The organism is Flavisolibacter nicotianae (assembly GCF_003628535.1).
Lineage (GTDB): Bacteria > Bacteroidota > Bacteroidia > Chitinophagales > Chitinophagaceae > Flavisolibacter > Flavisolibacter nicotianae.
Genome location: NZ_RBCI01000012.1, coordinates 57,672 through 138,441, shown reverse-complemented (window position 1 = coordinate 138,441; position 80,770 = coordinate 57,672). Strand labels below are relative to the sequence as shown.

Annotated in this window: 65 protein-coding genes and 1 pseudogene; 13 read left to right on the top strand and 53 right to left on the bottom strand. The window is 49.3% G+C overall.

Translation table 11 applies throughout. From position 1 onward, the window contains the following. The 12 genes from D6024_RS22120 to D6024_RS22060 form a co-directional block, all read right to left on the bottom strand. Positions 1-1,973: CRTAC1 family protein (locus D6024_RS22120; protein ID WP_240410120.1), on the bottom strand; the 1,973-nt coding region annotated here is incomplete at its 3' end. 164 nt (positions 1,974-2,137) lie between these two features. Next, the gene (locus tag D6024_RS22115) at positions 2,138-3,829 is read right to left on the bottom strand and encodes a RagB/SusD family nutrient uptake outer membrane protein (protein WP_121356997.1); all 1,692 of its coding nucleotides are present in this window, start codon (positions 3,827-3,829) and stop codon (positions 2,138-2,140) included. Between the two features lie 19 nt (positions 3,830-3,848). Then, positions 3,849-6,821, bottom strand: coding sequence for a SusC/RagA family TonB-linked outer membrane protein (locus D6024_RS22110; RefSeq protein WP_121356996.1), 2,973 nt, complete (start codon positions 6,819-6,821; stop codon positions 3,849-3,851). A 320-nt stretch (positions 6,822-7,141) separates the two neighbouring features. Further along, the gene (locus tag D6024_RS22105; protein ID WP_121356995.1) at positions 7,142-8,389 is read right to left on the bottom strand and encodes a Pycsar system effector family protein; all 1,248 of its coding nucleotides are present in this window, start codon (positions 8,387-8,389) and stop codon (positions 7,142-7,144) included. A 435-nt stretch (positions 8,390-8,824) separates the two neighbouring features. Next, entirely contained in the window at positions 8,825-10,327 is a 1,503-nt protein-coding gene (locus tag D6024_RS22095) for a gluconokinase (RefSeq protein WP_121356993.1), read from the bottom strand. A gap of 54 nt (positions 10,328-10,381) precedes the next feature. After that, the gene (gene gloA2, locus D6024_RS22090; RefSeq protein ID WP_121357006.1) at positions 10,382-10,771 is read right to left on the bottom strand and encodes an SMU1112c/YaeR family gloxylase I-like metalloprotein; all 390 of its coding nucleotides are present in this window, start codon (positions 10,769-10,771) and stop codon (positions 10,382-10,384) included. A 216-nt stretch (positions 10,772-10,987) separates the two neighbouring features. Then, entirely contained in the window at positions 10,988-12,328 is a 1,341-nt protein-coding gene (locus D6024_RS22085; protein ID WP_121356992.1) for a vanadium-dependent haloperoxidase, read from the bottom strand. 25 nt (positions 12,329-12,353) lie between these two features. Then, entirely contained in the window at positions 12,354-12,848 is a 495-nt protein-coding gene (locus D6024_RS22080; protein WP_162944934.1) for a TlpA family protein disulfide reductase, read from the bottom strand. A gap of 112 nt (positions 12,849-12,960) precedes the next feature. Further along, on the bottom strand, positions 12,961-14,526 hold the full coding sequence (locus D6024_RS22075) for an FG-GAP repeat domain-containing protein (protein ID WP_121356990.1): 1,566 nt from the start codon (positions 14,524-14,526) through the stop codon (positions 12,961-12,963). A 27-nt stretch (positions 14,527-14,553) separates the two neighbouring features. Beyond that, the gene (locus tag D6024_RS22070; RefSeq protein ID WP_121356989.1) at positions 14,554-18,156 is read right to left on the bottom strand and encodes an FG-GAP-like repeat-containing protein; all 3,603 of its coding nucleotides are present in this window, start codon (positions 18,154-18,156) and stop codon (positions 14,554-14,556) included. Between the two features lie 116 nt (positions 18,157-18,272). Beyond that, positions 18,273-20,069: a RagB/SusD family nutrient uptake outer membrane protein gene (locus tag D6024_RS22065; protein WP_121356988.1), complete on the bottom strand. Its 1,797-nt coding sequence runs from the start codon at positions 20,067-20,069 to the stop codon at positions 18,273-18,275. Between the two features lie 21 nt (positions 20,070-20,090). After that, entirely contained in the window at positions 20,091-23,282 is a 3,192-nt protein-coding gene (locus tag D6024_RS22060) for a SusC/RagA family TonB-linked outer membrane protein (protein ID WP_121356987.1), read from the bottom strand. A gap of 322 nt (positions 23,283-23,604) precedes the next feature. Here D6024_RS22060 and D6024_RS22055 point away from each other — a divergent pair, with 322 nt between their 5' ends. Both D6024_RS22055 and D6024_RS22050 read left to right on the top strand, forming a co-directional pair. After that, the gene (locus D6024_RS22055) at positions 23,605-24,144 is read left to right on the top strand and encodes a gluconate 2-dehydrogenase subunit 3 family protein (protein ID WP_121356986.1); all 540 of its coding nucleotides are present in this window, start codon (positions 23,605-23,607) and stop codon (positions 24,142-24,144) included. Positions 24,145-24,150: 6 nt separating this feature from the next. Next, positions 24,151-25,848, top strand: coding sequence for a GMC oxidoreductase (locus tag D6024_RS22050; RefSeq protein ID WP_121356985.1), 1,698 nt, complete (start codon positions 24,151-24,153; stop codon positions 25,846-25,848). A gap of 114 nt (positions 25,849-25,962) precedes the next feature. Here the strand turns inward: D6024_RS22050 and D6024_RS22045 are convergent, their stop codons facing one another. The 10 genes from D6024_RS22045 to D6024_RS22000 form a co-directional block, all read right to left on the bottom strand. Continuing rightward, entirely contained in the window at positions 25,963-26,292 is a 330-nt protein-coding gene (locus D6024_RS22045) for a hypothetical protein (RefSeq protein WP_121356984.1), read from the bottom strand. A gap of 57 nt (positions 26,293-26,349) precedes the next feature. After that, positions 26,350-27,240 carry a creatininase family protein gene (locus D6024_RS22040; RefSeq protein ID WP_121356983.1) on the bottom strand — a complete coding sequence of 297 codons (891 nt, stop codon included), beginning with the start codon at positions 27,238-27,240 and terminating at the stop codon, positions 26,350-26,352. Between the two features lie 46 nt (positions 27,241-27,286). Further along, the gene (locus D6024_RS22035) at positions 27,287-28,672 is read right to left on the bottom strand and encodes an alpha-L-fucosidase (protein WP_121356982.1); all 1,386 of its coding nucleotides are present in this window, start codon (positions 28,670-28,672) and stop codon (positions 27,287-27,289) included. Positions 28,673-28,888: 216 nt separating this feature from the next. Then, the gene (locus D6024_RS22030; protein WP_121356981.1) at positions 28,889-30,817 is read right to left on the bottom strand and encodes a beta-N-acetylhexosaminidase; all 1,929 of its coding nucleotides are present in this window, start codon (positions 30,815-30,817) and stop codon (positions 28,889-28,891) included. A gap of 231 nt (positions 30,818-31,048) precedes the next feature. After that, entirely contained in the window at positions 31,049-32,008 is a 960-nt protein-coding gene (locus tag D6024_RS22025; protein WP_121356980.1) for a nitrilase family protein, read from the bottom strand. A gap of 69 nt (positions 32,009-32,077) precedes the next feature. Further along, positions 32,078-33,679, bottom strand: a complete 1,602-nt coding sequence (locus D6024_RS22020; RefSeq protein ID WP_121356979.1) for an amidohydrolase family protein — start codon at positions 33,677-33,679, stop codon at positions 32,078-32,080. 128 nt (positions 33,680-33,807) lie between these two features. Continuing rightward, positions 33,808-39,318, bottom strand: a complete 5,511-nt coding sequence (locus D6024_RS22015) for a CHAT domain-containing protein (RefSeq protein WP_121356978.1) — start codon at positions 39,316-39,318, stop codon at positions 33,808-33,810. Positions 39,319-39,720: 402 nt separating this feature from the next. Then, positions 39,721-40,734, bottom strand: coding sequence for a glucokinase (gene glk, locus D6024_RS22010; protein ID WP_121356977.1), 1,014 nt, complete (start codon positions 40,732-40,734; stop codon positions 39,721-39,723). A gap of 75 nt (positions 40,735-40,809) precedes the next feature. Beyond that, positions 40,810-41,991, bottom strand: coding sequence for a bactofilin family protein (locus D6024_RS22005; protein WP_121356976.1), 1,182 nt, complete (start codon positions 41,989-41,991; stop codon positions 40,810-40,812). A 162-nt stretch (positions 41,992-42,153) separates the two neighbouring features. Then, positions 42,154-42,933, bottom strand: a complete 780-nt coding sequence (locus D6024_RS22000) for a 3'(2'),5'-bisphosphate nucleotidase CysQ family protein (RefSeq protein WP_121356975.1) — start codon at positions 42,931-42,933, stop codon at positions 42,154-42,156. Between the two features lie 266 nt (positions 42,934-43,199). Here D6024_RS22000 and D6024_RS21995 point away from each other — a divergent pair, with 266 nt between their 5' ends. The 5 genes from D6024_RS21995 (at position 43,200) to D6024_RS21975 (ending at position 47,618) form a co-directional block, all read left to right on the top strand. Next, positions 43,200-44,018: a universal stress protein gene (locus D6024_RS21995; RefSeq protein ID WP_162944933.1), complete on the top strand. Its 819-nt coding sequence runs from the start codon at positions 43,200-43,202 to the stop codon at positions 44,016-44,018. A gap of 173 nt (positions 44,019-44,191) precedes the next feature. Beyond that, the gene (locus D6024_RS21990) at positions 44,192-45,019 is read left to right on the top strand and encodes a universal stress protein (RefSeq protein WP_162944932.1); all 828 of its coding nucleotides are present in this window, start codon (positions 44,192-44,194) and stop codon (positions 45,017-45,019) included. Between the two features lie 45 nt (positions 45,020-45,064). Next, positions 45,065-45,571, top strand: coding sequence for a YciE/YciF ferroxidase family protein (locus tag D6024_RS21985; protein ID WP_121356972.1), 507 nt, complete (start codon positions 45,065-45,067; stop codon positions 45,569-45,571). 9 nt (positions 45,572-45,580) lie between these two features. Beyond that, a complete protein-coding gene (locus D6024_RS21980) occupies positions 45,581-46,570 on the top strand; it encodes a ribose-phosphate diphosphokinase (RefSeq protein ID WP_121356971.1) in 990 nt (329 codons plus the stop codon). After that, the gene (locus tag D6024_RS21975) at positions 46,560-47,618 is read left to right on the top strand and encodes a phosphotransferase (RefSeq protein ID WP_121356970.1); all 1,059 of its coding nucleotides are present in this window, start codon (positions 46,560-46,562) and stop codon (positions 47,616-47,618) included. Before D6024_RS21980 ends, D6024_RS21975 begins: the two co-directional genes overlap by 11 nt. On the opposite strand, the gene D6024_RS21970 is transcribed toward D6024_RS21975, so the two are convergent. Together D6024_RS21970 and D6024_RS21965 are read right to left on the bottom strand one after the other, a co-directional pair. Continuing rightward, the gene (locus D6024_RS21970) at positions 47,602-48,282 is read right to left on the bottom strand and encodes a phosphoribosyltransferase (protein ID WP_121356969.1); all 681 of its coding nucleotides are present in this window, start codon (positions 48,280-48,282) and stop codon (positions 47,602-47,604) included. The two genes, D6024_RS21975 and D6024_RS21970, sit on opposite strands and share 17 nt — an antisense overlap. A gap of 34 nt (positions 48,283-48,316) precedes the next feature. Beyond that, positions 48,317-49,291, bottom strand: a complete 975-nt coding sequence (locus tag D6024_RS21965) for a CapA family protein (RefSeq protein WP_121356968.1) — start codon at positions 49,289-49,291, stop codon at positions 48,317-48,319. A gap of 767 nt (positions 49,292-50,058) precedes the next feature. Here D6024_RS21965 and D6024_RS21950 point away from each other — a divergent pair. Continuing rightward, complete coding sequence (locus D6024_RS21950; protein WP_121356965.1) at positions 50,059-51,477, top strand: SDR family oxidoreductase; 1,419 nt, start codon at positions 50,059-50,061, stop codon at positions 51,475-51,477. Positions 51,478-51,523: 46 nt separating this feature from the next. Here the strand turns inward: D6024_RS21950 and D6024_RS26890 are convergent, their stop codons facing one another. From D6024_RS26890 to D6024_RS21930, 5 genes are all read right to left on the bottom strand, one after another. Further along, positions 51,524-51,688 (bottom strand): hypothetical protein, encoded by a 165-nt coding sequence (locus D6024_RS26890; RefSeq protein WP_162944931.1) that lies wholly within the window; start codon positions 51,686-51,688, stop codon positions 51,524-51,526. Between the two features lie 318 nt (positions 51,689-52,006). Next, positions 52,007-52,324: a hypothetical protein gene (locus D6024_RS21945; protein ID WP_121356964.1), complete on the bottom strand. Its 318-nt coding sequence runs from the start codon at positions 52,322-52,324 to the stop codon at positions 52,007-52,009. A gap of 779 nt (positions 52,325-53,103) precedes the next feature. After that, positions 53,104-53,406, bottom strand: coding sequence for a hypothetical protein (locus tag D6024_RS21940; RefSeq protein ID WP_121356963.1), 303 nt, complete (start codon positions 53,404-53,406; stop codon positions 53,104-53,106). After that, a complete protein-coding gene (locus tag D6024_RS21935; RefSeq protein WP_121356962.1) occupies positions 53,403-53,741 on the bottom strand; it encodes a hypothetical protein in 339 nt (112 codons plus the stop codon). The genes D6024_RS21940 and D6024_RS21935 overlap by 4 nt, the downstream gene beginning before the upstream one ends. A 44-nt stretch (positions 53,742-53,785) precedes the next feature. After that, positions 53,786-54,067, bottom strand: coding sequence for an RNA recognition motif domain-containing protein (locus D6024_RS21930; RefSeq protein WP_121356961.1), 282 nt, complete (start codon positions 54,065-54,067; stop codon positions 53,786-53,788). A gap of 204 nt (positions 54,068-54,271) precedes the next feature. On the opposite strand from D6024_RS21930, the gene D6024_RS21925 reads away from it, so the two are divergent. After that, positions 54,272-54,565, top strand: a complete 294-nt coding sequence (locus D6024_RS21925; RefSeq protein ID WP_317125283.1) for an RNA recognition motif domain-containing protein — start codon at positions 54,272-54,274, stop codon at positions 54,563-54,565. A gap of 108 nt (positions 54,566-54,673) precedes the next feature. Here D6024_RS21925 and D6024_RS21920 read toward each other — a convergent pair whose 3' ends face one another. After that, positions 54,674-54,964: an RNA recognition motif domain-containing protein gene (locus D6024_RS21920; RefSeq protein WP_121356959.1), complete on the bottom strand. Its 291-nt coding sequence runs from the start codon at positions 54,962-54,964 to the stop codon at positions 54,674-54,676. Positions 54,965-55,266: 302 nt separating this feature from the next. Here D6024_RS21920 and D6024_RS21915 point away from each other — a divergent pair, with 302 nt between their 5' ends. From D6024_RS21915 to D6024_RS21905, 3 genes are all read left to right on the top strand, one after another. After that, positions 55,267-55,539 (top strand): short-chain dehydrogenase, encoded by a 273-nt coding sequence (locus tag D6024_RS21915; protein ID WP_240410119.1) that lies wholly within the window; start codon positions 55,267-55,269, stop codon positions 55,537-55,539. 79 nt (positions 55,540-55,618) lie between these two features. After that, entirely contained in the window at positions 55,619-55,936 is a 318-nt protein-coding gene (locus tag D6024_RS21910) for a hypothetical protein (protein ID WP_121356958.1), read from the top strand. A 235-nt stretch (positions 55,937-56,171) separates the two neighbouring features. Continuing rightward, positions 56,172-56,480: an RNA recognition motif domain-containing protein gene (locus D6024_RS21905; RefSeq protein ID WP_121356957.1), complete on the top strand. Its 309-nt coding sequence runs from the start codon at positions 56,172-56,174 to the stop codon at positions 56,478-56,480. 538 nt (positions 56,481-57,018) lie between these two features. On the opposite strand, the gene D6024_RS21900 is transcribed toward D6024_RS21905, so the two are convergent. From D6024_RS21900 to D6024_RS21885, 4 genes are all read right to left on the bottom strand, one after another. Then, a complete protein-coding gene (locus tag D6024_RS21900) occupies positions 57,019-58,020 on the bottom strand; it encodes an acyl-ACP desaturase (protein WP_121356956.1) in 1,002 nt (333 codons plus the stop codon). A gap of 111 nt (positions 58,021-58,131) precedes the next feature. Next, positions 58,132-58,347, bottom strand: a complete 216-nt coding sequence (locus D6024_RS21895) for a hypothetical protein (protein WP_121356955.1) — start codon at positions 58,345-58,347, stop codon at positions 58,132-58,134. Positions 58,348-58,432: 85 nt separating this feature from the next. Continuing rightward, positions 58,433-58,750 carry an RNA recognition motif domain-containing protein gene (locus tag D6024_RS21890; RefSeq protein ID WP_121356954.1) on the bottom strand — a complete coding sequence of 106 codons (318 nt, stop codon included), beginning with the start codon at positions 58,748-58,750 and terminating at the stop codon, positions 58,433-58,435. A 337-nt stretch (positions 58,751-59,087) separates the two neighbouring features. Continuing rightward, a complete protein-coding gene (locus D6024_RS21885; protein WP_121356953.1) occupies positions 59,088-59,954 on the bottom strand; it encodes a sigma-70 family RNA polymerase sigma factor in 867 nt (288 codons plus the stop codon). 147 nt (positions 59,955-60,101) lie between these two features. On the opposite strand from D6024_RS21885, the gene D6024_RS21880 reads away from it, so the two are divergent. After that, positions 60,102-60,431 carry a hypothetical protein gene (locus tag D6024_RS21880; RefSeq protein ID WP_121356952.1) on the top strand — a complete coding sequence of 110 codons (330 nt, stop codon included), beginning with the start codon at positions 60,102-60,104 and terminating at the stop codon, positions 60,429-60,431. Between the two features lie 96 nt (positions 60,432-60,527). On the opposite strand, the gene D6024_RS21875 is transcribed toward D6024_RS21880, so the two are convergent. The 19 genes and pseudogenes from D6024_RS21875 to D6024_RS21780 all read right to left on the bottom strand — a co-directional run bounded on the left by D6024_RS21875 (position 60,528) and on the right by D6024_RS21780 (position 79,541). After that, positions 60,528-61,241 (bottom strand): pirin family protein, encoded by a 714-nt coding sequence (locus D6024_RS21875; RefSeq protein ID WP_121356951.1) that lies wholly within the window; start codon positions 61,239-61,241, stop codon positions 60,528-60,530. A 325-nt stretch (positions 61,242-61,566) separates the two neighbouring features. Continuing rightward, entirely contained in the window at positions 61,567-62,193 is a 627-nt protein-coding gene (locus D6024_RS21870; RefSeq protein ID WP_121356950.1) for an alpha/beta hydrolase, read from the bottom strand. Between the two features lies 1 nt (position 62,194). Further along, positions 62,195-63,148 carry a ring-cleaving dioxygenase gene (locus D6024_RS21865; RefSeq protein ID WP_121356949.1) on the bottom strand — a complete coding sequence of 318 codons (954 nt, stop codon included), beginning with the start codon at positions 63,146-63,148 and terminating at the stop codon, positions 62,195-62,197. A gap of 28 nt (positions 63,149-63,176) precedes the next feature. Further along, positions 63,177-63,596, bottom strand: a complete 420-nt coding sequence (locus D6024_RS21860) for an OsmC family protein (RefSeq protein WP_121356948.1) — start codon at positions 63,594-63,596, stop codon at positions 63,177-63,179. Between the two features lie 115 nt (positions 63,597-63,711). Next, a complete protein-coding gene (locus D6024_RS21855) occupies positions 63,712-64,011 on the bottom strand; it encodes a GNAT family N-acetyltransferase (RefSeq protein WP_121356947.1) in 300 nt (99 codons plus the stop codon). A gap of 12 nt (positions 64,012-64,023) precedes the next feature. Continuing rightward, entirely contained in the window at positions 64,024-64,968 is a 945-nt protein-coding gene (locus D6024_RS21850) for a ring-cleaving dioxygenase (RefSeq protein ID WP_121356946.1), read from the bottom strand. Between the two features lie 9 nt (positions 64,969-64,977). Continuing rightward, complete coding sequence (locus D6024_RS21845) at positions 64,978-65,529, bottom strand: YceI family protein (protein WP_317125282.1); 552 nt, start codon at positions 65,527-65,529, stop codon at positions 64,978-64,980. A gap of 93 nt (positions 65,530-65,622) precedes the next feature. Beyond that, on the bottom strand, positions 65,623-66,204 hold the full coding sequence (locus tag D6024_RS21840) for a Crp/Fnr family transcriptional regulator (protein ID WP_121356945.1): 582 nt from the start codon (positions 66,202-66,204) through the stop codon (positions 65,623-65,625). A gap of 247 nt (positions 66,205-66,451) precedes the next feature. Beyond that, the gene (locus tag D6024_RS21835; protein WP_121357003.1) at positions 66,452-67,285 is read right to left on the bottom strand and encodes an SDR family oxidoreductase; all 834 of its coding nucleotides are present in this window, start codon (positions 67,283-67,285) and stop codon (positions 66,452-66,454) included. Between the two features lie 40 nt (positions 67,286-67,325). Beyond that, positions 67,326-67,871: pseudogene (locus tag D6024_RS21830) on the bottom strand (aldo/keto reductase). A gap of 877 nt (positions 67,872-68,748) precedes the next feature. Beyond that, positions 68,749-69,492, bottom strand: a complete 744-nt coding sequence (locus tag D6024_RS21825; RefSeq protein ID WP_162944930.1) for a DUF3667 domain-containing protein — start codon at positions 69,490-69,492, stop codon at positions 68,749-68,751. A gap of 213 nt (positions 69,493-69,705) precedes the next feature. Next, complete coding sequence (locus tag D6024_RS21820) at positions 69,706-72,039, bottom strand: adenylate/guanylate cyclase domain-containing protein (protein ID WP_162944929.1); 2,334 nt, start codon at positions 72,037-72,039, stop codon at positions 69,706-69,708. Between the two features lie 169 nt (positions 72,040-72,208). Then, complete coding sequence (locus D6024_RS21815; RefSeq protein ID WP_121356942.1) at positions 72,209-73,651, bottom strand: tetratricopeptide repeat protein; 1,443 nt, start codon at positions 73,649-73,651, stop codon at positions 72,209-72,211. Positions 73,652-73,924: 273 nt separating this feature from the next. Next, positions 73,925-75,664, bottom strand: coding sequence for a DUF885 domain-containing protein (locus tag D6024_RS21810; RefSeq protein WP_162944928.1), 1,740 nt, complete (start codon positions 75,662-75,664; stop codon positions 73,925-73,927). A gap of 184 nt (positions 75,665-75,848) precedes the next feature. Then, entirely contained in the window at positions 75,849-76,304 is a 456-nt protein-coding gene (locus D6024_RS21805; protein ID WP_121356940.1) for a nuclear transport factor 2 family protein, read from the bottom strand. A 175-nt stretch (positions 76,305-76,479) separates the two neighbouring features. Continuing rightward, a complete protein-coding gene (locus D6024_RS21800) occupies positions 76,480-76,926 on the bottom strand; it encodes a DinB family protein (RefSeq protein ID WP_121356939.1) in 447 nt (148 codons plus the stop codon). After that, positions 76,926-77,729, bottom strand: a complete 804-nt coding sequence (locus D6024_RS21795) for a PhzF family phenazine biosynthesis protein (RefSeq protein ID WP_121356938.1) — start codon at positions 77,727-77,729, stop codon at positions 76,926-76,928. Before D6024_RS21795 ends, D6024_RS21800 begins: the two co-directional genes overlap by 1 nt. Before the next feature lie 791 nt (positions 77,730-78,520). After that, positions 78,521-79,081 (bottom strand): hypothetical protein, encoded by a 561-nt coding sequence (locus D6024_RS21785; protein WP_121356936.1) that lies wholly within the window; start codon positions 79,079-79,081, stop codon positions 78,521-78,523. Positions 79,082-79,268: 187 nt separating this feature from the next. After that, positions 79,269-79,541, bottom strand: coding sequence for a tyrosine-type recombinase/integrase (locus D6024_RS21780; protein ID WP_121356935.1), 273 nt, complete (start codon positions 79,539-79,541; stop codon positions 79,269-79,271). Positions 79,542-80,770: the final 1,229 nt, after the last annotated feature.

The window sequence follows — 80,770 nt, the reverse complement described above, 5'->3', positions numbered from 1 at the left end:
CCATCACCGTTCACATCCCCCGCAGCCACGTGCGGGCCCTCCCGCGACAACAACTCCGGTAAATTCCGCTCATAATAAAAATCTACATAATCATCCTCCACATGACGATCAAATGAGGAGACTGTTTTTGCAAACAACGGCGCTGTTGCCGTTTGTTCAGCATAGGCCAACGGGCCTTTGCTCGACGGTTGCTGGATGACATGGGTTTTATCCAACTCGGGATGATCAATTTTAGTATACGTCCTGTCGGGCCAGACCACGATCATCGAATCGACAGCCGTGATCTTTCCCAATCCAATTACCTGCCGGTAATCGACTGAAGACTGAAAACCCCGGGAAGGGAACAGCTCGCGGTAAAAAACCTGGTCGCCCTTGTACACTTTGATCTTGCTGCCGATGGCAAACTGGTTTTGCCCGCTGCCTTTTAATTGAACGGAAATGTGGTGGTTTTGCAACTGCTGTTTTGCCTTGTTGCGATACACAAAGGCCTCCTGGTTTTCGTTGTTCACCACCAGGTCCAGGTCTCCATCGCCGTCAAGGTCGGCATAAGCAGCACCGTTGGAAAACGAAGGCGTTCCCAATCCCCAGTCGGTTGCCACATCGGCAAACTGCAGTCCGCCCTTGTTGTGGAAAGCACAGTTGGAAACTGCATTGACGGGAATGTGTGCCAATACCGAATCCACGCTTTGCTTGTGCCCCGACAAGACCATTTTCTGAATGACATCGTTGGCAAAGAAATCCATGAAGTCCAAATTGGTCACGTCGCGGTTAACACCGTTGCAAACAAAAATATCGTTCAGCCCGTCGTTGTCGGCATCGAAGAACAGGGCACCCCAACTCCAGTCGGTCGCCGACACACCGCTGAAATTAGCCGCCTCCAAAAACTCACCATTCTTGTTGTTCACCATCAAACAGTTCTTCATGTATTGGTTGTACAAGCCTGTTTGCAGGCGCTGTCGCTGCAGGTCAATGTTGTCGAAAGCACCCAAGGTTTTCAGGCGGTAATCATCACCGGGCAACATATCGGTGGTGAAGATATCCGGGTAGCCATCGTTGTTAATGTCGCTCAAATCGGCACCCATGGACGAAAAACTGTTTTGTCCTACACAGGCTTCCATTTCGTCCTTGAACCGGCCATTTTTCTGGTTGATATAGAGATAGTCTCTTTCGTAGGAGTCATTTGAAACATACACATCCGGGTAGCCGTCGTTGTTCACATCACCTACTGTAACGCCGAGTCCAAAACTCATTAATGTGCCATGTATCCCGGCTTCCCTGGTTACTTCCGTATACCGACCGCCGTCATTGCGGTACAAATGATCGCCGCCGCCTTTCAGAAAATCCGCAACAGGCCATTCCGCATCGGGAAGGTCACGACGATTGGTGTATCCAAGTGTGTTTATGGGAACAGGACTGTTGTTGATAAGAAAGCAATCCAGGTCTCCATCCAGATCATAATCGAAGAAGGATGCCTGCGTACAGTAGCCGGAAACCGCCAGGCCATATTTTGCCGCTTCTTCCGTAAACGTGTTGTTGTGCTGGTTGATGTAAAGCTGGTTCCGGCGATGCCCGTTTGGCATATGCCCCGAATTGCAGACATAGATATCCAACCAGCCGTCGGCATTCACATCAACCATGGTAACCCCTGTGCTCCAAAGGCTGTCCTGCCGGAGCCCGGCTTTTTGCGAAATGTCTTCAAAATGAAACTTACCCCTGTTCAGGTACAATTTGTTCTCGCCCTGGTTGGAGGTCAGCATGATATCGGGCAGGCCATCGTTGTTGATATCGCCGGTGGCCACGCCGCCGCCATTGTACATGTTGCGAAACAGGAAACTGTTTTCCAGTTTGTCGTCCACAACGCGGTTGTTGAATCGAATGCCGGTGTTGTCCACCAGTTCAAACAACGGATCAGCCTTTTTTGACGTACAGGAAAAAAGAAACAGAAGCAGTCCTAAGTAAATGCAGTTTTTCATGCTCACATCAGTCTGTAAATGGTTTCAACCGCTCACATTTTACAGCGCAAAGCAATTTAACGTAAAATAGAGTAGACGATTGGTTGCGAACAAAACTTTCGCAGTGTTTTCAATAAAAAAAGGTCATTTTTCAATGACCTTTTTTTATTGACAGAGGTTGAATCTTAGTATCCTGTATTTTGTTTCAGGTTTGGATTGGCTGCCAACGCCTGGCTTGGAATCGGGAATACCAGGTTTTTGGGATCATCACTGCTCTTATATTGCCATGGCTTCAGGTACACGCCAAAGCGGATCAGGTCTGTTCTTCTGACGCTTTCCCAGTACAACTCACGACCTCTTTCAGTCAGAAGTGTATTGGGATCGTAGATGTTGTTGGCATTTACAAGCGAGATAGAAGGCAAAGGCTGGGCCTTTCTGGCTGCCCGCAAGGTATTTACCATGGTCAGTGCCCCGGCATTGTCTGCTGTAGCGGCACGCAACTTGGCCTCGGCCACCATCAACACGACATCGGAGTAACGGAAGATCACCATGTCATTTCCCGCAGGTCCTTGGAAATATTTATCACCTGCAGAAAAATCAGGCGGATACTTGATGACGCGGATACCTGTCACCTCAAGATTGGCTCCTGTTTCTTTCATATCCGTCGAAATTTTGGGATCGAAGGCCAGCGGATTCCCCTTCCTGTCTTTCAACGCAACATTGTTTTCGTTGTATTGCTGACCGATGAGAAACCCTGGTCTCAGACCGGAAACGTTCGTTACCCCAGGATAAGCGCGGTTACCAATTCGTGAGTCGATAGCGGCATCAGGATTATTTATTGCACCAACACCTGTAAAGAAACCATTGACCCTATTGGCATCAGAAGTGGCTGTAGTTGGTGTTGCCGTCGTACCAAAGCTGTTATAAAAATCACTGATGGTGGAGAAACCGTTCCAGCCGGCATTGGGATTTTTAGGTGTATACTGGTTGTAGTGCAACGTCATTTCCCAACGAGCCTGCGGACCACTGTTGTTGGCTGCCGCACCCGATGTGTTCACGTACGTAAAAATGTTCTCTGTTGAAGTTCCGTTGTCCACATCGAAGTTTTTAAAATATTCGGAAGCATAGCTAAACTTGGCGCCGGTGATAATGCTGTTGCCAAGCGTAATCACCTGCTGCATGTCTGCATCCGCGAAAGTTGGCGTTTGACGATTTGCCCAGGCACCCCTGTTCAGGTAACATTTCATCAGCAGCATTTTTGCAGCCTCCTGTGTGGCTTGCCCCGGATTGTTATTGAAAGCAGGAAGATCGGGCACTACAGCATTCAGTTCGTCAATGATAAACTGGGCTGCGGCAGCTCCGGATTTCACTTCCGGTGCATTCAAAAGATTGTCGCCAGGATTCCGGAACGGGTACTGTCCGTAAAGATCCAGCAGGTAATAAAGAGAAAGGGCTCTTAAAAAACGGGCTTCCGCCGCCTGCTGTTTGGAAGGCCCAAACTGCAGCACATTCGTTGCGTCAAAATTGAGCTTGTTCAGGTTGTTAAACACACTGAGGATCTGGCCGTGATCGGCTGTCCAGGTATGTGCATGCAGTACCCGCCATACACCATTATCATCCCAGTCACCACCCCTTGTCGGCACCAACGATTCGTCGGCCGTGTTTTCTTCCAGTGAGAACAATTGGTCCTGGTTGGTAAAAGGGACGCGAAGGTCACCATACGCTGCCTGCAGCAATAAGCCCACCCCCGCAGAACCAAGGGCATTGGCTGTTTGCGTGTTGGTTAATGTACTGTTTAGATTTTCATCCAACTTTGTACAACCCATGGCTGCAACAACCAGAAATAAGGAAAGTTTACTGATTTTAGACTTTATCATAAAGCGTTTCTTTTAAAATTTACTGCAATGTTAGATTTACGCCCACAGAGATCGTACGGGCTGTTGGGAATGGGATATACTCGATTGAACGGGAAGGATAGTTGTTGCTGCTTTTGTCGATGTTCACTTCCGGATCAAATCCAGAGAATTTGGTGATCACGAACAGGTTGTTACCGGTCACATAAACATTCATGTTCCGGACGTAACGACCGATGTCACCCACACGGTAAGACAATGTTGCATTTCTCAATTTAAAGTAGTTTCCGCTTTCCAGGAACCGGGTATTTGCAGCAACCGGGCTTGTTGGCTTTTCAACCGAGCTATAAGAATTCTTGTCAATGTTCCTACCATTTGAAATACCGGCAATGTTGGTAACGCTTGTGGCCGTGTTGTTGTAAATGAGATAACCGCTTTCACCGCCGCCATTTACCACGAAACCGAACTTATGGTAATTCAACGTCGTGTTTACACCGAAACTGTTTGTCGGATTGGGATTGCCTGCATAAATCGGGTTGGCACCAAACGTTTGGTTACCGTTTTGATCATAACCCTGGAACTCTTTCAGGAAGTATTCGTTAACAGGATAATTGTTGGTGATGACCTGTGCAAGTGTTCCCGACACACCCTGACCGTTGATCTGGCCTGTAATGATCTGGATATCCTTTCCGTTTTGGGTAAAATTGGTCAGCTTGTTGTCGTTGTGTGCATAGTAGCCGCCGATGTCCCAGGTAAGGTCTTTGTGATCGATCACGTTCACACCCAAACCAATTTCAACACCTTTGTTGATCAGGTTTGCAGGAAGGTTGATGAAATAGATGGAGGCAGGAGCCGGTTGAATCGCAGTGCTCTGGAAGAGGATGTTGCTGGTGTTCTTGTTGTAATAGTCAATGTTGAAGTTGACTTTACCACCGCGTGTCGACAGGTCAAGACCAATATCATAAGACTTTGTTTCCTCCCATTTCAGGTTGGGGTTTGCTACGTTGATCTGGCTTGCATTGTTGTAAGAGCCAAAGGCAAACTGCTCCTGCGAAGCGCCGGCTGGGAATTCCTGGTTACCGGTGATACCCCATGAAGCACGCAATGCCAGGTTGGAGAATAGGCTGGTGCCTTTCATGAAGTCTTCATTGTTGACAGCCCATCTAACACCAACGGACGGGAAATAACCGTATTTGTTGTTTGAACCAAACTTGCTGGAACCATCGGCCCGCAATGTTCCTGTTACAAAATATTTGTTGGCATAATTTAAAGAAGCACGGCCAAAAACAGACTGCAATTCAACCTTGGGGTCAACAAATGTACCTGGCGGGTTCTGAACGTTGCCATTCTGCAGCATGCTCGTGTACGGAATGCCGGTAAACGTTGTCTCAGACAAATTAGTGTTGAAACCCTGTGCAGAAACGTTGCTGTTTTGGTAGCGTGTTGTCCAGTACTCATATCCGACCAACGCTTCCAGGTTCAACTGGGATGTAAGCGCTGTTCTATAGTTCAATGTGTGATCGAATGTTTGAGAAGTTAACCGTGCGTTGCCAATAGCGGCCTGGCCTGAACCCGAGAGACCAGAATATCCTTGCAGGAAACCATAGATATTGGTATAGCGGTCACCAACACTATTATTTACAGCATACAGGAACTTGTAATCCAGTCCCTGGATGATCCGAACGGTTGCAGAAACGTTGCCAAGAACGGAATTAACATGAGCCACATCAGAAAAGCCAGACAGCAAGGCGACGGGATTGCCCGATCCGTTGGTTGGGTAATAAAACAACCCGTTGGTCCCCCTGAAGGAAGCAGTGGGGTTCCATTGCAAAATGGAGCTGATGATGTTACCGGTAGAACCAGAGGTATTGGCAACCGGCACCAGGTCTTCTGTAGTATGTCCTGCCGTAATATTGAAGCCGAGTGTCAAACGCTTATCAAGAAAGGAATACTGGCCGCCGAAATTACCCACATATTTGTCCAGGGTGGAGTTTTTCAGGTAACCATTGATTTCCGATGCAAGGAACGATGCACGGAAGCGACCATTTTCGCTGCCACCACTGAATGCGAGGCTATAGTTCTGTGTTGCTTTTTTGTTCTGCAGTTCTTTCATAGCATCAACGTTGCCGCCAAAATCCTGGTTTGCAACATTGTATTTCGAAAGCGCTGTTTTGAATTCAGACGCTGTCAGTACATCGAAGCGCTTCATTAAGCCGGCATTCACGCCAACGCTTGTATTGAATTCAAGTTTTGGCGCACCAGCCGTTCCTGTTTTCGTTGTAATGGCAATCACGCCATTGGCGCCACGGGAACCATAAATGGCTGCGGAAGAGGCATCTTTTAATACATCAATGCGTGCAATGTCGTTGGGGTTTACAAAAATCAACGGATTTGCATCGGGTGTTGAACCGAATGCGTTTCCAAAGTTTGGCCGTGCCGATCTTCCATCGAGGGGCACACCATCAATCACATATAAGGCGTTACTACCGGCCCGGATAGAGTTATTACCGCGGATCTTAACCGTGGTAGCACTACCTGGCTGGCCAGAGTTGGTTGTTACCTGCAAGCCAGGTACTTTGTTTTGCAATAATTGGTCGGGTGTGGTGATGACACCTCTGTTAAAGTCCTTTGCCTGAACCGAGGAAATGGCACCTGTAATGTCTTTTCGGCGTGCAGTACCATAACCGATAACCACAACTTCATTCAGGTTCGATTCCTGTGTTGTGAGTTGGATGGGAATGGTTGTCCGGCTTTGAACAGCAACTTCCTGTGTTCCAAATCCAACGGCCGAAATGACCAGCGTTCCGGCCGCGGGAGCCGTAATCGTAAACTCACCGCTTTCGTTTGTCTGAGTCGCTGTATTGGTTCCTTTTAAAATCACAGTCGCACCGGCTACAGCTTTGCCGGTAGCGTCCGTTACTGTTCCTGTAACACGGTTTTGAGCCAGTAGAGAGTGTGTAAAAAAGAGAAAGGTAGCCACAAGCGTAGCTAAGTAGAGCGTTAACTTTCTGTGCATAGCAGCAATGATTTTGTGTAATTAGGATGTTAAATTAGTTTTTTTTTCATCAACCCAAAACTTTTTTTGCCTCAATCGAAGCGGTTAACGTGTTTTTTCTACACACTTGCGAATCGCTTGCAAAATTGTGGTGCTAATACACTAAAAATATCGGCATTTTCTTCACAGAAATACAACACCCATGGATACCCGCTAACCGGACGTCCTTCGATATTGGCGGGTTCAAAAGTCGCCTCCAGAAACAGGAAACCGGCACGCCTTGCCGGTTAAAGAAATCATCACCCAATTTCAAAAATAAGCCGGATAAAATCGTTCGTTTTTTAACGAAAAAAAGCAGCGGAAAGCGATTCGTGGTGCGCATGGCCGTTCGTTCCAAGGATTGCCATCAGGAGAAACGCCAGCACAGCCGCCAGCATACCGATCATAAACACAGTATACGCAATGCGCAGCAGCCGGTATTTTTTTGCCACCACCAAACCGAGAAAATAGGTGTCCATTTGAATCGTGCCGTAGAGGTACTCTCGGTCTTCCATCATCTGTTTCATGGCCCACTGGTAGTCGGATAAACTCATCTGGTAAAAATTGCCAAAGAAAAGCAAATTCGTTCGTTTGTTCCGGATGTCTTCTTCCGTAAACTTACCGCTGCTAACTGAAGGCCTCGTTGCCAGGATGGAAAAGGTATCCGAAACCAGGCAGCTCAGCACGAGGATACCAACAGGCCAGACGTACTGGGTACTGACTGTAAGCCGGTGCAGCAAAAGAGACAGAATGATGGAGTTCACCGTGATCAGGATATTCGCTTTTTTATCGGCAAGACTGCTTAGTTCCATGTGGTTGCCCGAGGTGATGCGCACCATGGTCTGTACTCCTTTTTCGGTTTCTTTCCCTCCTTTTTTTACGGCAGGTGGCATTCCTGCCTGCGGGTAAAGAAGGAAAGCCGGTTGCTCTGCGATTATTTGTTCCGTTCTCTTTTTCTTTTTGGAAAGCTTCCACCGGTTTTCATCTTTACCGGGTTGCAACTTTTCCTGGCCGTATTCGGTAAAATACCGATGGGTCTTAAAAAAATCGACGTTTGCCCGGCGCCATTCCTTTGCACCAATCTTACGGCCGATCCGGGCTTCCTGTTCCTGGCGCAACAACCGGGTTTGTTCGGCAAAGGTTTCTTTCGAAAAATAGGCAAGTGCAGCGTCGCAAAGAATTTGTTCAACGAGGCTGACCGGCATCTGCGGCATGGCCGTCGCTTTTATACAGGAGACCACACGCTGCCTCACCGTTTCACTGATTTTATGGCTCTGCAAAAAGAGCCTTGCCTGGGCAATGCTCCGTTCTACCGGTGCTTCCACTCCTTCCGTGCAATATCCCGTGTTGTGAAACAGGGCAGCCAACAAGAGCACCAGGCGATCTTCCTCTCCGAGGTGGTAGTAGTTGGCCATTTCATGGCAACTGTTCACCACTTCTTCGGTTTGCTGCCAGGTATGAAAGACCAATCCGGGCCGGTTGGTTTGCCGGAAAAGATCCATTACGTGTGTTTGTGCCGCAACCAGCAATTGTTCATTTGCATCGATCATACGGAAGACGTTGTTTGACGAAACAGAAATAAGTATACCAGCCAGTAACAGGATCTGCAAAGTCGCAAAAAAACCTTTACAGCTGCTCCGTGTGTTACGGGTTTACTAAAAGCATCCAGGGCCAGAACACCTCCAGGTCCAGTACCGGAGGCTTTCCACCACGGCCAGGTGGCAAATGCTTGACGGGTGGTCTGTCCAACTATTCTTTGAACATCCAAAAAACGGTATTGTTTATATCCGGACAAACGGGCTGCCCGTTCGTCAACAACACCGTCACTGTTTACACGCTGCCAACTCCTCTGTTCACAGACAATATCACGTTGCCCCGTCATTCCTATGGCCAGCCCGGCAAGATTTGAACCAAGCTAAAGGACCGGCACCGGGTTAAACTTTTCGCAATCAGGCTAGCCAAAATGCCAAAAATAAGAGGCACCGTTACATGGATCGTTGAGCCAGTGCATGAAGGGTATGCATAGAGTCCTTTAGTACTGGGTAGAGATTTTTGTAAACGGCAAAAGACTGCTTGTAGATCTCACCGGCTGCCGCCTCCGGCTGGAACACAGTTGCTTTGTTTACCGGAATTTCAGAATAAGCGGACAGGTAGCCCCTTGCTTTTTGCGCCAGGTAAACAGCGCCCATGGCCGATGCGTCGCCGCCAAGTTGCACTACTACTCTTTTCCCGGTGACATTGGCCAGCAACTGCATCATCACGTCCGTATGGGTAAGCCCGCCGCTGACCAGCAGTTGCTCCAGGGGGCCGCAGACTTCTTCCAGGGAAGAAAGGATATGCAGCAACGCAAAACACACGCCTTCCGCGGCCGACCGTGCAAAATGCGCCAGGTTGTGGCCCACACCAATGCCGATAAATGCGCCACTGCTCTTTTCATCCCAAATGGGCGCCCTTTCGCCATGGAGGTAAGGAAGAAACAACAAACCGTTGCTGCCGGCGGCAACCTGGCTCACGAGTTGAAAAAGCTGTTCGTAGTTGCCAACACCGGCACGACCGTTAAACAGCTGTTCGAGCACCCACTGGAACACATTGCCCCCGTTGTTCACCGCACCACCGCAAACAAAGGTGTTTTCGTCGAGCCGGTAGTTAAAGATCATTCGCCTGGCATCTTGCACCGGCGTTGGAGAAGTGATGCGCACGGCAGCGCTGGTGCCGATGGTAACTGCAGCGTCGGAAGGCCGCAGACAGCGGCTCCCCAGGTTGGCCAGGGTGCCATCGCTGGCACCAACCATGAAAACCGTTTCGGCCGACAAACCCATTTCCCCCGCCAATTCTCTTTTTGCATTTGCTTTCGTGTAGGTAACAGGGACCGGCTGTGACAGTTGCTGCGTCGAAATGCCGGCAAATTGCAGCGCCGGTTCTTCCCACCTTAACTGGTGAACGTTGAACAATCCGGTGGCCGATGCCAGCGAATGATCAATGACGTATTCGCCGAACAACTGCCACCAGATAAATTCTTTGATGGAAATAAACCTTGCGGCTTTTGAAAAAAGAGCCGGCTCACATTCCTGCATCCACCTGATTTTGCAAAGCGGCGACATGGAATGAACCGGCGTGCCGGTGGCCAGGTAAATCTGTTCCCCCAGCGGCGAAGACCGCAACGCTTCGGCTACACGGTTGCTGCGGGTATCGGACCACAGTATGGCGCCGGTTAGCGGCTCGCCCTGGCTGTCTGACACGAGGATGTTGTGCATCGCACTGCTGAATGAGATTACCTCCGGCGGCCCTCCCAGCTTGTCAACAATTTGCCGGATGCTTTGCTGAAATGCGACGAAGACCGGATGCACATCCTGCTCGCTTTTTTCGCCCTGCGTTATGGCTTCGTAAAAATGCTGGGCTGTGCTCAGCACCGTATTGTTCTTGTCTACCGCAACAGCCTTTGTGCTGCCGGTACCGATATCGATTCCAATAATGTAAGGTGAAGGCATGAACAGGTTGTGAAAGCTTAAATGTACAGAAACCGTTTTCTTTCCGTGCAACGACTAGTCCCGGTAAAATTCGATGGGCAGTCCGTCGGGATCGGCAATGAAGGTAAATTGCTTACCGGTGAATTCGTCTACACGAACCGGTTCTACCGCAATGCCTTTCTTTTGCAACGACGCAACCACCGCTTCCACGTTATCGACCGCGAAAGCAAGATGGCGTAACCCGGCTGCTTCCGGGTGCGAAGGGCGTGGCGGGGGCGACGGGAATGAAAACAGTTCCAGCACATACGCACCGTGCAGCGCCAGGTCCAGCTTGTACGAATCCCGCTGCTCCCGGTATACTTCGCGAACGATCTCCAGTTCCAATACTTCGGTGTAAAATGCTTTTGATCGTTCGTAATCCGAGCAAATGACCGCGATGTGGTGGATCTTTTTGATGTATCCCATATGCGTAAAGATGCAACGAAAAAAGCAAGCTTGCCAGACCTGCACCGGATCCGAAAAAGACCAGCCATACAGGCCGCGCAACATGTATTGAAAAGCCCGCAAGTTTTCATCACCAAATTGCCACCAGGCCGCTTCAACTTTCCCTTCGTTGTACTGTAACAAAAAAGCAACTGCCGGTGCAGTTGCCTGAATGAAAACATGCGTTTATTGCGTCTTTTATTTCCTGGAAATCGATTGGGGCACCTCTTTTGCCGGGAGGAGGTTTTTCACCAGGTAATCTGCCACTTCCATGCCCTGCATAGCGCCAGCATCAACACCAGTGCGGTAATGGATGCCGCCATACACACGGCTGATCGACGCTTCGGCAGCAGCCTGCCGGAACGAAGAAAAATTCCGCTTCATACCGATGTAGGCCTGGTCGCTCGTGTCTTCAAACGGGAACTCGCCAAACAGGTTTGTGAGCACGGTGGCGGCCGCCGAAGAAATGGCACTGTGCCCGCTGGCATGTTCGGGGAAGGCCGGTGTTTGTAAAAAGGGCTGCCAGTCGCGGTCGATAATGTCGTTAATGACCGTTACCGGGCGGATATTGTTGTACACAAACTTGTCATTCCAGCAAGACACGAAGGCATCGTAAATCGCCGTTGCTGTCAACGCATAAGCTTGCGCCGTTTTGGCTGCATCGGCGTTCTTCTTTTGCGCAGCGATGGCAGTGATCCCGATCCAGTGGCCCACAGGAGTAATCTTTTTGTTGCCGTACATCAGGTGGCCGGCGTGTTCGGTCACGAAGGGGTTGTCGTCCCAGTAGCGGGCAATGGTTTTTTGTTCTTCTGTCAGGTTTTTCCCGATGGTATACACCTCGTTGGTGGTTTGATAAAAAGCACTGTTTTTGTCTTCGCTATACGGCGGCGGCGGCGGGCAATGCATTTGGGAGGACGAGTCAAGCAGCAGGGTTTTCATCTTACCCCAGTGCGGCTCGGCTGCATCGGCATAGTCGGGTGGCGTAGGGCGCCACTTTCCCTTCTCGTCGCTCCCCAGGTATTTCGGCATGCCGCGGGTTTCTTTGTAATTGTCGGTTTTTGCCCTTGCCAGCACATTCATCCCAATGTCCTGTCCCAGTTTGAGTGACCGGTCGAACGTTTCCTGGTTCAGCAGCGAATGGAAATCATTGAACAAGGCCTTCTTGTAACCCTGCATGGAGTCTTTGGAAAATGTGATGCTTTCCGCCACCGTAAAAAATGCATTGGTTGCTGCCAGCAGGTAGTTATAGTCCTTCCCTTTCTCCGGTACCGGCATGGCCGCAAAGCCGTGCAGTTTGGCGGCAATGGACGGGTAATCAGGTTTGGTAAACCGTGCCGCTTCATAGGCTGCCAGCGATGTATAGGCATATATCCGGCTTGCATTTGGCGGCGGAAACATGTCGTGAATGATTACCTGCGTCAACTGGTCCATGTTACGGTGCAGGACGTTTTGATCGGTGAGGATCTTCGGGTCAGACTGGTGTTGGCGGCAACTGCCAAGGAGCAGAAGCAAAGCCACCAGTGAAAAACAAACTCTCATGCAATCTCTGTTTAAAGGATGGTGTTTATAGTTGTTTTAATTTTCTCAGCAAATCGTTCAGCGGTGTTTCCTTCCTGTAGGTGCTTACCAGTTTTCCTTTTCTGTCGTACAAGGCTGTAAACGGGGTGTTCTGCAATTTATAAAAGAGGCGCAAAAAATACGTCGTGCCTTCCGTACCCACCTTAATGTTGGTGTAGCGGTAGGTCTGGTAGGCCTTTTCGAACGAGGCCACTTCCTGCACCGGTTTGAACGTGACCATGACGACGTCGGCATCGCGAAACTCGTCGGCCCATTGAAAAAATGCATTCATCAGCGTGTGGCAATGATCGCAATCGGGGGCAAAATAAATCAGGACGAGCGGACGGCCCTTCGGTAGGTCGGCCGACTTGAAGTATTGGCCGTTTGAAAGAGTCATGGCAAATGAAGGGACTGCATTTTCCGCCTGCGCAGCCAGTTTTCCCGACTGGAAAAAAATCCCCGTGAACAGCACCAGCAAAATCAAAGCAAGTTTTCTTCGCACCATAAGCATCTGCAATCGCCTTCAATATACAGAGAAAGTTCGCTGGTCGCTGCAATTTTTGCAAAAATGTGCGGTTGATTTTACTCGTCGTGTTCAGGCTCTTCCTGGGCAGTTATTTTTTACCCGTATTTTTTAACCACAGGACGGGCGGCGCTTTGGACCAGTCGGCCGCCGCATGCATGATGGTCGGACCCATGAAGAAATTGCCAAGCACCAGGTCAATGCGGCCATCACCATCCACATCACCGGCATCCATGGTGAGCCAGCGGCCGTTTGCTGCTGCGGGCACGGTGTAGGGCTGAAAGTTCCAGCCTCCTTTGTTTTCCAGGTACACAAAGCCTTCTTCGGGCTGGTGCGCATAGTCGGCAAAAAACGAGATCGTGGCGAGATCCAGGTCACCATCGCCATCGTAGTCGCGGGCCATGGCCTTGTAGCAGCCATTGATGGGGAAAAAATACTGTTGAACAAACCGGTTGGCGCCATCGTTCAGGAAAAGATACACGCCGTGAAAGGGCTTCAACACCGGCGAATAATCGGCGTTGTCGCCGCAGGTGTAGACAATATCCGGGTGGCCGTCTTTGTTGAAATCAGCCAGCTCAAAATACGATGACCCATAGACCGGCGGGAATTGCAGCAGGCGCTGCTCTTCAAAGTTTCCGCCGCCTTTGTTGGTGTACAAAAAAATGCCTTCGTCGCCCTGCGCCATCAGCACGCACAGGTCGGGCCGGCCGTCGCCATTCCAGTCGTTGACATAGGCCTTGATGGCGCCTGGCAGCGGCTTCAGAACGTGCCGCGAAAACCGGCCGTCGGCACCGGCCTCCAGCCAAGACAGCGCACCGGTTAAAAAGCCAAATTCACAGACCACGTAATCCTGCCGTCCGTCTCCGTTCAAGTCGGCCGCCGTTACCTGAACGGGACGCTGCAAACTGTCAAAAAGGGTTTTCGGCTGCAGGTCCCATTTGCCGTCTGCGTATTGGTAAAGATCGCCTTTGCCCAACCGGCCGTTGTTCGGGTTTAACTGCCCGATGTTGCAGGCAAGAAGACCGTTTTGCGAAAGCAGCATGTCAACCACAGGGCCGCCGTTTTGAAGGGAGTCAACAGGCGCTAATTTCTGGTCGAGAAAAAATGTTTGCCTGCGCATGGCATCGCTCACGATCATCGAATAAGGGTAGGGCTTTGGAGCGATTTTAATGAAAGAGGTCATGGAGCTGGCATAGCGCAGCCCGGACGGCTGTGCGGCAAAAAGTGGAAGCGAGGGCAGAATTGGCTTGTCCCGTTTCTGGCCGGGCAGGGTATCGGGCGCTGTCGCTGTGTAGTAGTCGAGAATATTCTGCCAGTCTTCTTTTGAAAGCAGGGGCTTTTGCGGGTAGAAATCGCGGGGCAGGCTGCGGTCGCTGCGGCTGGCCGGGTAAAGTTGCAACTGGTGCTGAAATATACCCAGGCGGGGACCCATTTGGGGCAGCACGCCCTTCTCCCACGAGGCCGCGTTGAGCCAGGCCGGGTCGGGCAACTGGTGACAGGAACGGCAATAAACGCCTGCCAATTCGCGACCCTTTTTTATGCTGTCAAGCGAAACGCTGGCATGAGAGCTGTTACGTGGATCGTCTTCACAGGAAGAAAGCGAAAAAGCGATAAAGACCGAAGCAAAAAGAAACTTCAGGGAACGTTCTGCTCGCATGCTGCAAGATTACTTTACGATCTGTGATTATCGGCGGGTCAACCTATTTTCCTTTCCCCCAATGGTTCTAACGTTGCCCGAACGGTCATGGATTTCCGCATACCCGACATTTTTACCTACCGTGACAAACCTCGCCGACTGCGAAAGAAACGAGGACCCATACCCTATTTCTTGCTTTTGCTTTGCACCGTTTTTCAAATGCAGCAGCACACTGACATCCGTTTGCGCTACCGGCACAAGTGTACCTTTTTCTTTTACCAAAAACACTTTCATGGGCCCGCGGTACTGACTTGCAGCAATCAGCACCTGGCCTTTTGCATTGCGCAGCTTCACCAGTGCTTTTCCATTTTCGGGTATAAACAAGCCGCTTTGCAGAATAGAAAGCGGTGTAAATCCACCCTTGCCATCACCTTTCAGCACAAGGCCATTGCAGGCATCGTAGCGACCCACACTGGGCTCGGTGCTGTAATCGTTCCCGCTGGCAACAATATCCAGGTTGCCATCGCCATCTACATCTTCTGCCACCATTCCATTGAGGCAGACGTATTGCGTGTTCAACGGCAGCGGCACCATCTCGAACTTCGCGTTACCGGTATTCTTCAGCAAACAGTGGCGGAAGTCATTTGCATGGAGCACCAGGGCATCTTTCAATTCAGCCGGCTTGAACATTTCACTGAAAGTTGCCGTGGCATAAGAACGATAATTCTGAAACTTGGATTTAAAGGAAATCATTTGCTTGGAAATATCGTCCCGTGTGTGGGCTGGAAATTCTTTTCGCTCGGCGTTATCGTTGGAGCGAGGCAGGTACAACGTGGGGATCGCATCCAAACTGCCGTTATTGTCGAAATCCTTGGCATAGATGCTTACCGGTTCTTTTTCACTGCCACGATAAAACGAATTTAGCCCCAGGTTGCTCACCACATAATCCACGTCGCCGTCGTTGTCGAAATCGCCGGGCAGGATCGAATTCCACCAGCCAACATGATTGGCTGCACCGGTACTTGCCGTGACTTCTTTAAAGGTGCCTTTTTCATTTTTCAGGAAGCGAACGGGCATCCATTCTCCTGCCATCACCAAATCGGTCCAACCGTCGCCATCGAAGTCGGTACTCACTACATCGCTGATCAAACCGGCCTTGCTCAAAAACGGCGCCACCGAAGCCGTTACATCGGTAAACGCCACTTTGCCCGGACGGCTGTCGTTGCGCAGGATTGTGCTGGCCACCGGTTTTGGATAATTCCAGGGATCCACTCTCCCGGCAACAAACAGATCGAGGTCGCCGTCGTTGTCGTAATCGAACGGACGAATGCAGGATTTGCTCGTGTGAATTTGCGGCAGCGCCGCCGTATCCTGCGTGAACATGCCCCTGCCGCCATTCAGCCATAACTCGTCCTGGTAATCTTTCGACCCTGGCTCGGCTTCGTAACCACCCCTGGCCACATAAAGATCGAGGTCGCCGTCGCCATCGGCATCAAACAGGGCCAGACCGGTATTGACCCAGTGCTGAAACGTATCTTTTCGCGGCAGCTCGCTTTTACTGAAACTGCCATTGGCCTGCTGCAGCAAAAACGTCGTTGAGAAAGTAAAATTGCCCCCCACGACCATGTCATCCAGCCCATCGCCATTGACATCGCCAACAGCGATGGCCGGCCCGTATTCAGAATATTTGTGTGGCAGTAATTTCTGCACGTTGAAGTCGATGAAGTCGCGTTTCACATGCTGCAGGTTAATGTTCAGCGATTTGGTTACATCCACCAGCAAAGCCTCCGTTGCCAAAGCCGGCCGCGACCAGTCGTAGGTTTCGTTTGCATTGGCGATGCTGACATTGACTACCTCGTCGGCTTTGACATTGCGAAGAACCTGCTTTCGGCCGTTTGGCCATTTTACCACCAGCGAATCAACCGAGGTGGCTTTGCCCAGGCCAAAATGTGGTTGCAGTTGCACAGTGGACAGATATCCCCTGTACGGTGTTTGCTCGTACACCTGCTGCTGACCGCCATAATAAACTTCCACCCATGCACCAAGGCCGTTCCGGTTTTGCGCGGCTCCGGCCAGCTGCACACCCAGGTAGTGTGAAGGCTCGTCCTTGTTATCGTTCAACCGGTTTTCATACACAAACGCCTCGTCATTGATATTGTTGATGATCATGTCCATGTCGCCGTCGTTATCCAAATCGGCATAAGCGCCGCCATTGGAAAACGAGGGTTCCATCAGCCCCCAGCTTTGCGTTGCGTTATCGAATGTTGCATTTCCCTTGTTGCGAAAAGCGTAGTTGTGAAGCTTCACCTGTGGTATCTGTTCGAGTAGGTATTTTTTTGGCGCAATCGAGAAGGCATCCCTGCGGAAGGCAACAAAATCATGGTCGGTCACATCCTTGGGATAGCCGTTTGAAACAACGATATCACGATAGCCATCGTTGTCGAAATCCGTCACCAGCGGTGTCCAGCTCCAGTCGGTTTCGGCAATGCCGGAAAAATAGCCAACGTCGCTGAAGATCGGATCGCCAATCGAGTCGTTCTCCAGCACTCGCGGCCCCTGGTTTAATTGCAGGCTGTTGCGCACATACTGGTACTGATAGCCGTAATGATCGCTGTTCTGGTAGGTCTGGTAGCTGTTGCCATTCATCATCATCTTCTTCCGGAAGTTGTCTTCCGGATTCATGTCCAGTTCCACAACATCCGACAGGCCGTCGTTATTGATGTCGATAACGTCCTGCCCCATACCATTGGCCGATGTGTGTTTGAAATACGTCGTTGCTTTGTCGGTAAACGTGCCGTTGTGGTTATTGATGTAAAGCAGGTCGGTTGAATTAAAATCGTTGGTAACAAAAATATCCTTCCAGCCGTCCCTGTTAAAATCAGCGATGGTCACGCCGTGGCCATATCCCTCGATGGTCACGCCTGCCTCATGCGACACATCGGTAAAATAGGGATGCCTGCGGGCAGAGTCGAAATCATTCCGGTACAAACGGCCGGTGCTCGGATGATGGCCGTCTGTGATGCGCGGACGGAAGACAGAAGGATTGTCGCCTTTGATAATCTGGTTCACCGCGAGGTACATGTCAAGGTCACCATCATTGTCGTAATCAAAAAAAGCCGCCATGGTGGAATGCGTGGTATCATTCAAGCCATAATCTGCGGCCATTTCTTTAAAGCGGGGTACGCCATCTGTCTTTGCACCCTGATTCACATAGAGAAGGTTCTGCCGTTTCTGCGGATCATCAAGCATGGTGGCACAAACATACATGTCAAGCCAGCCATCGTTGTTGATGTCCACAACAGCAACGCCACGGCTCCACCGTCCCTGGCCTTCCACACCGGCCTCTTTTGTGATATCCCGGAACTCCATGTTGCCTTTATTCAGATAAAGCTGGTTGGGTACGAGGTTCCCGGTAAAGTATACGTCCTGCAGACCGTCGTTATTAAAATCGCCGATGCCGACGCCGCCACCGTTATAGATGTTCGTCAGGTCAATCGGATTAATGGAATCATTCTCCACGATTTTGTTGTTGAAATGGATGCCTGTTTTGGATGAAGACAGCTGGTGAAACAGGGGTTTGTTTTTGCAGGAAACGGCAAACAAGCAACTTGCGATCAGCAAGTAAGAAAAGGGGTGGAAGGCGATTTTCATCAAGAATGGCTTTGCTGAAATGAGAGCAACAATATAAAGAAAAGAGGGATACAACGAAAATGAGGTAGAGTTTTACTCTACCTCATTTTGTTTGTTCGAATTTTTATCGAAGCGGCTTAGTAGCCAGGATTCTGCACCAAACGGATTTTCCCGTCGGCATTCATCTGGTCGATTTCATTTTGCGGGATGGGGAAGATCTCATTTCTTCCTTTGATAAACTGCGCATCTTTTTTCAACGGCCTGAGTGCTTTTTCACGACCGATATACCGGTTCAGCACATCAGCCATCAAACCCGGAGATTCTTTGTCATAACGCTGCAAATCAAAGAAGCGGTGCCCTTCCATAGCCAGTTCCAGCCTTCTTTCGAAGCGAACGGCCGCAAGTGCGTTGCCGGCATTGAATGTAGCTGCGGTGTAAGGAGCAATTTTGTAGTTGTCTGCCGGTGTTGTTTGATCAGCATACGTGGCCGTCGCTGCATTGTAGGCGCCCGTCTTGTACACCCAGCCTGTTTTATCCGCTGCACGGTTGCGAACCTTGTTTACATAATTCATAGCCGTTGGGATATCATTTGCTTTCACGGCACATTCGGCTGCCATTAAAAGAACATCGGCAAAACGAATCAGGTTGACGTTGTTGGCCACCAGCTCGTTCGGTCCCCAGTAGGCACTTCCCGCGTCGGTGTACCCATCTTTCTGCGACTTGGCGTACACATTTTTCTTCGGGCTGAAACGGCCATCGTTCACCGGGTTCCGGATCCAGTCTTCACCGGGGTGGTTGCCCCAGTCAAGGTATGGAATACCCGGCCGCCCGATTGCCCAGTCAATCCGTGGATCGAGGTTTCCGGTATAAGGCGTTGTTTTATCGCTTACGTTCAGGCCTGTCGCATACGATTCATCCAGCAAGGGAAGACCATTGGCGTCTGTTTTAAAGGCATTGGCCAGGTCCTGTGAAGGATTGTAAAAACCGCAGCAGGCACCCGGACCACCGTTGTACGGAAAGTTCAGGAGATCGCCGTAGTTTCCGTTTGGATCACCACCCCAGTCAACGCTGGAATTATCTTTTACAGAAGTCTGCGCTGCCCAGATCGACTCGGGGCCATTCTTTTGTTGCGGGTTGAAGTTGGAGTAGAAGTGCTGGAACAAATCGTATTTCGCACCACCTGTTGTTTTACCGTTGGCAATCACGTCTTGCAGGAGTGGATATGCTTCCGTGTACTTGCCTTGCTGCATGTACACTTTTGCCAGCAGGGCTTTCGCGGCCCACTTGTTGGCGCGGCCAACTTCCGACCATGTTTCAGGCAGGTTGTCCGCAGCAAATTTCAAATCCGCTTCAATTTTTGGCCATGCATCTGCCTTGTTGTCCTGATTGGTATTATCGGGAGTTACCGTTTCATCGGCATAGATGATATTGCCGAACACTTTCTTGAGCTCGTAATGAAAAAATGCCCGGAGAAACCTTGCTTGTGCCGTGATTTGTGTAGCTGTATTGGCAGAGATGCCTTTGGCAATGGCCAGTGTCCGGATGGCGTCGTTGGAGCGTTGCGCACCCTTATACATACCGACCCATTTCTGGTCCAACGCACTGTTGGTCGGTGTCAGTGTTTTGAATTGTTCAAACTGGGCCAGATCAGCGATATCACTTGGATCGGAGCCTTTGTAGGCGTCGTCACTGGCTACACCGCCAAATGTCCAGTTCGAAATAGCGGCACCGTAGTTACCAACGCCGCCACCGGTTCCGTCGACCATTGAATAGGCACCAATCAAAATTCCCTGAATTCCGGATTCTGTTGCGACGATCTCAGGGCTCAGAGTACCTAATGGAGCTTTATCCAGGAAACTTTTTTTACAGGCCGCGATGCCAATGGCAACCGTCAACCCGCTAATGATCAAAAATTTATTCTTCATTCTTTTCATATACTAAGTGGGTTGTAAAAATCAGAAGTTAAGATTAACACCAACAAGGTAATAAGGGGTGTGGGGATAGTTACCCTGGTCGATGCCAAACAATGGCGTACGGGCATTCGGATCGGGGCTCGAAAGTTCCGGATCCAGGCCTTTGTACTTGGTGATGGTGAACATGTTGGCTGACTGTACATAAATCCGGAACCGCTCAATACCATACCGGGAAAGAAGGCTGTTGGGCAGTGTATAACCCAGCTGCATTTGCTTGTTGCGCAGGTAGGAACCATTGCTTACAAAATAGCTGCTGGTAACCGCATCCGTGCTAAAGGTACCCGCATTCAGCAGTTTCGGAATGTTCGTGGACGTGTTAGTTGGCGTCCAGGCATTCAAGGCTGCCTCTCTTCTGATCGCGCCTTTAAAGAAATCAGGGAAATCGGTATAATACAGGGTTTGGTTGAAAATGTCGTTCCCCTGTGAACCAAAGAAGAAGGTGGAAAAGTCAAAGGCCTTGTAGTTGAACGAAATGTTCAAACCGTAAGTGAAATCCGGATTGGGATTACCAATAAAGGTCCGGTCGTTTTGGTCGATCTTTCCGTTGCCGTCAATGTCAGCATAACGGAATACGCCAGGCTCTGCACCGTTTTGCGTAGGCGCTTTGGCCACTTCGTCCGCACTTTGGAAAAGGCCCAGCACCTTGTAACCATAAAACTCACCCACGGCATGCCCTACTTGGTTGCGGGTAATGGTTACGTTCCGGATAGCACCGGGATCGAAGTAATTGGCACCGGGAATGCTTTTGATCTTGTTGTTGTACGATGTGAAGGTTGCAGTGACATCAAATTTGAAATCGCGTTTTATCGCACCATGGTATGTAACGTTGGCATCAATACCGGTGTTTTGCATGTCGCCGATATTCACTTGCGGGAGTCCTGCACCGCCGGTGTAGACAACCTGGTATTGGGGACCAGAGGCTCGGAACAACAAACCGCTTACGGCTTTTTTATAGTAGTCGATGCTCAGGTCAAGTTTATTCCGCAAAATAGTTGCATCAATCCCTATATTAGAAATAATGTCTCCCTCAAAGGTGGTATTGGTGTTCCCGATATTGCTCTGGTAGAAACCGGGAGCAGGAGCTGTGCTGGTACCACCGATGTCGTAGAAAGAGAAGCCAGACCGGGACGCATACAGATTATACGGGTTCGTTGAAGACACGTTCGCGGCATTCCCCAACTTGCCCCAACTGTAACGCAATTTCAGGTCATTGAAAAAGCTGACGCCTTTCATAAAGTCTTCCTGCGAAATGCGCCAGGCAGCCGAACCGGCAGGGAAATAAGCGAACCGCTTGCTGCCAACAAACTGAGAGGCACCGTCCCTGCGGATACTTCCATGCAATAAGTACTTGCCTTTGAAGCCATAATCAACACTCGCAAACTGTGACCATAAGGCGCTTTGGTAAGCATAGCCACTGTTCGCAGGGCTTGCAGCACCTGCGTCGATCGTCCAGAAGTTCGGATTTTCAGAGAAATAATTGCTTCGGGTGGCACCCAGGCCGCGGCCCTTATATTGAACAGCCTCTGTACCCAGAAGAACCCTTACGTTGTGGTTCGTGGCAAATATTTTACTATAGGTAAGTGTGTTATTAAATGTCCATTGGGTGTTGTATTGGGCACCTTCGCTAAAGGAGTTGGTACCGGTGTTTCCTTCCGCGTTTTCGTAACCGACATAGTTGAAGTTATAATAGTACTGGTTGTCCATTACGCCACCAAAAGTTGTGCGGACCGTGAAATTCTTCAGGAAATCAACTTCGGCAAACACGTTTCCGCTGAAATCCCACTGGTTACCACGGTTGTCCTTGGTGCGGTAAACGTTCGCATACACGTTCTGGGCATTCCCCAGTCCCTGCGATTTGGTACCCGCAAAGTTGCCCATGATATCATATACCGGGATGATGGGATCTTCCCGCAGCGCCATGCTGAACGGGCTGCCTTCTCCCTGGTTGCCGAAACGGGGATTCTGCCGGTAGAAAATATAGGCATTTTCACCGAGCCGTATGTGATTGTTCACATTGAATTGGGTATTGGCTCGAACAGAGTAGCGCTTCAGGTATTGAAACTTGGCAATCCCCTGCTGGTCCAGGTAGTTCATGGAAAAGAAATAGCTGCTCTTATCCGTGCCAGAACTGACAGAAATGTTATGGCTTTGCGTCGGTGCATTGCGTGTAATTTCCTTGTACCAGTTTGTACCAATTTTATTGGCCCTGGTAATCTGGTAGCTGTTCTTGTCGTACAAAGAGGGGTCTATTTTAGATGGATCAGACCCTGTATACCCGGTTGGGGTGATGTAATCCGGGATCACCGGCGTAGCGCCGTTTCCAAATTGTTTGTTGCCCCAGTTTACATCACCGGGTTTCAAACCGGAGTTCAGCATTTGTTGCCAGATGGCATTGGCTTCTTCCTGCGTACTGGCAAGATCGTAGCCCTTTCCTTGGGTGGCAACACCATAATAAGCATCATAGCTTACTCTCGCCTTCCCGCTTCTTCCTTTTCTTGTGGTAACAATGAGAACGCCGTTCGAACCTGCTACGCCATAAATGGCGGCAGCGGCATCTTTCAATACCTGTACAGACTCCACATCATTCGGGTTAATGTCGTTCAGGTTGCCCCGCACGCCATCCACAATGACCAGCGGCTGGTTGTTACCAAAACCGGTGATGCCCCTGATGCGGATATCGGTGCCGGCACCCGGCTGGCCGGAACTGATAATTTGCACTCCAGAAGCTTTACCCTGCAACGCTTCTGCGAACGTTCCGGTAGGCTGCTGTTTTAGCTGTGTAACATTCACAACGGCAACAGAGCCTGTCACTTCCTTTTTTCGCTGCGTGACGTAACCCGTTGTTACCACCACTTCATTCATGGAAGCGGCATTGGAACGCAGGGAAACGGAAACATCTCCCGAGCCAACTGCAATTTCCTGGGGGTCGTAACCCACTGATGTCACAACAAGCCGGCTTGTGTTTTGCGGAACGTTGAAAGAAAATGTTCCGTCATCAGTTGTTTGAGTGGAAACAGACGTGCCCCGGGCAGTTACTGTAGCACCGGCTACAGGTTTTCCGTCTTCACCCGTTACCTTCCCGGTAACCCTTTTTTGCTGGGCAAAGACAAGCGAGCTGAAAAAGAGAAAGAATAATGCAAACCATAACCGCGGAGCAGTTAGCTTTTCTAGCATAATCAATCGTTTTTAGTTTTTAATGTTATACAGTGATAAAATCGAGAAAAGTTAAAAGCAATTTTTCGATTAACAAATTTTTTTCACAAAAAACCTTTAATTTTTTTGATCGCTTTTAATAAGGACATAAGCGGCATTTCAAATTGCTGCACGGCAAGCAAAAAAACATTCAACTTGATTAAAAAAATACCAGCCACTCTTTTTTTCACAGAGTAGATTGCAGAATTGAACTGCAAAAACAAAATCCGGTTGAAAGGAAATACGTAGTTTCAGGAGCAACTTCAAATCGAATCATTCATACTTATAAATATGTATCTGCCATATGGAACGTCGCACAGCAGTTAAATACCTTTTTGTGATCGCCGGGGGCACAGCCGTTCTTCCCTCCTGCCTTCACAAGGAGAACAAGGCCTCGGTTCTCTTAAAAAATATTGCGGTTACGGCCGACCAGGAAACGATGCTTGCCGAATTTGCGGAAACCCTGCTCCCTGCATCTTCCACCCCGGGTGCAAAAGACACCTACGCCCATCTGCATGCCCTGCGTATGATGGACCAGTGTTTTGATAAAGACGCACAAAAAAAATTCACCGGCGGCATGAAGGAGGTGGAGAGCATGATGAAAAAGGCACACAACACCACGTTTGCCGGCGCTTCGGCTGCACAACGTTCCGAAATCCTGACAGCCCTGGAAAACAAAAAGGCATCGGAAGATGCCCTGCAGTTTTACAAGCTAATGAAGAACCTGACCATCCAGGGCTATCTCACATCCAAGCCTGTACTCGGCGATATTTTTCATTACGAACTGGTACCGGGCCGCTACAACGGTGCATTCCCGGTCAAAACCATTATTCACCAAGCATAAGCAATTATGGGCGATACAATTAAAGACAGAACCTACGACGTCATTGTCATTGGCTCGGGTATCAGCGGCGGCTGGGCCGCCAAGGAATTTTGTGAGAAGGGCTTGAAAACTCTGGTGCTGGAACGGGGTCGCGATGTGCAACACATCAAAGACTACCCGACCACCAACAAAATGCCCTGGGAATTTACACTTCGCGGAAACCTGCCGCTGGATGTGCGGGAAGCAAATCCCGTGGTATCGAAGTGTTATGCTTTTGGCGAAGCCACCACGCAATTCTTTGTCAAAGACAAAGAGCATCCCTATGTGCAGGAAAAACCGTTCGACTGGATCCGCGGTTACCAGGTGGGCGGTAAATCGCTGCTGTGGGCCCGGCAAACGCAGCGCTGGAGCCCTTACGATTTTGAAGGCCCGGCCCGCGATGGCTTTGCCGTGGACTGGCCCATCCGCTACGAAGACATAGCGCCCTGGTACAGCTATGTTGAAAAATTTGCCGGCATCGCCGGGGACAAAGACGGCCTGCCGCACTTGCCCGATGGCGAGTTTCTCCCGGGCTTTCCGCTCAATGTTGTGGAGAAGTATTTCAAGCAATCCGTTGAAAAGGCTTATAAGGACCGGTATGTGATCAGCGGCCGCTGTGCCCACCTGTCGCAACCGCAGCCCGTTCACCTCGAACAGGGCCGCGCCAAATGCCAGAACCGCACTCTGTGCGAACGGGGCTGCCCTTTTGGAGGTTATTTCAGTTCCAATGCGTCCACGATTCCGTGGGCCGCCAAGACCGGCAACCTGACCCTTCGTCCGAACTCCGTTGTTCACTCCATCATCTACGATGAACAAAAAGGTAAAGCAACCGGCGTTAAGGTGATCGACAACAACACAAAAGACGCCATCGACTTTTATGCAAAAGTCATCTTCGTGAATGCAGCGGCCCTGAATACAAACCTCATTCTGTTGAATTCCACCTCGCACCGCTTTCCCAATGGCCTGGGCAACGACAGCGGCGTGTTGGGTAAATACGTCGCCTTTCACCTTTATCGTGCACGGGTGTCGGGCGAATACGAAGGCGCCGGCGAGTTCACCACCGATGGCCGTCGTCCCACGTCGGGCTATATTCCCCGCTTCCGCAACGTGTTCCGCCAGGAAACGGATTTCCTGCGCGGGTATGCAGCAGGTTTTGGCGCCTACCGCAACGAGGAAAGCAGCAAGGATGGCTTTGGCATGCCCCTGAAACAAAGCCTGCTCAACCCCAAACTGCAATCCTGGAAAGTCGGTTCGCACATGATGGGCGAAACCATTCCGAAAGAAACCAATTTTGTTTCCCTCGACAGCAAAAAAGACGACTGGGGCATGCCGCTCCTGAAGGTCAATATCGACTACGACGACAACGATGAAAAGATGATCAGGGATTACATGGCGCAGATGACGGAGATGTTTGAAAAAGCCGGCTTTATCAATGTCAAGGCATACGACTCCAAACAAGCCCCGGGCCTGGATATCCACGAAATGGGTGGCGTTCGCATGGGGCGTGATCCGAAAACGTCGTTGCTCAACAAATGGCACCAGATGCACCTTTGCAAAAATGTGTTTGTAACTGACGGCGCCAGCATGACTTCCACATCCACACAGAATCCGTCGCTGACCTATATGGCGTTTTCGGCCCGTGCTGCCAATTACGCAGTAGAGGAATTGAAAAAAGGAAATCTGTAACCGATACCACAAACGAAAAAGCCCGAACTGGTTCGGGCTTTTTTAGTTGAACAATGTTCGTGATTAGGACAAGCTATCAGGCGCTTTTTCTGCACACAATGCCAGCGTGAGTCGCTACGACCGGCCGGGCATTTTGGGGATGACATCCCTGGTGCGCATCGGTTTTACCGTGGTAAAAACATTTTTAAAGGCACCAAAAGCAATCGTGCGTTGCTCCGTTTTTACCTTGTACCGGACCTGCTTGAAAAAGACCCAGTCTTTGACCACCACGTTTGTGCTGATTACGTTCATGAATTGCTCGAACATCGCCGGCTTGTCGTTGACGTCGGGCACCAGGTCGCCCCACACAGCCCTTGTTCCTTCAATGATACAGGTCTTGTCATCGGGCTTTGTAAAGTAGGCCACACCCAAAACAAGTAACAAGACAATGATCCACTTTTTCATAGCAGTAAGTTTGAGACAGGCTGAAAATTAAGCAAAGCAAATAATAATTGCCAAACATTAAAACGGCTGATCGCTTTTCTTCACCCGGTCGTAAAATTCTTTTTGCAATTGCAATGTTTTGGTATCTGTTTTCACCGCCTTCAGGGCTCTCACCAGCGACTCCACCGTGTAGTCGGTGATGACCTTTCCCAATTCTTTTGTCGCCTTTGCACCTTCTCCCGCATAATGGTTCGGGTACGAAGCATACCACCAGATACCCGTGTAGACATCGGGAATGGACAGCCGTTTTAAACTAGTCCCCGACTCAAGTTTGGCGCTGTCCATTTTTACCAGTTCGGGCCGGAGATACAACAGCGTAGACGTTTCCCGCTCGCCGGCATGCTGGTCCATCGACGGATCCGACTGGCGAAGACTTTTGATCTTTGCCGTGATACTGGAATCGAAACTGGGCTCGAAGAAAAAGACGGCGTAGTCGTGACGCTTTTCCAACTGGCTTTGCACAAAAAAGCGCAGCAGGTTGGGATTGCCGCCATGACCGTTGATGATGACGATTTTGTTGAAGCCGTTGCGACCGATTTCGTCGCAGGTTGCCTGGAGCAGTTCCAGCACCATCGTGCTTGGCAGTGCAAAGGTCCCGGGCTGGTGTTTTGCCTCGTAAATCTGGCCGTAGAAATAATCGGGGAACACCACCGCGTATTCTTTTTTCGTGGCCCGGGCCGCCCACTCCCGCACATGAATCAGGTCGGAGCCAATGGGTGCATGCGGCCCATGCTTTTCCAATATACCAATCGGTAAAATGCAGGTACGGGACGAACTGTCAAGCGCCTTTGGCCAGTCGCTGGCTGTCAGCTCATCCCAACGGGCAGGCAGGCGCTGGGCCGCTGCATGCAGTGCACTTAAAAGCAGGAAAGCAAAACACGAAACAGTTTTGAATACGATCGATTTCATATACCAGGTTTAAGTTGTCTTTTTAAATTGCGACGGCCGCCTCGTCTCAGTGCACGCCTTCCAGCTTGAACACCCAGGCATACTCCCCTGTTTCCCCCGGTTTAAGATCCGGTGGAATGATGGTGACACCGCCATTCCCGGCGGTGCTTTGCACCACCGCTTTCGAGCCAAGCAAAGACACACGTGACGGCTTGCCAACATTTTCCACCACAATGGGTGCTGTGGGAAACGTGGTGCAAAGCACATAAAGGTCTTGCCCCTTCTGCGTAAAAAACTGCGTGGCCTCTTTTTTTGCCTGCGGAACTTTACTCCAGGCTTGCGTACCATAAATGGCCTCCCCGTTTGCCTGCAGCCAGCGGCCCATATCCAACAGGCGCTGCTGCATGATGACGGGAATGGTACCGTCGGCAGCGGGACCGATATCGAGCAGAAGGTTGCCGCCTTTGGCTACCCGTTCGATCAGCAGGTGTACCAGCGAGGCAGAACTTTCGTATTCCTGTAGTGTTTCGGCGCGGTTGTAGCCGAACGAACCACCGATTCCGCGGCACTCTTCCCAGGGGTGCGCCATTTTTATCTCCTTACTGTTCACGTCACCAATCAGGTCATATTCCGTTGTGTAATAGCCCCCGTGTTTGCTGCGGGTTTCTTTTCCCCAGCGGTCGTTCACCACCACCGTTTCACGGACGGGACTTTCGTTGTACAGCCAGGCCAGGAAATCCGTGCTTTTCCAAGTGCTGCTTGGATGCTCCCATTCCCCGTCGGGCCAAACCACATCGGGACTGTAGCGGGTCACAAGATCTTTTAATTGCGGCAGCATGTGTTCATCTACATAGCGGCCAACGTTTGTGTGATACAGCGGGTTGTACCACTCGTATAACGAATAGTAAAAACCCATGTGCAGTCCCTTTTTTTTGACGGCCCTGGTCAGGTCGCCGGCCAGGTCGCGGTGCGGACCGACATCTACGGCATTCCAGTTCCACGATTCTTTGCTGGGCCACAGGGTAAAGCCCTCGTGGTGCTTGGAGGTAAGCACTACATATTTAGCACCCGAAGCGGCAAAGAGGTCGGCCCACTGGTCGGGGTTAAACAGTTCTGCTTTAAAGCTGTTGGCAAAATCCTGGTAGCGGAAATTGGGCCCGTAGGTTTTAGCATGAAAGGCCCGAAAGGCATTTCCCACCTTGGAACTATCGCTCTGCATCCGGTACCAGTACCATTCCGCATATTTCGAATACACCGGCCACTCCTTGCCCACCGGCCCCCAGGCCGGAACGGCATACAGTCCCCAGTGAATAAAGATTCCAAACTTGGCGTCGGTAAACCATGTGGGTATGGGGCGACTGTCGATTGACTCCCAGGTCGGGTTGTATTTCTTTTGCGCAAAACCGGTTGAAAAAAGGGAAACAGAAAGCAGGAACAGAAAGGTTCTTTTCATACAAACATCGTTACCGGCTTAAGGTACAAAATCTGTTGGAACGAAACTTCCTTTGTTGCTCGAAGGCAGCAACCAGGGAGACACAGGGGCACGGTGTTACGCGGAGCATTTCCCCAGTGAGGCTTCCTGTCCTCCGTGTCTCCGTGGTTCAATAGACAGCCGGAAAAAAGAAAGCCATCCGCAGGGAATGGCTTTCAAAAATCGGCTCAAAAGTTTTTACTCAACGTTACGCTTGTTGTCGGCCCGCTTCTTTAACTCTTCGATCGGCATGGCAATGATGCGACCAACCTGCTTGTCGCCTTTGTACGTAACGACCTTCAGTTGCACGGCATCCTTGGGTGGCGTCAGCGGCGATTTGTATTTGGGATAAAAATTATCGGGGAAGGAATTATCAAAGGTGTAGTAGATATCCAGATCATCCACTTCTTTGCCCAGCTCAATTTTCAACTCACCGTTCGCGTCTTTGCTGGCCTTGAACGAAGGATCGTAAACAGAGGGAGCATATTTAATTTGCGCGACATCGCTGCGCTGAAAATGATTTTCCACACGGCCGAAGAAATCCTTCCAGTTCTTTTTTTCCTTTGGCGACCAAAGTGATTCGGCGATGGCCCATCCTCTCGGCCATGTCATGTATTCCGCATGACGCATATTGTACACCTGTTCTGTCCACAAATTGGCCTGGCCTCCCTTGATGTATTTCTTGTCCACGTCTTCGGGCAGCGGGTCGAACTGGTAGGCTTTGCTCAGGCGCAGGGTTGCATAGATCCGGGGCTCCACTATGGGATCGCCCTGCATGTAATCGATGTAGGCAAATGTGGTCGGACTCATCACCACTTCGTGGCCTTTTTTCGCTGCTTCAATACCACCCTTCATTCCCCGCCAGCTCATCACGGCCGTTGTTTTTGGCAGTGCACCACCTTCGAGGATTTCGTCCCAGCCAATGAGCTTTTTGCCTTTCGACGCCACGATCTTTTCTACCCTGCGGGTGAAATATTCCTGCACCTGCGGGATGGTTTTCAACCCTTCCTTCTGCATCAGGGCTTTCACCTGCTCGCTCTTTTCCCAGAAATTATGCGGGGCTTCATCGCCTCCCAGGTGAATGTATTCAAACGGGAAAAGCTGGGCCACCTGCGTGATCACCTTGTCCATAAACTCGTACACTTTTTCATTGGCCGGGCAAAGCGTATTGTCTACCATAGCAATAGGCGGCGCACCATGCGACCAGTCCATGATCGGTTCACCGGAACGCACCACGTATTTATCGGCGCCTTCGGTACAGGACAGTTCCGGATACGAAACAATTGCGGCGAGACTGTGTCCCGGCACATCGACTTCCGGCAGGATGTTCACAAAGCGTTCTTTCGCGTATTGCACCACTTCCCGGATATCGTCCTGCGTGTAAAAACCACCGAAGTTGCGCGGCTCATCGGGAGCCGGGGGAGAAAACGTGCCGAAGTATCCTTCTTTTTTCACATTCCATGCGCCAACCTTGGTAAGATTGGGTAATCCTTTGATCTCGATCCGCCAGCCTTCGTCGTCGGTGAGGTGCCAGTGCAGCAGGTTGTATTTGTAGCGCACCATCTGGTCGATATACTGCTTGACCTGCTCTTTGGTGAAAAAGTGGCGGCTCACATCAAACATCAAACCGCGCCAGCCAAAACGGGGATAATCCATGATCTCCACGGCCGGCACTTCCCAGCGCACATTGCTTACGGCCTTTGCGCTTTCGATCTCTTTCGGGAAAAGCTGCAGCAGTGTTTGCACCCCGTAAAAAAGACCCGCCGGTGTATTGGCGGAAAGCACAATATTTTTTGGTGATACCGACAGGCGATAGCCTTCTTTTCCGAGTTTGTCATCAGCTGATTTGTTCAATTGCAACCGGATCGCGGCGTTGGGCGCCGCGCTGCTGGCTGTAACATTGTAACCCGTCGGAACGGACAGGTGCGTTTTCAGAAAAGAAACCGTGGTTTGCAGGTCCGCTCCTGCCGGTGCCTCGATGCTGACGGTTTTGGGCAGCGTGAAAGTGCCCGCTTTTTGTTGCAGGGAAACCGGTTCCGGGATGACGGCCGGTTCTTTTTTCGGACCCTGCGCATGGGACTGAATAAATGTAAACGCTGAGAGAAGAAGGACAAATTGTTTTTTCATACTAGCCGGTAATTTCGTTTTGGAAAATGGGTCCTCAAGATAGGTTATCCTGTGAATTAGCGTACGTTCGATTCATCACACTCTCTCCGGAAGATCGCGGGCCGATAAGCTACAATGCATAAAACTTTCTTTTTGGTTTCGTTCAAAATGGTGTAAATTGAAGTTCTCATATAGCAGTCAAATGATTATTCGACAGCCCCTGTTTCCACGGGGGCTTCTTTTTTACCGTTTTCATCTTGTTCTCCACCTGTGTAACCAAACGACTTTTTGTTCCGGCGTGTGTGCCTGCCCGATAATGTCGCGGTAGAGATCGGGACGGCGGGCCTTTTTATAGCGATAGCCGCCGGCCTGCCGCAGCTTTTCGGGCACCAGCGTGGCGATTGCAAGGTCATCGCCGAGCCTGCGGCATTCGGCGATGACATCACCAAACGGATCGAGGATCATGGAGCAGCCATTTTTCAGCTGGTCGTCGTCCATGCCAATGGCATTGGCGAAGACCGCGTAAACGGCATTGTCGTACGCCCTTGCCGGCAGCCATTTCATCAGCCAGGCACGTCCCTTCAGCCCGTCAAACTCAAGGCGCAGCGAGGTGGGATCGACGTCCCTGTTCACCCAAAGCTCCGGATCCACGAAGCCTGCACCCGGGCGGGTAGAAGGTGTACACATGGTGACGTGTGGCATAAAGAGGATATCAGCACCCAAAAGACTTGTGGCCCGAACATTTTCGATGACGTTGTTGTCGTAGCAAATGAGAATGCCGCACTTCCAGCCGCAAAGCTCAAACACGCAGTAGCTGTCGCCGGGTGTGATGTGCGGATTGATAAAGGGGTGCAGCTTTCTGAATTTTGCCACAAAGCCGTTTGGATCGACACAGACGTAGGTTTTGTAGATTTTTTCGTCCGCGTCTTTTTCAAACAGGCCGGCCAGAACTGCAATCTTGTTCTTTTTGGCCAGGGCCGCCAGTCGCTGCACACATGGCCCGTCCGGTACCGGTTCGGCTACTGCCAGCAATTGTTCTTTGGAAAGATGGCGGGCAAATGAATAACCCGTGACCGAGCACTCGTGGAAAGCGATTACCTGCGCACCTTCGGACGCAGCCTGCCGGCTTAACCGGTCAATCACCGAGAGATTGTATTCCTTGTCGCCGCTCCTGTGTTCGAATTGGGCGGTGGCCATTTTAAGAGTCTCCATATGCAAGTAATTTCCTGCTAATGAAGATAAGATTTGCACAAAAAAAAGCCCCCGCAATCTTGCGCCCTGTTATGCCGGTTTCAGGAAAAAGTTTTTGACATAACGGTAACCGTTGTCGTAAAACAGTCCTTCGACAAAAACCGGGATGTCCAGTTTTTTTGCCCATTTTTTTGAGTCGCGGAGAGACGACAGGTAGTAGCCCAAATTGGCCAGAAGGTATTGTTTCAGCGCCGACAGATCGTCCACCGTTGCCAGGTTGAGAAAGGGATTGATCATCCCGTCGTAATCGGAGCCGATGGTGAGGTGTTTCTGTGCCTCTGCAAGGTCAAGACCGGCTTTGTAGCAAACCTGCAAAAAATGTTTGACCTGCAAAAGCACATGATCATAAAAATATTCATTACGCCCCTGCACACTCAGCTCCAGGTTATCCTGCATTTCTCGTTCGCTAACACAGTCGTCCTCGTCGATCAGGTAACCGACCTTTCTCCCTAAGCCCAATGCATTCCACTCGGCCTTTGAAAAAAACTCCTTGTCTACATACAACTCCGAGTCGGCACGACGGCCCAGCGGCGAATCATCATTTGGATCCACGTAACCCAGGATGCGGCGGTCCAGCGAAAGCCCGATCATACCGCCGTTCTTCACGATCCAGGCAATTTCTTCGTCAAAGAGATTAATGGTAGACAGGTTGAAAGCCGGCGCTCCCGGACGGGAAGGTTCGTTGCGGGTTTGCATGGTCTTGGCCAGCTCGAGGTAGTACACATCGCCGGCATCCAGCGAATGAAAAATATAGCCCGGCCAGTCCTTGAACGGAATGCCGGTGAAGCCCGCATGCGTGCAATGCAGGTGACGCACATTCCGGTAAGCGCCACCGTCGATCTCGCGGTACAGATCGAACCGCGATTTGCAGCTCATGTGCTTTACATCCACGTTCACGCCGCGATCGAACAAGCCCTGTACCACTTCCCTCCCATCGCCGGTAAGACCATTGCCCCGAGGGTAAAATGGCTTACTGTCGGTCAACTGCATGCCGAAGGCATGGTTGCACAAATTCGATTGTTGCAGGTGCGTCAGGTTGACCGAAAGGACCGGCACCTGGTGCAGCAGCCGGTCGAGGTTTTGCAAGATCTCGGCGGGTGGAAACTTCCGCGCCGGATCGTCGCTCCCGGCATCGAGGGAAGAATTCACCAGCGAATGACAGCCTTCTACGACAAAAAAAAGATTGACCTTGTTTTTGGGCAGCGGTGACTGAAAGCTGTCTTTCCGCAACACATGAAAAGACGCCGCAGCCTGGAGGTAGGTATCGAGTGTTCGTTTTTGGATAAAAAGATCAAAAAGCGGGTAAGGCGGCACCGCACCGGTGTTGGCAACGGCCTCAAAAAGCGGTACCCACATTTTGTCCTGCGCGGTGGCCCGCAGGTGTTTGCGAAACGGGATTACCTGCGCTGCCAGCTGGCTTTCCAGTGCGTAGAGCGCCACGCCGGCCATCACTTCGTCGTTGAACGAAGCCAACTGGCTTTGGTGGGTCTGCGATTGAAGAATGTTGGGCAGGGATGTACAGATCCTTGGCAGGGTTACCACATCGTTTGCACTGAACCGCGTGTCCACATTCGGATGTTCGGCAAAGAGCTGCTTGAGCAGGATGTGGCAATGAAAATCGAAATAGCGCATGGCGGGGATTTTGTAAATGACAGGCTTTGCGAAAACAGCAACGAAAGCAAATCACCTTCCTCACAAAAGCCCACACCCATTCTTTGCCGGCTTATCACTTTATTGTTGCCGCTTTTCAGCAGCCATTGCTACAACATTTTTTCCAGACTGTTTTTCAGTGTTTCAATGTGCTCTTTCAAACCGTTGGCCTTTTCTTTCCCGATGGACAGGGCATCGGCCAACAGTTGCAGGTGTTCCAGTTCGGCAAACTTGTCGCCTTTCGATCCGGCCCTGCTCCACACGTCCCTGTAGGCAGTTTCCAACTTGTCCCACCCGTCTTTTGCAGCCGTGTTATTCACCACCTGGAGACAAAGCCGGCAATTGGGATCCACAACGAGGTTCCAGTAATCGTCGGACTGGCCCTGTGTTTTTTTTGCTTCCTCCATGAGTTTTTTCACCTGGCTTTGCACGGCCGTTTTTGCGGGCAGCGCATAGCTTTCCTTTCCGTCTACCTGCACTTCGCTTTTCCATTTACGGTCGCCGGTCAGGGCCAGGATGCTTTCCAGTTCATACCAGTTGGTCAGGGCATAGGACGTGTATTTTTTCCCCTCCTGCGCATGTGCTTTTTGGTAATAATAGGCTGCCATGGAATAGGCTTTCTTTTTTTCCGCGGCCGTGGCACACAGGATCCCTTTGCGCTTGTAGGCACTACCTAAAAGATTGTAGCGTTCTACCGTGGGGCTGATCAGCAGCAGGCTTTCCAGGCCATTGATCACTTTATCTGCCTCCGCCACCCACGTCCTGCGTTCTTCTGCGCCCGGCTTTTTGTTGTCCTGCGATGCTTTCAGGTAATCGGCCACGTATTTTTTCATCCGCACATTGCTGTATTGCTCGAGGCTTTTCACCGAAAAATTGGCGTTCTCCATGCTCAACAGGCTTTCAAATTTTTGAATCGCCTTGTCGTACTCGGAAAGAGCAGTATAAATAAGGGCTTCCTTTTCAGTGATCTCGGCATCCCGGATCTGCGCGGCATCCACGGCATCGGAAATTTCCTTCAGCTTCTTCAGAATGGTTGCCTGCGAAAAATAGCCAGTATGGCTTTCGCTTTGCAGGTTGCTCAACGCAATCTCGGCCTGTTCGGCAATGACAAATTCCAGGTCTGTTTTTAGTTTTCCATCCTGCCCGTTGCGGAGTTTGTAGAACGGATCGCCATAACACTGGTAAGCGCCCCAGGTATTGCTGACGGTATGAAACTCTTCATAAACCGCACTGCGGGCCAGCCGTATCGCGTCGCCAAAACATTCGCCGCCAAACATGGCCTGGTAAAAAACTTCGGTGAAGCGCAAGGCCGCTTCATCATTGACGGCCCAACCGGCTACCACAACCGCCTTCACGCCGTTATCGATCAGTTGCGTGCCGATGTTGGCAGCAAGCCGGTAGGTGTTGCGGTAAAACTCTTCGGCCTCCGAATCGGTTCTTCCCAAAAAGCAGCAGTTGACAAAAACCAGCTCGGGCACGGTGCTCATGTTTTGAATTTCGGCCGTGGTAAGAAAACTGTTCTCACCGATCACCATTCCCGAGCTTTCGGGTTCGTCCTTGTTGAACGTGCCATGACCAGCCAGGTGAATAATCTTGTAATCGTCGGCAAAGAGAGCAGGAAGGATCCTGCCGGCCGTTTCCTGCAGCAGGGCATTGACCTTGAGTCCATTTTTTTCCAGCCATTCCGTCACCTTCGTGCCTTCCCGCAACGCACCCGGGAGGGCGGGCAGAAAACCATTCAGTTGCGGTTCGGCTACGACCAGTGCGTTGTTCGCGGCAACGGCATTGATGTTCAGCCGGAAATCCCGCGTTACCATCTGCCGCACCATGCCCGCATTTACACAAAGCGGCATGGCTTCGGTGGCGGTGTCCTGCAGCAGTTCCCACGGAAAGGCTGCCGTATAGGAATCCAAAATCCAATTGATATTGAACCGTCGCTTGAACTGCTCTTTGAAGTCCAGGGGCAGCAGCATTTCGAAAAGTGTTTTTCCCAACCGCGGCGACCACAGGTTGCTGTCGGAACTTTGCCGGATCGTGTCCTGCAACGCAGCGGGGTTGATAAAGAGATTGCGGCTTTCTTCCCTTGCACCCAGGGTGGACGCGGTAAAACACAGTTGGTGACGCACTTTACTTTCGAGTGATTTTTCGTCTGCCCGTACCGTGATCCGGTTCCACCAGCCTTCGGACATCTCCGCCGGGATGCGCCGTTTGGCGCCAAAGGTCCGCCTGATTGCTTTTTTCGCGATCCGAACGCTGGGACCGCCGGCACCGCCTTTGGCCATCTTGCTCAGCGAGTAGAAACAGCTTAGCGCACGGTCTTCGTACAGCTCAATGAATTCGATGCATTCAACAAGGCTGTAGCGTCCGCGATGCAATTCGGCAATGCGTGCATTGGCATTTTGAACCCCCTGGATAACAGCACTCATGGAACTCTCGATCGAAAGCCCGCCATAGCCCGATGCAATGACAAGAGCGGAAACGCCCAGCTTTTGCGGCTGCCCCGAGCGCAGTGTTTCGGCCAGGCTTTTCTTAAATGCGTTCAATTCTTTTTCCTGCCGGGCAACATCCCGGTTTATTTCGTCCGTCGAAACTCCATTCGATCTGCCCGCCAAAAACGCAACAACGCCTTTGTCGACTGCCTGGAGCACACTGGCGGCATCCGATGCCTGCTTTTTGTTTATTTCAATCAGGTAGTTGGCAATTCCCTGTTCCACTGTTTGCGTCAGCAGGGAAGACGTCAGCAAACCAAACTTTCCCAAACCCACAATGATGGCGCCTTTGCCGTTTTCTAAAAACTGCACCTTGCTGGTACCAATGTCACCGGGGTAAATTCCCAGGCGGTGGCGTTCAGTCAGCGCACCGTCGAGCATTTTGTCGATCGTTGCTTCGGCGTACAAAATACCATCATTTAAAAAATGGCCCGCCAGCACCGGGTACAGCGCAAAATTCAGGTCGCCGTGACTCACCACCACGTCAACAGGCCGCTCTTCTCTTGCCTTTTCTTCCTGTGGTTCGAGGCCAAGAAGGGTTTTTTCCACGCCGGTTTCCGTCAGGTCGAGATCGCGGAGTTCGGGTGATTTGAATACTTTTTCCTCACCCCTCACCACCGGTCTTGCTTTGGAGAGCAGGCTTGTTTTGCCTTTGGCTAAAATTTCGGCGATGCCGTCAAAAATCTGCGGTGCGTTGCCGAGTGAGCCGTGGGTTACATTCACGTAGTAGACCGAGTCGTTGTCGATCAGTTTTTTGGGAATCCCCGTTTCCCAGGTCACACTCTGGTCGCCCTCGCCTGTACTTAAAAATACCAGTTCGGGACCACGGGCCGTTTGGTCGATACGATAGCCGCAGGGTGTGGCCTTGTCCTTACCGGCGATGTAAACCACGTTGGTAAAATCAATGTCGTTTGTCTCTTTATTTTTTTCCCGGTAGTCGAAAAACCAGTCCAGGTCCTGCCCCTTTTCAACCGGCAGCGGCCAGGCGCTGTCGCCGGTTGCTTCGGCCATGCGGCTCCAGGTCAGCTCTTTGGCAAAATCGTTGTCGAGACTTGTTGCCAGCGGGAGCAGGCTGAGTAAACCCGGGAACCGGGAAAAGATCCCCAGCAATTGTTTTTTCGTGTGCACGATATCGATCATGCTTAATTTATCGATGATGGCATCTTTCCCGAACAAAACAGCGGGAATGCGGTACGAGCCGCCCAGTGGTGCACCCAGGAAGATCAGCCGGAAACCCGCTGCTGCATTCAACCGTTTCCAGGTTTCGTTGTGACGCAGGATAAAGTCCCGCACCAGCACACCACCCATCGAATGCCCGATGATCTTGATGGGCTGATTCAGCTCCAACAGCTTCGTCACCAGTTTTTCAAATTCCTTTGCCGACTCGGTCAGCGGCTGCCGCCAGTCGTAGGGAAACACAACCACGTCATAGGTGATATTTAAATATGCCGCCAGCCGGCCGTAGGATGTTTTTACAATCGAAGAAGCCGCAATTCCCTTTTCGCTGATGGCCAGCTTTCCCAGCCCGCCAAACAAGAAATCTTTGTAATCGATCCAGATCTTATCGTTTTTCAACGACAGGTTAGAGCCCATGATACCGGGCAGCAGCACTGCAATTGGCCGGGTGCCACTGGCCGGCGTTTGCACCAGGTCGCCACCTTCCAGGCCGAGAAGCTCTATATTTCTTGCCTGCTCAATGACGATTGCCTGTTCTTCGGTTTTAAACCCTGCGGCCGAGAGATCACCGTCGCCCTTTAAAGCCAGGAGCAGGGCATTGCGTGTCTTTTCATTTTGGAAATAATGAAAATGGTCCACGTTGCCCGCTTCGTCAAAAAGGTATTTCAGTTTGCAGTGCCGTTTGGAGCCCTGGTACATCGACTTCGTGTTGACGACGAGGTCATTGTCGGTGAAGTAAAACAGCTTGCTGGCTATGATCAGCAATCCTTTCAGGTTGATGCCGGCCTTGCAGTTGCCGGAGATCACCACCAGCGGGTCGTCGATCTCGATGGACGATGCCGGAGTATTCATCACTTTGATGAAAGGCGAATCGGGGTTCATGGCCTCGATTCCGGGCAGAGCTTCCGTGTCGTTCTTTGTATCGATCACGGCCGCGATCAGGTTACGGAAGGCGCCGTAAACCGGGCTGGCTGCAATGCCGGTTCCCAGGCCGACCAAATTAGCCGTGACGTTGAAAAAATTATCCATGCGCCGCGATGCAAGGATGGTTCCGTTAGCCGGGCATGCCACCCGCACAAAGCGTGCAATCGAAAGATTTTTTTGTTGAAACAAACCGGCCAGGCGGCTGATGATCTCAACGTCTTTATCGCGTCCTTCTTCCTTCAAATAGGCCACTTCGTTTTCGTCGAAGCCACGAAGGGCGGCGTTGCTGTTGCAATACCGTGAAAGGATGTCGCCCACCAGTCCGCCCCGCGAATGGGTCACCAGGTGTAGGGTAATTCCTGCCGGCAATTTATGAACTAACACTTCCACGTTTTGCAGGGGCGACAACGTGAGGGTTTCGTGTTGAAGGGCCAGGATGTTTTGGCCGTACTGCCTGACCAGGTCCTTCCAGGCATCGGTCCCGGCGAGTTTGCCGAACGAGCCGCTGGTCGAAGACGACGTTCCGTGAATAAAAAGCAGGAAGGGATTGCCCGGCTTCGAAAAATCGGGAGCAACGAGGTTGAAATCTTCGTCGAGGCGGTAAAGGCCAATGCGGTCATTGAGCTGTTTTTTTTCGAGGTCTCCGGCCAGTTGCCCCACCGTTCGCTGGATGGCCTTTTTGGCAAAGAGGTTGACCGCTTTCAACGCAATATCGCTGACGAGACCGCGTTCGGCGCCAGTGCTGCGAAGCACCTGCGGCAATTCGAAGGCACCGTCGGCCGAACGGGTGGGATTGGCCGCTTCGGGAAACACTTCTTCGATCGTATCGGCATGACAAAGCCAGGTGGTGTTGTCGTCGAAGACCAACTCAACCAACTTGTCGTCGAGTTGAATTTTTTGCTTTTCGCCTGCGCCCCTGGCAGCGGCGCTAACAACGAATGATTCCTGAAGTTGTAGCAGGTCGTCTTGCGTAGTGATGGTCTCGGGCAGCGCTTGCCGGGAGCCGGTAAACGAAATGGAATGAATGGACATGAGCGATGCGTTTTAGTTTGTGTTACACGCCGGGTTTGTGTATCGGGGTTGCCTGACAGCAACGGGCTGCGATCGCGGTTCTACCAACGGCTTTCACAGCTTGGACTGCCGGCAACGAAACAGTTCTGAAGAGTACGCTGCAGTCTTGCAAAAGGTATGCGTAACCAATTTAGGATAAAGAATCAGATTTTCAAATGGATTGGCCTTCAGGGTCGACAGGAGCGTACCCGCATTTGCCAGCGAAGGCGCCAGGGCACGCATGTGCAGAAGTGATAGAGGAATGCCTTTTTAGCAGGTATTTTCCATAGCAATTTTATTTTTCGCAACCGTGATCTTTCTTGCAAACAACGGTTGGGGAAAGCGTCTTGTTTTGGTCACGTAGTGCAAGGCAACGTTTGCCGATCAGGATGAATGACGGAAACCATAAAAGGCAGCTCCCAGCAAAGCCGTCTTCTTCGCCACAAGTACTTTTACCGGCACCTGCTGTAACAGCCCTTTCAGGCGACCCGCATTGCGAAACCATTTCAGGAAAATGTCCTTGTCCAAAAAAGACAGCAGGTGCGGCACGATTCCACCCGCGATAAAAAGGCCGCCGGTTGCCTTTAACTTCAGCACAAGGTTGGCAGATTCAACGGCGAGATAACGGAGAAACAGCTCCATGGTTTCCCTGCAGATCTCGCATTCCGTTGCATTTTGAGAGATGACTGTTGCCTTGTCGTGGGCCAGCAGTTTTTCTTTTAGCCAGGCCGGTTCTTCCCTGTCCTTTTTTTGTCGCAGGAAGTCGTAAAGGACGCAGATTCCCGGCCCGCTGAGCACCCGTTCCTGGCTGACGTGACCGAACTTTTTTTTGAGAAACGAAAAAATCTCGAGGTCAATGTCGGTACGGGGTACAAAATCAACGTGGCCGCCTTCGGAAGCAAAAGGATGATAGCCCTCCCCGTCGAAAAACAACCCGGCCTCTCCCAGTCCCGTTCCCGGTGCGATGATGGCCGCATTTCCCGTTGGAAAACGGTCGCCCTCGTGGATCACAAAAACATCCTGTTCATCCAGCAAGGCAAGCCCGTAAGCCGTTGCTTCCAGGTCGTTCACCAACCGGACAGGTGCCTGGTTGAATTGCCGCGACAGGGCCTCCTGTTCTACCTGCCAGCCAAGATTGGTCAGGTCGGCCCTTCCTCCCTGCACAGGCCCTGCCACGCCCAAACAAATGCCGGCCGGCATTTTTTCATTGGCCACGAAATCATGCAGCAGGGCGCTGATGTCGGGGTATGCTTTGGTTTTGCAACTACCTTCTTTCCGTGTTTGCAACCCGTTCTCTGTCCAATCAAAGATGGCAAGGTCCGTTTTGGTGGCGCCAACGTCGCCGGCCAGAAGTGCGGTGAACGGTTTTGGTTGCGTACCGGCAATTTTCAACAGCATAAACCAGGATATAAAAATGACTGAATTGACTTTTACTTCGGTCCTGCAATTTTGAGCCGAACAGGCCAGGCGTTCTTACGAAACAGCCACCGGGTGTCTTCTTCGCCAGTCAATGGTTTTTACCAGCGCACCAATTGCAATGGAGGCCACCATGATCATGACCAGCCATCCAAAGAAAGGCGTAAACGTTACCAGTTTGAATAAGACAAACATCGCCATGGAAGCCGCCACAATTTGCCAGAAGGTCCATTGTTGTGCAAACCGGTGGTTGTACCAGTTGGCAAACACAAGCGAGGTAATGACGGTTGCCAGCAGCAGCAGCAAAATATAGCCGGCCATGAGGATCAGGCCGACGGGTATGCCCACAACGGTGATCAGCAGAACACCAATCAAGACCGGTACACCCACGAAGAAAAGGAGGCCCCAGCCCATTGACTTGAGCATGGATTCATCAACCGTGTCGCCGGCCCGCCGGAAGGTATTCCGGAAAAGGTATTGCAGCAGCAGAATGAAAATAAATACGGTGGACAGGTACCAGATCAATCCCAGCACGGTGGAACGGCCCAGGAAATACCATGAACTCGTTTGGATTTTCAATGTTGGGTCGTAGACAGCCGTGCCGTTGCGGAGGTTTCGTCCAAAATCAACCTGACCCCGTTTAGTCCAGTAGCGCACATTGTTGTCCAGCACCGCCGTGCTCCCAAACTGCAGTTGCCGTGCTGCAATTACCGATTGACCTTTCACTGCACCGTTCAGGACCAGTGTTTCGCCGCGAAATTCGAAATTGCCCAGGCATGTCCCGTTAAAGCGCATCGTCCCCGCCGCCGAGCGAATGTTGCCGTTTGCGGTTCCGTCGAACGTCACATCGCCGCCACCGGTAACCAGGCCGCCGTTGATGACTACATTCCTGGCCACCTCCACACGGCCGCCGCTGATCACCAGATCGCCACCCACATTTTGCAGGACGTGCAGCTCGCCGCCGGCACAACGGATGTCATCGGCCACATAGCCGTTGATGTGGACCGTACCGCCAGCCAGGAGAAGGTCGTTGGCAATGGTGTCGTTCAAAAAAATGGTTCCTCCTGCCACAATCAGGTCGCCGTAAACAGGTGCATTGATGGTAACCGTGCCTCCCGCCACATAAAGGTCTTCGTGAACGGGTTGTGTTATCGTCACTGTTCTTCCCCATTCAATGCGGTATGCCTGTGCCGTGACGAAAAAACCACAGCCAAGCAAAAGGAGAACGAGCTTTTTCATACAATGGTTTTTATGGATTGAAAGAATGGTTTCTTGCCACCCGAAAGTAGCAAGCCGGCAGGGCGGTTTCCAATGATGGCTATCAAACGATTCTTTGAGTGCTGTCAGTGCACCCGTCTGGAAAGAGCCGTATAGCCTTCATCGAAAACGTGCCGGCACGGCTTAAAAAGCAAGGAAAAAAGGATTGTGCAGGTCCGGTTTGTTGTAGCGAAGTTCTGCCTGTAAATCCACCCGGTAAACGCCACGGCCGGATGCATTCAGGATTGCGTGGGCGGCAGCCGTATCCCATTCCATTGTTGGGCCCAGACGCGGGTAAAGGTCTGCCTCTTCCTCCAACAGCAGCATGAATTTGAGAGCGCTTCCCTTTGACAAAAAACGGGGATGCAAAAACTGCCGCGAAAAGTCCAGTGTTTCCGCCGAAAGATGCGAACGCGATACGGCAAGCGTGATGGTTTGCATTTGCTTTAATTTATCGAACGATTTTCGCTGGGGCAAACCCGGCATCACCGTTCGAACGCCGTTGTCGGTTTTGAATACGCCGGTTTCGGCCGAGCCGGCATAGAGGCAATCAAGACAGGGTGCGTAGACGACGCCGGCAACGGCTGTCTCCTGCTTCACCAGTGCAATGTTGACGGTGAATTCGCTGCGTTGATGAAGAAATTCTTTTGTGCCGTCGAGCGGATCAATGAGCCAGAACGCATCCCAGTTTTTTCTTTCGTTATAGGGAAGACGGCTGCCTTCCTCGGAAAGAACAGGGAGCCCGGTTTTTTGCAAGGCCGTGGTGAGGATGCCGTTGGATAACCGGTCGGCCTTTGTAACCGGCTGGTCGCCTTCTTTCACGGTTGCTGCATAGTTACCCGAGGCATACACGTCCATGATCGCATGTCCCGCTTCCAGCGCTGCAGTCATTGCCGTTTCCAAAAGTTGTGTCAATCCTGTCATCGTCTTAATTCGCAAAGATCTTCAAAGGTTCCAGTTCTGAAAACGATCAATTACAATGGAGCAACGTTGTAGAACATTTTTCCTGTTCAAGGCCATGTCTTAAAAGCATACGCAGCTTCCGTTCACCGCAGGTTCAGCATGCACCCAATCTTCTCTGTGGCTTGCGTTTTCGCATGGTGATCACGGTCACCGCCGCGATCAACCGCCGTCATTTTTTTAAGGAAAGAAACAGAGCAATTTTAATTCCGCACCCACAACCTGTTGTTATGAAAAGAATACTGGTCCCAACCGATTTTACACAGGCCGCAAAAAATGCAGGCGAGTATGCCATTTCACTGGCCAAAGTCACCGGCGCAACGGTTCACCTTCTTCATGTGGACACGGAGGTCATGCCGGTCCTGCCCGGGCCGGAGCCCTGGACAGCCAATGTCAATTCACTGCTTGCCAACAAAGACGAACGCATCCGGCAGGAAGTTGACCGTTTGCAGGGCAAGTACCACACAACGTTGCATAGCATAATTGCAATCGGGGCCAAAGGAGACACCATCAACGACACGGCCAAAGAAGTGGGTGCCGACCTGCTGGTGCTTGGGATCAAACACACGGGGGATGGGCACCACTGGGGCAGCACCACATTAAAGATGCTGCGCAAATCTCCGCTGCCCGTATTATTGGTTCCGGAGGAAAGTCCATACCAACCGGTTAAAACCATTGTGTTGGCGATTGATTTTACCAGGCGCATCGAAAGTATCAGCCTTGCGCCACTGATCGAACTGGCCCACCAATTTGATGCATCAGTGCGGGTGTTGCACGTAGAAGAAAAAGGTGCGGAACCTGCCGAGACTGATACGGCAGGAAAGCTCGAAATGGGTCGTTTGTTGTCTTCACTCACCTACTATTACGACCGGGTGGAATCGGACGATGTGGACAGGGGTATTCTTGATTTCGTTACCACGCACCCGACCGACCTGCTGGTGATGATTGCCCACCAGCATTCGTTCTTCGAACGGCTGTTTTCGCTCACGCATACCACCACCGTCAGTTTCGATGTCAGGCTGCCCATGCTGGTTCTGAAAGCACGTTAACGGTCCTGATCGTTTTCGCAAAAAAGCGATGGACAGGATCAGTGCGGCAGGAAGATCGTTGCATTGCGTTCAACCTTGTGAGGCATTCCGGTGTTTCTTAAATTAATCATGCTTTCCGGTGATGACGATCATTGCGCCGGGCAACAGGCCGGTTTACCTTCAAAGAAAAACAAATGGAAAAAATTTTGGTTCTGCTGGATAACCGGAAAGTGAGTACGCATGTCGTCCACTTTGCGTGTCACATGGCGCGGTTATCCCACTCCAACCTGACCGGAATTTTTCTCGAAGCGGAAGTGGAAAAAGAAGAACTCACGGTTGTTCAGGCAGAAGCCGGTGACATTGTCGTTGAATCTGTCTTGATCAGGAATACAAAAGCCAATAACAGGCGTGCTGAAGAAATACGGCAACAATTCTTTGAAGTAACAGAACGCAACGGCGTGCAGGCTTCGTTCCAAACCATTGGTGAGTTGCCGGCCGCAACGATCAAAAACAAAAGCCGTTTTGCCGATGCCCTTGTACTCGATGCAGCCCTGTCGATAGAAAACCCGGGCAGCGAGTTGCCTTCGCGTTTTGTGAAAACCATTTTGCAGGAAGCCGAATGCCCTGTTGTTCTTGCACCGGAAAATGTCCAGTTGATCGACAACATTGTTTTTGTGTACAACGGCATGCGTTCGTCGGTGCTTGCCATGAAGCAGTTCCTGCACCTCTTTCCTGGCTTTAAAAACAAACGCGTTAAAGTGATCGATATCGGTGCGGAAAAAGATCCGTTTCCCGAAAGCCGGAAAGAGCTGGCCGACTGGCTCAACTGTCATTTTGCCGACGTTGAAGTGGAGCCGCTGGACAACGCCGCATCCAAAGCGTTTTTTCATTTTCTACTGAAGAAGCGAAACGACATCGTGGTGATGGGTTCGTATGGCAGCGGTTTACTGGAAACGTTTTTTGAAAAAGACCGCGTTGGTGACATCCACCCGACCAGCATCCCGCTTTTTATTGCCCACTGAAAACATCCTCACCGCAGTTTTTTTAACCTCAAAAAAGATTTTTGTATGAAAGAAGTTGCCACGCTCAGAGGGTTGATGATTTACCAGCTTCAGTCCATTTTTGAAGCGGAAAACAGGTGGTCGAATGCGTTGAACGAAACAGCACGGGTCATTGCCAACGAAGACCTGCAAAAAATTTTTGAAAAAGGCAGCAAAGCCGCCGCTGGGCATGCGTCCAGCCTGCAGGGAATGCTGACGGACCTGGGCTCTACCAGTCTTGACAGGCGGAATACGGTAGCCGAAGACATAGTGCGGGAACTAAAAGAAGTGCAGGAAGCCGCCGCCGATCCCGAGGTGCTCGATGCAGGATTGATCGTGGCCCATCAATGCATGAACCACTACATGATTGCGAAGTACGGGACGGTTGCCTCGTATGCACGGCTGCTGGAACTGGATAAACTTGCAACCGATCTGCACAAGATCATGGAAGAAGAAAAAAAGGAAGACAAAAGGCTGACCAAACTGGCCGAAAAAAAAGTCAACGCAAAAGCAAGAACGGCGCTGATCCATTAACCAAGTCACATGAAGCTTTTTGCGTTACAGGGAAGCGAGGAATTTGGCCGGCAGGTGGCAAACCACCTTCAACTTTCGCTGGGCAAACACGAAGAAAGAGAGTTTGAAGATGGCGAACATAAAATCCGTCCGCTGGAAAATATTCGCAACCAGGACACCTTTATTCTTCACTCGCTATACAGTGATGCAAGGCAAACCGTGAACGACAAACTTTGCCGCCTCCTGTTTTTTATCAGTGCGCTAAAAGATTCTGCCGCCAAATCGGTAACGGCGGTCATTCCCTATTTCTGCTATGCACGGAAAGACCGGCGCACAAAGCCCGGCGATCCGGTCACGTCGCGTTACGTGGCACGACTGCTGGAAGCATCCGGCGCCGACAACGTGGTAACGATGGACATCCACAACCTGCAGGCCTTTCAAAACGCCTTCAGCATTCCGGCGGAAAACCTGAAGGCGAAAAAGCTTTTTGCTTCCTTCCTGGCAGGGCGGATCAGTGACAGGGACGTAGCTGTAGTGTCGCCAGATTTTGGCGGCGCCAAACGGGCAGAAGAGTTTTTCGAAACATTGGAGAAAATGCTTCCCAAACCGCCGGCGTTTGCCGTTATGGAAAAATATCGCAGCAGTGGAACAGTATGGGGCAGCCGGCTTGCCGGCGACGTTCACGGACGGCTTGTCATTATCCTGGATGACCTGATCAGCACAGGAGGCACCGTTGTACGGGCTGCCGCAGCCTGCAGGAGCAGCGGCGCCAGCAGCGTAATCGCGATGGCGACGCATGGTCTCTTTACCGGCCGGGCGGCAGAGACATTGAAAGACCCGGTGCTGGACCAACTCGTCATCACCAACACGGTGCCGCCGTTTCGCCTGGCGAGCACGGATGTAAAATCAAAACTAACCATCGTAGATGCTGCGCCGCTATTTGCCGAAGCAATCCGGCGAATCAATGAAGGCGGATCGATTGATGAACTGCTCGAAAACGACCAGACTCATGACGCCTGACAAAACCAAACAAGCCAGCACAAAAGAAGACGTTCGCGTCGAAGAAAAAGTGCAGTTTCTTTCGCAACGATCGGCCTTTCCCTTCGATGCGAAAAACGTGCTCGTAAAAGAAACGCACATGTCGTGGGTCTTCCTGGCAAATGGCTTCGTGTATAAAATGAAAAAACCGGTTGCCTACGATTTCTTTGACCACCGCACCCTCGCTTCCCGCCTGCGCAACAGCCGCGAAGAATTCAACATCAATCAATTTTTAGCGAGGGACATTTATTTGGGCGTCATCCCGCTGGTAATGAACGAAAACGGAAGGCTGCAACTTGAAGGAAACGGAACGGTAGTTGACTGGCTGGTGAAGATGAAACGGATCCCGGAAGAAAACATGCTGGACAATGCCATTGAGCACCACCGTTTGAACGAAACCGCTGTCCGACGCGCTGCCCGGTTGCTGGCCACCTTTTACGCAGCCACACCCCGGGTGCCACTCAGCGGATTGCAGTACCTGCGAAAACTGGAGACGGACATTATCATCACCCACCTGCAACTCCTGCTGCCGGCCTACCATCTGCCGTTTGCGCTGTTGACAAAACTAAAAGAAAAGCTGGCTGCCTTCCTGGTAGCCTATCCCACCCTCTTCCAGGAACGGGTGCAGCGCTCAGCAATTCTCGATGCCCACGGCGATCTGCGTCCCGAGCACATTTGCGTGACCCCTGAACCGGTGATCATCGACCGACTGGAATTCAGCAAAGCACTTCGTGTTATGGACCCCGCAGAAGAACTGGCCTACCTGGCCATGGAATGCGAGATGCTGGGTAATCCGCAGGTTGGCGAGCTGTTTTTCGACGTATACAAAGAATGCTCCGGCGACATCTTATCGCCATCCCTCGTCCGCTTTTACAAAGCAAAAAAAGCATTTGTGCGTGCCTACCTGGTGGTAAGGCACCTGGACGAAGAACCGTATCGATCCGACCCGAAATGGCTGGCAAAAGCCCATGCCTATCTTCAACTGGCCGAACAATACCTGTTGCAACCCGAACCTACGGCTCGTCGATGATCTGCGGTGCAGCGGAAGGCCTGCGGCCCTGCAGTTTTTCCTGCTTCCATCGTTCGAGCAAGGCCAGGGCTTCCTCATCCGACACCTGGCCGAAGGAAAGATAGGCCTGCGATACGGCGTGAAAATATTCCGAGACTTCGAGGATCACCACTTCATCCACTTCGTCTTTCAGGCGGGCGGCCATCTTTAGTCCGGCAATCGGTGCCCCGACAACGATCTTCCCAGCGCCCTGGTTCCGGCACATTTTAATGGCGGCAAACATCGTTGCACCTGTCGCAATGCCATCGTCAACCAGGATCACCACGCGGTTTTTCAAATCAGGGAGCGGCTCACCGTTTCGCAGCAATTGGATACGCCTCCGGATCTCTTTTTTTTGTGTCGCCGCTTCACTCTCAATGTCCTCCTCGGCCACTTCGTAAAGAGCCGTTGGATTTAAATGAATGGTGCCGTCTTCGGCGATGGCGCCAACGCCATATTCGGGGTTGTTGGGGTGTCCCAGCTTTCTGGCTACGAGCAGGGAAAACTCCGCGTTGAGATGACTGGCAACATAATACGCCGTAACGGCACCGCCCCTTGGTATGCCTAACACTACCGCGTTCTTGTCCCGGTATTTTTCCAGTGCCGTGGCAAGCCGCTGTGCTGCATCTTTTCGATCAATGAACATATCGTTTGTTTTGCATGAAAAAATTTGCCTGCGCTCATTTCGGCACCAGATCAATCTCCCCGTCATCGCTGATCGTTGTGGCAAACGCCGACGAAAGAGTTTGCATCCGCTGCAAACTCCACGATGCCTGTTTGCCTTTGGCAAGGTTCACCTGGCAATGTGAAATCAGTACCGGCAGGAGCTTGGCGCTTTTGATTCCGCCTTTGTCAACAGTTACCCGGAAAAAAAATGAATGATCATTTTTCAGTTCGGGATGCACCATGTAATCATCAACAAAATCGCCGGTGTCGTAAAAAATCAGTTTTGGACCGCGCCGTTCGATACCCTGGAAATTGTGTGCACTGTGGCCATGAACAAGGGAGGCGCCGCAATCGATCATCGCCTGTGCAAAAGTGGTATAAAGCTGGCCCGGTGTGGCTTTCAGGTTCGGTCCCCAATGGATGCTGACGACGATAAAGTCGGCTTCTTTTTTTGCTTCCCGGATGCAGGAAAGGGCAAATTCCCGGTCGTTTTTTTGTGCAATGTCAATATAGTTCACACCGGGTTTCGACGTCCCGGCCTTCCACCGTGGTTCGTTATCGGTATAGCCCAGGACACCGATAGAAAGACCCTTTGCTGTAAGGATGACGGGCCTTGCTGCCTCCCTACTGTTTTTACCGGCACCCACAAAAAGGATCCCGGCAGAACGCAGTATTTCCAGGGTTCCCAACAGTCCTTCTTCGCCATAGTCCAGCACGTGATTATTGGCCAGGTTCACCAGGTGAATATTGGCATCTTTGAGCGCAGAAACGTTTTGCGGATCGGCTTTGAAATGAAAGGTTTTCGGCACGGTTTGGTTGTGGCGGGTCAGCGCTGCTTCAAGGTTGATGATGTTCAGGTCAGTAGCCCGGAGTATAGGCAACAGGTCGCCCCAGATGTAGCGAGTCCCCTTGTTGTTCATCGCATCATTTACGTTGCGGCCCACCATTACATCGCCGGTTAAACCGAGTACCAGTGTCCCTTCGTCCATACCGCAAGATTACCTGCATCGGCGAAGGCGATCCAATGATGAGGACCGCGTTTGTCGCTGACAACGGTCAGCAGATCATTTGAAGCCTCTTTACAAGAACCAAATGAAACAAGCCAACTTTCTTTTAACGGGCAGAATTGATCGGCTCTTTTCTGCCTGACCACAAACAGCCCTTTTGCTGACGTTCGTTAGGGGAACGACCGGTCCGTGCGGCTATTTTTATACCAGATTCATTCACCGTAAGTCGGTCATGCAGCACGATAGAAATACCTGTTTAAAAGACAGTAAACTATGGTTGCAATACAGAATAAAAACTGTTAGCATGGCCAGGACGACAGTACATGGAAAGAGACAGTGAAAGAATAACAGTGGCAAAAAACTGTAAACTTTCATCCGCCGGCAGTGCAGGTTGCAGCAACAACCTGCACTGTTTTTTTGCATCCCCTGGCGACGCAAAATCGCTGGCAACCAGCTTCCCAACAGAACTCATCACCAGGCGAAAGACCTCTCCCAAAAAGATTCGTTTCCTGTAAATGAACAATGGAAACGAAGAGGCACAAAATGCCTTAGCCGGCCAGCGATTGCTTGTGTTAACACGCCTGCCAGTTTGTTTTTTTATTGCATGCCGGAATCCTGCGGCTGTGAAAAATTTACCTAACCCAAGCACACGCTTTGCAAATTCCGTCAGTCTTCCCAACTTGGTACCGCAGTGAACCGCAGGTAATACCAATTGTTATAATGGGAGAAAAAGTTCAACCACGATTCGCATGAAAATTCTCTTAACCGGTGCAACCGGCTATATTGCCCAACGCCTGCTGCCTGCCTTACTGCAGCAGGGTCATCACGTAGTTTGTTGCCTGCGCGACAAGAACCGGTTTCCCAATAAATACAGCTACGAAAACATCAGCCTGGTGGAAGGCGACTTCCTGCAACCCGAAAGTTTACAAGCAATACCAGCCGACATCGATGCTGCTTATTACCTCATCCACTCCATGTCAACCACGAGCGGTGATTTTGAAAAATTGGAAGAAGCCAGTGCCCGCAACTTCCGGCAACGCATGGACGAAACAGGAGTAAAACAGGTAATTTACCTGAGCGGCATCGTGAACGAGAATCACCTGTCGAGGCATTTGGCCTCCCGCAAAAATGTCGAGAAAACCTTGTCCGGCGGCCGCTATCCCCTTACCACGCTTCGGGCCGGGATCATCGTGGGCTCCGGCAGTGCCTCGTTTGAGATCATCCGCGACCTGGTGGAGAAATTACCGGTAATGATTGCACCGAAATGGCTGAAAACCCGCTGCCAGCCCATCGCCATCCGGAACGTGGTGGAATTTCTGGCCGGTGTGCTGGGTAAAGAAGAAACATACAACAGGAGTTACGATATTGGCGGACCGGACATTCTTACCTACAAACAAATGCTTTTGCGCTTTGCGCACATCCGCGGCCTGAAACGCCGCATTTTCGTTGTACCGGTGATGACACCACGTCTCTCTTCTTACTGGCTCTATTTTGTCACGTCAACCTCTTATTCGCTGGCCAAAAACCTCGTGGAAAGCATGAAGACAGAGGTCATTTGCCAACCCAACGACCTGGCCCAACGGCTCGGCATCAAACTGCTTTCATATGACGACGCGATCCAACTCGCCTTCGACAAGATCGAACAAAATCAGGTGCTTTCGAGCTGGAAGGATGCGCAAAATAGTAACCTGTTGCACAAAGGTCTTTCACACTACATTGAAGTGCCCACCAACGGTTGCTTTACCGACGTGCGGAAACGCAAACTGGCTGACCCCTCGCAGTCGCTCAAAAAGATCTGGCAACTGGGCGGACGGACTGGATGGTACTATGGCAACTGGCTCTGGGAACTGCGTGGTTTCCTGGACCAGCTTTTTGGTGGCGTGGGCATGCGCAGGGGACGAAGAAGCGGGAGCGATATTTTTCCCGGCGAAGCCCTGGACTTTTGGCGGGTGCTGCTCGCCAGCAAGGAAGAAAAACGTCTTTTGCTTTATGCCGAGATGAAATTGCCCGGTGAGGCCTGGCTGGAATTCAGGATCAATAACAACGAGCTCATTCAAACGGCTACATTCCGGCCGCTCGGCATCCTCGGCAGGCTGTACTGGTACTCGGTGCTGCCTTTTCATGGCTTTATTTTCAACGGCATGATCAACCGGATTGCCGGAGCATAACAACGGCTGTCATAAAAATTCCTGCACGCAGTCGTTTACAAGGAATTCACTGAATGTCATTTTCGTCCCAGTGGGGCCGCGGCTTTTCGTAATCCTGTTTTAACTTCTCTTCCAATTCGCGGCGATCCCGTTTGTTCCGCTTCAGCAAAAGAAAAAACAGGAGGGCAAAAACTGCAACGACAGTGATCCAGATAATGGTGCTGGTAGACATACAAACACATTTACATGATCTGCTCTGAAATTTCGTTCTTTTTTACCGTTGTTCACCTGACAGAAGGTAGAAGTGCAATTGATAACCTTCGGCCAGTCTTTAGGAAACGGCAATTTTCCGGAGGCCGGTTCAACATCATCGGAGCCAGTAAACTGTTTAGACGATTTCGGGGGAGTATACCATGCAGGAACAAAACGGCCGTAACACTAAATTGACTATGCCTGGTTCACGACACTGCTGTATCCGTCACACCGAGGTGAGAGCAAAGTCATGTAATTGGGAAGGGATTTTATTATTCGAAAGTTCTCTTATTCACAACTATGTTACGTAGAAGTCTTTGAACAAATGGGCTGTTACCCGAAAGTGCCAATAAAAGAACAGCGTCCAAAGCATTTGCTCTGGACGCTGTTTACAAGTTAAATAGCTGCAATCGTTAACGGTTGCCCTGGCTGCTTCCACCCTGATCTTGCTGGCTGCCGCGGGATTGCTGGTCTTTGTTTCTGTCCTGGCTCCCACTGCTGCTGCTGCTTCCACCAGTTTGGCTTGTACCCTGCTGGCTACCCATGCCGCTACCTTGGTTTTGACCTTGCTGACCAGATTGGCTACCTTGATTACCCATGTTACCGCTTTGACCACGATTTTGGTCCTGCTGGTTTCTGTTTTGATCTGACATAACCGTAAATTTTAGGAATACTATTGCTGAAAAAGCCATGCCATTCATTGCCTAACGTCGTGACAATAGGGCATGTAAGCGCAATTAAAGGCAACCGGTTACTGCCAATACATGCATGCCTTTTTTCTGCTGAGACAGGTTTTCATTTTGCTCTTTTGATCGCCTACCGACCACTAGTATCGCAGAAATAAATTTGTAGTCTTTTAATACAGCACTTTTGAATTGCAATTTTTTTGAACCAGATATCTTATTTCAAGCTGCCTGATCCCGTTTTAGGAAAAATAGAAATTTTCGCTGCCTCCTTTTTGAAAAATCAAAAAAATGATCCAAAAAATTGCCGGATAACCGTCCAACTAAACAGGTTATTGTTTTCTGTTCTGCAAACGACCTTCTCCAAATTCAATTTTCACCAACAAACAAACACAGCAGATAACGGTGCGACAATGATTTCGGGTTCTTATTGTACCACCCTTCGATAGGTCAAACGTTCCATTCCGGCATAATCATCACCAAAGGAAAGGAAGCATGCTGATCAAAAGATGAACATGAAAGGCAGCGATTTTGACCTGAGAAATACTTTACACAATCAGGTGATATATCTCTACGGAGAAAGCTGTTAGCAAAAGACGCTAACCAAGCCCAACGTGCATATTGACCAGCCAGGTGCTTGTTTGCCGTTAAGGAAAAATCTCCAATGCGGAAAGATCAGGTATAATTGAACAGAAGAAAACGCAGATGAAAATTATTTACCTGTTGCAGCAATGGCATTCCAAATTTCATCAAAGGGAAAAATAGTCCAGTTATTTTTTCTGAAGAGAGAGATCAGGACGTCTGTTTTTTGCTTCGTCTTGTTGAGGTCGAGATGCATTTGCGCGGCTGTTGTTTGCGTTTTTGCAATGACAGACCAGAGTCGTTCGTTTTCTTTGCTGCAGCCGACCGGATCGATTTTGACACTTCCGTTTGCCCGCAGTTCAACCCGCAGTTTGATGGACAGGCGTTCAATGAGAAAAACAGTTCCTGCAGCCTGATCACTTGAATTTGTCATTGCCTGCTAAGATTTGGATTGACGAAACCGTTGCGGATGCCTGTGGCAAGCACAGACTTGACGCTGGTAATAAAACGGCGAATGCTCTGCTCCCGTTGCGTGCTTTTTTTAAACAACGCATTCGTCTGCTGGTACTGATTGAACTGAACCTGTTTGAGGGCCGCCAGCAGGTAGTTCTCCCTTTCATCGTCGCCATATTCCCTGGCCACTGAAATTGCTTTGTAAAACAGGAGTTCCACTTTTACAAAACTGCCTTCCTTTGCACCGTTCGCAGAAAGATCTCTTTTGATTTCTTCCAATTGTCGTTTATGCAGGAGTGACAGCGGCTTGTTCATATGTTTCTGTTGTGATCGAGATTTTTTTTTCGCAGCAAAAGAACTCAGGCATTTTTGCTGACATTCCATGATGCATGGGGCGCCGGATCATAGATCACTTCGGCCACCCGAATCCTTTTTCCTTTCACATCCGTCTCGTGCAGGCTGCTAATGGCCAGCAGCGCTTCCTTTTGCACCGGCATATCAACGTATGCATGACCCAGTGAACGATTATTCAGTTTGTCGCGAACCAGCTTTACCAACTCCACTTCACCATATTTTGTAAAAAGCCGTTGAATATCTGCCTCAATCATGTTGCCGTGCAGGTTCGTTATGTGAATTTGCATATCGGGTATTTAAACGTGAAGTGAAAATCAAAAGAAAGGCAAGATAGTAGCGAACGGTATCCGGCAAGTCCAAGGTGCTTGTTCTACTAAGATGCAATGCTCAAGATGGGAACAGGGTGAAGGTAGACCTTTCCCTACAGATCCATTGATTTATTATTCGGCTGGTTTTTATAGAATAGGCTTACCTTCAAAAAATTCAATCGGATCTGTTTTCTGCCGACCGGAACATCTACATCTATGAATATTCTTGTCACCAATTTAAGCGTCAACATCAACAACAACGACCTGGTGGCCATGTTTTCGGTTTACGGCACTGTGAGTTATGCCGCTGTTGTCCGCGATAAAGTCAGCAGCCGTTCGAAAGGGCGGGCTTTTCTGGAAATGCCGAATGAAGCAGAAGCCGAACAGGCCATCAATGCCCTCAATGGATCAATACTCGACGGAAAAGAAATGATGGTACAGGAAATCATTTACAAGCCCGGAGAGTTCAATAACTAAATCAAAAAACGAGACGTGATTTCAGGGGCTTACCGCCATCATCGCCGCTTATCCGTCAATGCAAAAGCCCCGGAATGTTCTTCCGGGGCTTTTTATTTCTTTGTTCGATTACCAGCGGTTTCGACTAAAGTTATCACCTGTGCGGGCCGGGCGGTCTTCTTTCGGACGGGCTTCCATTACCTTCAGGCTGCGGCCGTCGACTGTGGCGCCATCCAGTTCTGCGATGGCTTTTTTGGAGGCTTCGTCGTCGCTCATTTCCACAAAGCCAAATCCGCGGCTTTTGCCAGAAAGCTTATCCGTGATAATCCTGGCCGAGGCAACATCACCAAAGGGTGTAAAGAATTCTTTTAAGTCTTCATCGTTTACGTTGAAGCTTAAGTTTGAAACATAAATGTTCATGTCTTTTAAATTGTAATTGAAGAATACTTGAGAAAGGCAATGGTAAGGGTTGAACGAAGTTTGCGATGCAGAACTGAGTAACGATTACATGTGCGAGGCTCAAATTAATAACGTGAAGATAGTCTTTCCTGGCAGTCTGATTGCCAAAACTATCATAAACCATTTTTTCAGAAACAAGCACTGTCAATTATTACAGCTACCTTTGATGTATTACGCGAGTTCTTAGCATACCGGTTTCATCATTTTCCTACCTGCTGATGTTTGCTGCTGTGCTTCTATCGCCACATGTAAAAACAGCTACTATGAACAGTGAAGACATCGAACAATTTTTTTCCCGGAAAGCAGTGCTTAACGAGGACTATGTCAAAATCACATTCAAGAAAAGAGAGCCCATCTATGGTTTGTTTCTGAAGGACTCTGACTACAATTACCTGAAAGCTAAAAACTTTTGGCGCATTGTGCCACAAAGCCAGCTCGATGCTTACAAAACATCGAAAGACGCTTCATTGGCGAAGATCTTCAACGGCGATGAGTTTTCGAAGCTGGCGACGTACAAAGAAAGCTTTGAGGCGTAACAACCTGGTTTGCATTCCTGCAGGCCCGCTCAATGTGTTCCTGTTAAGGGCACCGATTTATCAACTTTGACTTTTTACTATGTTTACAAATGTTTGGGATAAATACCTTCCTGTTCTTCGAATTGTTATGAAAAAATCGCTGGCAGCAGACCAGCAACTGGCACTGAACATACCGGATTTTGAAAGAGCCGGTTACAAACGCAAGTCGGGTTACAAGTTTCATGTTGAATTAAAAGACGGCCGGCTGAACAATGTGCTGGTGGATGCGCCCATCGCGTCAAGTCTTGCCTCTACCTTGCTGGACGATGCGGTTGTGAAAGAACTGGCGAACACAAACGAGTTTCATATTAGCATGAACACAAAATTCCAGCTAACCATTAAGCGGATCCAATCGTAGGTATCCTGTTCTTCCGACAACAGAACGAACCTGTTGGCAGACAGCACAAACAGAAAACGGTAAGGAAAAGCGTACCGGCAGGTTTTGCGACCTGTAAAAAGATCGGCAGGGTGCCCGCGGAAACACCTACCTTCGATCCTGGCAGTGAGACCCGGCACCAGTATCAAATCCTTTGCATTTCTCTTTTTTACTTCTGCTTTTCTCCAAACCATTTACTTATTTAAAACGAATGATAATGAATATTTATGTTGGCAATTTTGATACGCAGTGGACGGACGAAAACCTGAAAAACCTGTTTGTACCTTTTGGTACTGTAAGTACAGCGCATGTGATGATCGATGGGTTTACCGAACAATCCAGGGGTTTTGGATACGTGGAAATGCAGGACGAGGCGGAAGCCACCAAGGCCATTTCCGCACTGAACCAATCGGAACAAAACGGCATGAAACTTACCGTGCAAAAAGCAGATCCCAGAATTGAAAGAAAAGGCTCGTATAAAGTCGGTAACGGTGGAGTCAATCCATACCGATTCAGAAAGAATTAACGGGGCAATGCGAAAGCATTGCTTTTTTTCGTTGGGGCAGCACTGGCTTTACCCAGATCAGATCTTGAACGAAATGGCCGGAAAAACACTTCCCCGGTCGTCATGCAGTGTGTCACATACATTCACATTTCCTACCATCCAGGGATTTCATCCTGCAATTAAATCCTGGGAAAAATAACGTCCTGGTAAAAACAGGGTGAAATCCTGTTTCCGCCGGTGAATTCGGAAACAACATTCCCGGACAATTCCCTTTATACCTGGCTTGTTACGTCAAATATTGAAAACCATGCGGCGATCTTTCCTAACTAAGCGGAAAGGGCCAATTGGATTTTGATAAATGCTTACGCCGGCTCGCACATGCAAGAGTTAATTTCCTCCCTCCTTTGCAATGCATGCTTTTTTTCAAATAATAAACAGACAGGTTTAATTGACCTACCCATAAAAAAAGTTGGCGAATTGTCTTCTGCAAGTTGGCTTTTAAAAGCCCGGAAGACATTCCGCCAAGTTATAAATCCAGAGGCTGGTATAAGTTAACGACTTACGAAACAAGCCAGGCCAGTTTCACCACCTCCGGTTCTTTCATCCGCTCCGCAATCCGGCGGTAACGATCGGCCAGCGTGCTGAGGTATTCCTGGGCACGGGCAGCATACGTATTAAGACCGGTGAGTGTTTCCACTTTCCAGAGTTCTGTAAGGTGCCTGATGATTGCGGCGTAGTCGAACGTTGTGTAAATACCCATCTTCTGCGTAATGGCCGAAAACCGGGTAAAGAGATTATCAACCGGGGCTGTGTCCATCAGGATAGCCGGCATCGCAATCTGCTTTTTCATCATCTTTTCAAAAGCAAGCAGGGCACCATTGGGATCGATCTCAAAGATCCGGGCCATAAATGTTTTGTACGCTTTTTCATGACGGGCTTCATCACCGGCAATGGTTTTGCAGATGCGGGATAAGACGGCGTCGCCGCCTTTATCGGCCAGCTTGCCTGTATTGACATGGGAGATCTTGGTTGCTCTTTCCTGGAACGACGTATACACAAAGGCCTGGTAGGGGTCGCCTTCCGTACGCGGATCAAAGCCATTGGCCAACAGGTTGTGGATGGTGATTTCCACCTGTTTCATATCGGCCCGCCCGGAGAGATAGAGGTATTTGTTCAAAAGATCGCCGTGCCGGTTCTCTTCCGCTGTCCAGCGCCTCGACCATTTCACCCAGCCTCGGTCGGAAGCAATATTTCCTTCTTCGTTAACACCTTTCACAAGGTTGAAGTAGGTTGTGTAGGTTGGCAACGCTTCCTCTGTAATCATGTTACCAACAAGCGAAGTGATGACCTCGGCCGGCAGACCAGCGGCTCTTGCCTGCAGTTCCTTAATCGCCTGCAGTGCATCCGGAGAGCTCATTTCAGGAAGGAAATCGGTGGGCTGCCAGGCTGTTTCAGCCTCCACCAGAAATGAACTGACCGCTTCATTTGCGATCGCATCCATACTGGAAACAACCTCTTTGTTTTTCTCGATTTCGTTTGCTTCAGGGATATAATGTATCATGGTGTTGACCTGCTCTTCCGGTTAGCAGAAAGAGCCATTGTAATTTGTCCGTTAAGAAATAAGCAAGTTCTATGCCTCTGCTCTTCCGCAAAGATAAAAAGACATGCTATGTCAGCAATACGCCGCGTCGATTGCTTCCGCTAATTCCTTTTCCAGCTTTTTGATCCATGCAGGTACTTGTTGCCAGATCTCCCAGTTGCCGTCGTCACCAATGATCATTTTGAAGTTATGGCTGTCAACCGAAACCCGGCACACTTCGTCCTTTCCCTCCAGGAATCCTTGAAAATTAAATTCTATACCGTTTATTGACTTTGTAAATTGTTCCATCGATCGATTCATGTTTTTGCAAACGCACTACGAAACAGAAACAAAAGCCTTTGGAAATCCAAAGGCTTTCTATTTCGTGATGTGTTTACCACCTGTTCTTGTTAAAACCACCGCCTCCGTTGCTACGGAAACCACCACCACCAGGACGGCCGCCCTTGTCTTCTTTGGGTCTGGCCTCCATTACCTTAATGTTGCGACCATCAACGGTAGCACCATCCAGTTCTGCAATCGCCTTTTTTGAGGCTTCGTCGTCGCTCATTTCCACAAAGCCGAATCCGCGGCTTTTGCCAGTGAACTTGTCGTTGATGATTTTAGCAGAGGTAACTTCTCCGTACGGTGTAAAAAATTCTTTTAAGTCTTCGTCCTGGACATCGAAGCTCAGGTTGGAAACATAAATGTTCATACTTGATAATTAATAAAATTAAAAATGATCTGAGAAAGGCAAGAAGTAAGAGACTAACTAAGATGCAAAGTAGCAGGATAATTAACGTTTACTGATGCGAGGCTCAAATTAACTCAATGAAGGTAATTGTTTTTTCCGCACAGCTATCAAATAGTTTGTGAAAGCTTATCGCAAGCTATACCGCTCCAACACCGAAAACCATATGGTAAACGATTTTTAACAAGCCCAAAAGGCTGAACCGCCGGGTCCCCGTGATGGGCAACAAGAAGCCGGCAGAAAGAGTAACGGTTACATTCCACCGTTCAACCGAAACCTCCCGCCCCGCGTCCTGAAAGAATTAGCCGAGGAATGGTTTCAGAAGAACCGCCCTCTTATCCATACGCAGTTGCAGGATCGCCTTTTCTTTTATCTGGCGTACTCTTTCGGTTGAAAGTTTTAGGCGTTTACTGATTTCATCAACCTTCATCGCCTCTTTTAACCCAAGACCAAAAAAACACCGAAGAACGGTGCTCTGAACCGGCGTCAGTGTTGCCAGACACCGTTCAATTTCATGCTGGAGTGATTTGGTGTACACGACGTTGTTATCCGTTTCACTGCCCTCACTGACAAGGCCATCCAACAAGGTATTTTCATTGCTGTCCCTGCTCATGGGCAAGTCGAGGCTTTGGTGGTGCGCAAACAAACCGGTGATGTGCTCCACGTCTTTTGCATTGATTTGAACATGCTGTGCAATTTCCTCGACCGATGGATTTCTTTCCAGTTCCTGCTCCAACTGCGAGATGGATAACTGTATATGGTTTCGCTGGTTGACCTTGTTTTCCGGAAGCCGTACAAGCCGGGCCTTGGTATTGACGGCCTGTAAAATGGATTGCCGGATCCACCATACCGCGTAGGAGATAAATTTAAATCCCCGGGTTTCATCAAAATTTTGCGCAGCCTTCATCAGGCCGATATTTCCTTCGCTGATCAAATCGGTGAGCGGCAAGCCCCTGTTCTGGTATTGTTTTGCCACCGAAACAACAAAGCGCAGGTTTGATTTTGTCAGGCTGTCAACCGCATGCTTGTTGCCACTACGGATTTTTTGAGTCAGGGCGATCTCTTCCTCTGGTGTGATCATGGGTATTTTGGAGATTTCCAATAAATATTTTTCCAGACTGGCCGAATCACGGTTGGTGATGGACTGAGTAATCTTCAATGCCCGCATGCTCTTGTATTCTTGTCTTGTGTAAGGTAGGTCTATTCTGCTGATACGGCGGAAAACGATTTGGCCGGCAACCACGGTTCGGTAAAATAAACTGTGCGAATGGAGTAAATATCCAGGACACCAGGAGAAGTTTTGTAACTTTCTGAGATGTTCAGGAGATACACAATTTCAATTGAAGTTAGCAATGCTTCTTCCCTGCCCTCAAACGAATTCGAGAAAGTCCTGGGTTGCTCTATTTCCGACCCCAGCAATTGGGTCGAATACGGTTCCGTGAAAGAAAGAGGCCTTACTTTCCTGGATAGGGAGGGCCGCGAACTGACTTCACCGGTCTTTTTGCATCAACCAATACTGACTTCTTCAAATACCGAAAGCGAGATCGACGAAATAAAAACCCTAATCTTCGATTCTCTCGCCAAACACTACGCCATCACGCCTGAAGACGTCAAAATCAGAGTGGCTGAATACAACCGGCTTTAAACACCGCATCCTTTTCGGCACCGGTGCATTCAAATTCAGGCTTCACCATAGCCCGGCCAACGCCTGCGACTTTGGATCAAATGCCTGTATACAATCTTATTTTTGATTGATTGGGGTTTCGATCACCAAAAAATGTGAACCGGCCTCACAATGGATCGGAACCGTATCGGTTTCCCACACACCGATGGCGTCTCTTGGATTCAGGTCCGTTCCATCCACCCGGATCCTGCCCTCCAGAAGGAAGATAAAAAGGCATTTATTCACTGGTCGAAAACGATACGTGAGTTCCTGTGCCTCGTCGAAGAAGCCGAGCGATAGCTTTGCATTCTGGTTGATCCAGCAATGCTCCTGTCCTTCCTCATTCGAAACAATTGTTTTCAGTTGGTTTCTCCGCTTTCCCAATGGAAAGCTGCGCTGCTGGTACCGCGGGACAATATTTTGCAGCTTTGGCTGAATCCAGATCTGCAAAAAATTCACCTCCTCTTCGCCCACATTGTATTCTTCGTGCCGAAGCCCGCTGCCGGCACTCATAATCTGCACGCCGCCTTCTTCAATAACAGTTTTGTAGCCCAGCGTATCGATGTGATTCATCGTGCCCTGCAGCAGGACCGAGATGATTTCCATATTGGCGTGCGGGTGAATACCGAAGCCTTTCCCCGCTTCTACAAAGTCGTCGTTGAAGGCCACCAGGCTGCCAAACGCAGCTTTCACCGGATCGCAATAATCGCTGAAACTAAAGTAAAAATGACTCCTGAGCCAGCCAATGTCTTTGATGCCGCGTTCATCTTTTCGAAATACCTGCGATTTCATACCTGCTGAATAAGGTTTAAAAATTAAATAGACTTTCAATTGACAGGCAGGAGGCTCTCGGTCTTGCACCCTTCCGTCACTAACGTTTCTCTTGTCTTTCCTGTTCGTTTATCCCACGGCAATGCTGCCGTGTCGATTCGCCAACCGAAATGATTACCATTTTGAATGCAGCCTAAAATCTCCGATTACAGTAGGCCCTTCTTCCTGAAAGATAAATCCCTTTGCCGGTAAACGATCCAACAACCAGCCAATAGTACGGTCTTCTCAACAGGTCTTCTTTATATCAATATGACCATTTCTGTCGCGACAGATCCATCTTAGTAGGTTAAACTGTGTTTGCCTGTAACAGTTGATTGGCATGAACCATCTCGTCCTGGTTAATTGTATGCCCCATTCCTGCATACACCTTTTCGGTGACACTGGCATTCATGTTCTTCAGGATGTTCGTGGTGGCATACACCCGTTCGACCGGCACATGCGGGTCGGGGTCGCTGGTACCGATAAAGACAGGTGTTCCCTGGAAGTCGCCTTTGTAGTTCTGCGGGTAAATTTTATCTCCGATTAAGCCGCCGGTGAAGGCAACAACGCCACCGTATTTTCCCGCATTCCGGGTAACAAATTCCAACGCCAGGCACGCACCCTGAGAGAAGCCTAAAAAATAAATCTTCTCTGCAGGAATGCCTTTTTGCAAAACATCCCCGGTGATCTCTTTTAATAAATGTAAAGCGGAGGAAAGCCATGGTTCGTTCTGCGATGGCGGTGCTAAAAACGAATAAGGATACCATGAGTTGTTTGTCGCCTGGGGGGCCAGCAAGGTAAAGTCCTTCGCGTCCAGGTAAGAGGAAAGCGAAAGTATGTCCTCGGCACTTCCACCCCTTCCGTGGATCATGATCAAAACACGGCTACCGGGTGTCAACTCCTTTCCTGCTGTCTTTATATTTTTCTGGTGCATATTATTTGTACTTGTCAGGGTTTACAGAGATGCGCGGCAATGTCTTTTCGATCTGCTCCCGGTCTTCCTCGTATTGCCGCGGCAGTTGCAAAGACACGCCCAATTGATCAACCGGTTCATCAACGGCAAAGCCGGGACCGGAGGTGGCAACTTCAAACAAAACGCCACCGGGTTCGCGGAAGTAAACAGACGTGAAATACGTTCTGTCCAGTACCGGGGATGGATTCAGCATTCGCTTTACGATGCGCAATCGCACTTCTTCCTGCGTTTGCTTATCAGGTGTAGCAAAGGCAATGTGGTGCACGGTACCGCTGCCGGCAAGGCCCTTCATACGATCCGGCGAACAAAGCAGGTCGACATAATTACCCGGGCTATCATTCGCCGCAAAACGAAAGCGGTTGCCTTTTTCCGCAATGAGCTGATGATCCAACTGTTCGGTGAGAAGCGCGGCGGTACGCTCATATCCTTCTTCCCAGATTTCGACGTTATAAAATCCCCTGACGGAATGCTCGGCCGGGATATGACCCAACGAAAAACCTTGTCTTGCATCCTTGTCGTTGAATACAAATTCAAGTCCCAGTCCATCTTCATCTTCAAAATAAACAACCGTCTCATCCGCAAACCGTTCCTGCGGTTTTTTATAATTGATGCCGAAACGCTTTAACCTTTCCAACCAGTAGTTCAGCGAAGAAGTGGGTACAGAAAAAGTAGTCGTGTTCAACATCCCCTTGCCCTGGCGGCCGTTAACCAAACCCTGGTAGGGAAAAAAAGTAAGAAGGCTGCCCGGCCTTCCTGTTTCATCGCCGTAGTAAAAATGGTAGACATCGGGCCCATCAAAATTGACCGTTTTTTTCACGAGCCTTAATCCCAAAACACCCATGTAAAAATCGATGTTCTTTTGGGCATCGCTGGCCACGGCTGTTACATGATGAATACCGGTGATGAGTTTTCCCATAATAAAGGTTTGATAAAAAGATTTCTATTTATTCTGCAAGAACGGTTACGATTTCATTTGGCTTGTCCAATAACCGCTCAATCGGGCAGATCCTGGCAATTTGCAAAATTCTTTGGCGCTGCGCTTCACTCAATGCACCGGTGAGCCTTATCTCGCAAAAAAAGCTGTTCACACCTGCAGCGCCCTGGTTGCTTTTCATAAAGCTGACATTGACGGCAACCTGGTCCACCCGCCAGCCTTTGCGCTGTGCATACATGCGAATGGTGATGGCTTTGCAGGAAGCCAACGCCGTGCAGAGGTAATCGGCCGGTGCCGGGCCTGTTGCCCCACCGCCGTATTCCGTTGGTTCATCCACAGTCAAATTGAAGTCTCCTGTCACTACGCTCGTCCTGTAGGCTTCCCCGTTGTTTTGTGCCGACGCCGAACCGATCGTCTTTGTTTTTGTCATTGCTTTTCATTTACCAAGGGGTCGATTGATGACTTGCATTTCCGATTCATCAGTGGCAAAACCCCGCCAGCCGAACCGGCGCACCGCGATTTTTCCATTCCACTTGCTGCACTTCTTATTCTCCATCCCTGTTCCATACATCGGCATACTCGTCCGGGTGCCGTTTGAACTGTGCATGCACGTAGGGACATAGTGCTGTCACTTTCAATCCATTCTTCCGTGCATAGCCAACCATTGCCTTCAGCAGTTCCTTTGCCAATCCTTTGCCCTCCGCTTCGGGAGAAACTTCGGTATGGTACACCGTCAGGTTTGTACCTGAAACGCTCACGACCATCTCACCCAACTGTTTGGCATCTTCCAGTATAAGAAAGGCACCCTGGCCTTTTTCGTTCAAGCTGAGTTTTACGTCTTCCATTTTATTGCTTTTTCAACTTTCTGATTGAATAACGGGCAACACGTCTTCTATCTGCCTGCGGCTTTTTTCATATTGTGGCGGCAACATCAGGTGGGTTCCCAGTTCGGCAACTGATTCATCCGTGGCAAAGCCAGGGTTGTCGGATGCGATCTCAAATAAAATGCCGCCGGGCTCGCGGAAGTACAGCGAGTAAAAATAATTGCGGTCGATTTTCTCCGTGATCTGCAATCCTGCTGCTTGCACTTTTTCGCGAAACGCCATCAGGATTTCGTCGTCTTTTACCCGGAAGGCCACATGGTGATTGGTACCGCCTGCATTGATTCCCATAGACCCGTTGGGTTCTTCTACCAGGTCAACGATGTTCGCCGTGGCGATTGCATCCGTAACAAAACGGTAGCGATTTCCCTCCTGTGCCACTAGCCTGTAACCGAAAATATCGGTAAGAACCTTGGCGGTGGCGGTGCTGTTGCGAACAGTCAGCACGATGCTGTGAAAGCCCTTTGTGGCCACATCTGCCGGTACGTCTTTTGTTTCCCAGGGTTGCCTGTTGTCGGTTGTGCCTGTTTCAATCAAATTGAGCATCAAGCCATCCGGGTCTTCAAAAGAAAGAAATTGTTCGCCCATTCGTTCAGCGACCAGCTGATGCTTTACCTTTTGCTCCCCGAAACGTTTGGCCCAAAAGGGAAGGCTCCCCTTTGCAACGGAATAACCAATTTCTGTCGCCATGCCGGCGCCAGCTCTTCCTTTCTGGATTCCCTCCCAGGGGAAGAATGTCAGGATCGAACCGGGTGTTCCAATTTCATCGCCATAGTAGAAATGATAGGTCCCGGGATCGTCGAAATTGACCGTTTTTTTCACGAGCCGCAGGCCCAGAATTTTTGTATAGAAGGTATAATTGCGCTGCGCTTCTCCCGCAATAGCGGTGATGTGATGCAGTCCTAAAATTTTGTTTTCCATTGCTACCGTTTATGCGTTAACCAATTCTGTTTGTTTAACCAGCTGGACTTCTGCGTGTATTTTAATTTCATCGCTTACCACCACCTGGCCGGCTTCCGTTACGGCATTCCAGGTGAGGCCAAATTCCTTCCGGCTGATTTTTCCACTGACTGTAAATCCCGCTTTTGTCTGCCCATAAGGGTCAACCACAATGCCGCCGAATTCCACGCTCAGCGCAACAGGCCTGGTCACACCGCGAATGGTTAGATCACCCTGCAAGTTTGCCTCGTCACCATTGGCTTTATAGTTGGTGCCCGTAAAGCGGAGTTGCGGATACACTTCGGCGTTAAAGAAATCGGCCGACTTCAGGTGCGTATCCCGCTGCTGGTTGTTGGTATTGATTGAATCAACAGCAGCCGTAAACTCAATTTTTTTCACACCGGCAAAGTCATCTGATTCTGTCTCCACCTGCAGGTCGAATGTTTTGAAGTAGCCGGTTACGGTGGTAATCATCAGGTGTTTTACCTTGAACTGAACTTCGGAGTGTGAAGGGTCGATTGCCCATTCTGTATTTGCCATCATTTTTATTTTTTGTTTACAAGGCAAAACTACACCGGCCGGCAGTCTCCCTCCATTGAGGTAGGGTAAGAAATGAGTGTGACCTATATCACATGGCTACCGGCCCGGGACACTATTCTTCCGAAGCCGGCTCAGCGTTTCGCGGCTGATGCCGAGATAAGATGCAATCATGTGCTGCGGCACTCGCCGAACGCAGTCCGGATAGACCTGCGTGAACTTGTTGTACTTTTCTTCGGCTGTTTCCGTGAGCGATTGCATCAACCTTTTTTGCGTGGCAATCAGGTTATTTTGTATCAGGATGCGAAAGTAATGTTCGAACCCCGGAAGGGTTTGCATAAGCTTGTCCCAGGACGGTTTACTCAGCAGCAACAGTTCGGCATCTTCCAGGGCTTCGATATTAAAAGGCGATGGCTCTCCGGTGATGTAGCTGGACAAATCAGCTATCCACCAACCTTCGGAGGCAAACTGTAAAATGTGCCCGGCTCCTTTTTCGTCGACAGTGTACGAACGAAGGATCCCTTTTTCCACAAAAGCCTGGTATTTACACACGTCGCCTTCCTGCAGCAGGTACTGCCGCTTTCGCAACTTCTTCGGCTGGAACAAGGATTTGCAGAAGGTGAACTCTTCTTCTGTGATTGAAATTTTTTCGGTGATTTTCCGGTAAAGTAATTCAAACATTGTTCTGTCATCAATGCATAAACGAGACAATGAAGATAAGCCGACCGGCATGAATTCGCTGCCGTTTAAAGAAAACAGGCGACCATCCAGAAACCCGGAACGGCACGATTGCGCGGTGCTTCCTTCTTATAGCAGGAACAAAATACTTCCTTCGAAATTGGCGCTTTCAGCATTATGCCAGAAACAAAAGTTCGCTGTAAAGTCAGCGAACGACATCCTGCGGCTCACTCGCCATTCTATTCGTTTGTCATCCTTCAGCAGGAGTTAGTTCGCCGTACCAGTATGCTGCCGTCACGCCGCCATCCATCAGGATATCGCTGCCGCTGATAAATGCACCGTCCGGCCCCATCAGGAGTGCGCCTACAGTTCCCACTTCATCCGGCGTGCCCGCCCGGCCCGCGGCAGACACTTCAATCATGCGCCGGTAACCTGCACCGCGTGGACCTTTCAGTTCATCGTTGGCAAGCGGGGTAATGATGATGCCCGGGCTGATCGTGTTGACCCTTGCACCCCGCTTACCCCAACGAACAGCTTCGGCCATGACACGAAGGGAGTTGCCCCGTTTGGAAAGTTGGTAGGCATGCAAACTGTCCGTTACCTGGCCAGGCTGAAGGAAGGGCAGGTTTAGCAATTCTTCAACCGGCGTCGTTGCAAGAGCATTATTCTGTGCAACAGAAAGAGGTGGAAGCCGGTGGCCGGACTGCGAAGCAATGACCACACAGGAGCCGCCCCGCGCAATCACATTGCCGAACTGTTCCAACACCAGCGCGGTTCCATACATGTCGACCCTGAGAATGGTTTCGGGTGAAGCCTGGGAAGGAGAAACGCCGGCGGCATGGATCACACCAACGACCTCTCCGAGAGCAGCAGCCTGGCGAACAAGCGCTTCAACTGATGGCCGAGAGGACACATCAACTGTCGCCGAGGTTACGTCGAAACCTGCATCGCTCAAGGTTTTTGCAGCAGCATCGGCAACCTCCTGGCGCAGATCGGCCAGCAGGACTTTCTTGCCTGCACTAACCCGCCTTGCAATGGCCTGGCCGATGGAGCCGACACCGATTACTACAATCACGTTTGTCATGGTATTCCTGTGTTTTGCGTTGTTTATTGTTTGCGACAACCTATTTCCCAACCCTGTTTTGCAATTGCGCCGGGTAGCGATCACCCTGCACAGGTATGGCTGCAAAAGCAGCACCGATCTCTCTGATATCCGTTGCGTTTAGTTCGATGTCAAGGGCGCCGAGTTTTTCCTGAAGGCGGTGCAATTTTGTGGTGCCGGGGATGGGCACGATCCAGGGTTTTTGCGCCACCAACCAGGCCAATGCAATTTGTGCATTCGTGGCAGCCTTTTATTTAGCAATTTCATTCAGCAGGTCTACCAACCTTTGATTGGCTTTCCAGTTTTCTTCGGTAAACCGGGGAACGACATTGCGAAAATCTGTCTTGTCAAAGGTGGTGTTCGCATCGATCTTTCTCGTCAAAAATCCTTTTCCCAAAGAACTGAATGGAACGAAGCCAATACCCAGGTCCTCCAGCGTGGGAATGATTTCTTTTTCCGGTTCTCTCCACCACAGAGAATATTCACTTTGAAGAGTGGCAACAGGTTGAACCGCATGCGCCTTTCGGATTGTTTGCGCACCTGCCTCGGATAAACCGAAGTGCTTCACTTGCCTTCGGCAATCAGTTCTTTTATTGTTCCCGCTACATCTTCAATTGGTACATTCGGTCAACACGATTCTGGTGAAGAAGGTCAATTACATCTGTCCGTAACCTTTTACCTGCCTGTTCAAACAGCAGGTTGGCTATACGCCCAGTGCGTACCGGTCACATAATTAATTCAATCCGTAAAGTTGATGGATTACCATTGCCCTTTTGACATGCTTTCAAAAAGAAAAAGCCAGTAACCAAGGGATATACAGGCTTTGAACTCGTTTGACAAACCAATTTGCGGAGACTGAGGGATTCGAACCTTTTATAGTTTTCTTATTTTTGACACTTATATTTGACTGGATTACAACAACTTACAAACTGTAAAACGGTTTTGAAATCACCCAATTTTGCTTTGGTCTCCAAAAGTACACCAGCACTGAAAAGAGCTACTACAAAAATAATACTATAACCAAATTAAAATACGGATATCCCCCACCGTGCCAATTACACAAAATAGATGATATCTTATTTAAAGTGGTAACTGTTAGAGCGTCGGCCTCATAATCAGAGGGTCGGGGGTTCAAGTCCCTCAGGAGCCACCTAAGTTGTTTCAAAATCAATCGATCCCTTGCATGGTCTGTTACTACCTGAAAGGTCTGCTAAAATGGACGACTGACGCCATTGAAAACACCGAAAAACGCTTGCAAAACAACTTTGGGCACTGTGGCTCCCCGTGGCCCTGCGGGGTGGAAAAAGCCATTTGACGGTCGCTATGAGTAGACGAAGCAGCAAGCGTCAACTACCGGATTGTAAACAGCGAAAATGAATTTTTCAAGTGAGTTGTGCAACAGTCCCCCTGTTATGGGCAATGGCAAAATTTTAGGCGCGAAATAATCAATGTAAGGCAATCAAAAGAGTACAAATTAGATAAACACCGAAATAATGAATTAACCCACCCAGAAAAAAGAACAAGATCAGCCGAAGGACGAAGAAACGTTTAGCGTATCTTTTATAAAAACTATACGCCGCAAATACCGCCCAGACCAAATAAAGAGCAACCTCTGTGTCGAAGTAAAAATTATAGGTTTTGTTCGCTGCGAAAAAGCAAGCAATTATCAAGAACAGCACATAAGAAATGTATGAAACGGCGAAATGATAAAACGTTACGACAACCACTTCTACATAGTTCAGTTTCGGACGTGCGAATACCAGCCATGCAGCCAGCGCAATAAAAGGTAATATAAGCGTTTCAATCAGGCATGTGTATTTTAAGTAAAAGGCAAAAATTTCACCACTACCTGAAAAGACGGACGCTGTGCGCAAATGTTCATTATGAGTAATGTGTTTCGCTGTTGCATACGTAATCAAACTGATGGCAATCCAAACCAATAAAAAAGCAACCGGCTTACTAAAGGATTTTCGTTTGCCTTCAAGGTATAGTTGCGGTAATGTTCCGGGCTGAAAGATAGCCATCCGGGTTGTTCTTAAAAATCCATGTTCGACATGTGTAAAAAAATGAAAGGCTTCTTCCAACAAACTTTTCCAAGTTACTCTTGAAACCGCAGTGGCTTGGCCGCAGTGAGAACAGTATTTATACGCGGCCTGTTTGCCGCAGTTCAGACAAATCGTTGATGCCATTGATTGGTTGCTTTTGTTCATTCAAGTTGAAGAGACAACTTACAAAAAAGTGAGGATTTACCACTGAACAGTCAGATAAAGACCTTTCGTTTATCCAAATTAAGTTTCGGCGCTTGTTAGCGAGTTGCACATAACTAATATGACTTGGCGAAGGGTGGGCATTTAAGTTCTTTCTGCTTGGTTTCCTTTATGCTTTTAGTGTCGTTATTTTGTTCAGCCTATGTTTGTTAGCCCAACTTTTGCCAAGCCATTTGTTATTGGATGGGCTACTTTGTCCGGCAAAATTTCTTCGACATAATACATGTCTATTTCCCCTTTGTTTTTTGCCTTGATTTTGCCTCGGTGCGAGCAACGAAAAACATCTTTTACCATCTCATAGGTCTCACCGCTGATGTTCACCTTGCCTGCTTCGCCGCTGCTTTCCATACGGGAGGCAATGTTCACCGTGTCGCCCCACACATCATATGCAAATTTCTTCACCCCTACAATGCCTGCCACCACAGGACCGGTATGAATGCCAATGCGTATTTCAAAAACATCTTTGCCCGCTTTTTTCCGCTCTTCTACTTGTTGCTCCATGTAGCGTTGAATTTCGAGTGCAGCGGTTACCACATCTGCCGCATTGGTTTTATTGGCAACCGGCAGCCCACCAACACACATATAGCTGTCGCCGATGGTTTTGATTTTTTCGATGTTGTACTTCGAGATAATGTGATCAAATGAACTAAAGGCGGCGTCAATTTCCGCCACCAATTCTCTTGGCGAGAGTTTTTCTGCGGTTTGCGTGAAGTCTTTAAAGTCCGTGAACAAAACAGTTACCTGCTCGAACAGTTTTGCTTCCGTACGCCCTTTTTCTTTTAGTTCTTCGGCCACTTCTGCAGGGAGAATATTAAGCAACAACTCATCGCTGCGCCGCTTCTCTGTTTCCACCACGGCCTTCTGTTTTTCAATTACTCGCTTTTGCTGGCTTGTGACACGGAAGCGGTTGAACATAAAGGCTCCAAAAATTACCAGGAGTACAATGCCGCCGTACAATGCATACCGCTTTGTTTGCTCTTGCCTCAGTTCGGCTTTTGCCACCGCTTCCCGTTTTTCCTGCTCCGCCTTTGCCAACGCTTTTTGTTGGGCAAACTGTGCATCAAAGGTTTCCACCTGCGCCGCTTTGCGGATTTCATCGCCCCGCAACTGGTTGCTTAACCGAACATATTCTTTGTAATGTGCGAGTGCTTCAGCCCCGTTGCCGCTGGGTGAGTCGACCTGAGCAGCCAGAAGCTGTGCTTTACTAATGGGATCCAAGGCATACTGCTTTTGGAGCAGTTTAAGCGCCTCGTGGCTGTACTGCTTTGCTGCGGTATGTTTCCCCTGATAAAGAAAACCCCGTGCTACTCCTAAATAAGCCCAAGCAAGGCCAGCTTCATACTTGAATTTTTGATGCATCCGTGCTTCCTGCAAATGATAAGCAGCCGCCTTTGCAAAATCTCCTTTTTCCTGGTACGTGTCGCCAAGGCCGCCAAGCACGCCTGCGATATAAAACTCTATCCGCGGAACATTTATTAGTGAAGCAGTATCTTTTTGTTTTCTTAATCCTGCCAGGCTTTTTTGATAGTGTTCAATAGATTTGGTATAGTCCTTTGCATCCTTGTAAACCTGCCCCATCCAATTATAAACGGATGGAACCCTATCGCGTAAATCCTTTTTGGCTTCTGCCAGCGCAATGACCTTTTGGTAGGTCTCCATCGTTTTGGGAGTGTTGGCCTGCTTGTAATAATAACCACCGAGGGCGGCGAGGCCAATATACAAATCGGTGGTGTCTTTTAACTCGTATAAAATGGGCAGGGCTGTTTGGTAATGTTGCAGGGCCTGGGCCGCCTCGTTGTTGTCCCGGTAGATGTCCGCCAGTTGCAGCAGGCAATAAGCAATGCCTTTTTTATACTTCATCTCTTTAGCGGTGGCAAGGCCTGTTTGAAGCGTTTCCAGGGCCTTGGAAAAATTGCCGGCGGAGAGGTAAAAATAGCTAAGACCTTGATACGCGTCCACAACACGGGCCGTGTCGTTTGCCTGCCGGGAGCTGGCGAGGCTCATCTGATAATAAGAAAGGTAACCAGTTGTGTCGTTTTTGTATAGCTTGTTGTAAGCAATTCTTATCTGTTGTTCTGCCATGCCCTTCCTGTCTTCAATTTCTGTATTAAGTTGCAGCAGTCGTTGGGCATGGGCAACTGAGATGTCAGCGTTCATGTTCCCACTTTCAGCAAAAAGCGAATCCAACCGCCTGTAAGCACGAATTAGTTGCATGACGATGGGTTTTCTTTCCGCCTTGCCCGCTGTTCTCTTCAGGAGGGCATCCGCGAGGCTGACGGCCGCTTCGGCGTGTCGTTGTTTTTCCTGTGCGCTGCCGACACTGGCCAACGCCAGGTGTAGATGCAATCGGGTTGTATCGTCTTTCGCCTTTTGCAGCGCTGTTTTTAGCGAGAGAACGGCCGTGTCCTGACAGAAGGAAGCCAGTTGTAAAAAGAAAAATGCTGCCAGCAGCAAAAACACCTTTTTCATAAACAGTCTGTTTTTGAAGGCTTGCACCTTTGTAGGAAGGTACAAAAGCTTATCCGATAACGTTTTACAGCTTTAAGAAGTAAGGGCATTTGGAAAACGTCAGCTTCATTCAATTTCTGCTACTCAATAAAGTTAACTTGTTCAACATTTAATCGTCACCTCTTACTTTTCAAAGCTGCTGTTGTGCGCCTGTGCCTTTTCCTGTTGCCAGTTTAGCCTCTTGCTGCTTTTGAGCCCTGCTTTTTCTCGCCGCCGCCGCCATCCGAATTTTGTTGTTCTTCACAGTCAGCTTGTGTGTCACCCAGTGTTCAATGCGGTGATGCATTGGTACCAATAATGCAGCAATGCAAACCATGATGAGCAACATCCAAAAGGGCGAATGATGCGTAAGCCCACCCAAGTAGGGATGGATAAGCAGGTTGATAAATTCGAACAAGATCAATAGCGCAACAATTCCTAAAAGCTTGATCAGCTTTTGGTTTACCACCACCGTAAGGCTGACAATAAAGAACACAATAAGAAAGCTGAACAGCCCAACTGCGATAGCGGCGTACTGGATGTTGTGAAGCCGTTCTTCCCTGGCCCTTTCTTCTTCCCGTAATTTCTCTTGCTGGCGCAGGCTCTCTTCCATACTTAGCGCCTGTAGCTTCTTTGTGCTTGCTTCGCTCTTTAGCGAATCATTTAAGGAGCGGGTAAGTTCGAGATAGGTAAGCGCACTGTCGGCATCAACCTTCCTCTTATACAAGTTGTAGAGCAATTCACTGGCAGCGGCTGCTGAACCCAAAAATTGCTTTTCCTTCGCTATGGACAGTGCCATCTTAGCGTAATGCATGCCGGAATCGGGTTGATTCAGGGAATTGAAGCTTTTTGCTAAATCGACATATTGTTGGGACAAAAACCTGTAGTCGCCTGCTTGTTTGCTTAAAATCGCTGCCTTTTTAAGGTAATCCTGTGCAGCGGCAGGCTTGCCCATAGCAAGATAAATTTCGCCCATCACAAGCATCGGAACACCGGTATTTGCTATGCCACCAAGTTTGACCGCCAGCTTATAAGCTTGTTGTGTATAGATGATAGCAGAGTCATACATCCTCAGGTTTTTGTATGCTTCGCCCATATTCACCAAAACAATGGAAAGACTGCGCTGGTTGTGCAACTGCTCCGCCATTGCTTTTGCCTGAAAGTAATATTGTAATCCCTGCCGCTCTTCCCCTTGCTGGTTGGAATGGATCACACCAATGTTATTGTATACTTTTTCCATCATTTGCCGGTCATTGATGTTTTCACTGACGAGCAATGACTGAAGATAAAGTTCAAGCGCCTTGGCTGGGCTTTCCATTGTAGAATAAGCATTTGCCATCGCGTTTAACCCAAACCCTTCTCCCTTTTTGAACCCAATTTTGCGGGATTGGCTGACGGCCTCAGATGCCATCAACAACATCGTATCAGGCGCCGAGCCGGCATAGGTGCCGCTCAGCTGGATTTGACGCAAAATGCGCAAAGTATCATCTTGTGAAAGGCGCAGGAGCGAACGTAAACTATCTCTTTCCGGGTTTTGTGAATGGACAGTACAAGCGAGCAACCACAAACCAACAGCGAGCCAGGCTCTCCTCATAGCAGTATCATTTTAGTATGAAATATAAGATGCTTTTACTTTGTATGAAGTCCAAAGATGATACCTTGGTTCATTTCGATCCGAGAGGATGAAACGGGCGAAACATTTGGCGGTCGGCATTACGCCCAACGTAAAATTGTTTATGAAGTTGTGGCATTTGTAAAACGTCAGCGTCAACTAACCACAAAAGCAGAATAGCGATTTACAGTTGAATGTTTGTCATTCTGCCACAATTTCATAAACACACTGTTGTGCGTTCGTTTGGTGGCAATTTCAAAGTGCCTTCGACAGCATCCGTTCACGAATAAATTTCACCGGAGCAGTGCCATAGCTTAGAAAGCGTTCGTGGAAGTCTTTCAACCGGTATTTGGCACCCATTTTTTTCTTGTAATCCTCACGCAGTGTCAATATCTCCGTAGCACCGGTGAAATAGTAACACAACTGGACCTCCGACAACGTTGCCCGCTGGTACTTTTCTTCCAATTCCGCTTCTTCTTGAAACGCTTCATTGCGCAATAGCTTTATCACATCGTCTTTTGAATAGTTGAGGCAATGAAGTCCATAGTCAACAATCACATTACAGGCAACCCGCAAACGCCACTTGTCATACATTAACTGCATTTCAGGCGAGTCGTTGCCCCATCCATTTTCGAGCATCATGCGTTCAGAGTACACCGCCCAGCCTTCTGCCATAGGTCCGTTTCGAAAGACAGACTTTATAATGTCAGGGGACTTGGTGTTATAGACTCCCTGCAAACAGTGGCCGGGAACACCTTCGTGGATCGTGAGGATTTGCAGCATGTAGTTGTTGTTCTCCCGCAGCATGCTCTCAGCTTTTGCTGGCGGCATTGCTGAAATGTCAGCAATGTTGTAATAGGCAGCTGTCGATTTAAGGTATGGAGAGGGGAAATCGGCAGAAGCCATTGCCACGCTACTTGAAAAGGCTGGCTTCTTTCTTACAATGATCGGTGCAAGGGTGTCAAAGTCAAACAAATCCTTTTGTACAATGAACCGCTTCATTGCTTTCAACTGGCTGTTCAGTGTATCAAACACATTCGCCTGGGCCACGTGGTGAAGGGATATTTTATCAATTACGGCTTTTATCAACAACAAACTGTCCGTTGGCTTCACAAGACCATTACCATATTTTGGCCATAATTGATTCGCCAGTTTAAACATATCTTGATGGTACTCGTTTTTTGCAACAATGGCTTTGTCGAAAATCTCCTTCGCTGTATAATCGGTGACGATTTCCCTCTGGAACTTTTGGTTGAATAAATCCGCTCCAATTCGGAAGCTTCGAAAAGAATAATTGCTGTCCGAGGCCATGCTCTTCAATGCTGCTATGTATTCCTTAATTGCTGTTTGTGCGCCATCGATGCGCCGTTGCAGAGTGTCTTTTTGCACAGGACTTAAATGAGAATCATTGATGGAATCTGTCAAGGCCTTGCCAAATACAGTTAGCGCACCCTCGTTCTGGCTGATGGCAGCTAAGGTGTGCTCTTTCGTGGGCCGGTCGAGAGTGTTCAAGGCTGCTTTGTAGTATTGACCGGCAAATTGCAGGAAGGCGGAAAGCGTTTCCAACTTCTTTTCAAGTGGCGCATAGTTCTGGGTGTATAACAGGTAACACTGGTTTCCGATGTTATAGCTCGCCGGGTTCCATTGGTGAATCTTTAGTGTTCCAATTTGCCATTCGAAAAGGCGCAGTTGGTTTTCAATAATGCGGTAGGATACCTGATTGTTTGCACTTAGTTTTTGGAAGGGTACTTTATGCAACGAGTCTATCCATTGTCTGAAAAAAGTAAGGTTGCCTTTGAAATACTGCTCGTTCGGTATCGCCGGCTTGTCATAATACTTGCCGTAGCCAAAATAAATGGCGTATTCAGGATAGCGTTTCCAACAGGCGTCCAGCAGCTGAACTTTGAAATCGTCGAAGCGTTTATCAATCTGGTTGTTTTGTGCTTGTACAGCTAAAAAGGCAAGGAGAGCTGAAAGAAGAAGTAATTTTCTCATGAGCATTGTTTGGTAAAAAGTCTTGAGTAAATGACGTACAACGTCGGACTGCTTACTGAAGTATCGGCATTGGCAGTTCTATCGTTGATTTATATTCTGAAGTAAACAAATTGTCCTTCGAATTCATAGTAGTACGTCAGCAGCTATTTCGGTAAGCAACTGTTAGCGGTATTAACAGCGATACCTATTGAGCTTTTGGCTTTAGTGGTGTAGAATGAAGCATTTTAATCTTCCAATCTTTTCCTTCTTTTACCAATACAGCACTTTCCAGCCAACGAACATTCATTTTCTGGCCATTAACACTCATGTCAGCCGTGTTGTTATAGGCCACCCATGCGATGCTTCCCTCAACTTCAGTTTGAATGAAATCCAAATGGTTGGTTCTGCTAAAATTCATTGTTTTTAAGGGGTTTAATTTATTGGCCAGGGTATCCATATTCCAAACAGCACCGTCTTCTAGCAGCAGGAAATCTTTCGTTGTGTATTGCTTCATCGTTTTTGCGTCCAGTGCTGCAATGCCGTCAAAAAAATTGTTGACTGCTTGGTTCACCTGCGCTTGCTCTCCAGTTTTTTGGGGTTGTGCTTTTAAACAAAAAGAAGCCGCAAAGAAAAGCAACGCGAATAAAAAAGATTTTCTCATAACAGTTGTTTAAAAGTGAGTGGTTGCCTGAGTTACCGCTAACGGCCAGGGCGTTTGTGACGGAGTGGATGTCTATGTTCCTTTCGCGTCACACATGCTTTGTCGTAGATCAGTGATTTGTTGTTCAATTTAGCACTTCAGCCACTCTTTTACAAACGTTCTGTTTTGTGCTGTTTTATTGTTCTATTAATCGGCGGTGGTAGTTGACTTGTCCCAGGTGATAGGTCAAATGCGTAGCCAAATGCATCAGCAGGTATCCGGTAGATGTTTTTTCTTCAAATACCAGTACCGGGTATTCGTTTGCCAAATCGCTTTCATCCAGGTTGTGGAGAGCTGCATTGACAACACGAATGGTGTCATCAATCTTATGGAGCAATTCTGCCCGAGGAACATTTTTTAATGAAAATTCCAAATCCCTGTTTCTAACGTAGCCAGTTTTGCCAATTTCCTTTCCGATATACGTATTCAGGTTGCCAACCAGGTGCAGACACAGGTTTCCCGCCGAGTTGGCAATGCTTCCTTCCCTCTTCCAGATGTTTTCTTCGTTCTTGTATAACACTATTTCTGCACGGAGCCTATTGAGGTCTCTGGTGAACAGCAATTGCAAGGTTTCAATTAACATTAAGCTTCACTTTTAAATACTCCTTCGAATACGGTTACCGCTTCGCCATAAATCAGCACGTTTCCATCAAGCAACTCTGTGGTCATTCTACCGGTTCTCACAGAAGATTGAAACGCGTTTAACCGGTACTTTCCCAACTTCACTGCCCAATACTTTGTCAGGAAGGTTTGCACCCCACCTGTGACCGGGTCTTCTGTCGTTCCAGCCCAAGGCCAAAAATACCGGTAATGAAAATCGTATTCCGAATCGTCAGACTGTGCCGTTACCAACACACCGTTTATGCCCGTATAAGACTGAAGCAAGGCTTGAAAGTCGGGCATTAAACTGGCCAGGGTCGCTGTGCCTTTTATTTCGATAAGAATGATTTTGTTTTTCGGACTATAGCGTGCGTTCACCATCTTTTCGATACCAAGCGCCTTCAACATAGCTGGTGGAACCTGGATTTCTTCCGTGTCATAAACCGGGAATCGCATGACAATCTTCCCTTCGGTTTTCCGGATTCTCAGTTCAACATTCTCAAAATTTAAGAAGCTAATCTGTGAAAGATCAGTGGTATCGAAAATGATTTTAGAAGCTGCTAATGTGGCATGCCCGCACAGCGGAATTTCCTTCTTTGGCGTAAAAAAGCGAATGCTGTATGCATCACCGGACAGGTTCCTGATAAAAGCTGTTTCTGAAAAGCCAATTTCGGTGGCGATGTTTTGCATGGTTGCACGATCAAGTTCCTTTTCGGCTATACAAACTGCAGCAGGGTTGCCTTTGAACTTTAGATTGGTGAAAGAGTCAACAAAATAGGTTTTCATCTTTTGGGGTTGTTAGAAATAGCACACAACGGTAAAGGCTTTATGCAGCAGGGATATTCAGGTTCTGCTGCTTTAGCCTTGTTCCTGGTGTAAAATAGTTATTCTTTTTTCAGCACATGCACTTCCGCCCCTGTTGCAAAAAGCTTTTGTTAGCCGCACGGCTTTAGATACCGAAGACTTCCACTCTTTGAAAGACAAACTTGTTGTCCTGGAACTTAAATGTCACCTTATAGGTTATGCCGTAGGCGTAATTTACGTTTCGTTTCTTTTTATTGTAGGAAACAGCATAGGGATTGAAAGACACAGAGAACTCACCATCTGCATATCGTAAAGGGAAAAGCCTGTAGAGTGTAAGGATTTTGTTGTTCTTAAAGTAAGCTGGGATGCTTTCAAATTTGAGCTTAATAAATTTCGTTGCTCCACTTTGTAGAAGCAGACTGTCCGTCATCCGATATTCATCTTCGATATAGATTGTGTCTATTTTCCTCCCTTCTTTGATCTGTACGTAGTTCAAATACTGTTTAAACGTTTGGTAGTAAACATTCGTTTCATTCAATCTGTTTGTGTTGTCTGCTGTCTGGGCAAGCAATGGTTCCGTGAAGAAAAGAAAGAACAAGAGTGGTAAGTACTTCATGACTAGTTGCGTGCTTACTACCAACGGATTAGCGCTTTAAGAAGGGCGGGTATTCAATGTTCTGTCGCCTCACTTTTGCATTGCCGTACATTATTGTTTTAAAGTTGAAAAGTAGCATTTCTGCCCGATTTTTTTAAAGCGCCTGTTAGCTGTAGTCTCACAACAATTCTTTCGGAATAAATTTCTCCAGAATAGGTTTTTGCTTCTCCTCTACAATAACAAAAGTCCAATTCTGCTTATCCGTTGAATTGGCGATAACATCTTTCACTACGAAGATTTTGTAGGTATCAGTTGCTGCGTCATAAGAAACATTGTTTTGTCCAAATTGCCTTGTTAAAGCGGCTTTTGTAGCTGCCGTGTCCTGCACCCTGCCATCACTTGATTTGAAATGCATCTTTAAAAAATTAGAGTATTGCATCTTAACGAAATTGTCCCTGTTGATGATTTTACTGTCACCAACAGAAACAACGACAGGATTTTCAATGCTAAAATCTAAAGCTGGATTATTGTACGTCTTCTCAATTACAGCGACTAATTGCGGCTTAGGAATGAGCTTAAAGAACCCAGGATTGATATACTCAGTGGACTTTGCAAAATCCTTTTCGATGAGGAGGTTGGTGTAACGCAAGAACTGTGCTTTTATGCTGTCCTTGTATGCCTGGGCAGAAAGAGTGGTTGAAAAAGCAACGAATACAAAAACAATAAACGGTCGCAACATAAACATATTTTGAACTTAAGATTACAGCTAACAATTATTATCCAAATTAACATCACTCTCCGCAAACCTGTTTTCCACGTTTAAAAATATGATTTTCAGCTGCAGCCTACCTGCCTATTTGGGGTATCCAGATTCACAAACAGGCCTAGTATGTTCGAATTAAAATACTCCCAAAAGGCAGGTCCCCCTATAAGTTAAGTCGATCGAGGGGGCTTTGGATGCTCCCGACCATCAGCCGGCTGACATGCGTGTAGAGCATGGTGGTCACGAGGCTCTGGTGCCCCAGAAAAGATTGGATATACCGGATGTCCGTTCCAGCCTCCAAAAGATGTGTGGCAAAACTGTGGCGCAGCAGGTGGATGCTGCCTTTTTTGTAAATACCCGCTTTTTGCTTCGCCTCCCGGAGTACTGCCTGGGCATCGTGCGGGTTGTAGGCTTTACCAGCTTCCGGTTCAAACAAGTAGACCTGGTCTTGTCAGCCCTGGGCACTAGAAACGCTCCTCAATAGCGCCAAAACGCGTGAAAATGACGGGGTCCTGCTCCAACGAGACAGGGCAAAGCGCTGCTACGCCTCAGTCACAGGGTGAATAAAGCGAAAACGGCAAGCGGACAAGCGCCATGGTTTTGATTGGGGCCACTTTCTTGCGGAACTCCTGGTCACGCCGCACCAACGCCAGTAGCTCCGGAGGGCCAATTGTCCGCAATCGATCACAAAAGTATCCTGGCCGACCCACCCGGGAAATACCCCCTTTGGGGAATGCCCCACCGCTCCCCGGACTAGGGCGCCTGCAGATCAGCTACCTCCAAGGCAAGGCTCTTTCTGCGCCAGGCACCTGGGAAGGCCATCGTTTCGCCACATTGCGCGAGTTGGCTCCTTAGCGGGGTTGAATTTCACGTCCGAATGCCTTGTGGTTTTCAAAAAAGCATTGCATTACATCATTTCTTTCAATAGAACAATCAGCGTGTTCCCTCCACTTGATTCTACACCATTGACAGATACGAGAGCATAGATCTGCGCTCTGTCATCGGATACTAATCTTCTATAGTTGTAAAAACAAAAAGGTGTTTATCTTCGAAGACATTCTTAAAACGGGCCGAAACGACGCAAAACGCGGGTAGTTCACCCTCGTGTCACCTATTTCTTTTTTGCAAGTGTATTTCACTGTCATAGAATAACTTATTCCAAAAGGTTCAGGTCCGGCAGGATCCACATTGATAGTAAGCAAATAAGGTGCAGTTGGAACTTCTTAATCACCGAAAGTTGCGCTGCTAAAGAATTCCAACAGTTTAAAACCATGGAAGAATTAGGAATGACCGACTGTTAAATTGGCCCAGGCTTGCAGATAGGCAACGCTAAACAATCATTTTATTCTACCGTTTGCAATCCCGCTTTTAAATGAAAAATTGACGCAGAAAGTGCATGACGCTCCTATCATGTCCGCTCAAAGAACTGGAATGCTTAGAGCCAGGTTCACCTTTGCATTACCAAAGCAAGGGAGTGAGTATCGAATCTGCGTTTCCTATTCTCGCCTTCCAGTCATCGATGGCAAATTCGGGCGATTCCACCTACGGTGTATCGAAGGTGGAATCGCAAAACTCAGCCTCTCACAATTGTGAAAACGAAATAGTCGGTATTCTGTACGGCAAGAGATTGGATACAAAATGACACAGCACTGGAGACAACTATTC

Coding starts and splice junctions, on each gene's coding strand:
- D6024_RS21990 (WP_162944932.1), top strand. CDS start 44,192: ATGGAAAAAATTTTGGTTCTGCTGGATAACCGGAAAGTGAGTACGCAT.
- D6024_RS21910 (WP_121356958.1), top strand. CDS start 55,619: ATGTTTACAAATGTTTGGGATAAATACCTTCCTGTTCTTCGAATTGTT.
- D6024_RS22060 (WP_121356987.1), bottom strand. CDS start 23,282: ATGCTAGAAAAGCTAACTGCTCCGCGGTTATGGTTTGCATTATTCTTT.
- D6024_RS22040 (WP_121356983.1), bottom strand. CDS start 27,240: ATGAAATCGATCGTATTCAAAACTGTTTCGTGTTTTGCTTTCCTGCTT.
- D6024_RS21965 (WP_121356968.1), bottom strand. CDS start 49,291: ATGGACGAAGGGACACTGGTACTCGGTTTAACCGGCGATGTAATGGTG.
- D6024_RS21940 (WP_121356963.1), bottom strand. CDS start 53,406: ATGACAAATTCAAGTGATCAGGCTGCAGGAACTGTTTTTCTCATTGAA.
- D6024_RS21875 (WP_121356951.1), bottom strand. CDS start 61,241: ATGAAATCGCAGGTATTTCGAAAAGATGAACGCGGCATCAAAGACATT.
- D6024_RS21895 (WP_121356955.1), bottom strand. CDS start 58,347: ATGGAACAATTTACAAAGTCAATAAACGGTATAGAATTTAATTTTCAA.
- D6024_RS26890 (WP_162944931.1), bottom strand. CDS start 51,688: ATGTCTACCAGCACCATTATCTGGATCACTGTCGTTGCAGTTTTTGCC.
- D6024_RS22085 (WP_121356992.1), bottom strand. CDS start 12,328: ATGAGAGTTTGTTTTTCACTGGTGGCTTTGCTTCTGCTCCTTGGCAGT.
- D6024_RS21935 (WP_121356962.1), bottom strand. CDS start 53,741: ATGAACAAGCCGCTGTCACTCCTGCATAAACGACAATTGGAAGAAATC.
- D6024_RS21885 (WP_121356953.1), bottom strand. CDS start 59,954: ATGCGGGCATTGAAGATTACTCAGTCCATCACCAACCGTGATTCGGCC.
- D6024_RS21840 (WP_121356945.1), bottom strand. CDS start 66,204: ATGTTTGAATTACTTTACCGGAAAATCACCGAAAAAATTTCAATCACA.
- D6024_RS21795 (WP_121356938.1), bottom strand. CDS start 77,729: ATGAAAACCTATTTTGTTGACTCTTTCACCAATCTAAAGTTCAAAGGC.
- D6024_RS22045 (WP_121356984.1), bottom strand. CDS start 26,292: ATGAAAAAGTGGATCATTGTCTTGTTACTTGTTTTGGGTGTGGCCTAC.
- D6024_RS21845 (WP_317125282.1), bottom strand. CDS start 65,529: ATGATGGCAAATACAGAATGGGCAATCGACCCTTCACACTCCGAAGTT.
- D6024_RS22030 (WP_121356981.1), bottom strand. CDS start 30,817: ATGAAAAAACAATTTGTCCTTCTTCTCTCAGCGTTTACATTTATTCAG.
- D6024_RS21890 (WP_121356954.1), bottom strand. CDS start 58,750: ATGAACATTTATGTTTCCAACCTGAGCTTCGATGTCCAGGACGAAGAC.
- D6024_RS21860 (WP_121356948.1), bottom strand. CDS start 63,596: ATGACAAAAACAAAGACGATCGGTTCGGCGTCGGCACAAAACAACGGG.
- D6024_RS21900 (WP_121356956.1), bottom strand. CDS start 58,020: ATGATACATTATATCCCTGAAGCAAACGAAATCGAGAAAAACAAAGAG.
- D6024_RS21835 (WP_121357003.1), bottom strand. CDS start 67,285: ATGACAAACGTGATTGTAGTAATCGGTGTCGGCTCCATCGGCCAGGCC.
- D6024_RS22035 (WP_121356982.1), bottom strand. CDS start 28,672: ATGAAAAGAACCTTTCTGTTCCTGCTTTCTGTTTCCCTTTTTTCAACC.
- D6024_RS22110 (WP_121356996.1), bottom strand. CDS start 6,821: ATGCACAGAAAGTTAACGCTCTACTTAGCTACGCTTGTGGCTACCTTT.
- D6024_RS21815 (WP_121356942.1), bottom strand. CDS start 73,651: ATGAGGAGAGCCTGGCTCGCTGTTGGTTTGTGGTTGCTCGCTTGTACT.
- D6024_RS21905 (WP_121356957.1), top strand. CDS start 56,172: ATGAATATTTATGTTGGCAATTTTGATACGCAGTGGACGGACGAAAAC.
- D6024_RS22075 (WP_121356990.1), bottom strand. CDS start 14,526: ATGCGAGCAGAACGTTCCCTGAAGTTTCTTTTTGCTTCGGTCTTTATC.
- D6024_RS22000 (WP_121356975.1), bottom strand. CDS start 42,933: ATGACAGGATTGACACAACTTTTGGAAACGGCAATGACTGCAGCGCTG.
- D6024_RS22095 (WP_121356993.1), bottom strand. CDS start 10,327: ATGCCTTCACCTTACATTATTGGAATCGATATCGGTACCGGCAGCACA.
- gloA2 (WP_121357006.1), bottom strand. CDS start 10,771: ATGGGATACATCAAAAAGATCCACCACATCGCGGTCATTTGCTCGGAT.
- D6024_RS21870 (WP_121356950.1), bottom strand. CDS start 62,193: ATGCACCAGAAAAATATAAAGACAGCAGGAAAGGAGTTGACACCCGGT.
- D6024_RS22070 (WP_121356989.1), bottom strand. CDS start 18,156: ATGAAAATCGCCTTCCACCCCTTTTCTTACTTGCTGATCGCAAGTTGC.
- D6024_RS21810 (WP_162944928.1), bottom strand. CDS start 75,664: ATGAGAAAATTACTTCTTCTTTCAGCTCTCCTTGCCTTTTTAGCTGTA.
- D6024_RS22055 (WP_121356986.1), top strand. CDS start 23,605: ATGGAACGTCGCACAGCAGTTAAATACCTTTTTGTGATCGCCGGGGGC.
- D6024_RS21985 (WP_121356972.1), top strand. CDS start 45,065: ATGAAAGAAGTTGCCACGCTCAGAGGGTTGATGATTTACCAGCTTCAG.
- D6024_RS22065 (WP_121356988.1), bottom strand. CDS start 20,069: ATGAAAAGAATGAAGAATAAATTTTTGATCATTAGCGGGTTGACGGTT.
- D6024_RS21920 (WP_121356959.1), bottom strand. CDS start 54,964: ATGAACATTTATGTTTCAAACTTAAGCTTCAACGTAAACGATGAAGAC.
- D6024_RS21825 (WP_162944930.1), bottom strand. CDS start 69,492: ATGGCATCAACGATTTGTCTGAACTGCGGCAAACAGGCCGCGTATAAA.
- D6024_RS21850 (WP_121356946.1), bottom strand. CDS start 64,968: ATGGAAAACAAAATTTTAGGACTGCATCACATCACCGCTATTGCGGGA.
- D6024_RS21975 (WP_121356970.1), top strand. CDS start 46,560: ATGACGCCTGACAAAACCAAACAAGCCAGCACAAAAGAAGACGTTCGC.
- D6024_RS21800 (WP_121356939.1), bottom strand. CDS start 76,926: ATGTTAATTGAAACCTTGCAATTGCTGTTCACCAGAGACCTCAATAGG.
- D6024_RS21805 (WP_121356940.1), bottom strand. CDS start 76,304: ATGAGAAAATCTTTTTTATTCGCGTTGCTTTTCTTTGCGGCTTCTTTT.
- D6024_RS21980 (WP_121356971.1), top strand. CDS start 45,581: ATGAAGCTTTTTGCGTTACAGGGAAGCGAGGAATTTGGCCGGCAGGTG.
- D6024_RS21915 (WP_240410119.1), top strand. CDS start 55,267: ATGAACAGTGAAGACATCGAACAATTTTTTTCCCGGAAAGCAGTGCTT.
- D6024_RS22005 (WP_121356976.1), bottom strand. CDS start 41,991: ATGAAAAAGCTCGTTCTCCTTTTGCTTGGCTGTGGTTTTTTCGTCACG.
- D6024_RS21880 (WP_121356952.1), top strand. CDS start 60,102: ATGTTCAGGAGATACACAATTTCAATTGAAGTTAGCAATGCTTCTTCC.
- D6024_RS21855 (WP_121356947.1), bottom strand. CDS start 64,011: ATGGAAGACGTAAAACTCAGCTTGAACGAAAAAGGCCAGGGTGCCTTT.
- D6024_RS21950 (WP_121356965.1), top strand. CDS start 50,059: ATGAAAATTCTCTTAACCGGTGCAACCGGCTATATTGCCCAACGCCTG.
- D6024_RS21995 (WP_162944933.1), top strand. CDS start 43,200: ATGAAAAGAATACTGGTCCCAACCGATTTTACACAGGCCGCAAAAAAT.
- D6024_RS22105 (WP_121356995.1), bottom strand. CDS start 8,389: ATGATCGATGCAAATGAACAATTGCTGGTTGCGGCACAAACACACGTA.
- D6024_RS21970 (WP_121356969.1), bottom strand. CDS start 48,282: ATGTTCATTGATCGAAAAGATGCAGCACAGCGGCTTGCCACGGCACTG.
- D6024_RS22115 (WP_121356997.1), bottom strand. CDS start 3,829: ATGATAAAGTCTAAAATCAGTAAACTTTCCTTATTTCTGGTTGTTGCA.
- D6024_RS22050 (WP_121356985.1), top strand. CDS start 24,151: ATGGGCGATACAATTAAAGACAGAACCTACGACGTCATTGTCATTGGC.
- D6024_RS21785 (WP_121356936.1), bottom strand. CDS start 79,081: ATGTTGCGACCGTTTATTGTTTTTGTATTCGTTGCTTTTTCAACCACT.
- D6024_RS22025 (WP_121356980.1), bottom strand. CDS start 32,008: ATGGAGACTCTTAAAATGGCCACCGCCCAATTCGAACACAGGAGCGGC.
- D6024_RS21930 (WP_121356961.1), bottom strand. CDS start 54,067: ATGCAAATTCACATAACGAACCTGCACGGCAACATGATTGAGGCAGAT.
- D6024_RS21820 (WP_162944929.1), bottom strand. CDS start 72,039: ATGAAAAAGGTGTTTTTGCTGCTGGCAGCATTTTTCTTTTTACAACTG.
- D6024_RS22020 (WP_121356979.1), bottom strand. CDS start 33,679: ATGCGCTATTTCGATTTTCATTGCCACATCCTGCTCAAGCAGCTCTTT.
- D6024_RS21865 (WP_121356949.1), bottom strand. CDS start 63,148: ATGGGAAAACTCATCACCGGTATTCATCATGTAACAGCCGTGGCCAGC.
- D6024_RS22015 (WP_121356978.1), bottom strand. CDS start 39,318: ATGTCCATTCATTCCATTTCGTTTACCGGCTCCCGGCAAGCGCTGCCC.
- glk (WP_121356977.1), bottom strand. CDS start 40,734: ATGCTGTTGAAAATTGCCGGTACGCAACCAAAACCGTTCACCGCACTT.